The organism is Paenibacillus sp. FSL H8-0280, assembly GCF_045040665.1.
Classification (GTDB): Bacteria; Bacillota; Bacilli; order Paenibacillales; family Paenibacillaceae; genus Paenibacillus; species Paenibacillus xylanexedens_A.
Window position 1 is genome coordinate 980,414 of record NZ_CP150296.1, and the last position, 115,343, is coordinate 1,095,756.

A 115,343-nucleotide genomic window follows, 5' to 3' on the forward strand; every position below is an offset into this window, starting at 1 on the left:
TTTCTGGCCGCGATGCGCATGATCCCGATTTTGCTGGATGAATTCCAGACGCTCCGTTACGCTATTCGTATTCGGGGAACAAGGCAGCGCGGATCTCGTTGGAACGTGTATGGTACGCTGAAGCGTTACGCTATTCCGCTACTGGCACAGAGCATTCGCCGTGCACAGCGAATGGCGGTAGCGATGGAAGCGAAGGGATTCACGGATGGCGCGAGCCGAACGTATTACATTCAGATTGGCTATTCGCGAGCTGATCTGTGGTTTGTATTTTATTATATGCTCACCTTAACAGCTGCTTATTACATTGGGGTCACCTTTCCTTATCATGCTACGATGGTGGATGTAAGGTAATACGGGGAGATAGAGTGAAATATATTGAGGTAACCGGTAACTTTTTCCTGTATGCAGCGTCTATATGGAAATAACTTCTAATGGATGGGGATGAACGAGAGTGAAGACGGGTCCTGACTGGCAGAGAACAGGGTACAAATGGATTACCATGACTGGATTATCAGCTGTGCTGTTGACGGGCTGGATGCTGCTGGATTCCAAGATGGTTGTGCTTGGAGGACAAGCTTTGGCTACAACGCCACAAGCCTTGGGTGCAAGTTCTCAAGCCTCATCAACACAGTTGGCCTACAAACAAGGAGAACCCGTTACGCTCATCAATGACATCCCTCTGTTCAAAAACAAGAGGGACGGCAGTGTGGCTGCTGACCAGATGGGGATTGAATACTATACAACAAAAAACGAAAAGTATACGTTGGTCTCGGTTCGAGGCGAGTGGGTACAGCTTAAGTCAACCGATCATGGAAACTTTTGGCTGCCAAGTTGGTATGCACTGAAGGAGAGCAGAAGCATGACGGAAACAGCTCCCCAAAGCTTCACACTCCAATCAGGCAGCAAGCTATATCTGGCTCCAGATAGTTCTACAACTTGGTCTAGTGAGAAAGCGCTAACAGATAAGGCTGTTATTGTTGCAAAGTGGAAAGGCTGGTATGGGGTCTCCATTGCCCCACGAGTCTGGGATAAAGAATCCTTCACGTATCGACCAGGACTCTTCTGGATCAAGGCACAGGCTATAGAACAGCGGATGAATGTGGCGGATGGTTGGTTCCAACAGGATGCATCGGTGCCAACTTCGGTTATACGCCATCTGGCAGATATTAAGCTGAACAAGGCAACCACCTCCAAACAAGTGGCTGAGTGGTTAGGCGAGCCGGATTGGAAAGAACACTCCAGCAATCTTAAAGACACTGGTTACCCGATGAGTATTGGACAGACCTGGCGATATGAGCGAGCAGACGGCCAGGTCTTGGTGACATTTAATAAGAATGGCAAGCTGATCAGAACTCGCTGGAACCTACCACAGAAGGATCGAAATGCTGTCGTTTCTGATTGGAACATCAGTCGGGCGGATGAATATGGGTTTACGACAAAAATCTATGGTACAACGCTGCCGTCTACAATACCCTGGAAATCGGTATGGACCAATCAGGGTGATATCAACTATACCTTTTTGCAAGCAGCTACAGATGATGTTCTCCTGATGAAAGGGGATGACGGTGGGTTTAGTGGGTTTCATTATGAGAGTTCAGCATACGCACTTGACCGACATTCCGGCAAGAAATTATGGGAGATTAACGCGGGATATGGAAGACAGCAGGTAGAGGTGGATGCGGGACGCCAACAGGTTACCATCTACACTGATTATGACCCTAAGAAGAAAGAATATGTAGATCGCATACGCCACCTCCAGTTGAAAAACGGTGATGTCGTATGGGAGTATGCCCCCAAGCAAAAATTCAGATTGAATGGCATCACCGCTGCTAAGAACGTTGTGGTTGTGGATAGCCCGGTTGTTGAGAGCTCAAGCAACAGTTGGTTAACGGTTCTGGACAGTGCAAACGGAAAAACATTGTGGACGCGAAAACTGGCCACAGGTTATGAATTATTGAACAAGAGTGCAGATGACCCCTATGTGTTGTATTGGGAAAAGAATAAGCTGGTTGCAGCCGATCCGCAATCGGGCCGAACCGTATGGAGCTTAAAGGGCAAACGATCCACCATAGAACAATTTTGGAATGATCCATATACTGGTGGAATTGAACGTCTTGATCCCTTTGCAACCACGAAAGCTGAAAGATGGCTATCACTAGATAATCAGTGGCTTCTGCTTGATCTGAACACGGGGAAAAAGCTTGCCCAATTCCCTGCTCGGGTAGGACAGAGATTTGAGGAGCTGAATGATGGCATGTTGTTGATCCGTGAGAACAAAAACGGCGATCATTACGGAGAATATGAAGATTTTACAACTACCCTGTATGATGCCAAGACAGGCAAAACACGCTGGACGATCAAGGGCAAGATTGAACGAGGACTGGTGGAAGAGGATCAGTTGTATGTGATTAAGAACGGTTATCCAGCGGCTTTGGATTATAAAACGGGGGAGACGCGTTGGAATGCCAAAGATACGATTGCAACACTAAGGCATCCGACGAATCAGGGAAGTTATCTGGTCATTGATGATCAGTTACTGTTGCCCATGGACGAGAATTTGCTCGTGATGAACAAAAAGAATGGAGCACTGTTAGGTCGTGTACATGACGTTGTGATGGGAAACCCGGAGCATCGCGACCGGGATGCGAAGAATGGAATGATCAACCGGATCGGAAATGAAGTGTATGTGGGTTCGTCCAACGGACGTTTTCGTGTATATGAAGCCAGCCGCCTTCAGGAGGCAATCTCACCTTAAAAGCTTGTCTCGTAAGGGATGTTGATTTATTATAAATGAACAGGCTTGCTCGCGCTCCGGTTATCGGCTGTGCGGGCTTTCTTCATGTGTTCTTGAAGAACCATGCATGATCATTCACGGGAGGACTCTCCATGATCTCATTATATGGTGTAAGCAAACGTTATAACGAGCGCGGTTCCCGTGCAGATCAGGGATTCGAAGCATTAAGCTCGGTGTCCCTCGAAGTGGGACAAGGAGAAATACATGGCATCATCGGATCGAGTGGTGCAGGCAAATCCACGCTTCTGCGGATGCTCAACGGGTTGGAAAAGCCGGATGATGGTGAGGTTGTTGTGAATGGGCAGCACCTGACCCAGATGAATGAACAGAGTCTGCGTCAGGCACGAAGATCCATTGGCATGATCTTTCAACACTTCAATCTTGTCAGTAACCGAACGGTGAGTGGCAATGTCTGCATGCCATTGGAGCTTGCGGGTATGCCCCGTGCGCAGCGAGTTGAACGTGGACTTGAGGTGCTGCGGTTTGTTGGACTGGAAGACAAGGCGGGTCAATATCCTGCTCAGCTTAGCGGAGGACAGAAGCAGCGTGTGGCGATTGCACGAGCGCTGGCCAGTCGTCCGAATGTGCTGCTCTGTGATGAACCGACCTCTTCGCTTGATCCACAGACCACGAACGGTATCCTGGATGTGCTGCGACATATCAATGAAACGCTGGGCGTGACCATTGTTGTAGTAACGCATGAGATGGAAGTGGCTCGCCGACTATGTCACAGGATATCCGTCATGAAGGATGGGCGACTCGTTCGTACGTTGTCTAAAGCGGAAGTGAGCAGTATCCCTGCTCCGCAGCCTGATCTGCTGACCTCCTTGCTTGCGGGTGACGAATACGGGATGACAGGTTCGTCTCTGTTCCGTCAGGCAGAACAGGAGGACAAGTCATGAGGTTACCTGAGTCTGTGCTGAAATATCAGCATGAGATATGGCAGGCGATTGGAGAGACTTTTGTCATGGTGGGCATCTCCATTGCGGCAGCTGTTCTGATCGGGTTACCTTTGGGTACTCTGCTGTACTTATTCCGGAGAGGACAACGGTATCAGAATCAAACGCTGTCCTTTGTACTCGGTAGTGTCGTCAACATCGTTCGTTCGTTTCCATTCTTACTGCTGGTTGTATTCATGATTCCATTCACACGGATTGTTGTGGGAACGTCCATAGGTACACTGGCGGCAACCGTGCCACTCTCGGTTATTGCGATTGCCTACTACGCCAGACTGGTGGAACAAGCGTTGCTGGATGTACCGAGGGGAGTGGTTGAAGCTGCTGCTTCCATGGGGGCATCGACGATGCAACTTGTGGTGAAATTCTTGTACGTGGAGGCACGATCTGGTCTTGTACTGGGACTCACGACAGCTACGATTAGCTTCATCTCCTACTCGACGGTGATGGGTATTGTAGGTGGCGGCGGGGTTGGCGACTTTGCCATTCGCTACGGTTATCAGCGCTTCGAAACGGAGATTATGGTATTTACGATCATCATTATGATTATCCTGGTACAGATGATCCAATTCACAGGCAGCAGACTGTCCCACTGGCTGGATCGCAGATCCTGAACGGTTGGACCGTGTATTATTAAGAATAACCAATACAGATTATACGATGAGGGGTAGACATGAAATGAAAGCAAAAATGATGCTTATGTTGCTTGCAGTAATGCTTGTTGTAGCTGCTTGTGGCAAAAAAGAAGAAACACCTGCGGCTGAAGGAACAAAAGAAGATACACAAGCTGCACAAGAAGTTACGCTGAAAGTAGCCACGTTGATTCCACCGATGACAGATGTACTGGATATTGTTAAACCGCTATTGAAGGAAGATGGAGTCAATCTGGAAGTTGTTGTGCTGTCAGATAACGTACAGCCAAATACGGCACTGGCGAACAAGGAAGTGGATGCAAACTTCTTCCAACACGTACCTTACATGACCCAGTATAATGAAGCGAACAATGCCAATCTGGTGGCTGTACAGCCTATCTATAATGCCATCTATGGCGGCTACTCCAAAAAGTACAAAACGATTGAGGAATTGCCAGAAGGTGCAACGATTGCAATTGCAAACGATCCTTCCAACATTGGTCGCTCTCTTGTGATGCTGGAGCAGAACGGATTGATTAAGCTGAAAGAGGGCGTAGGTTTTAACGCCACACAGGCAGACATCACCGAGAATACAAAGAACTTCAAGTTTGAGGAAGTGGACTTGTTGATGCTGGCTCGCATGATGGATGATGCTGATCTGGTAGCCATGACACCGGCATATGCCAGTCCACTCGGTCTTACACCGAAGAAGGATGCACTGTTAACCGAGAAGGATGATTCCCATTTTGCAATCACCATGGTTGCCCGTGAGGATAATAAGGACTCCGAAGCGATCCAGAAGCTGGCTAAACGCATGGCGGGTCCAGAGGTCAAAGCCTTCTTCGAAGAGAAATATGCAGATATCGCGATCCCGGCATTTAAATAGAGAATACGTTGGTCCAATGTAAATAACCTTTAGATCTGAGCGATAACGCTTGGATCTTTTTTTTGTCGTTCGCGTGCTTATTAACAAGTATTTAGAAAGTTAACAATTTGGTCATATCCCCGGAACACTTTATTTAATAGTTTTTTCGTATAATTTGTTTGAAAATAGTTCTTTTGGATTATAAATTAAGAGATTTGTTCGAGTTTTTTAGTGTAAAGAGTGTTTTTCACAAGAAGTGAGACCTAGTTTTTTAAAAAGATGGTTTACAATCTATGAGAGCTTCACAAGAGCTATATAAGTTGTATGAATCATTCAGCGATTGGCAGGTTGTTCTGTCATCGGAGTGGCAAGTGTGAATAATTTCTAGTTCAACTTATAAGTAGATCAAGTAAAACTAAAATTAATCTGGAAGAGGTAGAGAAATTTGTCCCGAAAAAATAGCAAATCGACCTGGTTCAACAAGATGCATAAGAACTTTAAGACCAAGCTGGTGGTGTCCTTTATTGCTTTTCTGGCCATTCCTTCGTTAAGTATTGGAGTTTTATCGTATAACAGTGCAAAAGATGAAGTGGAGAAACAAATTTTACATAGTGCGATGGAAAATGTGAACCTTGCCAGTGCAACGATAGATCTTTCAGTCAATGCCAAGCGGAACCACATTGAATATTATGCGAGTACACTCGCGGAGCAATTGCGTCAAGAAGATGCCGAGGTTCGGGTTGTGAACGAATTGAAGGGGTATGCCGCACAGAACAAAGATATCATCACCATAGGTGTAGGCACAGAGGCAGGTGTGTATCTGATGTCCTCTGATGCGGAGATGCCTGAGGATTACGATCCGCGAACAAGACCATGGTACACAGAAGCGATGGGTACTCCACAGCAAGTCATTGTTACAGACCCTTATGTTTCTGCCGAGACAAAAGAGATTACCATTACGATTGCGAAGGCACTGGAAGACCAATCTGGTGTGGTCCAATTGGATCTCAATCTGGCGGACATTAGTCAATTGGTTAGCGGAATTAAAGTAGGAGAAAAGGGACATCTGATTCTGCTGGATGCCAGCGAAAAGTATATCTATCATCCGACGATGGAACCTGGAACAGATGCAACAGAAGATTTTTGGACACAAGTGTATACGAATGAATCCGGTAACTTCAACTATACCTTTGATCAGGTTGATAAGGTCATGTATTACGCCACGAATGAATCAACGGGATGGAAGGTCGCAGGCACCATGTTTTCTTCTGAAGTGGAGGATGCCGCTGCGCCTATTCTGAATCGAACAATTATGGTGATCGTTTCCTGTCTTGTCATCGGAATTTTGATCATCTGGCTGGTGATGCGATCGATTGTTAAACCGATTCGTCAGTTGAAGGATCAGGCGATTCAGGTGAGCGAAGGGGATCTAACCCAGACCATAACAAGTACAAGCCATGATGAGATTGGTGAACTGAGTGATGCCTTTGGCAAAATGCAGCACAATCTGCGTGTGCTGATTCAAAATGTGGAGAACAGCGCCAGTCAGGTAGTCATCTCATCGGATGAAATGACTCAGAGTGCGGAATCAACCAGTGCAGCCAGTGAGCAGGTAGCGCGAGCCATCCAGGAAATTGCGAGTGGTGCGGAGAAACAGACCCAGGGTATTGAACATAACCATCAGGCCATGAATGAAATTACGATTGGGATTACAAGAATCGCCGAACGTTCCATACATGTCGCTGATTTGGCGAAACATACAACCGTACAAGCAGAAGAAGGCGGCAACACCGTCAAGCAGACGGTGAGTCAGATGCAATCGATTCAAGAGACGGTAGAACAGACAAACCAATTGATTCAGGCGTTATATGAACGATCACACCAAATTTCAGCGATTACGGAGTTAATCGGAAATATAGCCAAACAGACAAACCTGCTCGCGCTGAACGCATCCATTGAAGCTGCTCGTGCAGGTACACATGGCAATGGATTCGCCGTTGTAGCAGCAGAGGTTCGCAAGTTGGCAGAGCAATCCGGGCAGTCCGTCAATGAAATCACCGTGCTGACTACGGCGGTTCAGGAAGATATGGCTGCTTCCGTTCGCATGATGGAGAAGGTGACTTCAGAGGTTGGAGAGGGCATGGACATCTCTACAGAAGCGATTCGAAAGTTTGAACGTATTCTGGATAGCATGCGGGAAACGACACCTCAGATTGAAGAGATTGCTGCCACGTCACAAGAGATCACAGCAGGTGTGCAGGAAGTATCTGCTGTATCCAATGAGTTGGCAGGTATTGCGTCAGGCAACGCCGCAACTTCCGAAGAAGTGGCCGCTTCCTCAGAAGAGCAACTGGCAGCGATGGAGCAGATTTCTTCCTCGGCTCGTGGCTTGTCTAGCCTGGCTGAAGAGCTGCAGCGCTTGATTAGACAGTTTAAGTATTAAACGGGATCGTAGAAGAGAGTATTACAGGGACAGCATCACATCATGTTTCATTAGAGGGAGTGGACAACCATGCAACTGGAACTCAAAGCCTTCTTACTGCTAACGGATGCGGTCATGATTACAGATGAGGAGGGTGTGATTCTGGATGTGAATTCCGTTTATGTAACCAAAACAGGATTCTCACGGGAGAGCACCATAGGTCAGCCTGCCCGATTGCTAATGGATACCCACTGGAGAGGAAATCAGACATGGTCGGGCGTTGCCAAACTGATGAAGGCTGATCAGGAAGTGTGGGAAGCCCAGGTTACGATTACATCGGTTCATTTGGATGATTCTCTTTTTTATATCAGCATATTTAATGATGAATTTTCATGAAAAAAAACGTTGTTTGGTGATAAGGGGATGTTAGCTGAAAGTAGTAATTATTTTCAAAAAAATGGTCAATATCGTCAATTGAATAAGGGAGCACGGCATACTATGATTTGTGTACTGAGGAACTGCGACCGTGAATCTGACAACATTCATTGAATGCATGAAATCCTGAAGTCGTAATGTGGACGGTGACCATTTGCTACGCGATCTTGTATTAAATTTCACGCTAATTTTGATCTTTGTTTTCCTAATTCATCACTATTTGAACCATACAAATGCTACCCGTTCAACATCCATCACGACTCGGATCATTATTGGTATTACGCTAAGCATGTTGGGCACGGCGCTCTATTATTTCTCTATTGTGCTTGAGGATGGTACATTGTTGAATTTCCGGGCTAGTGTGTATCTGCTCGCTGCTTATTTTGGTGGAAGTGGCTCTGCATTCGTTACTTTTGCATTCATATGGATTTTTCGGATTAATATGGGGCTTAATCCCTTGTTGGAGAACTGGCAATATGCGTTGACAGAGTTGTTATTTGTTGTAGCCATATGCCTGATCTTTAAGTATATCAGGGGATTTATGCAGAAGTGGTTGTCCGGAGCGTTGCTGCTGATAACTGTGTATGAGTTTTTTGTACTACAGATATATTCTTCTTCTCTGCTAATGATGGGGCAGATTCTTCTTTTTCAATGTATCTGTCTGCTATCCGTTATATTATTCCTGTATTATCTGAACCAAAATCATCGATATAGGAGATTGGTCATTCAGAGGGATCAGGAAATGCTGGAGATGCTTCGTATGCAGCCGGGTTTTACTTTTAAAATCCGAAAACAGAACGGAAAGTTCGAGTATCTTGTGCTTGAAGGAGAGATGCTCTCCCGACTGGGCTTGGATATGAGTAGTCTGAAGCAAGATTACAAACTGGGCACATTGGATATTTTACCTCAGGAAAAGGTAGAATTTCTGCGAAAGCAGTTTAACCGGGCATGGGAAGGGGAATCTTTTTTTTACGAAATTGAGCATGAAGGTTACTATTCGCTGGTGAACGTTCGCCCTCTGCGAGAAGAGGGTGTGGTGAAATATGTCGTGGGATATGGTCTTGATATTACGGAACACAGAGCGGTTAAGCGAAGGATTCAAGAAAGTGAAGAGCGATATCGAACACTTGAGCGAGTGTCGGCAGACTGGTTTGTCGGATTGGATAACAACAGAAGTATTGTGTCGGTTAATCAGAAATTTCTGGATGTTCTCGGTCTCGGCAGGCAGGAAGTGATTGGGCGTCAGTTTGAAGATTTGTTGTTCATTGAGCAGCTGGAGAACTGGTTGTTCGTTTTCCAAAAAGCCTTACATCACAATATAACACAGGATACGGAACTGAGTTTCATTGTTGGAGAAGGTCATGAGCAGCATGTTCGGGTTCACCTATACCCTGTTAAAGTACTAAACTCGAGTGAGAAAATTAAGGCAGTCATTCATGACATTTCGGATCACTATAGACGTGTTAAGGCCGACAAAGCAAGCCAGGCGAAGAGTGAGTTTCTCGCATTCATGAGCCACGAGATTCGTACCCCACTGAGCGGTATTATCAACTTTTCGTTGTTGCTTCAACGGACAGATCTATCTCCACAACAAAAGGATTATTTGAGTAAAATCAATGCGTCCTCCCAAACCTTGCTTGCCCTCGTAAATGATATTCTTGATTTTTCGAAAATTGAGGCAGGCAAGCTGATTTTGGAGAAGGTCTCTTTTTCACCAGAGGATGTGATCAAACGTGTGGCAGATCAGATCGGTGTGGCCATCGGGCACAAAGATATCGAAGTGATCTTTACAACCGATCCCGATCTGCCATTAAAGGTGATTGGTGATCCGTTCCGACTTGAACAGGTGTTATTGAATCTGCTCAGTAATGCGATTAAATTTACGGAGCATGGATATGTAACGTTGCAGGCAGAGGTTCTTTCATTGGAGGCGGAGCGAGTTCATGTCCGTTTTGAGGTAGAGGACACGGGAATCGGAATGTCACCTGAACAATTGGAACGGCTTTTTGTCCCGTTTACACAAGCGGAACCCTCGACGTATCGAACATATGGTGGCTCTGGTCTTGGGCTGGTCATCTGTTACCTTCTGGTCACCTCTTTGGGAGGAAGCTTGCGGGTGGATAGCGTGCTGGGAGAGTACAGTCTGTTTTCATTCGACTTGATATTTGAACTTGCAGATTCGGAAGAAGAAAGTTCCTTCCTGCAAACATACCCTCTTCTCTATTGTGCCGATGATGTGGTTATCGTTGAAGAAGATGAACGAATGGGCGAAAGTCTGAAGCAGTTACTCTATTCATTCGGGATGAAGCCGAAGCTGTATCCTTCGTTGAACCATATGATGGAAAGTGATTGGTATGTCCATCATGTAGATGGGGCAAGTTCCATGTTGATGATGATGGATATGGATGCAGAGGAGACCGTCAACGGATCGTCATGGGACAGTTTCATGAAGCGATTGAATCAAACCAAATTTCAAATGGTGGGTTATACCCATGCTTTTAGTGAAAATGCCCTGTGGAGTGAGGAGAGATCCTTTCGCCCGGATCTCATGATGATCAAACCGATTACACGTCTGGGATTGTTCGAAGTGTTACTTGCACTTCAGGGTGAAGGGCCATTGGAGAAAAAGCGGATGATAGAAGGCGATGAATCTTATTTGCTTAAATCCAAAGGGCACATTCTGATCGCTGAAGATCATGAAATCAATCAACTGGTCATTCGGGCCATGCTGGAACATACCGGATTCAAGGTGACGCTGGCAAACAGTGGCACAGAGGTTTTGAAGAAATTGGACGAACAAACATGGGAACTGATTCTGATGGATCTCTATATGCCAGGTATGAACGGAATTGATGCAGCTCGACATATTCGCAAGATGAGGAAATATGATCGTACACCTATTATCGCGCTTACAGCGAATAGTTTAAAAAGGGACCATGAATTATATCTTGAAGCAGGCATGAATGCCATTCTGACTAAGCCCATACATGAACAACAGATCGCAGACATTTTGGAAATATGGATTGATCTAAAAGGCATAAGGGAGATCAATGGAATTGATGCAGATAAGGCGATCAGACAGATGGACGGCAAGCCGCATATTCTGCAATATGCGCTCACGAAGTTCAGAATGGAGTATGGCTTGTTTCAGCAAAAACTGTCGATTCAGCTTCAGCAACAGCAGATTGCTGATGCAATTCGTAGTGTTCATTCTCTTCGAGGCGTAGCTGCGAATCTGCATGCAGTGGACCTGATGTGTGCGGTTCTCCAACTGGAATCGCTCTTGTCCCATCCGTTATTTAAAGAAGAGGAACTGCGTTCGGTATTGGAGAAGGTGCAACAGGAAATTGATAAAATTACCGGGTCTCTGCCATGGTGAGCTGAATAAAGCTGTGTTGTTTTAAGGTGTGAACTTATATCCGACCCCCCAGATGGTTTGAATGTATTGGGGGTTTTTTGGATTGTCCTCAATTTTTTTACGAAGCTTGGTAATGTGCACATCGATGGTGCGATCATTAATGTAGGCATCAATACCACGAATGGCTTCAATCAGGGCATACCGACTGTAGACCTTGCCAGGATTGAGGATAAACAGCTTCATGATCTCAAATTCGGAAAACGTCATCTCCACGCGTTGGTTATTCAACAGAACGGTTCTTCGCGCCAGATCGAGAGATATACCGGTTTCCTGTTCAGTGGCAACAGAGCTGTTCAATATAGAGTAGCGGCGCAATACAGCCTCAATACGTGCCTTCAGCTCCTGCATGCTGAAAGGCTTACATACATAGTCATCAGCCCCATCTGTTAATGATCGAATCCGCTCAGAAACCTCGGTTAACGAAGAGATGACGATAATGGGGATTGCCGTATGTTGGCGCATGAGAGAACAAGGATTCTTATTACCCGAATCAGGGAGCATCAAGTCAAGAAGCAGGATATCAGGCCGCGCTTGAAGCTGTAGAAGACCATCTCTTGCGTTATCGACACGGATAACATCATACCCTTCACCTTGCAAATACAAGGATAATGTATCGCCTAACATGTTGTCGTCCTCTATGATAAGCACTTTCGTCATGATATTCCTTTCTGAACCCCCTTCTTGTAGAAGGACTAAGATCCATGAATTACTTAATATACCTGATATTTAAAACATGCAACATGAGGAAGTCAAGACTCTAACATGACTTCAAGAAGGTGAGAGACTCCGATTTAATGCTTGCCAAGGTGTGGATCAGCTTCACGCTCGATCAGGCGCATCAATTTGCGCTCGGTAGCGCTTTCTGGCGCAGGGGTGTAGACACTGCAACGCAGATCGGAACTGCCCTGAACCTGCAACGAAGTCAGATCAAACAACATTTTGCCTGCTTTGGAATGCCTGAATTCGATTAATACGTCCGGGGCACTGCTGACGCTGCTTTGTTTCCAAAGGGTATGAAAATCGGGATGTCTGTTCATCATGTCATCCAGAAATAAATTATACCATTCATCATCAACATACTGGCCATAGTAAGCACGAAAAATCGCCAGAAATCCGCTAACAAAATCCTCCCAGTTCACCGCGAGCCTGCGAAACTCCTTTCGATCAAATAACAGACTGATCATATTCCGCTGTTCGGGGGCAATCTGTTCAAAATCCATAAAAACATGGCGGGCTGCATCATTCCAGCCGACAATGTAACAACGCCGGTCCGAGATCACGGTAGGACAGTGATGAAGTTCTTGCAAAATTTTCTGCAAGGAAGGGTGAAGTTGAACCGGTTCTTCTTCCAGCATAGGCAGCTCCGAGTGATGCTCCATGGCGAGCGAAAACAGATATTTTCGTTCATCTGCAGTAAGCCTCAGTGCTGAAGCAATGTTATCCAACACGGAATGGGATACCTGAATATCCCGACCTTGTTCAAGCCAGGTATACCATGTTGTACTCACTCCTGCCAGTTGGGAAACCTCTTCTCTCCTCAGCCCAGGCGTTCTGCGCCGACTTCCGGTGGGTAAACCGACCGATTCGGGAGAAATTTTGGAACGCTGTGTTTTCAGAAAAGTGGACAATGCCTGTAACCTGACATCATAGTTCAATCCATCACCTTCAATCCTCGTTATCATGGTAGTCATTATACTATTATAATTGACAACTTGTAATAGGATATTCAAAAGTGCACTATTAGTGGCAGAGCGTAAGAGTAAGGTAGACAACAGCGCTGAAGGAGGATGGACATGGAACGAGTCGTGATTACAGGTATGGGAGTCATCTCTCCTTTGGGAAATGATGTACATACATTCTGGAATGGATTAATTGAGGGTAGATCAGGTGTATCACCTATAGAGCATTTTGATACAGCTTCGTACAAAACCAGAATCGCTGGCGTGGTCCGTGATTTTGATGGTGAAGAGCGTTTTGGACGCAAGGAAGCAAGACGCATGGACCGATTCGTTCAATTCGCTGTTGCTGCTGCGGATCAGGCTGTATCACAATCAGGTCTTGTGATGGATGAATTGGACCGTGAACGGGTAGGTGTATATATTGGTTCAGGCATAGGCGGCATCCAGACATTGATGGAACAAGGCAAGGTCCTGTCAGATCGGGGACCTGCGCGCGTCAGCCCAACACTGGTACCTATGATGATATCCAATATGGCTGCGGCTACGGTCAGTATGAGGTTTGGCTGCTGGGGGCCGACATTGTCGCCAGTAACGGCTTGTTCCATTGGCAATACCGCCATTGGAGAGGCTTTTCGGTTAATTCGTCATGGCGGAGCTGATGTCATTATTGCTGGAGGAACAGAAGCGGCTGTAACGGAAGTGTCACTGGCAAGCTTCGGTAATGCGACAGCGTTGTCTACACGAAATGAAGCGTTCCAAGCAGCCAGTCGTCCATTTGATGCAGGGAGAGACGGTTTTGTCATGGCGGAGGGCGCTGGAATTCTGGTTGTGGAATCACTGTCTCATGCACTGGGAAGAGGGGCGAATATTCTTGCTGAAGTGATTGGATATGGTGCCAGTTCAGATGCGTATCATATGGTAGCTACCCACCCGGAAGGACGGGGTGCATATCTGGCTATGAAAGCATCACTGAAAGAGGCTCAGATTGGACCTGAAGACATTGATGTGATTAACGCTCATGCCACCAGTACGGAGGCAGGTGATCTGTCTGAGACAAGAGCGATTAAGCAACTTTTCGGGACAGGTGCCTATGATATTCCAGTCACAGCGAATAAGTCCATGACGGGACATATGCTTGGTGCAGCAGGTGGTGCGGAGGCGATCTCACTTATTCAAAGTCTGCGGTATGGCATCATTCCTCCAACCATCAATCAGGAGCAGAGGGATTCCGAATGTGATCTGGATTATGTACCAAACGAGGCAAGAAAAGCAGAGCTGCGGATTGGGATGTCTAATTCCTTTGGTTTTGGCGGTCATAATGCGGTTATTGTTCTTCAAAAGTATTCATCTTAAGCCAAAAAGAAAAACCAGCTTTAAGCAGAAAGAAAGCCGTAACCAAAGAAACAGCGCTGCCTGATGGGGCAACGCTGTTCTTTTGGTTACTTATGGATCACTCGTAAACACTGTACCTTGGTTAGCGGCCAAGTGGTTGTACGCCTCAGGAAGAGAGGGATGTCGATTCCGCCATGCCTTTGCTGCCCCGATTCAACCAGCTCACACGCCAGCGGGATTGCATGAAGAGAACCAGGAACAGGGAAGCTGCTGCAATCAGGCTAAGAATGACAAAACCTGGTGTATAAGATTGATAGCTGCTGTACAGTTGACCGAGAATCAGTGGCAGTGCATACCCGCCCAATCCGCCAGCGGCACCTACAATACCTGTCATCAGGCCAATTTCATTGCCGAAACGTTGGGGAACCAGTTGGAACACGGAGCCATTTCCGGCTCCCAGACACATCATACCGAGGAACAACATGACTACTACTACAGGAAGCGGTGGCATGAAGGATACCCCGATCAACATGATGCAGGCTCCTGTATACAGGAAAGTCAGCATACGTGTTCCGCCAATTTTGTCCGCCAGATAACCCCCTACAGGCCGGAAGAAACTGCCTGCGATTACACAGAAGGTGGTAATGTCTGCGGCACGAACAGGAGAGAGCCCATACTGGGTGTTGAAGAAGATGGTGAGATAGTTACATAATCCAACGAAACCACCAAAGGTCACACAATAGAAGGCACAAAATACCCAAGCATCTTTTTGTTTAAGCAGACTTCCATATTGGGACAATTTCTTGGGTTCAGGCCGGTTAGGGCTATTCTTGGCAAAGATAGAAAAGAGGATGAATACAATAACGATCGGTATAATAGCAAGTCCGAACACAACTTCCCAGCTACCAAAATGCGTAGCCAAGCGATTGGCAAACAACGTCGCGAGTACGGTTCCACTGTTACCCGCCCCGGCAATACCCATGGCCAGACCCTGATGCTCCTTGCCATACCATTGGCCTGCCAGAGGTAGTGCAGCAGCAAATGAGGCGCCTGCGACACCAAGCAAGAGTGCCACCACGTACAGTTGGCTTAAAGAGTCAACCCATAACCAGCCGAGTAATAAGGGAACCAGGGTGACGAGCATACCGATCTGTGCGGTTAGTTTCGGACCGATATAATCAGACATGAAGCCTAGCACAAGCCGCAGGATGGAGCCGCCAAGAATAGGCAATGCGACCAGATTGGCCTTTTCCAGTGGAGTCATCGGATAGTCCAATGCAATGACAACTGCGAGTGGACCCAGCATTCCCCATATCATAAAACTGATGTCAAAATACATAAACGCTCCGAAAAGGGTGGGCTTATGCCCGCTTTTCCAAAAACTCTTGCTCTCCATCATCCATCATCGCTCCTCATCCAATTGAGATCTTCGTGATTTGTCTATGTGCTTGTTAAGGCAGAAAAAGGCCGCAATTCGTCCAGATCTGAACGATTTGCGGCCCCGTTGCCGACAGGCGGTACACGTCATTGTGTTCCCGCATCTGAGTTGATCACAGCACTGTGATTTTGATTCAAATTATAATCAAGAGAAAATATATATGTCAACAAAAATTACATGTGATTTTAAATAATTGGTTTTTTAATCGTTATTCGCATTTATTATGTTAATTTAGTTGACATTAGATTGAGATTCCCTTAATCTGAATCTAATATGAATCCACACAAAGGCGTGTGGATTCCGGAGGCAACGGTGCCCTTTTCCGAATCATGGAGAAGGGATTTTTCTGTTTATTTTCAGGTGAGAGAGAAAGGGGGGCAGCCCATGAGTAGAAACAAACTGGTGATTATCGGGAATGGCATGGCTGGAGTGAAGTGTGTCGAAGAGATTATCGCACTGGAGCCTGATACGTATGAGATTGTCATCTACGGCAATGAACCCCGTCCCAACTACAATCGGATCATGTTATCGAAAGTGTTGCAGGGTGAGCATTCGTTACAGGATATCATTATCAATGATTGGACTTGGTATGCCGAGCATCATATACGGCTATGTACAGGTGAAACGGTACACCGCATTGATACCCGTGGAAAATATATAGAGACGGAATCCGGACTAAAAGAAACCTACGATGTCCTGATTCTGGCAACAGGGTCATCACCGTTTATCCCACCGATTCCGGGAATTGATAAAGAGAGGGTCATGTCCTTCCGAACAATTGATGATTGTACGCGCATGTCTGATTATTCCAAAACATATCGCAAGGCCGCGGTCATTGGTGGTGGATTGCTTGGACTGGAGGCTGCACGGGGGTTGCTGCATCTGGGCATGGAAGCTGTGGTGGTCCATAACGCACCTTACATTATGAACCGGCAGTTGGATCAGAAGGCTGCCACGATGCTTCAAGAGGAACTTGAAGGGCAGGGTATGTCCTTTCTTTTGGCCAGAAATACGCAAAAAATCACCGGACGATCGCAGGCGCAGGGGCTGCTCTTCACAGATGGTTCCAAGCTTGAAGCTCAGGTTGTCATTGTCGCTGTAGGAATTCGGCCAAATGTGGATCTGGCCAGACGAAGCGGGATCGCCACCAATCGGGCAATTATGGTAGATGACTACATGCGCACCAGTGTACCGGATATATACGCAGTTGGGGAATGTGCCGAACATCGGGGAATCAGTTATGGTCTGGTGGCCCCCTTATACGAACAGGGGAAGGTGCTCGCACGTACGCTCTGTGGACAGGAAACGCCTGAATACAAAGGATCTATTCCCTACTCACAGTTGAAGGTATCGGGGGTTGATGTTTTCTCGGCCGGCGAGATCAGTGGGGAAGGCATGCAGACTGCCATTCAACATCTGGATGGCATTCAAGGCACATATAAAAAAGTACTGATGCAGGCTGGCAAAGTGCGCGGCGCCATTTTATTTGGAGATACAACCGAAGGAACAGCATTGCTTGGAATGGTGCAACGAGGTGCGGATGTGTCGGAATTGGCTCCGCGTGAAGGGGCTCCGGACCCGGCTGAGAAGGCTGCTGCGGCATTACCGGCTCAGGAGACCGTATGTGCCTGCAACAATGTGACCAAGGCTGCTATTATGAAGGCCATTCAAGAACAGGGTCTGGAAACGGCAGATCAGGTGAAGGAGCAGACCAAGGCTTCTGGTTCATGCGGTGGCTGTCGCCCGATGGTGGCTGCTCTATTGAAACATACGCATAACCTGAAAAATAACGGGGGCACTGGCGTGGTAGCCATACCGGATAAACTTGCTCCAATGCCTGTATGCAGTTGTACGGATCTTGGGCATGCAGAACTGAAGGAAATACTGGCTGACATCGTTGTTATGAAGATAGGGCTACCAGACATATCTTTGATCTTGCAGAAGCTGGGTTGGGGTTCGGAACATGGTTGCTCGGTATGTCGCCCCGTAATTCATTATTACTTACAGGTATCCGGTGGAACGATGGTTGTTCGAGAGATGGAAGGTCACTCAGAGATTCAGGTACGCTGGGATGATCAGATCCCGATGTCATCCTATGCGAGGGATGCGGGTAGCTTGGCAGCACAGCTTCGTACGAATTGGATCGGCGCAGCAATGCCGTCGCCCGTGAATGTAGGAGTCGCACCAGGGCCGGGATCATTGGTGAGCGCACTGGTGCAGGATATCGGCTTGCTGGCTTCACCAGCTGGGTGGGAGATCTATGCAGGCGGTCATGCAGAGCATCCGGTCAAACAAGGTGACTTGCTCGGGGTGGCTGAAACAGAGGTGCAAGCGGCCACACTCGCATCAGCCTGTCTTCAATGGTATCGCCAAACCGCTTGGTATGATGAGCCGTTATGGGCATGGACGGAACGATTGGGATTCATGTCGATTCGGGAAACGCTGCTGGATGACCAGTTACAGAAGGAACTGGCAGCTACACTTCAAGCTGATATATAGATGAAAGGCGGGGATGGAAAGATGGGATTATCCGTGAGTTCAGAACCAACAGCCTCCAAGCTCCATGTAAAGGAAACCCAGTGTCCGTATTGCAGTGTGCAGTGCAAGATGACTGTTGAAGAACTGGCTGCACCTGTTGCAGGCCAGCGTCGTGGTGAGTATGCGGTTCAGGGTGTTCCGAATGAAGCCTCGCAGGGCAGGTTGTGTGTGAAGGGCATGAATGCTCATCAACATGCGCTCAGTGGTCAACGATTAATGCATCCGCTCATTCGTCGCAATGGCGAGTTTGAACCCTGTTCCTGGGAGGAGGCCATTCAGACCATCGCAGAGCGGTTTCAGGACTTGAAAGATTCATACGGAGCAGATACGGTCGGAGTCTACGGAGGCGGATCTTTGACAAATGAAACAGCCTACCTGCTCGGTAAGTTCGCCAGAGTTGCATTGGGGACGAAATATATTGACTATAATGGACGTTTCTGTATGTCAGCTGCGGCTTCAGCTGGCAGTAAAGTGTTCGGGATGGATCGTGGATTGACGTTCCGTCTGTCCGATATTCCCAAGGCAGGTTGCATAGTACTCGCAGGTACCAATATTGCGGAATGCCAACCTACCCTCCTGCCATACTTCAATCAAGCGAAGGAGAACGGAGCCTTCATTATTGTTATTGATCCACGCAAGACGGCAACCGCAGCCATTGCCGACCTTCATTTGCAGGTGAAACCTGGCAGGGATGCTCTGCTGGCGGATAGCATGTTGAAGGTGATTATGGATGCCGGATTGGTGGACCCTCATTTTATAGGCGAACGAACGCATGGTTACGAGCAATTGATACAAGGGTTGGCTGATCTGCAACTCGAACAGGCGGCACAAGCGTGCGGGGTTGATCTAGCGCTGATTCGTCAGGCAGCGATGGCCTATGGTGAGGCAGAGACAGGCATGATCATGACAGCACGTGGTGTGGAGCAGCAGACGGATGGGCATATGGCAGTGAGGCACTTTCTGAACCTGGTGCTCGCGACTGGCAAAATTGGTAGAGAAGGTTGCGGATATGGTGCCATCACAGGTCAAGGCAATGGGCAGGGCGGACGGGAGCATGGGCAGAAGGCTGACCAGCTGCCGGGCTATCGATCCATTGAAAATGAAGCCGATCGTGCCTATGTGGCATCCGTCTGGGGTGTGGACCCTGCAAGTCTGCCAGGCAAAGGGGTATCCGCCTACGAGATGATGGAGAAGGTCCATGATCAGGAGATTCGGGCGTTGCTTGTAATGGGCTCCAACCCGGTCGTATCCAATCCCAATGTGCGTTTGGTGGAAGAAGGTCTGCGCAAGCTGGACTTTCTGATCGTGGCAGACATGTTTCTGTCCGAGACAGCACGCATGGCTGATCTGGTTCTGCCGGTTACATCTTATATGGAGAATGAAGGTACATTGACCAATCTGGAGGGGCGTGTTCTGCTCCGTGAACAGGGGCGGCCTGCGCCGGGAGAAACGCTTGATGATTGGGATATATTATGCCGGATTGCCGCACAATTGGGTAAAGCTTTTTATTTTGAATATGACACTGCTGAGGATATCTTTAATGAGCTTCGAGTGGCGAGTCGTGGCGGAGTGGCTGATTACTATGGCATTACCTATGAGCGTTTGCGTAACGAGAAAGGGGTATACTGGCCGTGTTCTGCCCTGGAGGATCAGGGAGAAGGACTGCTGTTCGGTGAACGATTCGCTCACCCGGACGGCAAAGCGGCATTTACATTTGAATCCAGCCCGGGCTGGAATGATATATCTTCGGAGTTCCCCTTAATTCTCACCAATGGGCGTGTGCTGCCTCATTATCTTACAGGGGTGCAGACACATCGAAGTCCGGCACTGGCAGCTCGTGAATTGGAGAACTTTGTTGAACTTCACCCGGCAACCGCTGCCCGTTATCGCATTCACGATGGAGAGTGGGTAGAGATTCAATCGACGTACGGAAGCTTCACGGTTCGTTCGCGCATCAAGGATTCCATTCGGGAGGATACCTTGTTCGTGCCGATGCATTGGGGCGGCATTCAGAATGTGAATCGGGCCACCAGACCAGAGCTAGATCCGTTCTGCCGGATGCCTGGGTTCAAGACAGCAGCGGTAAACATTCGACCGTTGCGATTGGTCAGATGATTCATACAGGTTTCAGATTACAGATTTCCAGGTGTCATAAGCTGCTCTAATGGTAGCTAAGCGGCTGCGCAGCTCATATTTATATGAGACTGTGCGGCTTTTTTTGCGTATATGTACGCAAGTAGGCCATAGTTCCGTGGTTCCACGTAAACATGAGGATTGGCTCATGAATATGGATTGAATTTTAGTTATGATGTTCATTAGGGGTACATATGTACGTATTTTATGTTTTATTTAGAGACAGATAGTCATTTCGAGTTTAGGATATTCCGCATCGTGGTATAGATATCGGGGCTTATGGAAGCTTCTTCAAATAGAGCAGGACATAGGGAGGGAACACGGTGAACATATGGATAACGGTAAAAAGTCTGGGTAAGCGCAAGCCGGTACTTGCCAAGCAAGCTGCCGAACTTCCGGAAACAACTCATACGTTAAGGCAGCTCATTGAGAACATGGTGGCTCTACAAGTAAAAGCGCTTCAGGACAAGAAACAACAGGCTGAATTGCTCGCCTACCTGATGCCGGATGATATTGAGGCGCAAGGAGCGGTGGGGAAAGTCGGGTTTGGCGCAGTATACAATGAGGGTGTTCCTGATCTGAATGTTGCGATGGAGACAGCTATAACCGCCTATGAGGATGGGTTGTATAAAGTATTTCTCAACGATGAAGAATTGCAGGAGCTGGATGAGTCACTTGTTGTAAAAGACGGAGATAACGTGGTGTTTATTCGTTTTACAATGCTTGCCGGACGTCTGTGGTAGAGAGCGATGAAGGAGGAGAACAGGATGAATCAGGAAGAGCAAGTACAGGTGTATATGGATGGATTGCAAGAAAGAGCCAAGTCGTTAACAGGGGTACAGCTCGAGTTGGCAAACTATGTTGTGGAGATCGCCGGGTCTACCTATTTGCGTGGAGACGAAAAGATGTTTCTGAACACTGATAAGTTGCTTGGAAGGCTGGCTGCAGAAACGCAGAAACCATTATTCGAGCCACTATTGGATGTGCTCCAGCATCTGGCGAGCGAGTCATTGGTTGCACAATTCCGTTATATCGCAGAGCGTGCGACTCGTTTCCCATACAGTAACAACTATGAACGCCGCCCTTTCCGCACATCCGATCCGGAGCAGCATGTAGAACAAGTCATCCGTAAACTGATGGGATTGTTCCGTATGGAAATGAAAAATTTCTCCCTGGAAGAATATGTGTCACTTCGTGAGTACAAGCTGGATTATCTGCATGAGATCCGTTGGGTTCTGGCGGATTGTATCGCTTATGAACTGGATCATCAGGGCGGAGATATGAAGCAGGCACTGCACGATATTATCTATGGTGACAATCAGACGGCGTTGTTAACCCATGAAATGATCAAAGGTATATTCATGAGCGATCAGGCGGATGCCTATCAGATGGTGGGTGAGCTGCTCATTGCAGCAAGGTTGCAGGAAGGGCTGCGCCAAAGCATTGTGGAGCGGATGGATGAAGGGACACTGGAAGCCTATATTTACATATTAAAAATCATTATCGACAACAACCTGATTCGTTTCAGTTCCGTAGTAAGAGCGCTTGCCGTATGGACGGGGATAGGCATAGAAGCAGCCAACCAGCGTGTTGCCGCACAGTTGATTGAACAGGCCTATCAGGCGCTTGTGCAACCAGAAGTACGCGAGGCCTGGCAGCAGGAAGCGAACGCCAACAAACTCTTTATCAGTCTGTGGGCGACAGCGGTCATTGAAGAGAATGAATTAAAGAGCAAGATAATAGAGATTATGGATCAAGGTCAGTTATATCAGAAGATTGTTGCCCAATACGTACTGGCTAACAGCCAGAATAGGGAGCTTCGTTTGGACATTGCACGTCGTTATCTGGAGGCGCAGGATACCGAGTTGATGCACTGGATTGTGACCAACTATGATGCGATGTATATGTACAACTGGAGTTTCGAGAATGGAGAGAATCAGCGTAGCGTCTACGTGTGGCCATTGCCTGCTCTTGGAGAAAAGGCCTTGCGGCGTCAGGACTTTGATCGGTTCAAACAGATGCTGGCTGCCATTCCAAAAGGCGGGTCAGGTGGACCATCGGGTGTACTTGAGTATGTTCACTACCGGATTGATACGGATGATGTAGTCAAGAAAATGTTATATTTGGCCGCTTATGATATGGACCCGGAATGGATCGGGGAGGTCATCGCAATCAAGGACCGTTTAAGCCCGGAACTGCGCGGAGAACTGTTGTCCCAGTTTGTTCAGCATCCCGATAATGAGGTGCAAAGACAGTTTGTGTTTGAGAGTTTGTCTGATAAAAGCATCAGTAATCGGGAGAGTGCACTCGCCAAAGCGAAGCTGCTCACGTTGACGGTTGATGAGATGAAACAGATGGAGGCGTTGATGAAGCTCAAAACAGGCTCACTTCGTCAGAAGGTCATTCATGTATTGTTACTGCAACCCGTGGACCAATTGGCGGTCTCGCTGAAGCGACTTTTGCAGGCCAAGAGTGAACTGCAGCGCTTGGGTGCGCTAGAATTATTGACCGAGATTGCAGCAGATCCAGAGCGGATAGATCAGCAGGAGCAATTGCAGCCATTGGCGCAGCTGATTGAGACACCCACTGCCAAGGAACAGAAACTGCTTGATAAGCTGACCGATCAGGGGAGTCGTTACACAGCCTCTAATGGATTTGGTTTATTTGATCCGAAGCGACGTGAGCCATTGCTGGATGAGAAGCGTGATCTCAAGGGCCATAATCCGAAGGATATCTTTACACTCTCTCTGGATAAGACCAGACCATTTCTGGAGGGACTTAGTGAATTAGTGCATGAACACAGGGATTATGAGTATCAAGTGGAATACTACGCTGGCTATAAAGACACATTGTTAGTCGGAGCGAGTCTTCGCTCCAAGGTTCCATATGGAGAGCGGAATGAAATGAAGCAGATGGAACAGTTCCCGCTTCATGACGTATGGGAGAACTATATTCAACATGCCGGGTTCAGCAGTGTGGAATTGATGCAGCTATACATGGCTATACAGCTCCGGGAGTTCAATGGCAATTTGAGCGACCATTACAGTTATTTCCGTGAGCAGTATGACTATGACGAATTGCAGAAGATTCCGTTATTGGAAGGCTGGCGCAAGTCGTTTGCTGAACAGATCTATCCTCTGGATGACATCGAAAAGCTGCAGCAGATGCTGGATTCGTTAACATATAAGGATCAGGTAGTGGCACTGATATCGGCGGCATTTCTGGATAGCGATCCGATCGATACGTTTGAGATAGCTGAGAAAACCTGGGCCTCCATCATCGCGAGTATGCCTGCTGATCGACTCGAAAAAGAGTCAGGCATGCTTCATATTCTGACTGGACCTTGGAATTATGTAGTTCGTGGCAAATTCCACGACGATAACAGCTTCAAACGTTTCTTCCAGACAGCGTACCAGTTCACCAGTCTTGTAGAGAGTAGTCAACCGCTGTCTTTACTGTCACTTGAAGATTTCCTGCGTGCATACCAGTTGAACCTGATAGATGATCAAGAGATATATCGACAGGTGCTGGTCGGTGGGAATCGTCAGTTGTTTATTCGGGACTTAACATCCACTCGTACAGAAGTGATCGCAAGTGATCCCAAGCTGATTCATTTACGGGATACGGTCGTTAATCGGATTCTGGAGATCGAGCTGACCCGGGGAGAACTCTCTACAGAAGTAAGTACACTTGCCATGAAACTGGAACGAATTGAAGGCATGGAACACTGGGTACATCTGGTCTCGGCGATGGATCAGGATACATTTGTCCGTGGATATATCTACAGTTATGGGGACAACACAACACGTAAAGAGACGTTTAGCTATCTAATTCAGAATTGTCATCCACGAGATGGAGAAGATGAGAAGCGTCTTGGAGAATTGCTCCAGAAGTATCCGGTGAATGAGAAAAAATTGCTGGAAGCAGCCATGTACGCCCCGCAGTGGATGGAGATTGTTGCAAAACATCTGGGATGGGAAGGTCTACGCAGTGCAGCTTGGTACTTCCATGCTCATATTAATGAACGCTTTACTGCGGAGAAAGAAACCATCGTGGCCCACTATTCTCCAATCTCACCACAGGACTTTAATGAAGGTGCGTTTGATATCGCTTGGTTTGAAGAAGCCTATGCTGCTGTCGGGGAGGAACGGTTCAATCTGTTATACGATTGCGCCAAGTACATTTCCGGGGGAGCTAACCACCGCAGATCCCAATTGTTCGCAGATGCTGCACTGGGCAAGCTTCGATTGGACGATATGCGTGATTCCGTGTCAGACAAGCGAAACAAGGATCATTTGTTAACCTACAGTTTGATTCCATTCGCCGTAAATCGCGAACAGGATCTGCGTGAGCGATACGACTTCATTCAGAAGTTCCTGATGCAGAGCAAACAATTCGGTGCACAACGCCGTGCCAGTGAAGGTGTGGCATCACAGATTGCACTGGGCAATCTTGCTCGTAATGCAGGTTATGCCGATGTTACGCGGCTGATGTGGGACATGGAAGCACGTAAGTTGGATGAGATGAAAACTTTCTTTGAACCTCATGCATTGGATGCTGACACGACAGCACAATTGGTCATTGATGAGGAAGGCCAACCCGAGATGGTTATCGTTAGCAAAGGCAAGACACTCAAATCTGTACCTGCCCGGTTCAAAAAAGATGGATATATCGCTGAACTGAAAGAGCTGAAATCGGATCTGGTGGATCAGTATCGCCGGGCACGACAGGAGCTGGAACGTTCGATGACTGCTGGAACATCCTTTACACGTGAGGAAATTGCCAGACTGATGCAAAATCCGGTTATACAACCGCTGGTAAGAACACTTGTATTCCAGTCAGGTGACAAGACGGGAAGGTTCGATGTATCATCCAATGGTTTGGTTGCACCAGGACCGGAGGGTACGGTCCATGCACTAGCGGAACAGGATCAACTGTTGATTGCTCATCCGCTTCATCTGTATCAGAGCGGAAGCTGGAGTGAATTCCAGCGGGATCTGTTCACCCGTCAGGAGCGTCAGCCGTTCAAGCAGGTATTCCGTGAGCTATATCTTCCTAACGAGGACGAATTGGCTAATGGTACGGTGTCTCGCCGATACGCCGGGTATCAGATTCAACCGAAAAAAGCAGTAGCTCTGCTTAAAGGACGCCAATGGACTGTCAGTTATGAGGAAGGTCTGCAGAAGGTAAGCTATGAGCATAATCTGATCGCGAATCTCTATGCCATGGCAGATTGGTTCTCACCAGCAGATACCGAAGCACCTACCTTGGAGACGGTGCAGTTCTACGATCGCAAGAGCTACAAACCTGTAGCGCTGCAAGATGTGCCGCTGACGTTCTTCTCGGAAGTTATGCGTGATATCGATCTGGTGGTCAGCGTTGCACATGTGGGAGGCGTAGATCCGGAAGCCAGCCTGACAACAATCGAGATGCGTCACGTCATTGTGAACGAGTCGTTACGTCTGCTGAAGATCGACAATGTACGTCTGGACGGGAATTACGCACGAATTGATGGTGAATTGGGTGAGTATGCTGTTCATCTGGGGAGTGGTAATGTGTTTAAACAAGCCACAGGTGCACTTCATATTGTTCCGGTGCACAGTCAGCATCGGGGTCGAATCTTCCTGCCATTCCTGGATGAAGATCCGAGAACAGCTGAGATTCTGTCCAAGGTGATGTTGCTCGCCGAAGATAAAAAGATCAAGGACCCGCAGATTCTTGCACAGTTACAGAATTAGAAGTGAACGAACTAGAATTGAACCGCCCTGTGGGGCGGTTTTTTTATTTGTTACTCCGATTTTTAATGTAACTTCAAATCTCAATATAACGAGTGTAGAACAAGAATCATGGATGGAAAGTGGACAATATGGAGCAATTCCAACATAAAGGCAGCTGAAGAACCTGTCTAAAAGGGACCTCAGTTGCTTTTATATTTTTTGATATTTCAATGGACCGGATTGGTTCCGTTTTCAAATAGACTTAGGACCCAGAGCGTGTCGGTATATTCCTTAATCTGATAATTAATTGCATTAATTGGTTGATCGGGAGTGGGTCGAACCGACTGTTTTTAAAAGTAAAGAATTTGTTCGAAAGTAGTTACGGAAATGTAAATAATTCGTTTTCTTGTTTTGTTATCTGAATTATTAATATGGTGATTCCAAAGAACTAGGCTTGTTCCAATCGATCATTTACCAAATTTAAGGGGATGTAATTCGGAATCATGTCGGCTATCGTTAGGAAGCGAAATCTGCTGACTTGCTTGCAGGCTGCAGTTTCAGAAGCCATGTGCAGGACGACCTGAATGCTTGAAAGACTGGGATCAAGCCAGTTTGCATTCCCTTGTATACATGTATTCAATATGTGCACAAGAAAAATGATCAAGAGAGAAGGAGAACTTACAACATGAACAGAAGACTCAATCTGATTTTCCTCAAACGATGGTTTATGTTATTAATCATCGTGGCGGTTGCGGCTATGCCGCTGCACGCCTTCGCCGCGGAGGCGGATTCTGGGGCCAATCGGCCTTGGATGAACACATCTCTATCAGCGGAAGAACGCACCGAGCTGCTGCTCAAGGAGATGACGCTGGAGGAGAAAGTTGGATTCGTAACCGGTAAAGTCAATAACTATTATGGTTTCTATAATGATGGATTGGAGCGCCTCGGCATTCCGGCATTACAGATGGCAGATGGACCCGCAGGAGTACGTGTGGCTAACCCGGATGTGCAGGACAAAAAGTCCACGGCATTGCCTGCACCCATCGCGCTTGCCGCTTCCTGGGACACCAATCTGGCCAAGAAATATGGCGATCTGATCGGTCAGGAAGCACATGATACAACACATAATGTAGTGCTCGGCCCTGGGCTGGATATTGCACGTACACCATGGGGTTCCCGGAACTTCGAATCTCTCGGGGAAGATCCGCTATTGGCTTCGGGCATGGGTGCAGCGTATGTGAACGGGATTCAAAGTAATCCGGTTATCGCTACAGCAAAACACTATATCCTGAACAACCAGGAGACGGAACGTTTCACGACCAATGCAACAGCCAGCGAACGTGCGATTCAGGAAGTCTATGCACGTCCGTTCCAGGCGATGGTTGAAAAAGCGGATCTCGGTTCGGCAATGTGTTCATTTAACCAGGTGAACGGTACATATGCTTGTGAGAACAAGGAGATGCTGACCGATGTCCTTCGGGATCAGTTTGGCTTCGAAGGGTTTGTTATGAGTGACTACGGTGCAAACTTCAGCACAGCCAAATCCGCCAATGCGGGTCTGGATCTGGAGACACCTGGAGAGCCGTATGGCAAATGGGGAGACAAATTGCTGGAAGCCGTGAACAATGGCGAAGTCAGCGAGCAAACCATTGATGAGAAGGTTAGACGCATTTTGCTTCAAATGTTCGATAAAGGGCTGTTCGATAACCCTGTAACGAATACACAAATCAATGCCAAGAAAGACGGTAAACAAGCACGTGAAATTGCGGAAGAGAGCATGGTTCTTTTGCAAAACAACGATAATGTGCTGCCAATTTCCAAGAAAAATGTAAAATCCATCGCAGTCATCGGACCGGATGCAGATAACGCATCGGCTGCTGGTGGAGGTAGCAGTCTGGTTAATCCGACGTATACTGTGAGTCCGCTGCAAGGCATTCGTAACCGTGCTGGTAACGGTGTGGATGTAAAATATGCTGCCGGAACCGATCCTATCTCTGCAGGAGATGCATTTAATGGACCATCCGCTGTACCTTCTACTCTTTTATCACCTGGGGATGCTCAGGAAAGTGAAAGAGACTATGGTACAGATCGTGCGGAATACGGTCTGCGTGCTGAATACTGGACGAATAAAGATATGGAGGGAAACCCTTCTCTGGTACGTACAGATAATCAGGTCAACATGAATCTTGGATTCTACAACTATGAAGGTTTTAACGCACAATCTTCCAAGCTTCCAGTGACACCAACGAAGTTCAATGCCAAAATGTCCGCTCGTTGGACAGGAGCAATTACGGCGCCTCAAACGGGTGAATATAAACTGTCCCTGACCAGTCTCGGTTCTGCGAAACTGTATGTGGATGATAAGTTACTCGTAGACAATCAAGGTGAAACATTGAGTACAACGAAGAAAGAAATCACATTCAAAGAAGGCGAGTCCCACAATATTCGAATTGAGTATCGTACGGATTTCCCGGTACAGACCAATCATGATATGGGTGCACAGGTTCGTTTTGGCTGGGAAGCTCCAGAAGACGCTTTGGATATTAAAATGCAAAAAGCAGTTGATCTGGCGAAAAAATCCGATGTTGCCGTCGTGGTAACTCGTACGTATGACAGTGAAGGTTACGTCGACCGTTCCGACCTGGAGCTGCCGAATAACCAGGAGCAGCTGATCCGCAAGGTAGCGGCAGCCAATCCAAAAACGATCGTGGTGCAAATGAGTGGTCGTGCTGTTGAAATGGACTCCTGGCAAAAAGAAGTGCCATCCATCGTTCAGGCTTGGTATGCAGGTCAGGAACAAGGTAATGCAGTGGCACGTGTGCTGTTTGGTGATGTGAATCCATCCGGTAAGTTGCCGGTGACGTTCCCATCAGATGATTCCCAAACTCCGGTATCCACTGCGGAACAATTCCCGGGTGTGAATGGGGTGGGCAACTACTCCGAAGGTATCTTTGTAGGGTATAAAGGATATGACAAAGAAGGCATGACACCGGCGTTTGCCTTTGGACACGGACTGTCGTATACCGATTTTAATTATCGTAATCTGCATGTGAAAAACACAGGCAAAGGCGACAAAGCAACCGTAGAAGTATCCCTGAACTTACGTAACACCGGTAAAGTTTCCGGTGCAGAAGTGGTACAGGTCTATGTTGGCAATCTGCCAACCAAAGTTGAAACGCCAGAGAAACAGCTTGCTGGCTGGGCGAAGGTTGATCTGAAGGCAGGCAAGCAGCAACGGGTCAACATTCAACTGGATCGCAGCGCATTGTCCTACTGGGATGAAACATCCCATGAATGGGTAATGCCTGAGGGTAAAGTCCAAGTGTATGTTGGCAGTGCATCGGATGATATCCGTCTAACAGGCAGTGTGAATATCGGAAGCAAGTCCGGTAAATAAAAGTGTAATCTGGGAGATCGAAACGTTGTTCTCCCTGTGAAGTTATTTGCGTCAAATGCGGTTTGTTCTAATTTATATAGATTAGGAAAATGAGTCGTGGCCTAGTGGCCGCGGCTTTTTCCACAATGGAAGGAGAGTGAAACGTGATGAACATACGCTGGCGAGAGCATCCCAAACGATGGATGATCCTGTTGATCGCAGCTGTTTGTTGTGTTGGTATAGGAATCTGGCTTATCTTCAACCGAAGTGAACAACCCGCTCCGCCACCGGTTGCGGACAAACAGACAGCGGCCGAAGTCTGGCTAACCACGGGAGATCAGCAAAATCTGCTTACACCACAGAATCCCATTCCAATTACAGATCACCATGATGCAGACCCAAGTTCTTTAGTTTCTTCAACGCAGGAGTCAGACACGTCTTCGTCGGCGTTCACCATACAGATTGACCCGGACAAGACATATCAGACCATGGATGGGTTTGGAGCAGCGATGACGGGTTCGTCGGCACATCTGATTAACCAGCTTCCAGATGAGCAGCAAGAACAACTGCTAAAGGAGTTATTTACGACGGAAGGCTTGAACATGGATATGGTGCGTCATACGATTGGTGCCTCCGATTATTCGGTAGATGAATCAGGTGTAGCTTCGAGTTATACCTATGACGATATCGAGTCTGGCACGGACTATGACATGGAATACTTTTCGATCGATAAGGACCAGGAAGTTGTGAGTATGCTGGAGCGTGTAGCTGGTTTGAAACCGGATCTTAAAGTACTGGGCACACCGTGGACGGCCCCGGCCTGGATGAAGTATGGGGAGAAGAAGACCACTAACGGTTGGTATTTGGATTACAATGATCCTCAGGTGTATGAAGCGTACGCGAGATATTTCGTGAAATATATCAAAGCTTATCAGGCAAAGGGCATTCCCATCTACGGGATAACGTTGCAAAATGAACCGGAGTTCACCTCGGACAAATATCCGAGTATGAGTATGGGAGCTGAAGAACAAGTGATGTTCATTCAGGATTATCTCGGCCCGGCGCTACAGGATGCGGGACTGGATACACGAATCATTGCGTATGATCATAACTGGGATCAGGCGGTTGAATATACCGGCAAGGTGCTTGGTGATGAGCAGGCTGCTGCATATATCGATGGATCTGCTTTCCACTGTTATGCAGGTGATCCATCTGCCATGTCGGAAGTGCATGAGCGCTTCCCAGACAAAAATATCTATTTTACCGAATGTAGTGGTGGGGAGTGGAGTCCTGATTTTGGCGAGAATCTGAGCTGGCAGATGTCCAATCTCATTATTGGTGCACCTCGCAACTGGGCGAAGAATGTGCTGCTTTGGAACATCGCACTTGATCCGCAAAGTGGACCCACGAACGGTGGCTGCGAGAACTGCCGCGGGGTTGTGACGATTGACCCGGAGAATAATGAAATCACTAGAAATGTCGAGTATTATGCGTTAGGCCACATCAGCCGTTATGTACGTCCGGGAGCTGTGAGAGTTGCTTCTACGCAAGAACAGGGCAAGATCGAGAACGTAACCTTCCGCAATCCGGATGGAACGATGGTGCTGGTTGCGGCTAACACGGGTGAGGCAGAAGTTTCCTTTGAGGTAGTCATGAGCGGAGATTCGTTTCGATATATACTGCCTTCCCAATCGGCAGCAACCATCCGTTGGAAGCCAAAAACGGAGGTAGAACGTTGACTCAAGATTGGAAATTATGGGTACAGATTGAAAGATGGACATGGTAAAATAAACGTAGAGTTATTTCAAATTTGATGTATTAAACAAGTCCGATCCCAGGATCGGGCTTTTACATAACCTTTTACTTTTAATAGAGAAGGAGCATACGTTGGACATGTTAGTCGCTGCATATCGGGAACAGGATCATGACAAGTTGGTCGAGATCTGGGAGAGTGCTGTTCGGGCAACACATACGTTTTTGGAAGAGCATCACATTCAGTTCTACAAAAAAGTGGTGAGTGATGTGTTGCAACAAAGGCAAGTCGAGGTTTGGGAAGTGCTCAATACGAAGCAACAACCCGTGGGTTTTATTGGTGTGGATGATAACTTTATAGAGATGCTGTTTGTAGATCCGAGCCAACACGGACAGGGTCTGGGACGTCTGTTAATAAACCATACCTTCAAAATCAAAGGCCGTCACCTCAAGGTGGATGTTAATGAGCAGAATACTGGGGCAGCCCGATTCTATGAAAAGATGGGATTTGTACAGATGGGGCGGTCTGAATTGGATAGTTCCGGTAATCCGTTTCCGCTGTTGCATCTAGAGATCAAACAGGAACAGGCCGATAGATCGTTGTAATGGATAGACCATGAGTTATAAATGACCAGGATGAGGAGTGTGTAGGATGACACAGATCAAGGTGACACCGGAACAACTGGAGACGGTCAGTGGGCAGTTCGCTCAGGCACATCAGCAATTATCAGGCTTCATGTCCACATTGGACGGCAAGATGAGTGTCATGCGGAGCAACTGGGATGGCATGGAGCGGGAGCGTTTTTATAACGATTATTCAACGGCTCAAGGCACGATGAAATCTGTTCTGGAACTGGTTCTGTCCATTCAGTCGGAGCTTAAGAAAATTGCCGAGCGTTTCCGCACGACAGATGAAGAGGCGGTGAGCCAGGCAATCATGACGGCGCTGACCGCAGCGCGGGCGCTATCAACCATGGGCAAAAATAAAGGTGATGATCTGGACAAAACGCCAGGTCCACCAAAGAACATGGATGAATGGGATGAGAAGGATGCCGAGAAATACCAGAACTATGAGGAAATGCTGAAGAAAGCCAAAGAGATGGGTGACGAAGAACTGGCGCAGCAGATTCAGGCCAGCATGAACATCATTCGGCTTCAGTATGAAGATGTAATCTATCAGACTGACCCCAATACGGGCAAGACGGTGAAAATTACCGAGGATTCCATCGTAGGTACGTATCAGGTGAAAAGCGACAAGGGCGAAACGACCACCATCAGTCTGGATAAACAGGGCAATGTGGTGGACTATAGCAAGGATACGGAAAAGTATAGGTATTCGGAGCAAACGCACACGACCAGTCAAGGCGAGCATCTCTTTGGCAAAGCAGCACAAACGGCTACAGCCTACGGGATTGGTCTGCTGCTCACAAGCAAGACGGGCTCTGCCTTTACAGAACATGCCACTGGACTTGGTTCTTCCTTCGTTGCGGACAAATTCCTGTTCTCTGTGCCGGAAGAAGGCGAGACACGTACGATGATCTACCGTACCAATAAGGACACGGGCAAAATCGAGAATATGATCGTGGTCACGCGCGGCGACAACGATATTGAATATACTCCGTGGCGGGAGTACTTCTAAGCCACGGATGGGGTTGGCAAGCGGGCAACGCAGGGGTACCTTATTGCGGCCTGCTTGCGGACCCACCGCATGGAGCCATGTGGTTGTGTGACACATGGCTATGCGTGTGGAGGGCAGGCAGCTTATCCGTGAGCCTGCCCATAGAGAAACACCCCGGCGACCTTCTCCCTGAGATGGGAAGGTTGCCGGGGTGTTTTGGGTTGATCTTACCGATTAGCCACGGTCGACGGACCAGGCTGGAAGGAGATCTTTTTTTGCCAGAGATTAATGTGTCTCTTCATCCAGAAATGGTTTGTTCACCGCATAATACATAAAGCCCATCAGCAGCACACCACCTACCAGATTACCCAAGGTCACGGGAACCAGGTTGTGAAGCACACCTTCAAATGAGATCGTCCCCGGATGGTTCAGCACAAGTGCAATCGCGAACGTACACATATTGGCGATGCTGTGCTCGTATCCCGAGATGAAGAAGCAGAATACAAAGAGCATCATGGCAAACATTTTGGCTCCATTCTCCTTCATGAACATCGGCACAAAGAACGCCATACATACAAGCCAGTTACACAGAATTCCCCGGAAAAAGAGCTGCATGGTCGGAACTTCCATCTTATGCTCCACCACGCTTAACAGAAAACCGTTCACCTGGGACGAGTCGAACAATCCCGTCAGGTAGATTAACAGGGCAAACACAGCTGCGCCCATCAGGTTACCGCTATAACTCGCAATCCACAGTTTGATCACTTCGAACCAGCGCAGTTTCTTGCGCAGCGCCGCATACGTGTAATAGAACGTATTGCCCGTGAACAGGTCACCCCCGCCATAGGCGATCAAAATGATGGCCGCGCCAAACGTAATTGCCGCCATCGGATAGGTAAACGGGGACTGCTCCATATAAAAGAAGTTACCTGTCTTAAACGCCACGATGACGCCGAATCCGATAAACATACTGGCCAGCATGGAGCGTGCAAGGTACCTAATTAAGCTTTGTTTGTAAATCTTGTGTTTCTTCAAAGCTAGTTGTTCCACGTTGCGTAAAGCTTCCGTTTCCATAATTCTCCTCCAATAACATGGTGTCTTGCTTACCATTATAACGAAATTATGGAAATTGGGGAGGGCAAACTTGGTTTATTGATTATTACTTCCTTGTTTCGAATGCAGTACCCGCATTGCAGAAGAGCCAAAATCAGGATCGGATTGAAGCGATTCTAGCGCGGATACTGCACCATTAACTTGTTGATGTGCAACAAGAATAGCAAAGGCAGCTCCTCTGACTAATATGTAGGCATTTCCCTCCAGAACTTGCTGAGTAAGGCGATTATCGGTTAGTTCGATCAGATCACGAAGTGCCTGTAGTTTTTCTTCACCGCTGATTTCGTTAAAATCAGGGTGTTCATTGTTGTTATTATGATTTAAATCAGACATGTCAGACATATCCTACCGTTCACCTCCTGAAGAATATTAAGATTGGGGTGGAAGGAGAATAGGACGGGCAGCCAGCGCTTCTTCCACAATCTGTTCAGGCGTCAGGTCTCGATTATCCCAGAAAATCAGATTACTAATCTCCGCATGTGGAACCTGCTGCTGTAGCTCCGTCAACATGTCATCCAACTCGGCTTCCGTTCCTTCGGCATCCATCAGTTTGCGAACCAATTCGACCAAATGTAATCGATTGTCCATATCGATACCTCCTGAATGATTCATAGTGTGAACCAACTAGTCTTTCATGGGCTGATTCAATGGATCATATATAATGATCACCGGTAAAAATTTGGGCTCAAGCATCAGACTAATGAGCTGTTCGTCTTGATCAGTATATGAAATGATATAGTTCCCGAAATGAGACTCGTAGATGAAGTCTTGGAATTGAAAGGAATGTTCGGGATACTTTATCTTCACATATAACGTAGTATCTCCTCGGGCTAAGGTTTCTTTTAACATAGGAATTTGGGCCACAATGATAATAGCAATAAGAACAATCAGTATACGTTTAGCGAGACGGGTCAGATGGATTCCCCCCCATTATCGTAAATCAATTTTCACCAATTCATGAAGGCCCATCTCAAAATAGATGTCACTCCATAAGGATACCAAGATTGCCAAACTGCTCGCCTTTTTCCATGCGTTCGAACGCTTTTGCTACGTCTTGCAATGGATATACGCTATCAATTACAGGATGTATGTCATGTTGCTCTACGAATTGCAGCATTTGGATAAACTCCTCACGGCTACCCATAGAGGTGCCGATCAGACTGATCTGCGGGAAGAAGATAGAGCGAATGGGTAGGGTCAGATCATCCCCCGAGCTTGCACCATACATCACGATACGTCCACCTGGTCTGATTATATCAAAATATTTGGGGAACATGGCTTGTCCGATGCTATCCAAGATGATGTCCACAGGTTCCAGATCGTTCTGCAAATTCCAATCAGCATGACTATTCAGTGCATAGGTAGCACCCAAGCGCAGTGCCTCATTTCTTTTGGCTTCACTTCTGGAGGTGACAGTCACCTTGGCACCAGCCGCTACTGCCATGAGCAGGGCATAAGTCGCTACACCACCGCCAATACCGGGAATGAGGACATGTTCACCTTGCTTTAATACGCCGCGAGTAAACAAGGCGCGATAGGCCGTCAGCGCTGAAAGGGGAAGCACACCTGCTTCCTCCCAGGATAGGTGGGCTGGCTTAGGCAGGGCATTTGCAGCAGGCAACGTTATATATTGAGCCAGTGTTCCATCCGTAGGGCCACCAACAATATCGGGTACGGTCGGCACTTCAGATACATGTTCCCAACCGAGTGTAGGATGGATAATGACTTCATCTCCTATCGCGAACCCACTTACGCTTTCGCCAATCGCTACGACAATACCTGCTCCATCGGAACCGGGAACGAGTGGGATGTCCTGAGGACCGCGTCCTGCCATGATGAATAGATCCCGATGGTTGATACCAGCGGATTTTAATTGAATCTGCACTTCCCCGGCTTCTGGTGCCCGAGAGATTGACTCTGTATATTGAAGACCTGCAAGGCCGCTCTGGGCCGAATGGACAATAGCTTTCATGTTCAATATTCCTCCTGTCTGTGTAGCCAGATTTCACTACTGAGCCTCATTGTACAGACGGGGCAGATTCACGTAAAATGAACAAAAATGATTGTCAGTATCATTGAAAATAATAGATAAGTACTTTGCATGAATCGGATGATGCAGAATGCCGATATAACGACGAGCAGGTGATCAGGGTATGGATGCAGGTGATTTGAAAATATTTCAGGCGGTTGCCCGCGAAGGTAGTATCAGTAAAGCTGCACTCGCACTCAATTATGTGCAGTCCAATGTAACAACACGGATTAAACAGTTGGAGACCCAACTGCAAGTACCTCTATTTCATCGTTCCAATCGGGGGATGTCGCTTACACCAGCAGGAGAGAACCTGCTTGGGTATGCGGATAGAATATTGGAATTATTATATGAAGCAGAGCAGGCCACACAAGTAGGTAACCCACCGTCCGGCATACTTCGTCTGGGTGCCATAGAGACAGCAGCTTCCACTTTTTTGACGCCACTCTTGGCTGAATATACTTCATGCTACCCGGAGGTACAGCATTCGCTTGTCACTGGTGGGACCCATAAACTGAACCAGAAGGTCATTCAACATGAATTGCATGGTGCCTTAATATATGGCCCGATTGATCATCCTGAGCTGAACTATATGAAGATGTATGACGAGGAATTGGTGTTGATCGCTGAACCTGGAGTACATGAGATGTACACGTTATTGTCCAGGCCAATGTTGTTTTTTGAGATCGGATGCACTCATCGCGATCAGGCGGAATCTTTTTTGAAAGATCAGGGTATCCACACGCTTAACATCATGGAATATGGAACACTGGACACGATTCTGAATGGGGTATCTGCCGGGCTCGGCGTATCATTACTGCCACGTTCTTCGGTTACCAAAGCAGAATCAAGAGGTGAGATTACAGTGTTATCTTTGCCCGATCCTTATTGCCGGTTGGAAGTAGGATTTGTGTATCCCCGTGGTGAACATATATCTAGTGCGCTAAGCGCTTTGGTACAGATCATTACAGAACCAGAATTATAAGAGGTTGTTCAAAAGTTGGGTTTTGAACACACACTATAAAGGAGTGAATGACTTTGGAGGATACTACGTTAACATTGGCTGATGCCTTTAATCAGGTAGATTTTATTGTGGGCGGTCACGGCAGTCGCCAAGTGAAGGTGCTTCAGAACGTACTGGACCAGATTGATGGGGAGTTGTTCAGTGACCACTACGGCAACGGCCCGATCATTGAAGAATTTCAGCAACAGATGGCTGACGTTCTCGGCAAGGAATCAGCGGTGTTTTTCCCAAGTGGAACGATGGTGCAGCAGATTGCATTACGGATCTGGTGTGACCGCAAAGGTGTAAAACGAGTAGCTTACCACCCTCTGTGTCATCTGGAAATCCATGAGGAAGACGGACTGAAAGAGTTGCATCAGATTGAGTCGATTTTGCTTGCGGACAAGGATCGGTTGATTCGTTTGCAAGATGTACAAGCGCTTGATCAGGACATTGCCTGTCTGCTGTTGGAACTTCCGCAACGTGAGATTGGTGGGCAATTGCCGGCGTATGAAGAGTTGGAAGCGATCTCGGCCTATTGCCGTGAACGAGGGATTAAGCTGCATCTGGACGGGGCACGTCTGTTTGAGATCACTCCCTATTATCAGAAAACGCCTGCGGAGATTTGCAGTCTGTTTGATACGGTGTATGTTTCCTTTTATAAAGGCATTGGAGGTATTGCGGGGGCTATATTGGCGGGTGATCCGGATGTGATGCAAGAATCAAAAGTATGGAAACGTCGGCACGGCGGAGATCTGATCGGCCTGTATCCGTATATTCTGAGTTCCCAGTATTATTTCAATGAACGGATTGGCAAAATGGAGCTGTATTACGAGCAGGCTCAAGAACTCGCCTCCCTATTGAATGCGTGTCACGGGATACAAACCTTACCCGAGGTACCGGTATCGAATATGTTCCATGTACACTTTGAGCTCGCTGCTGCCGAAGTTGAACCCATTCTTGTGCAAATGGCTCAGCAGTATGGCATAGGAATGACTTCATATCTGAACAAGACAAGTGGGAACAGCTGTGCCTTTGAATTGTCTACGGGTGATCGTTATGAGCAAGTTCCCCAGGATAAGCTGCGTGCGGCACTGGAATGGTTGGACCAAGAGTTGCGTAAACAGGTGAGATAAAAAGTTAATTTTAATGTTCGACTCTTTTTTTTTGTAAGGTGTTGCGCTTCAAGTAAAACTATTGAATTCACAACGGCTGATCAGTGGGGAAAGGTACCTAAAAGGGGGAGTTCAAGTGATGTCGATAGAATTGGAACCGATTCGTGATCTTTTGGTGAAAGCTTATGATACGACAATGGGAGAAGGGTGCACTCCTGATACGCAACAGAGCATTGAGAATTTTGAGCAAAAGCATAATGTAAAACTGCCCGCAGCGTATCGTGCGCTATTGCTCGAATTCGGTGCATGTAACTTCGGCGATCCTGCCTTGTATTCGGTGAAAGAACTGGACTGGGCTTATCCCGAGTTTCTGGAGGCATATCGTGAATATGAGAAAGAATATGAGCTGCTAGCTGACCTCCAGCCTTTCCCGATAGGTGGATTTGGTGAAGGCAGTATGGCTATACTGGATCAAAGCTCCGGCAAGGTTTGGATGTTGATCCACGATGCAGGAGAACTGCCTCTTAGGGAGGTTGCTGTGGACTTTAATGATTTAATGACGATGCTGGCCGAGTCGGCAATCTGGATTCAGGAACAGATGAATTAATAGGGTAGACGGAAGGAAGCGCAACAGACGTATGGATATTCGAAAGTTAAGATACTTTATCACTGTGGCGGAGGAGCTTCATTTCCACCGTGCAGCGGAAAAATTAAATATGACGCAACCACCGCTGAGCCAGCAGATTCAGAATTTAGAGGAGGAGCTTGGCGTGAAGCTGTTGGAACGTACGAGAAAAATGGTTCGTCTCACACCAGCAGGTGCCGTATTTCTGGAACAGGCCAGACTCATCTTGGCCCAACTTGATCGATCTATTCAGCTTACACAAAAGGCAGATCAGGGCATCATCGGGCATATAACCGTGGCCTTTGTGGATTCGGCTTCGGGGAGCATTATGGTGGATGTCCTTAGGAAATTTCGCGCTGCGTATCCGCAGATTGAATTGACGCTGCGTGAGATGACTTCGTCCCAACAATTGCAGGCTCTGGAAGACGGACAGATCCATATTGGATTTTTGCGATATCAGGAAGAGACTCGTCATGTCTCGTTCCGTCCCTGTCAGATGGAAACGTTGATAGCCGTATTGCCAGATCATCACCCGATGGCTTCTCAGACTCAAGTTTCAATTCGAGAAATGGCGGATGAAGATTTTATTTTATTCCCAAGGCATCTGGGTTCTCCGTTCCATCGTCTCGTTCTGGATTATTGCAGGGAGCATGGCGTAGACCCTCGAATTACACAGGAAGCGATCCAAATGTATACGATTGTGAATCTCGTTGCGGCGGGCATGGGCGTTTCTATTGTTCCGTCATCGGTGGATGTGTTCCAGCGTAAAGGTGTAGTCTTTCTTCCATTAGAAGAAAATCCGCCCTCCGTACCGTTGTACACGGCATGGCGGACGGATATGAATCAGGAAGTGGTATCCCGTTTTATGAACTTTGTTGATGAATGTGTTTAACCCGTTTTGGCTGGATCACGCTCAATCCATGGATTCAATATTTCATTAATACGAGTCATGATCTCAGAGTCCAGTCTCACACCGGAGGCTTTTACATTTTCCAATACCTGCTCCGGTCGGGATGCACCGATAATCACGGAACTCACATACGAATGTTGTAGAACCCACGCCACAGCGAGTTGAGGAAGAGTTAGACCAATCTCTTTAGCGAGTGGAACAAGCTGTTGCACAGCGGTAAGAACATCTTCACGTAACCACTGACCAGCCAGTTTATTGAAAAAGGGTGCTCCTGCCTCAGCAGCTGCACGTGATCCGGTAGGCAATGCTGCGTTAGGCGCATATTTGCCTGATAGTATACCCTGAGCCAGAGGAGACCATGTAATCTGTCCAAGTCCTGCTTGATCGCTTGCAGGTACGACTTCTTGCTCAATCACACGCCACAACATCGAATATTGGGGCTGACTTGCAATGAAGGGGATATGAAGTTCCTTCGCCAAAGCGGCTGCTCGTGCAATCTGATCCGCGTTCCATTCACTTACGCCAATGTAATGAACTTTGCCCTGACGCACCAGATCGGAGAATGCCAGAAACGTCTCTTCCAGCGGAGTATTGTAGTCATAACGGTGAGCGTAATAGACATCGATATAATCCGTCTGTAACCGCCGTAATGAACCATTGCAGGCTTCTATGATGTGTTTACGTGAAAGTCCGCGGTCATTATGACCTGTGCCGGTTGGGTGACAGACTTTGGTGCACAGTTCAATACTTTCTCTTCTTACATCCTTAAGAGCCTGTCCCAGTACGGATTCTGCCTTGGTATTGGAGTACACGTCTGCGGTATCAAATGTGGTAATACCTGCATCCAATGCGGCTTGTACACAAGCTTCTGCTATTCTATCCTCGACTTGCGCTCCATGCGTAATCCAGTTGCCGAGTGAAATCTCACTGACGGTTAATCCACTGTTTCCTAATTTGCGATATTCCATTCATGTCGCCTCCCTAATTCATCTGGACTCCATTGTAACAATGGCAGATTAATAGGTGAAATATCTTTTAACCTCATCTTTGATACGAAAAAAGTATCAGTGAACCTACATTTTCTCCTGGAGGTATTTGCGATAGAGAGCAGGCGTAATCTCCTCGAACTTTTTGAATATTTTGATAAAATATCCCGATTCATTGAATCCCAGCTCATCACTGATCTGTGAGACAGGCATGTCGGTGACCTCCAGCAATTGCTTGGCCCACTTAATCTTGAGTTTTGCCAGGTAGGTGGTGAAGTTTTCACCCGTTTCCTTGGCAAACAGCCTGCTGAAATAACTCGGACTCAGGTGGCATAGATCGGCCATTTGTTTGAGTGAAACTTGTTCACTCTTGTGACTGTGAATGTATTCAAAAGCAGGCTGGAGCACCGGACTGGAGCTTTCCGTGTCACTTGGGCTATTTTTGAGATAAGCATCGGCTATCGCATTGGTCATTTCTTTTTTGATCGACTCGATATTACGAATGGAGTAACCCGGCAGAATGGTGGAGAGGTTCAGAGACTCCTGATTGCCTGAAGCTTTCTCGAACATTTCAACTAACAAATTTTTGTTGAGCGCTTCTTCCACAATGTAGTTGCAGAGCAGGGATAACATGTTGGAGATTTTCACAATCTCTTCATAGGTCATCACAGGTAGCTGGGCGTAATCATCCTTTAATTCCTCCAGCTTGGCTGTATGCATGGGTACGTTTTTGGACGTGACAATTTGCTCCAAGTCGCTACCCTTTTCCGGATCGGCAAGTTTCACTTGTCCTGCCATGACCGCGCCGATATATTTGCCATCAATCGTGATCGGAATCGCGATATCAATAATATTGAAATGGCATAGATAGACGTAGGGCTCATTCAACCGAACCGCTTCCAGACCACCGCGTGAATCACATTTTTGGCAGTAGGGGAGAAGCTCCGGGTCTTTACGGACATTCTGGCAGAAAGCTTGACAGCTACTGTGACTGGTTACGGGAATGCCTTTATAATCAACGGTGAGGATCGCCAGTTTGGTTACTGTTGCAAGAGAATCTTGTAGGCGCTTCCATTTATTAAGGTCCAGAATTTTATTGATATGCAGATATTCTTTAATCATTGGTGCAACCTCCATAGGCTAACCTGATTCATAATTTAGGCCGTTAAAAGTTAGCAAGTTGTACATATTAAGAAGTAATGATGACGGGTAATGTATAATGGGAGGTCAAAATTCAACCATCTCATGACAATAAGATACCATGATTGCGCCAAAAAGCAAAAAATTACGATTGTAAATTATAATAATTTGTTATCAAAGTCCACTGTAAACCTGCTGCTCATGCGTTATATTAAGGTCAATTGTAAGAAATTAAAATTTGATGTAATCACTACACTATTTCATATCCTTAGGAGGCATATATTATTATGAGAAAAGCATTTATCAGCCCAACCAAATATGTACAAGGCGAAGACGAATTGTTGAACCTGGGGTACTTTGTTAAATCCTTCGGAGAATCTGCCTTGCTGATTGCACATCCGGATGATGTACAGCGTGTCAAAGCAAAGCTTGATGCAACAGCGGAGAAATTTAATATTACATTTGTTGAAAGCGGTTTTAAAGGGGAATGTTCCCGTGAGGAAGTTGCTCGTCTGCAAGCGATCGCGAAGGAAAAAGGATGTGACTCTACCATCGGTCTTGGTGGCGGTAAAGCCATTGATGCGGCCAAATGTGTAGCTGAAGGCGAAGCACTGATCATCTGCCCAACGATTGCGGCAACAGACGCACCGACAAGTCACTCGGCTGTATTGTACACACCGGATGGTTCTTTCGATGACTATGCTTACTTCAAACAAAGCCCAAGTGTGGTTCTCGTGGATACAACCGTCATTGCCAATGCACCAACACGTTTCCTCGTATCCGGTATGGGAGATGCGCTCTCTACATACTTCGAAGCAAGAGCAACAGCGAAATCCTATTCCCGTGTAAACGCAAGTCTGCCAATGGGTTCCCGCGAAGGATATACACCTTCTGCTGTAGGTACCAATGCGGCACTTGCACTGGCAAAATTGTGTTATGAAATGCTGCTGACTGATGGTGCAAAAGCGAAAGTAGCGAGTGACAGCAACGTTGTGACACAAGCGCTGGAAAACATCGTTGAGACCAACATTCTGTTGTCTGGTCTTGGATTCGAAAGTGGCGGACTGGCCGCAGCACATGCAATTCACAACGGTTTGACTGTTCTCGAGGGCACACATCACTTCTTCCACGGTGAAAAAGTATCCTTCGGTACAATCGCACAGCTCGTCCTTGAAAATGCACCAACCGAAGAGCTGCATGAAGTCATGGACTTCTGTCTCGAAGTGGGACTGCCGATCAGCTTGGCGGATATCGGTGTAGACACGATTAGTCAGGAAGAGTTGTTGAAAGTTGCCGAGATCGCTTGTATTCCGGAAGAATCCATTCACGCCATGCCGTTCCCAATCACCGTTCCTGAAGTGGCTGCTGCCATTGCAGCGGCTGACCGAATGGGTCGTGAGTACAAAGCAGCTCGCCGGGAGGTAAAATAATGAAGAAAATTATTAACCAGGCCGAACATGTTGTTATGGAAATGTGCAACGGTATTGCCCTTGCACACCCGGAGCTGGAATTTCTAAAAAAATATAAAGTCATCAAACGCAGAGAGATTCAGGCTGATAAAGTCAGTCTGATCAGTGGCGGCGGCAGCGGACATGAACCGGCTCACGCTGGTTATGTCGGTAAAGGGATGCTGGATGCAGCGGTATGTGGAGATGTATTCGCATCTCCTTCCCAAATCCAGGTATATCAAGCGATCAAGGCAACAGCCAGCAACAAGGGTACACTTTTGATCATCAAGAACTACAGCGGCGACATGATGAACTTCAAGAATGCGGCGCATCTGGCAGAAGAGGATGGCATCGACGTACAGTATGTGCGTGTTGAGGATGACATTGCTGTACAAGACAGTTTGTATACCGTTGGACGTCGCGGTGTTGCCGGAACTGTACTGGTTCACAAGATTGCCGGAGCAGCAGCGGAAGAAGGCCGTAGTTTGGCAGATGTGAAATCCGTTGCTGAGAAAGCAGCTCAGAACGTGCGCAGTATTGGTTTTGGATTCACATCCTGTACCGTACCAGCCAAAGGCACGCCTACATTCGAAATTGCTGAAGATGAGATGGAATTCGGCGTAGGGATTCATGGCGAGCCAGGAATTCGCCGGGAGAAAATTGTTTCGGCTGATGAATTGGCAGGACGTATGGTCGAAGCATTGCTCGCAGATATGAAGCTGGATAAGGATGCTTCTGCGGAGATTGCAGTACTCGTGAATGGTTTTGGAGCAACACCTTTGCAAGAGCTGTATTTGCTCAACAATTCCGTTCAACGTGAGCTTGCAGGACATGCAGGTCTGAAGGTCGCTACTACGTTTGTGGGCAACTACATGACAAGTATTGATATGGCGGGTGCATCGGTTACGATTCTGAAACTGGATGAAGAATTGAAGTCATTGTTGTTCAAGGAAAGTGATACCCCTGCATTTAAAGTATCCGGCCCTCCGGTAGCACAAGTGGCGTATTCCGAAGCGCTGGAAGCTGTTGTGGGTGAAGACGCTCCCGTATCTTACGAAGTGGAGACAGATGCATCAGCTGCGGTCATCAAGGGCAATCAATTTTCACTGGACAATGTCGTCTATCTGATCGATAAAATGGGTGAGATCATCATCAAGAACGAAGTACCGTTCTGTGAACTGGATTCCCATGCCGGTGATGGCGATTTCGGTATGAGTGTGGCAAAAGGCTTCCGCCAGTTGAAACGCGAATGGAATCATATCATTAACGAAGATAAAAAAGATATCGGTTCATTCCTCGATGCGTGTTCCTTGGTCATCATGGAATATTGTGGAGGCGCATCCGGCCCGATCTGGGGTTCGGCATTCCGTGCGGCTGGCAAAGCAGTAGGGGATAAACAGCAGTTGAACGTTGCTGAATTTGCTGACATGATCCATGCAGCTGTGCAGGGGATTCAATCCACAGGAGAACGCTCCTTCGGACGTGGTGCCGTTGTAGGCGACAAAACCTTGATCGATGCACTCGTTCCGTGTGCTGATTCCTGGACACAAAGCGCAGAGTCTGGAGACGACTTCAAAACCGCATTTGCCAAAGGAGCAGCAGCAGCCGTTGAAGGTGCGAAGAAAACGGAAGACATCGTGGCACGTATGGGCCGCGCGGGTACTGTCGGCGATCGTAGTCTGGGCTACCCGGATGCTGGTGCGTATGCGCTGGGTGTTATTTTCACAGAATTATCTGAGTCGATGAAATAAGAATGTTGGTGAAAAATTAACACATTTCGATGAGAAATATAAATGTATAAAGTGTTCTTACCGCAAAAGAAGTATCACACAGTGATGCTTCTTTTTTTGTATTGAAATGTCGATTTTTATGCATATAAATGCATAAAATGGAATGTTTGGTTCATAATTTCGCCATGAATTAAAACAATTAGGTTGTTGAAAATGCTTTCTAACTTGTTATAATATAATCTATTGATATTGATAATCACTATCATTTGTTGTTTTGTTGCTCAGCATTACAGTGAAAAGGGGTTAAGTTTATTCTTTAAATTTACGTCGGAGGAGGTATATGATACTGAGTTTATCCAACGCAGTACGCTGCGTGGGAATCCAAATTTTCTAAATCTAGGGGGATATAAATTACATGAGAAAGTCTATTTCTTCAAAATTAATGTTTATCATGGTTGCAGCTTTAACGTTGGTGTTGGCAGCTTGTTCAAGTAATGAACCTGCTACGACGGATACTGCGAATACAGAGGCTACAACTTCCGATGCTGCTACTACAGCTACAGCCACAACAGTTGAAATTACGGATGCTCATGGAACGGTAACTGTGCCTGTAAATCCAACGAAGGTTGTTGCTCTGGATAACAGAACATTTGAGACTCTGTCCACTTGGGGCGTCAAATTGGCAGCAGCGCCGAAGGATGTAATGCCTGCGGATTCACCATATGTGGCGGATGAATCGGTACAAAATATTGGAAATCATCGCGAACCAAATCTTGAACTATTGGCTTCGATACAGCCTGACCTTGTCATTGTTGGTCAACGATTTGCTGGCTTCTATGAAGACATCAAAAAATTAGTGCCTAATGCAGCAGTGATTGACCTTAATATTGAGCTTGAAGAAACAGCATCACCTGGAGATAACTTTGTTAATGGCCTTAAAGATGCAACAACCAATTTGGGAAAAGTTTTCGAGAAGCAAGAAGAAGCTGCCCAACTGATTGCTGATTTTGATAAAGCTATTGAAGAAGCTAAGGCCGCTTATAACGGTGAAGATAAAATTATGAGTGTTGTCGTTTCTGGTGGAAACATCGGTTTCTCAGCTCCTCTTACTGGACGTGTGTGGGGACCATTGTATGACATTTTCGGCTGGGTTCCGGCACTAGAAGTGGACAAATCTTCTTCTGATCATCAAGGTGATGATATTTCTGTTGAAGCGATCGCGCAAAGTAATCCGGACTGGATTTTCGTACTGGATCGGGATGCAGCTGTATCTGCTGAAGAAGGTGCCGTTCCGGCTCAGGACGTTATTGATAATTCACCCGCTCTGAAAAACACCACTGCTATTACTCAAAAACAAATCGTTTATGCTCCAAACGACACGTATACCAATGAATCCATCGAAACTTTCTTGGAGTTGATTAACAACCTTACGAAAGCTTTAGCTAAACAGTAAAAAGGAGTATGCTGCAGTGCAGAAAAATTTAATACCAAAATTAGCTGGGGTTGAGAATTCTCAACCCCAGCGTCATCATCCGAAAAAGCTATGGACTATACCTTTTATCATTGCGATTATAGCCACTATTATTTTAGGCATTACATCACTGCTTATTGGAGTCTATGACATACGAGGACAAGTTGATGGAATGGAGATGTTCTTCATTACTCGTGTCCCACGAACTGTTGCATTAATGCTTACCGGTGCCGCCATGGCAATGGCAGGACTGGTCATGCAGCTTATTACACAGAATCGCTTGGTGGAACCTACGACAACAGGAACAATGGAATGGTCAGGTCTGGGGATCATGTTTATTTATCTGGTCTTTCCTGCACCGAGCTTAACACTAAGAATGACTGGTGCAATCATTTTTTCTTTTATAGGAACGATGATTTTTTTTATGTTTCTAAAGAAAGTTAAACTTCGTTCATCTTTGGTTGTCCCCATTATTGGGATGATGCTTGGAGCAGTCATTTCTGCATTTTCAACTTTCGTTGGGCTTGTATTCCAAATGACTCAAAATATCGAAAGCTGGTTTGCAGGCTCCTTTTCATCTGTGCAAATTGGCAGGTACGAATATTTATGGCTCATTGTATTGGTGACTATTCTTATTTTTGTTTTTGCTGATCGATTGACTTTAGCCGGACTAGGGGAAGATGTCGCTACCAGTCTTGGCGTAAATTATGACAGGATCATTCTTTTGGGTACTGCGCTTATTTCACTGGCCGTTGGAATCGTTGCAGCTGTCATTGGGAACTTGCCTTTTCTAGGGTTAATTGTCCCCAATATCGTTTCCATGTTTAGGGGTGACGATCTCAGGAGCAATTTGCCATGGGTGTGCTTATTAGGGATGGGCAGCATCATTGTGTGTGATATCCTGTCTCGTGTCATTATCATGCCTTTTGAAATACCTGTCTCGATGATCCTTGGAACAGTGGGAGCCGTCGTATTTATTGTCATTTTGTTAAGACAAAGGCGGTCAACAAGGAGGGTAAGATGAGCGACTTAGCAAGTAGAAATCCACTAAATATCGAAATCGATTCTAGCCGTCGTCCTAAAAAAAGATCAGCTAGAGCCTTCCGTACCAAGAAAGAAGAAAAGCGTTATTGGATTTTGCTGATAACATTGATTGTTCTGGGCGTTTTTGCATCGGTTGGACTACTGGTTTATAACAATCCCGTCCCGGTGTCCTCGCCTTCTTTTATACCAGTTGTTACAAGAAGGGTAGTCGCTCTGGTTTCAATGCTTATCGCTGCAATTTGCCAAAGTTTATCCACGGTTGCTTTTCAATCGATTACGAATAACAGAATTATAACTCCGTCCCTTTTAGGTTTTGATGCTATTTATTCAACCATTCATACGAGTACTATATTTTTCCTTGGTGCTACGGTATTTGTGAATTTTAGCGGTGTTGATTCCTTCTTATATCAAGTTGCTGCAATGGTCATCATGTGTTTGATTCTTTATGGATGGCTACTTTCCGGAAAATACGGCAATTTACAACTTTTACTTCTGGTCGGTATTATCATTGGGACCGGGCTGAGATCCGTATCTTCGTTTATGAGAAGACTTCTTGCACCGTCCGAATTTGATATTTTGCAGGCAAGAATGTTTGCTTCCGTGAATAATGCGGATTCTGCCTATTTCCCGATTGCGATTCCTATCGTCATCATTGCAGCGATCCTGTTGCTTGCTAATGCAAAGAGGTTAAATGTGTTATCGCTGGGTAAGGATGTCTCAACTTCCTTGGGAACTAAACATCAAAGTAGTGTGATTTATACGCTGGTTCTGGTTTCCATTTTGATGGCCATTTCGACGGCTTTGGTTGGACCACTTACATTCTATGGATTTTTAGTTGCGATTTTGAGTTATCAGGCCGCGCAAACCTATGATCACAGATATGTTTTCCCAATGGCTCTTGCGATAGGGTTTGTGATCTTAACCGGTGCATACTTTATTATGAATCATGTTTTCAATGCCCAAGGTGTTGTTTCCATCATTATAGAATTGGTTGGCGGACTAACATTTTTAATTGTGATTTTAAGGAAGGGTTCTTTATGATACAGATCAATAATGTCAAAAAGTCCTATGCAGCCGAGGTAGAGATAGGCCCTTTGAATATTCATATACCCAAAGCCGGTCTTACTTCATTGATTGGACCCAATGGTGCGGGGAAGTCGACGACACTTCTGATGATCGGAAGACTTTTGGATTTGGACGAAGGTCAGATCAAGGTTGCCAATATGGATGTTTCCACGACCAAGTCAAAAGACTTGGCCAAAATTGTAACGGTTTTACGACAAGAAAATCATTTTGTCACAAGGCTTACCGTTAGACAACTTGCCGGATTCGGACGGTTTCCTTATTCTAAGGGAAGATTAACGGATGAGGATGAAGCTATAATCTCTAAATATATTGATTTTCTAGACTTAACTGATCTGGAAAATAGATATTTAGATGAGCTTTCTGGTGGTCAGAGGCAAAGAGCTTATGTCGCCATGGTTTTGTGTCAGGAGACGGAATATGTACTTTTGGACGAGCCTTTGAACAATCTGGATGTTGCGCGTTCTGTTCGGATGATGGAGCATTTGAGATATGCCGCTAATGAATTTGGAAGAACCATTCTGACGGTTATGCATGATATCAATTTTGCCGCCAAATATTCGGATCGAATATGTGCCATGAAAGATGGTCAAATCGCCGCTTTTGGAACCGTAGATGAAGTGATGGACCCCGAAATTTTAACAGATATTTTCGAGACGAAAATTGAAATTATCGATGGTCCTTATGGACCGATAGCGATCTATTAGCTACAAGATTTAATGAAAAGTTGTTTGTTAAAATGGTTTTCAGAAAGTAGAGTGATTATTCACTCTGCTTTTTTTTATTAAAGTCGAACAAGACAGTTTGAATGTTTATCTTAAAAACATCATAGAACGATAAGCCTTTACTAGAAGCATCTTCTTGCAAACGTTCCTTTCTCGATTAATAGCTATTTTCGCTCACAGAGTAGTCTTTTGGATATGAAAAGAGGATACTCTATGCCATAAATTGGCTTGAAGGTTCCAGATAGTGTAATCTTGAGATTATGAAAACTCATTTGAACGAGAAGGGATCGGGATGATTCAATGACGCAAAAAATCTATTATGACTCTGCTTATACAAGAGAGTGGCATACAACAATTACAGGCAAAGTGGAGAAGGAAGATGGTGTATATGTCACGCTGGCGGAGACTGCTTTTTACCCGCATGGGGGCGGACAGCCTTGTGATCTGGGACAAATTGGTGGCATCGCAGTTCTGGATGTGAACATTGAAGATGGTGACGTATGGCATAAGCTGGAACGCGCCCCTGAAAAGACTGAGGTACATTGTGAGATTGACTGGGAGCGCAGATTCGATCATATGCAGCAGCATACGGGTCAGCATTTGTTATCGGCAATCACGCTGAAGTTGACTGAAGCGATGACCCTCAGTTTCCATCTCGGTACGGAGTATGACACGATTGATGTGGCTGCGGCTGAACTGGGAGCGAATCAATTAACCGCCATTGAACAAGAAGTGAATCGTCAGATCTATCGTAACGCTCGCATCAACACGTCCTGGGTTACAGCAGAAGAGGCGGCACAATTGCCACTGGTGAAGCAGCCTACGGTAACGGAAGACATTCGCATCGTCGAGATCGAGGGTGTGGAGTATAACGCCTGCGGCGGAACGCATGTGTCGGCGACAGGTGAGATTGGGATCATCAAACTGTTGAAAACCGAAAAAGTGAAGGGCGGCACCCGCATTTATTTCAAGTGTGGAACAAGAGCGCTGAATGAATTCACATCCACACAAAACGTGCTCAATAGTATCATGATAAAATTAAAGACCAGTAAGGACGAATTGTTGGAGCGCATTGAGAAAATGGAGCTGGAGCAAAAGCAGCTGCAAACCGAATTGAATGCAGTGAAAACAACCAATGATGCCTATTATGCGGAGGAACTTCTGGCCGCTCGGCAAGGGCTGGTGATTGCTCAGGTCTTTGAAGACAAATCGCTCAAGGATATGCAGAGCCTGGCAACCAAGCTTACGGCAGACCATGAGGGGCTTGTACTGTTCGCAAGCATCTCGGAGGCCAAAGTTGTTCTGGCACAGAACGGACAGCCGCCCGAATGGGCCTGTGGACCTTTCTTTAAAGGCAATCTTGGAGCCTACCAAGGCAAAGGTGGCGGCAGTGAAAAGATAGCTCAGGCAGGCTTTGCCAGCAGTGAAGATGCACTCGCCTTTTATGAATTCACCAAGGACCAGTTGGGACATCACTGATGTGTGTTTTCTAATATAAGATCGGCAGGCATTTAAATATGGAGTAAGGAACAAGCACGTCACATTGTGGCGTGTTTTCCATTGCCAATAGTTGAAGGAGGTTGGGGCATGACAGAACGAATTCCGTGTATACGAGAAGGGTGTGCAAATACCATTTTACCAGCAACAGCGGCGAAAACGGGTGGTTATTGCATGCCTTGCAAGCAGGAGATGGAACGCGCGGAGCGCCAGAGATACATTGAAGCGAATCGACGTGACGTGAACTTGTATGCAGGTATCACAGACCCTATCGAAATTTTGAAAATCATGCACAAACCTCAGGTTCACGATCCACTAATTCGTTATACACCCTATGAACAATCTGAGGAACAGGTATATCTATCTTTGTCTGTAGAGCAACAAGATCAGATGAAGGATTACGCGATGCAACGGATTCGTACAGGTGATGAAGATACGGGCAAAGACATTCTGGTATATCTGGTCTGCTACCATGATATATCGTTGACTGCCGAAATTCCTGAGCTGCTGGAACAGAAGATCTATTATCCTGCCATTTTGTATAAAAGTGCCTCGGGTGAGGTTCGTGGTCGTCTCTTGCAGCAGGTGAACACCGATGATGAGAATCGGAACCACATATTGCTCATGCTGGCCTATATCGGTGATGATGTTGTTGTGCAGCAGTTCCGGCAGTGGAGACAGTCTCCGCCATCGTGGGCGAGCGAGTTGTACGTTGTACCAGAGCATTACACCACTGAAGCTGGTTGGGAGCTCACGAAAGACGAGCAGCGCAGGGAATTATTCATCACCCCAAGTTATTCACTCTATAAAGTAAAAGATAATGAAGGAACTAACGTGGAATCATTCGGAGATTTATTCTCGTTGCTGACCCATAGTGCCAATTGCTGTCCATGGTGTGGTAGTGCTTTAACCACCTTAATTAGTCTGGATGTTAAGCATCCAGCTCTGAAGGACGTTTCTTGGCATACTCAGCAACTTCAAATCCAGACCTGCGTGATATGCAGCAGTTACGGTGTGGTTTACATGGAGGTGGAGGGAGCAGGGGAACCGTTATGGAGCTCACATAATGTTATGCCTATGGGAATGGACGAGATTGACCTGGACGACTATGGTAAACTTGCACCGGATGTTGGCCAGCAGTTTCGGATTGCGAATGCATCGCGTCATGCATTCCATGCCAGTGAATGGGCGATGGAGCCATCGCTATCTCAGGTCGGCGGACATCCGGGATGGGTTCAGGATGCGGAGTATCCAACATGTCCGAGCTGTTCCACGAGAATGAAGGCCGTCGCACAACTGGATTGGGGCGAGGTTGAGAAACATGGTGAGGGCATGTATTACATGTTCATATGTGAGCCGTGTCAGATGACCGCCGTATCATACCAGCAATCTTGATAGTGGAAGCTAGTATAAAACATTATAAGCAATTATAAGCAGTCATCTTATTAATAATATTACACCGCTGTTAAGGTTGGAATGACAGTAGTAGACAGACTATAACAAAGGGGCATCCCGAAGTTCTTGGAACTTCATGGGATGCCCCTTGCTTGCCCTGCGCAGGATGGATGGGAGATATCTTTGCTACAGTTAGCCGGTTATGTTATTTATTTAGCCGCCAGAGTGAGAATGGGTTGTTTTTTCTACGTGCAGAAGCAGCTTGTCGTACTCACACAATCTAACGAACCTAGTGCGTCTTATTGGGTGAACTTGCAGCACTGTAGAATTCTAACGAATCGTAGCCACGTTATTGCTTCTATTGGCAAGGTTATATGAAGCAAATCAGAGGTTTTTTCTATAATAAGACTGCTGAGATTCGTTAGAATTTCATATGGTTGTTTTAATGCAACATAAGGTGTGTCCGATTCGTTAGCGCTTGGCCCAAACCCAAACCTAAACTCACCTCATACATACCACCCCATACATACCACCCGCACATTACGGCCTACACCATACGTTCCGCACATTACCACCTAAGTTACTACTGCGGCGTATGTACCTCTTCACTACACCCGTCTACAATTCCGCAGATGCCTGCTTTAACAAACCAGCCAACCATTCATAGTCCGGCGCATCCTTTTCCTTGAGCTTGATCGTTTTACGCTCTTCCGGGCCTTCGAATATTCCATCGGGGAGATCAAGTCCAGTTGCATTGAAGATGGTGAAAGACATGGCTTGTTTGGATGGCGAGATAACCGCAGCATACTTTCCGTTTTTCAAAAAATGAGGTTTCTTGTATTGTACGCGTTCTTGTATGTCAGGGATGGTATCATGCACCAACTGGCGCAATTGTTCAGCGACTTGTACTTGCCAGGGGATCTGAATCTGTTCAATAAACGCAGTAACTTCTGCATTCTTGGTCATACTTGTTCACCCTCCGTATGGATCTGATTGTGTGTTTCCCATTCTGGTCTTAGGATTCCCATCATTAAACGGTCGTAACGCTTACCATCACGAAATACAGCTGAGCGTGCCCGACCTTCCAACTGAAAACCAACCTTCTCATAGGAACGGATTGCTTTGGCATTGTAGGCGATGACATCAAGGCCAACCCGGTCCAGATTCATCTCATGAAACGCATATCGTAAAATAAGATTCAACGCTTCCGTGCCATATCCCTTGTTGCGATGTTTGGCAAGTCCGATGCCAATGGCAAGCTGTCCGCAGCGGTTGTTCCATTCAATGCTATGAATGACGACAAAACCAATCAGCGTATCCTCTTCATGCGTGCGCAGTCTGAAGTAAACTTCCTTGTTCTTCGTTTCGCCCTCATCTTCCAACTGTTTCTCTGAATAGGGAATGGCAAGATCAGTATCCACATTCCGAAGGTACTCCGGGTCTTCGTTCCATTGCAGCATCGTCTGCACGTCTTCAGGACGTGGTGGCGTCATCTTTAATCGTTTGCTATAAAACAGGTTGTCCGTTGTTAGTGTCATAGGGGTCTCCTTTAAATTAAGTTAAGCTTGCTTCACCTTAGTTCCACGTTTAACTCTATGTATATTTCGCAATAGACCTCGCCCCTTTGGCATCTGATAGCCTCATCATACTGGAAATTACAGGTGAATCACAATAGCGTATTTTAGTGGATAAAAGTAACCTCTTGTCATAAAACCTAACACGGTAGTAAGATGAAATGATTGATATACATTCAGTGATAAAACCAATAAAATGTCGGTGGGAGTGGTACGTTATGGAGATCAAAGTGGATGATTTGAGTGGAGTCCAAGTTGAGGCTTTAATTGCAGAGCACCTGCAAGGGATGGCAGCAGATTCGCCTCCAGAGAGTATTCATGCGTTGAATCTGGATGGACTCAAGAAGCCCGAAATCACTTTCTGGTGTGCTTGGGAAGGGGACGACTTGCTCGGCTGCGGGGCTATCAAAGAACTTGATCCAGAGCATGCAGAGTTGAAGTCGATGCGTACCGCTTCGGCTCATCTGAGAAAAGGCGTAGCGAGAAAAATTTTGGCTCATATTATGGACGTTGCAGTAGAACGTGGTTATAAGCGAATCAGTCTGGAGACGGGTTCAATGGATTCGTTTATCCCGGCACGGAAGTTGTACGAAGACTTCGGATTTGAATATTGCGAACCATTCGCGGATTATACATTGGACCCGAACAGCACGTTTATGACCAAAACAATCTAAAAGTGATCTACATGAGAAACCAGAATTCTGTTTTTTTACAGGAGGCTGGTTTTTTTATTTTGCAACATATCGTACATTTTAAGAGTTGGAAAACGAGTAGAATAAACTCAATAATACAGCATTAAAAGCAACGTGGTCTTGTGACGAAGAGGAGGGAGTTGTCCATGATATACTGGTGGTTTGATCATATGAATCCGATGTTTGCTGTCTTGGTGTTATGTCCCATCATTGCTGTGGTGCTTGGAGTATGCAGTTTTTTTGCCAAATGGTTTAGACTCTGGGTAGCGCTGATTATTTCTTTTATGCTGCCTTTGTTGTATATCGCGAGTGATCTTTCAACAATGGGTAGTAACATAGGGGCTTGGTTTATCTATGGGGCAATGTACAGTTTGCTAACCTGGATTGTACACAGATTGCTTCATGCGATTGTGGGGTATAAAACATAGGTTATGTCTATATATGTTTGGGATGAATTGGCCATAAGGAACTTCTGGGCTGATTGATGGACAATAGGGTATACTGGACATTATGTCTATGAAACAAGACATTACAGACGTTTTTTACATCAGGAGGACTTGAATTGGCTCAGACAGAAGGAACACTACAGAAGAAGCTTAAACCAAGACACATCAGTTTTATGGCTATGGGTGGTGTCATTGGAACAGGAATTTTCAAAGGCAGTGCAGAGACGATTGGGCTCGCGGGTCCTGGCGTTATTGTCACGTACATTTTTGCCGGATTATTGCTGCTGGTTGTTATGGCCGCGATGGCGGAGATGGCTACGGTGTACAAGAACAAAAATATGAAAGACTTCGTGCAGGAGGCATTTGGTAGCAGAGTATCCTTTGTTATGGGATGGATGTACTGCTTTCTATGGTTATCGGTGTGTGTCATTGAGGTGATTGCCGCCGGGAGCTTTTTGCAGTATTGGTTCAGTGAAGTACCGCTGTGGATGCTGAGTCTGGCATGTGCGGCGTTCATTATACTGGTTAATCTGTTAAGTGTAGGTGTGTTCGGGGAATTTGAGTTTTGGCTGGCCGGGATCAAAATTGCCATGATCATTATTTTTATCTTCCTGGGTGCAGGATTGATCTTCGGCATTATCCCAAGTGATAACACCCCTTATCTGCAAAATTACACGCAAGCAGGCGGCTTCTTCCCGAACGGATGGTCATCGATCTTCTCGGCACTGCTTGTGGTCATGTTCTCTTATGGGGGATCGGAGCTGATTGGTCTGACCCTGACCGAGACGGAAAATGCAGAAAAGGTTATGCCTAAGATTGTGGGCAATTTCATGCTCAGAATTATTCTGTTCTTCACCTTGCCGATTCTCATCATCTGTGGACTCATCCCCTGGAATGAAATCGGGCCGGAGAGCAGTCCGTTTGTACAGGTACTCGCCTCCACGGGACTGCCGGGAGCGGCACACATTATGAACTTTATTTTGGTGACGGCGGTTCTGTCTGCTGCGAATTCTGGGATCTATGGTGCATCCCGGATGATGCACTCCATGGCAGTGGGCGGGGAAGCTCCGAAGGCATTGTCAAAGACAAATCGCAGCGGTAGCCCGGTAAATACCTTGCTGGTGTGCGCGGCTGTATTGCTCGGAGGTTCCATGCTTGGCCTGTTCGCGCAGGATCAACTGTTCCGTGTATTGCTCGCAGTTCCGGGGTTTGTCGTAATCCTTGTGTGGATCTGTATTGCCTCATCACAGTTGAAACTGCGAAAGAGATATCCGGTTCAACCGACCTTCAAAGTTTGGGGATTCCCTTACATAACCGGAGTCGTGGTATTATGTCTCAGTGTGATTGCGGTGATGTTTGTGTTTGATAAAGGTAATCGGTTCAGCATTAGCATCTGTCTTGCCGTACTCGCGTTGCTGATTATCTGGTCCCTGATTCGATTCAGGAAGACGAATGGACGAACAGTTTAATATTTGTGACATTCAAATGTAGAACACCTCAACATCTCGGCGCTTACGTCGGGGTGTTTTTTTCTATCAATTTTCACTGCAAGGAACCGAAAAGAATTCTTCGAAGTTTATCCTAAATGTAGCTCCAATGAACAAAGCTATCACGGCCATGATAGCGTTTTTATGTTAACCCAATATTTTCTTGCCTAATTCGACATATTCGTTTACTATTTTCCCATACATAGTGCTTCAAGCATGCGTTTTTTGGGTAGCGCCTAGTCAAAAAGGCTTGGGTTCACGGGAGAGGAAGAGGAGCGGATGATTGGTTTTTTTAGAAAACGTTTGGTTGTGCGCATTGTTGCAGTAGTTACACTGGTCATTACGATTATAGCCGTTGGTAGCATGCTGTTACAGGTGGCCAATATGAAACTAGCTGCGCAGGAGGCCATTTCGAGTTACAACATCCAGATTGCTCAGAGTTATGTGAATCAGCTGGATACAGCATCTTATGCCGAGTTTGCCAAGGACCCCAAGGAGAATGACGAATTCTTGAAGATTCGTGATGAACTGGATGACTTTCGCGTAAGCATTGGTGCAATGTATGTGTATTTCGTCAAAATAGATGACAAAGGTACGCCACTTATTATGGTGGATGGCATGAAGGATGCAGATAAAGCCTCGCCGATTAATGAAGTAACGGATGTCCCTCAGGAGGCTGTGCAGAAGCTGTTACAGGGGCAAACAGCCAGTTCTTCGATCATTAACAATGAGGAGTATGGCGACTATATTTCCTCATACGCTCCCATGCTGGATAGTAACGGCGCTGTAACAGGTGTAATTGGGATCGATACGGCGGTATCGGTGATCGGAAGCATTGAGTCAGATATAATGAAATCGAGTATTCCCTTCTATGCCTTATTGCTACTGATTACACTTATAGGTATTGCTGTTGTCACCTGGTTTATCGTAAGAGGACTGCGACCACTTCAACCGCTGAAGGCGAGTGTGGAAAAAATGGCACAGGGTGAGCTTGCAGAAGCGAATCAAATTTTGACGTCGTATCGTTTGCGCAGCCAAGATGAGATTGGAACAACATATCAAGCGATGATACATATGTCCGGGAACTTGAATAAGATTGTGAGTAACATGGTTGAAGGCGTAGCAGTAACCACAGATATTTTATCAGAATCAACGAAGGAATTTAATCGCAGTACCGAAGAGATGCTTGAGATGGGCAAGACGGTTGATCAATCTGTCGAACAGATTAGGCAGGGTGCACGTACGCAGAAGCAGGGTGCAAGCGATAGCGCGCACGCGATGGAAGAGATCGCAAAAGGCATAACGGATATTTCCGAATCCTCGATGGTTGTATCGGATGCGGCAACAAGTGCGCTTTCCACGGCGGAGTCCGGTAAACAGAGCATGACAATGATGAAAACACAGATGGAGAGCATCTCAAATGTCTCAAGTGAAGTTGTAGCGATGGTTCAGGTGCTGAACAACTACTCCCAGGAAATCGGGGGTGCCCTGCACACGGTTCGTGATTTTGCGAGTCAGACGAAGCTGCTTGCGCTTAATGCATCCATTGAGGCAGCACATGCAGGAGAACACGGCAAAGGTTTTGCGGTTGTGGCGGATGAAGTTCGAAAGCTTGCTGAGGCCTCAAGCACATCCATGGAACGGATCTCCGACTTGCTGCTTCGTATTCAACAAGAATCACAGCAGATCGGCTCACAGATGGGGGTTACCGCACAGGAGATTGGACAAGGGGTTACGATTGCCACAGAAGCGGAGCAAGCTTTCGCCCATGTGGTTGATGCGTTCCAACTGGTGACCAGCCGGATTCAGGAAGTCTCCGCTGCGGCAGAGGAAATCTCGGCAGGATCGGAAGAGGCCGCAGCCTCGGTCAATACGATCTCCCAGATTTCAGCCGGGGTGTCGGATCATTCGGATGAAATCTATCGATTGATGCGTGAACAGTCGGCCATGTTCAACAGGGTGGCGCAGACTTCTACAATGCTGGAACAGCAGACCACCGAGATGAGTGAAGCCGTACGAAAAGTGAAAGTGTAATTTGAGTTAGATGTAGTAATAGTAACGCAAGAGATAGTCAGAAAAGTGTTCCGCTCTTGGAGAAGTTGGTGTTCATCCCAAACTTCCTTCAAAGGGTGGAGCACTTTTTTAGATTTAAATTTTTAATTGATCCAGCTCTATCGCCTGTCTGAAGCGTTGGGCGAATCGTTCTGCAGCTACGGCGGACTCTTTGGACTCCGTCTGCACGAAGCCAATCTGCATTTTCGGTTGATCGATTCCAGCGATCTCTACCATCTTCACCAGACCTTCTTTCCATAAGGGATTTTGGTGAAAGGAAAAGTCGTGACCAATCGTGGCGGCAATATCATTTCTTAAGACCATGTTGATGGCTTCTGAATTATTTGTTTTAAACAGAATGGACAGAGGTCCATGATCATAGGTGAATTCCTTGATGAAATCTTCGATGAAACCATCTCGATAGAGTGCCAGCTTGTGTTCTTTTAATTGATCCGGTGTAACGCGGCTGTGCTTGGCAAGTTCAGACAGGTGATGCGTACCGACGACCAGCTTGCCCGAGTACATGGGACTGAAGTGAAGTCCATCGAATTCCCGCAATTGTTTGGCATAGATCGCGATAAACCCCAAATGGGTTTTGTTATTGCGAATATCCTCGATAATTTCCATGGACCCTTTCTCTTCAATGGAGATGTTAAGTTGCGGGTGCTCACGCTTCATATCCGCAGCAGACTGGACAAGATAGGGCATGACACTTGGAAAAGTAGCCACATGAAGCTCTCCGCTAAGAGAGGAGGCTTCGGCGTTCAGGGATTTCAATTCATCAATCCGCTGTAAAATGTCCAGTGCCTTGGCAATGAATTGTTTGCCTTCGGGAGTGGGGTGAGTTCCCTGCCGTGAGCGTTCGAACAGGATGATACCCAATTCTTTTTCCAGACGATGAACCGATTGGCTGATCGCCGATTGAGTGACATGCAGATGCTCCGAGGCGGCGGAGAATGATTTCGTTTTCGCAATTTCAACGACATATTCGAGCTGTTCCAGATTCATGATTTCATCTCCGTTTAGCATTAATATAACTAATGTTAACATTAGTATCTATAAATATGAATAATACATGAACAGCGATATAATATATAGACAAGCATTACGATTCTACATTTTATTAGCTAATCAAAGGGGATGAGCTTCATGAAAGCAGCAGTATGGTACGGCCATAAAGACGTTCGTGTAGAAGAACGGGAGGTTCCGGTTGCTCAAGCGGGTCAGGTCAAAATCAAAGTGGAATATGCGGGGATCTGCGGCAGTGACTTGCATGCCTATCATCATGGTGTAGGAATTCAAGAAGGCGAGAATCATCCGCTCTCAGGACAGAAAGCGCCGCTCACATTGGGTCATGAATTTGCAGGAACCGTGAGTGAATTGGGAAGTAATGTAAGCGGTATCAGTGTAGGGGATCGAGTTGTGGTAGAGCCGTTGTACCATTGCGGAAAATGTGAGTACTGTATCCAGGGGCGTTACAACCAGTGTACTCAATTTGGCTTCGTTGGACTGAATGGTGATGGTGGTTTTGCGGAGTATGTTGTTGTTGAAGCATACATGGTTCATCCCATACCGGATAACGTATCTTTCGAAGAAGGTGCGCTCGTAGAGCCTACAGCCGTAGCCTTTCACGCGGTTCGTCACAGCAAGTTGAAAGTGGGGAATAAAGTAGCCGTATACGGAGCTGGCCCAATTGGATTATTGACCATTCTGTCTGCCAAAGCTGCAGGAGCTTCTGAAATCTATGCAGTTGATGTATTTGAGGAACGTCTGGACCTGGCAGCCAAGCTGGGAGCAATTCCGGTGAACAGTGCCAAAGTTAATGCAACAGAGGTAATCTTGCAACAATCAGGCGGCATTGATGTAGCTTATGAAGCAGCGGGTGTGCAACCAACGATGGATAGCGCCATTGCGGTTGTTAAAAAAGGCGGAGAAGTTGTTGTCATCGCTGCGATACCAAATCCGCTTCAAGTGAACTTCTTCGATCTTCTGGTCAAAGAAGCGAATCTAACGGCAACGCTGGCATATCGCCACATTTTCCCTGAAGTGATTTCATTAATTGCTGAAGGGTCGCTCGATGTGAAACAGGTCATCACCAAGAAAATCAAACTGGGCGATATCGTGCAGGAAGGGCTTGAACTGTTGATGAGCGACAAGAGCCATGCGAAGATTTTGGTGGAGATTGGCGGCTAAAAAATCAATAGCGATGTATCATTTCAAATGTTGATTGATCATTTATAAATGTAAAATAGACCGTCATAAGATGATCGGTCTGTTTTACGTTTCATTCTTCGCTCCCTGATCCCGTGTTGCTGTTACCCTCCACTAGGAATCATAACGGTAGCAGATCGCCTTGCCCCCGCTACTCTCGGAGCTGAATTCCTTATCCTCTGTAAATCCGAAACGCTCATATAAACGGATGGCATTGACCATCTGACCGCCCGTATATAAGTACACCGTATTTTTGCCCATTTCTTTGGCAGAATCTACGCATTGCTGGAGCAATACTCTGGCAATCCCGTGACCTCTCCATTTTGGATCAACACCCAGCAGTCGAATAAACGGATAATCGATTGGCAATTCAAAGTCTGGATAAGCCTTGCGTGCTGTTTCGAATAATTGGACTGTACCAACGATCTGATCATCAATCTTCGCGATCCATAATTGTGTCAGGTACGGATTAACCACAGACTCTCTAATATCTTTGAGGTAGGCCTCCCATCGTTCATTTTGCTCAAAAGTCTCCCGATACTCGGCATAACTTGCAACAAGGATATCTACAATCTCTGGATGGTCTGCTTCTGTGGCAGGATGAATCGTAACGGCAGCCGTTGTCATCTTATAATTCCCCTTCTCTTATGGGTTAAGTATGGAATATAGTTTTCTTGCATTTTACCATAACGGATTCAATCCGATTCATTCAAATTTTCTATAGGTAACTCAGTCATTTCTATAGATCAAAGCATATCAGCGATTGAGCTGTGTGGAATACAGATGATTGCGATATTCGGTTGGCGTATTGCCTTCGTATTGCTTGAACATGCGCAGGAACAGCTTGTAGTCGGAGAAGCCACACTGTCCGGCAATTTCTTTTACACTGGCATTGGTATTGAGCAGCAACTGTTTTGCCCGGCGAATTCGTTCTGTGAGGATATAGGTTTTGAGTCCAGTACCTTTCTCACGTTTCACCATTTTGGAGATATAGTCTTTGTTAAAATTAAAATTTTCTGCAATCTGACTCACCGTGATGTTTGTATGCAGATGAATATCAACCCACTTGCAGATATGGTCCACAATTGCATTGTGTGGGCGATAATCCGCCTCTATATTCCGCTCCAGTTCTCTGAACAACAATAACAAAGCAGCGTTGGCTTCCTCGGGTGAGAAGGATGACACATGCAGCAATTGCTTGAATAACTGATTGGCCATGGAAGGCACCTGAATGGTGGCATGTGTCCTAAACTGGTTGAATTCTGCCGACATGGCATCATAGTGCACCCAGTAGAAGCTCACGGGAGCATCGCTGATCTGGTAACCATAGTGGGTGCGACCAGCGCGCAGAAATAACAGATCGTTGGCACGAACTACATATTGTTCCTCTTCTTCCGCGATGTACATCTCACCTTCCAGCATCAAAATGATCTCATGCACAGGCATGCTGCGTCTCATGTGGCTCCAGTTGCCGTCGGATATGAATTTGCCGCACAGGTAATGTTCCAGTGGCTTTTGCATAGGACGGATTTATCCACCTTTTCTTGGATTATGAGTCTGATGTAATTATATATTATTTGATAATATGGGGATATTCAAGCTCTAAAGTAGATTGATGAGTATTAGTCTTGTAGCTAATAAAACGGATTTTACCCCTCAAAGATGAATGGATATCTATTACATCCCGAGAAGGAGTGAGTGTAATGATTGATACGAAAAAAGGATTTCTGGGACCGGAGCATGTAGATCTGTTAAATGGCGTGTTCCAAACATCACAAGAGGTGGGGGAGCGTTACCTGTTATCGCTGGATATTGATCGATTCCTGGCTCCATGCTTCGAAGCTCATGGTTTACCTGCCCGAAAAGAGCGCTACGCGGGTTGGGAGGCACGTACCATCAGCGGACATTCCCTTGGACATTATCTGTCTGCCTTGGCTGTGACGTATCAGGCAACCGGGAATATCACGTTAAAAGAAAGACTGGATTATGCGGTCACCGAACTGGCGAGAATCCAGCAGACCACTGGGAGCGGGTATATCGGTGGTTTGTCCGAAGAACCTTTCCACATGGCTTTTCGAGCAGAGAATATCGGTGGATTCAATATCGGTGAATACTGGGTTCCCTGGTACAGTGTGCACAAAATCTATCGCGGCCTGATTGATGCATATAAACTCACTGGCAACGGACAGGCACTTGATGTCGTTACTCGCTTTGCAGATTGGGCAGTAGAAGGTTTGCTCCCGATGACAGAAGAACAGATGCAGACGATGCTTCAAAGTGAACACGGGGGTATGAATGAAGTATTTGCACACTTGTATGGGATTACCGGCAAAGCCTTATATCTTGAGATCGCTAACAAGTTCACCCATCAATTGATCCTGAGACCCTTGGAGTACAAGCAGGACGATCTTCAAGGCAAACACGCCAATACTCAGATTCCCAAAGTGATCGGTGCAGCCGAAATCTACAACCAGGACCATACTCATGAGAGTTATCGAACGGCGGCAGAATTTTTCTGGGACACTACGGTTCATCATCGTTCTTACGTATTTGGAGCGACGAGTATTTCGGAGCATTACGAAGCAAAGGGCATGGAGAGTCTTGGCATCAAAACAGGAGAGAGCTGTTGTACTCACAACATGTTACATCTAACGAAGCAACTCTTCGCCTGGAATCACGATAGCTCTTATATGGACTATTATGAAAACGCCATCTATAATCACATCCTTGGCACGCAGGACCCGGATACGGGGAACAAAACGTATTTTGCATCAACGCTGCAAGGCCACTACAAAATCTATGGGACTCACGACACCGCCTGGTGGTGCTGCACAGGATCAGGTATGGAGAACCCGGGCAAATATGCCGAGGCGATCTATTTTGAGGATGAACAGGACCTGTACGTCAACCTGTATATCGCTTCCCAGCTGGATTGGACGTCTCAGGGAATATCCCTGAAGCTTGAAACCGACTTTCCTTATTCGGAAAAGGTGACCCTGACGATCACCGGAGGCAACGCCTCGGCTCATCTAAGATTACGCGTGCCCTCATGGCTGCAACAGCCAATGACGGCAACCGTCAATGGGGATACGGAACATCCGTATACACGGATGGAACCCGGCTATCTTTCCATCGACCGCACATGGACAGCGGGCGATGTCATCACAATCACACTGCCGATGTCGCTTCGCCAGTATACCTCACGGGATGATGCCCACAAAGTGGCATTCCTGTACGGCCCAATTGTACTCGCCGGTGCACTGGGAAGCGAGGGTCTTCCAGAGGACACGATTGTGGACGAAACAGCGCTGAATCCCAAGACTGCACCTGTACCTGTGATCTGGACGGAGCAGGAGGATGTACAAGATTGGATCAAGGTTGTGGATGCAGACACGTTAACATTTGAACTTAGCAAAGATGTTACTTCCACAGGCGAAGCTGTGAAGCTGATTCCGTTCTATGATGTGCATCACGAATTTTATACCGTGTATTGGCCGTTTAACGATGAAGGTGATGCGCTGGAGAAAGAATTGAACGATATTACGATCGACAGGGTTCAGGCTGACGGTCAGCAGGATGAGATTGGACATCAACTGGATAGCAACTGCCGTGGGGAGCACCACAACGGTTCAACCACAGATGGCCGTAAGAAGTTGCATATGTGGCGAGAGGCTTTTGGCGTCAGTGGGGCTTACTTCAGTTATCAACTGGCAGTGGATCGTGAGGCAACCAATTATCTATGTGTGGCCTATTGGGGCGGAGATCATTCCACGTTTGGACGGGAAGGTACGTTATATGACAGACAATTCACCATTACCGTGGATGGAACACTCATTGGTGAGCAGCGAATTCATATGAATAAAATCGGCGAAGTGTTCTATGTGACCTATGATATTCCTGAGGCGGTTACATCAGGCAAAGATAACGTTACAGTGGTGTTCCAGGCGAAGGGCGACAATGGTTGTGCCGGGAAAGTTGTAGAGGTACGCACCACGCGAAGCAAACCGGAGTCCATTTTTTCGTAATAAGAGGCATGGTGTGAAAAGGCGGTGGCCTGTCCACTGGAGGAGAGGGTTTGATAAGAAATCGACTTTCTAATTTCTAACGAACCGCACACGTCTTTTATGGGCAATATTGATGAAGTGGGAAATGTAACGAATCTCAGCGACGCTATTTCATTCGAAATAGGCGAGAAACAACGTTTTTACACCTAATACGCGAATATAACGGGTCTCAGGTTCATTACATTTTCAGATGAGCTGAAATGCACCAAATAACCTCACCTCAGTTCGTTAGATGTAGAACACGGCATCAAAATTTTAATAAGAACACGAAAAATAATGGACCAACGTAAAAGGGACGAAAGCGGATGATCTCCGATTCGTCCTTTTTTCTTTGCTCTTTTTTCAGACAAGTCTTATATAAAAAATGACACGCATAGCTATTTTCCACGTATTACCTGATAACATTTCTTCTCCACAATCTGCTGTCTCGTAAAACTCACTTTTTATGGATTGACCACAAAATTTCCTGCCAAGTTCCACGTTGTCCCTGAAAATATGAAATGGGATAAGCCCAAACCACGTATATTATGAGTATTCAAATATCCAATCATATCCACCTGAGAGCGTTAACATCATGTACAATAAGAATAAGTTGAACAGGAAAATTACGACATGAAGCACCAATATATAACATGAAAGGAGGTCGGATGATTGAACATGATCAAGTACATAAAATTGCTGGGGTTGATCTCCGGTATTGTGGCTGTGAATGTTCTCGCATTCTCACCCGGCTTTATCGGGCTGAATTTCGGGGGAGGGGCTTTCACAACTGCGCTATCCGTTACCCTTCTGTTCGCCAGTGCAATGGCACTCTTATATGGAAGTTACAACTTGCTGTTCAGACAACCGGTAGTCCTGCCCGTGAAGCATATTGAAACGCATGAAGATTATGTGGAGGCACTATCTTTTTATAGACGCATCAAAGTCCTCGAAGAAGATATTACGCTGGGGCTGTCCCAACTTAGTCGAATGAAAAAGAAAAAAGAAACCCTCCTGAATGTGCTTCATCAACGGTTTGATCCGGGGGAATTGAGCTACAAGAAATTTGCTTCGGTCACACTGGAAGTGGAGAAGTTGTTATACCTGAATATTCGCAGTGTGCTGAACCGGTTGAATGTATTCGATGAAGCTGATTATGCCAACATGATGAAATCCAAATCCTCAACACTTCCCCAGAAGCTTTTTCAGGAGAAAACCAAGGTATACAACGATTATCTGTCTTATGTGAAAAATTCACTCCACACCAATGAGGAAATTCTGCTCAAGCTCGATCAGTTGTTATTGGAGATTTCACGCCTCGACAGCTTTGAAGCCGGAGATATTGAACAGATGCCTTGTATGCAGGAGATTGATCAGTTAATCAAGCACACCAAATTATACAGACAGTGAGGGGTTGCTCGTATGGCCAAGAAGGGAAAGTTTTTTTTCATATCGATTGTAATGCTGGTGCTCGTATTTGGTCTGGTCTATGCAGGAATTACACTGACGTCGAACTTTGGCAAGTCAACCACACAGGTGAGCACAGAGAATGCAGGTAAGGAACTGGGAAAACTGTACGCGGACATTGCGCCAGCGACGGCGGAACCGGTCAAAGGGCAGATTGATCTCGACCCGGTCGATGTGGCAGAATCACTGCCGGATATCTCCAAATTTGCAATTGCCGTAGAGAATACAACAAATGATTACGTCGAAATCTTCTCTTCCACGGAGAAGTCGGGCAGCGGAGTAGACGGCTGGTTAACCGAAGTGGGCGAGGAGTTCAACAAAGCAAATATTACCGTTGGTGGGAAACAAGTATCGGTCAAAATCCGCAACATTGCCTCTGGAACGGCTGCCGATTATATCAAGTCTGGTAAGTATATGCCGGATGCCTTCACACCTTCCAATGAACTGTGGGGCGAGATGGTTGCGGCCAGTGGGGTGAAGACAGAGATGGTATCCGAGCGACTGGTCGGAAATGTTCCGGGTATTGTCATCTCCAAAGCCAAATATGATGCACTAGTTGATACGTACGGCTCCGTGAATGTGAAAACCGTAACCGAAGCGATTGCGAACAATGAACTCGCGATGGGATATACCGATCCATTTGCAAGCTCCACAGGACTGAATTTCCTGGTGACCGCACTGAATACGTATGACAGCGCCAACCCGCTTGGCGAGAAGGCTATTGAAGGGTTCGAAAAATTCCAGACGAATGTACCGTTTACGGCCTCGACAACGATTCAGATGCGGGAGGCTGCCAAGTCCGGCAGACTGGATGCCTTTGTACTCGAATATCAGACGTATGTGAATACCGCTGATTTGAAGAGTGGATACGTCTTTACACCATTTGGTGTGAGACATGATAGCCCGCTGTATGCATTGGGACAATTGCCACAGAACAAACAGGAGATCATCCAAAAGTTTGCGGAATTTGTAACCCAGGCGAAGTACCAACAATCGGCGGAGGAGTTCGGTTTCAACGGTTTGCAGGATTACAAATCCGAACTGGCTACCGTGGATGGCGGCACGTTGCTGTCTGCACAGAAAGTATGGAAAGAGAAGAAGAACGGCAGTAAACCCATTGCTGCTGTGTTCGTGACAGACGTATCCGGAAGCATGGATGGCGAACCACTTAACCGACTGAAGGAGTCTTTGCGCAAAGGTCAGAAGTACCTGGGCACTGAGAATAGTATTGGCCTAGTTTCTTACTCTAGCGGGGTAACCGTGAATCTGCCGATTGCCAAGTATGATACGAACCAGCAGTCCATGTTTGTCGGAACAGTTGACAGTCTGCAAGCTGGCGGCGGTACGGCGACCTTTGACGGGATCGTGGTGGCGATGAAGATGCTGGAAGATTATATGGCTGCTGATCCAAACGTGAAGCCGCTGATCTTTGTCCTGAGTGATGGCGAGACCAACGAAGGTCATACCCTGAAGGATATTCGTGATCTGGTCGAAACGTACAAAGTGCCAATCTATACGATTGGATACAACGCGGACATCAAGGCTTTGGAGAGCATCTCCAGCATTAACGAGGCTGCAAGCATCAATGCCGATACCGACGATGTCGTGTACAAGATTGGTAACCTGTTTAACGTACAGATGTAAATTTATAACACGAAGACGTAGAGTGCAGAACCGATCTGAAGAAGCGTAGCGGTCGCCTAAAAGCTTTCTGAAAGAAAGCTGCTTCGGAAGCATACGCTATCACCAGATTTCAACCGATTAATGAGGAAAATGAAGAAATCTGGGGATAACAGCGATCGGAGGATGGTACTGCAATCGGAGTCACTCGCGTGGAATATCAATCATTTTACAGCACGTATTTAAAGGGGGAACTGTAGATGTCATTTTCAATGGAAATACCGAGCCAGAAGGAAATTCAGAAGGTCATTGAGGAAGAGGTGAAACCCGTGCCCGCCGAGGTCGCGGAGCTTCAACAAGTGGCAAATGCCAACGTAGAGATGATTATGACACTGGACCTCGAATCCCTGGAGAAGCGCAAAGAGATTTTGCAATCCATAGACGGCTTTGGCATGAACACGATGAGATCCTCTTCCGAGAAAAACGCCTTGCTTCAAGTCTCCGTTGGACATCTGTCCAAGACGGGAGACGAGGGCGGTCAGGTTGCCAAAGGTTTGACCGAGCTGCATATGCAACTGAAGGATCTCGACCCGAGCGTGGTCGACTTTGCCAAGACCGGTTTCCTCGGGAAATTGTTCAATCCGCTTCGCGCCTATTTCCTGAAATACCAGAAGGCTGACGCAGTCATCGCTGACATCGTAACCTCTTTGGATAAAGGCAGATCTACCCTGCGTAACGATAATACAACGCTGGAGATTGAACAGCAGAACCTGCGGGAACTCACCAAACGACTGCAAAAGGAGATTCAGCTTGGCGTGCTTATGGATGAGTCCATCGATGCGCAGATCGAAGCTGCCAAGGTTCGGAATGAAGATCCTGAAAAAGTCCGGTTTATTACGGAAGAAGTGTTGTTCCCGCTCCGTCAGCGGGTCATGGATCTGCAACAAATGCTGGTCGTGAATCAGCAGGGCATCATGGCGATTGAAGTGGTAATTCGCAACAACAAGGAACTGATTCGAGGGGTAGACCGTGCGAAGAATGTAACGATCTCGGCATTGAAAATTGCCGTTACTGTAGCAAGTGCTTTGTATAATCAGAAGATTGTATTGCAGAAAATTGAATTGTTGAACCAGACAACCAACGATCTGATCGCCGGAACATCCAAGATGCTCAAGGATCAGGGAATTGCCATCCAAAAGCAGGCATATGAAGCCAGCATCTCCGTGGATACGATGAAACAGGCGTTCACCGATGTGTTGTCAGCACTCGATTCAATCAGTCTTTATAAGCAGGAAGCTCTGCCAAGAATGCGTGAGACGATTAACCAGTTCCGTGAACTCGCGGATACCGGAGAGCAACAGATTCAGCGGTTGGAGAAAGGGCAGAAGCTGGGGCTGTAATCAGAAGAGAGAGAGATAAATACGCTTTATATTGTTATCTTTATTTCTATAATTAGAAAAAGCGACCGTTCCTCATTAAACATGAGGAACGGTCGCTTTTTGGGTTTCTATGAAGATAGGTACTAACTGTCATACCCCAAGCTTCTTGCATAAGCGTATAACTGTTGTTCGCATTGATCCATTAGAACACTAGCGGTGTTTACTTTGGCGTTACCCTGTTTTAGTAACGTGTAATTCACTTTGTTCTTGGATACTGCCTTTTGGTACAACAGGTACCCTTCGAGCTGAGTGTAACTTGCCTTAACAAATGTGGCGTGGATTTTCTTGATTTGCGGGTTGGCAGGCTTGATTTGTTTTGCCTTGGATACCAATTTCGTATAATTGGGGATCACCGTATTCGTAAGTTTAAGATACATGGACTTGCGATTTGTTGAAGTTACTTGGGTATCGATGCTTTCCAAAGCTGTGAAGGCTTTGGCCTCATAAGTTTCGAGAGCAAATAACTGATTAGTGTACTCTTTAAATTCTGCATAACTCTGATCTAAATCTGAATATGTAGAGGTTGCTTCTTTAGCTGCATTGGCAGAAGTGGCTGGAGAGAGAAGCACCCCACCAAGCAAAACAAAACTGGTAATCAATGATATAATCCACGACTTCTTCAAATGTAATGTCATCCTCCTTTTGTTTATATTCCATTGGATAACCTAACATATCATTACCAGAAATTACAGGAATACATTTACATAATTTTAGTGGTAAAGCTTTCTTGAAAATCCTCTTAATCATCCTACTTTAGGGAATTAAGGCGATTCAAAAAATCTCAGTTTTTTAACACGACATTATCCGGTTTGTAATGGATGATTTTGAACAACTCCTCGGCCATGTAAGCGGGGGTGTGCTTGAAATCTTGTCTGATCCACTCCATGATCATGCCAAATATCGCATGAGATTGGTAGCTTGCCAATATTTCATGGTTGATGTGCGGAGGGAAGATATGGTTCAGATCCTGTAAAGCGAGATCCCGAAGGACATCACAGATCATGCGCTGGAAGTTGGAGGAAGCCTCGGATTTCACAACCAGTGTGTAGAATTGTGCGTGTTGGTGCACATGCTCAAATATAGTGATCGCCGAAGAGGGCATCAGATTGACTTCAAACTCTTCCTCATCCTGATAAGGTTTGCGGAAAGAAGTTACCAGATCCTGAATCACATCATCGATGATTTCGTTGAACAGGTCTTCTTTGTACTGATAATGCCTGTAGAAAGTTCCCCGATTCAGGTCAGCTCGCTGCACAATATCCGTAATCGATATTTCTTTAAAGGGATGTTTTTGCATCAAATGGATGAGTGCATCCTTCAGTGCAGCTTTTGATTTTTTAATTCTTCGGTCCATCGAATTCAGAGTTTCAGACATCTATTTTCCTCCTCGCGAGTTCACTTTATTAGTTAAAGTACATTCAGGCTTAGTAGTGTTGTTTAACGTACAACTGGACAAGCTTTTACTGATTGAAGTGAAACGCTATGACTTATTATACTAAGGATAAGAGTTAATGAACATTTGTTTGTTAACTTATTGTAAACGAATACACAAAGGAGGATACATGGAATGAAACTTCAAGATAAAGTTGCAGTTGTTACAGGTGCTGGTTCAGGTATGGGGAAAGCAATTGCCACGTTGTATGCTCAAGAAGGCGCGAAAGTCGTCGTATCGGATATTAACGAAGAATCCGCACAAGCGGTAGTTAATGATATTAAGGCACAGGGCGGAGAAGCGATTGTCGTTCTGGCCAATGTAGCCAAAGAAGAAGATGTGCAAAATCTGATCGATACGACGGTGAGCACATACGGTACAGTAGATATTCTGGTTAACAATGCGGGAATTATGGATGGCATGGAGCCGGCAGCAGATGTAACGGATGAGAAGTGGGAGAGATTGTTTGCTGTGAACACAACCAGTGTGATGCGGACAACGCGTAAAGTATTGCCAATCTTCCTGGAAAAACAAAAAGGTGTCATCGTGAACATTGCTTCAGCAGGTGGATTGCACGGCGGACGTGCGGGAGCAGCCTATACAGCTTCAAAACATGCGGTCGTAGGATTCACCAAAAATACAGGGTACATGTATGCTGAGCAAGGCATTCGCTGTAATGCGATCGCTCCAGGAGCCGTAGCAACCAACATCAGCGCATCTATGGCTGGTATTAGCCCATACGGTGCAGGTCGGCAACAGCTGGGCATGGCAATCAACCCACGCATCGGGACGAGCGAAGAGATCGCCAAAGTGGCCCTGTTCCTCGGATCTGACGAGTCCAGCTTCGTGAACGGAACTGTCGTTACAGCAGATGCTGGCTGGAGCTCTTACTAATCCACTCATGTGCAGTCCAGCATGGCGTACGGAAATATTGTGTGAATTAAGGAAGCCGCATAAGTATATGCGGCTTCTTTTTTTGCACCTATGCACCTACGAACGGTGGATATCAGCATCATATTCCGTATAGGACAAACGTTTGCATTACTACACGGATACCCGAAATGAATCAATCTGAGGGTGGCTTTGGTTTGGAAAAAAGTGAGGATTCACGCACGATCAGACGATGGGGGATAATGACCGGATTATGAAGCTGTGGTTCCCCACTAAGAATTTTTAACAATACCTGAACGGCTGTATAACCAAGCTGATAAGTCCCGATGTCGATAGAGCTTAGGGGTGGAGAAGCCAGTTCCGATAATGCAATATTGTTAAAACTGACCACACTGATATCTTCAGGCACCAGATAATGAAGCTCGGCAAGAGCTCTCAATACCCCAAAGGCCACGTTGTCATCAATGACAACAATTGCGGTGGGTCTGTCCGGCAAGGACATGAACAGTGACATCGCTCTGAATCCACTTTCCTGCAGAAATTCGCCTTCCACAATCCAATCACTATCCGCATCCAACCCGGCTTGGGCAAGCGCTTTTTGATAACCTAACATGCGATCATGCGATAACGTAATGTCCGGTGGCCCGCTGACAAATCCAATTCGAGTATGCCCTTGGGCGATCAGATGATGAGTCGCATCATAAGCGGTCTGCACATTATCGTTATCCACCATGGGGGCATTTGGATGAGCTTCGCTGCGACCGATTAACACAAAAGGAAACTTTTCCGCTTCCAAAAATGAAATGATGGGATCATCTCGTTTGGACCCAAGCAGCAAAATACCATCAACTCTACGGCCATGCACAAGGCGGGATATCGCATGCAGTTCATTGTCTGATGATGTTTCGGTTGTTAGCAGCAATTCGTAATTCATTCGGGTGGCATGTGTAATAATACCTCGGAGCAGTTCCCCGAAAAAGTAATTTTGAAACAACTCTTCTGCAGGACGCGGGAGCATAATGCCAAGGGTGTGTGTTGTTTTGGAAACCAGGCTCTTCGCGATGATGTTGGGATGGTAGTTCAATTCTTTCATAATTTGCTTCACTTTGAGAGACGTTTTGGTGCTGATTCTAGGATGGTTGGAAATCACCCGTGACACTGTAGAAGGGGAAACACCCGCCAATTTGGCAATATCCTTGATCGTAATCATGTGAAAAAATCCCTTCTGAACAATCGTATAAATATTCTCCTATGGTAATCCAAAGGATACGAGAAATCAATTGCTAACTGCCGAGTAAGGGATGCACGTGAAGTAAATTTAAGGAAGAAAGAGTCAGAACAAGGAAACAGGAAATTACTGTAGGTAGGAGAGAGGAAATGGTTAAAATTGAGCAAATATGGCTTGTGCAAACGTTTGTGCAAAGAAAGTACATTATTGTATGATGTGATTGTTATTGTAGCGCTTACATCGGTGGATTTACATACTTCTTGACTTGTTTACCCCTACATATTGAACGGAGAGGTCATCTTGTCTCCCATTTGAGCAAACGTTTGTACAAAAGGGGATATGGGATGCAAACCTGATAACATACGCAGACAAAAGGGTGAAAAGCGCGAACTTTGTTGGACCAAGCAGAGGGAAGGGGACATTTTACATGAGAAAATGGCAAGGGGCAACATTGTCCGTCATGATGGCTTTTACACTGGCTGCGTGCGGGGCTGGAGGCGGAAGTCCATCTCCAACTACGGCAGGTGAGAATCCGGAGGAAGTTGTAGAGCTGACATCCGAGAACCTTCAACCGGAAGAAGGGGCAACCCTGGTGATCTGGGAGGATAAAAATCAAAGTAGCTTTATTGAGCAAAGGGTCAAAAAATTCGAAGAAAAATATGGGGTAACGGTCAAAATGGAGGAATTACCTCCAACCGATCAGGTAACCAAGCTGACGACGGATGGCCCAGCGGGTCTGGCGGCAGATGTGGTTGTTTTCCCGCATGATAAGATTGGTAGCGCTTCAGAGGCGGGACTTATTCTGCCCAATGACATATTCGAAGCAGACACTGTAGAGAACACCAGCGACAACGCGCTGAAGGCAGTGACGTTCAAGGATATCCTGTACGGCTATCCGTACAGCGTGGAGACCTACGCCCTTTTCTATAACAAGGCACTCTATCCAGAAGCTCCGAAAAACTTTGATGAGATTATCAGTTTCGCCAAGACGTTCAATAATGTGAAGTCCAATCAGTATGCGCTGATGTGGGAATTGCAGCAATTTTACTATAACTATGCTTTCTTGGCGTCACAGGGCGGTTATATTTTTGGGGATAACGGGATGGATAGCGCGGATCTCGGTCTGAATAATGAAGGAGCCCAGAAGGGTGGACAGTTCTTGCAGACGCTGAAGTCGGAGGTGCTGCCGCTCAAGATGGGTGACGTGAACTATGATATCAAAAAAGGATTATTCTCCAGCGGAAAACTCGCTATGGACATTAATGGTCCGTGGACCATTGCCGATTATCGCAATGCAGGTATTGATTTTGGCGTTGCTCCGCTTCCGGCAATCGATGGCAAACCGATGACCTCCTTCTCAGGTGTTAAAGCCTATTATGTGAATGCATTTACACAATACCCGAATGCGTCGAAGCTCTTGGCAGCGTTCCTTTCCAATGAAGAGGCCCAGATGGAGAACTTTGACCTGAACGGTACACTTCCTGCGAACAAAAACGTAGCTGCTGATCCGAAGTTGCAGGAGGACCCGATCAATAAGGCCTTTCTTGAACAGTTCAACAACTCTACACCAATGCCTTCGCTTCCTGCCATGGACAGTGTATGGGGACCTATCACGTCGGCCATTACGGATATCTGGGATACCGATAAGGACGTGAAGGCGTCACTGGATAACGCTGTGAAACAGATCCAGGAAAGCCTTGCAACCGTCCAATAAGGACGAACGACGAGTGCAAAGATATGCATAAGAACTGTATAAATTGAACTTCATATTTACACAAAAACGGAGAGGGCAGAAGGAAGCTGAAGAAGTGAAACGCTCGCCTTTATCACCGGATTTTCTCTTTTTGAAAAGGGAGCAAAAAAAATCTGGGGATAACAGCGATCGGAAGCTTGTTCTGTCATCGGAGTGGTCAGTGTAAGTACACTTTTGTTCAATGTATACAGGTTAGCAATAGGCGGGGAGGAGAGAGCGAATGCAACAGCAGCATGTCCCGGTGCCTGTTGGACCGAACAGGGAAAGACAGCACCGGATGACAGCGGCCATATGTTCCATCATACTGCAAGGTCTTGGACAGCTGTACAATCGACAGTGGATTAAGGGAATTTGTCTACTGTTACTGGAGGGAGCAGGGCTTGCGTACCTGCTTCCTCGCCTGTCACAGGCCGTGTGGGGCATATGGACACTGGGGGAAAATACACAGCGTTTTGTCAAAGTGAATGGGTCCACCGTACTTCAAAGGGGAGACCATTCCATCTTTTTGCTGCTTGATGGCATTATCGTATTGCTGGTGTTTTTTGTGTTTATTCTAATCTACATTCTGAATATCCGGGATGCGTACGTCACGGGACTTGCGAGGGAAGAAGGCAAGCAGACCCTGGGCGCAGCGGCTTCGCTTCGGAACATGATGGACAAAAACTTTCCGTATCTGTTTCTGTCCATTCCGGCACTGGGCATTCTTTTCTTCACCGTTATGCCAATCCTGTTTACGATCACGATCGCGTTTACCAACTATTCGGCTCCAGATCATATTCCGCCAGCCAAACTCGTGGACTGGGTAGGTTTCAAGACGTTCAGTGATCTGATCCAGCTGAAATCCTGGAGCCAGACATTTTACGGCGTGCTCACTTGGACGGTCATCTGGGCCATTCTGGCTACAGTCACCACCTATTTTGGTGGCGTGCTTGTGGCACTGTTGATAGAACAGCGGGGCATACGCTTCAAGAAGTTATGGCGGACCATCTTCATTCTGCCTTATGCCATCCCGCAGATCATCTCCTTGCTGCTCATGCGTAATCTGTTCAACGGTCAGTTTGGTCCAATAAATACGTACATGAGGGCATTTGGGCTGGAGGGATTACCCTGGCTGACAGATCCGTTCTGGGCCAAAGTCACCGTCATTGTTGTCAACATGTGGATTGGTATTCCGGTCAGTATGGTGCTGATTCTTGGTGTATTGACGGCCATCCCTCGTGATCTCTACGAGGCTGCCGAAGTGGACGGAGCATCTGCGTTTCAGAAATTCAGGATCATTACGATGCCGTTCATTCTTTTTGCCACAACTCCGGTACTCATCATGCAGTTCGCCGGAAACTTCAACAACTTCAATGTCATCTTCTTGCTGACGAACGGAAATCCGCTGCGGGGAGACTACCAGTACGCAGGGGCAACGGACCTGCTGGTGACCTGGCTCTACAAGCTTACACTCGACAATAACAAGTTCAACATGGCTTCAGCGGTAGGGATCATTATCTTCCTTATTATCGCTTCATTCTCCATCTGGAACTTCCGCCGCTCCAAATCATTCAAGGAGGAGGACATGATTCAATGAAAACACGTAATAATCCGCTGCGTTTGGCCCTGAGTTATGTGCTATTGCTGATCATCGCCGTTGTCTCCATCTACCCGGTACTCTGGATCTTTCTCTCTTCCCTGAGACCCGGTGCGGCATTGTTTAGTGAACGGTTATGGCCGGAAGCTTTCACGTTGACCCATTACGGGGAGCTGTTCAATAACCCGTCCTTTATGTACGGCAGATGGTATATGAACACGCTGAAAATTGCCTTTTTCACGATGATCTTCTCTACGCTGATGGTGACACTTGGGATGTATGCCTTGTCCCGCTTCCGCTTCCGTGGACGTAAAACGATTCTCTCCACCATGCTAATTTTGGGCATGTTCCCAAGCTTTATGAGCATGATTGCAATCTATATCATTTTGCTGCAAATTAAATTGCTCGACACTCATGCTGCGCTTATCCTGGTCTATTCATCAGGGGCGGTACTGGGCGGATTTATCGTCAAAGGTTTCTTTGACACCATCCCTCGCAGTCTGGACGAAGCGGCGCGCATGGATGGTGCGAGTCACCTGCGGGTATTCACCAGCATCATCTTGCCCTTATCCAAGCCAATGCTGACCTATGTAGCGCTGACCAGTTTCACCGGTGCGTGGATGGACTTTATCTTCGCCCGGCTGGTGCTGCGGACGAAGGAGAACTGGACACTTGCAGTAGGTATGTGGGATCTGGTCAACCGGTATCAGGACAGTAACTTTACAATGTTTGCTGCGGGGGCAGTTCTGATTGCCATTCCAATTACACTGCTGTTCGTTTTCCTGCAACGATTCCTTGTTCAAGGGCTGACGGCAGGAGCTTCGAAAGGGTAAACGCAGACTCAGCAAGAAACATTATAGGTCTAGAGACAATATCAATATCATCAGCTAAGCTAACGACGGCATGATTAGTCGTCTCGATAGCGTAACACTCACTTAACTCAGGCACTTCCGTATTGTCATGTCTTTGTCGACTGGCACTGCTGCGGAAGTGCCTGGTTCTGTAGGGGCTCGAATCATGATTAGGGAGGAACGTGATGTATGGGCATGAACCCGTCCAGTGAGCCCGAGATTATCGGATACCAAGATGGACAAGCTGCATTGCATAATACTAAAGCTCCACCAACACTTTGGCGTAATGTTACCTTTCGAAGGATTCTGTACGGCTACGGCATCTCGGTCTTCGGGGATTGCTTCAATGGGATTGCGATCAGCTTGTGGGTGTTACAGACCACAGGGAGTGCAAAGAGCATGGCGGCCGTACAGATCTGCAATATGGCCGTCAGCTTTCTGTTTGGATCGGTGGCGGGTACGGTTGCAGACCGATTGGATCGCAGGAAGCTGATGCTAGTCTCGGATGTATTTCGGGGCGTAATGGCTGTACTGATTGCGATTAGCTTGTTCGGTTGGCATGCGCCGTTCCCAGTGGTGCTGCTGTTGCTCTCACTCTCCATGTTTTCAAGTCTTTTTCAGGCACCTGCATTCCACGCCTCTGTAGCAAGTATGGTAGGCAGGGAGCATATTCAACAAGCAACTGGAACCATTCATATGGTTGATAATCTTGCCCGGATCAGTGGACTAGCCGCTGCGGGAGTGGCTGTTGCTGCCTTTGGCGGATTTGTTGCCATATTAATTACGGGGGCAACCTTTCTGTTGTCCGCAGTCTGTGTGCTGATGGCAGGCCGCTTTCCTGAGGTACAGCGATCCGTTAGTCAGCAGACCACGTTTGCTCAGGAGTGGCGCAGTTCGTTTGGCTACATCTATCGGAATCCTTTGATCCGATCCATTGTATTGATCAATCCGGTGCTGATTTTGTTTTTCATGTCAGCCATGATGCTGGTTCAAGTGATGGCGGTCAAGGTGTGGGAGGCAAATCCGGTACAGTTTGGATTAATTGAGACCTGTATTCCGCTGGGATACATGATTGGCTCTGCGCTGCTGATTGCTTCGGGGAAACGATTGAAGCGAAGAGGGAGATGGGTGTTTATCGGTCTGATTGTGTTGGGGCCGATTTATATTTTTTTGGCGAATGTATCCTCACCAATTATGGCGTTGCCGTTCATCGTGGGTGGAGGTGCGATGTTCGCGTGCTGTACGATGCTCACCCAGATTATGCTGAGGACAGCCGTTCCAGACGAGCTGCAAGGAAGAGTCTATGGCGTAGTTGGAACAATCACCAGTACAGCGCCCATTCTGGGATTGATGGTTGTCTCCGTATTGGCAGATCAGTGGGGGGCAGCTTCTGTGCTGCAAGGCGTGGGCATATTACTGCTGGCGACAGGTATTCTGGCGACTACAACATTGAAGTCGATCCGAACCTATCAGTAGAAATGTGAGATATAGATCCAATCTATATTAGTTGAACTATAAACATTTACACGATAACGGAGCAGTCAGATGCAATCCGGAAAAGCGAAGCGTTCGCCTAAAAGATTTCTAAAAGAAAGCTACATTGGAAGCTTACGCTATCTCCAGATTTTCCCTGTATAGAAGGGAATTAAAACAACTGGGGGTAACAGCGATGGGAGATGGATCTGACCGTGTAGTGGTCAAGTGTAGAGTCATTTGTTCAATTTGTATAGCATAATCCAATAGCAAAACCCGGAGCATACGCAGCGTTAGCGTAACTCCGGGTTAGCTTGTGGACAGAATATTCTATTGCCAGTTTACATTTACAGTCGCAGTACCGCTGGTTGGTGTGGTGAACGTGTGGTTGGAACCACCTTCCCACGTAATGGTTGCACCATTTTTCTTGAAGAATTTGAACTCCAGTTGTTTCCCGGCTGGCACGCTCACATCATAGTACCAAGTTGGGTAGGCGTGGATGACCTGATTGAAAGCAGGGCCGATAGCTGTTGTGCCCGTACTCCAATTGCCCAGTTCTGCCACGTTACCTGTCAGATAGATGTTCTGACCCAGTGTGGTGGACGCATTATTAATGACAAATCGTACAGTGACCTGATCACCCGTAAGAATGGTAAAGTTGTTATACGCATTGCTGTTAACGCCGTTCGCAGCTACTTTCACAGCATAATTGCCTGCGGCTACCGCTGGGATCGTTACTTTGATCTGCGTATCTTCCCAGGATGTGATCGCAGCACCGGTAACGGCTGTTGTACCGAAGTATACGGTACCTTTGTTGGAGCCAAATCCACGTCCACTAATGGTAACGACATTACCCGGTTTGCCCATCACCGGACCTACATGCCCGATCGTTGGTGTAGTTTCGCTCGTTGTATATTGCCATACCGCTGTTGCTCCGGCTGCCAGTGTGAAGGAAGAGACGTTGCCATTGGTGGAAGTGATGTTATTACCGTTCAGTGCACCGCCCAGTACATCGGTGTAGTTGCCTGTTGGCAGTGAAGTGCTTAGATTCGAAATGCTTGCTGGTGTGGAGAGATTACGGTTCACCGCAACAATAGCTACACTTTTGCCAAATTTGCGCTCATAGACGTACACATCATTATTGATCCAGCGTTGCTGAGTGGAGCCATAGGCAATCGCCGGATTGGATTTGCGCAGAGGTGCGAGCTTGCTGATCACGTTGAAAGCAGTGGTTGTTTTGGAGAAGGAAGGCATTTTGGCCCGATTATCAGGGTCTCCGTTACCCGTCAGATACTGCTCGGTACCATAATAGATGGCAGGTACGCCGCGGGAAGTCAGCGTGAAGGCCAGCGCTTGTTCCAGACGACGGTTGTTCACGGCACTTGTTTTGAACCGATCCATATCATGGTTGTCGATGAACGTGACTTGGTCATTCACCTGATTGTAATCTGCCGCTGTGCCTGTAATCATCGAATCCAGAGCATACATGTTGGATGTGTTATCCCGGAAGACGTCACGTACGGCAGAGTTAAAGCGGAAATCAAGCAGGCTCATCCCGGATTCGTTGGCAAATTCCGTGTTATCCGCATCAGATGCAGCAGATCCCAGGAACCATTCACCGAAAGTGAATACAGGTTTATGTGCATAGATGGAGGACATCCAGCTCTTTTGCCAGCCGAGAGGCATATGTTTCACCGCATCAACACGAATACCATCCACGCCCATATCGAGCCATAGCTTGATTGCATCTTTAAAATATTGATCAATGGTACTGTTATTGTGATTCAGGTCAGCGAGGTCATAGAGGTTTTTGTAGATACCATTCTCCAGGGAGGAAAAATCGGAGCCGCCGTTGTGATGGAAGTAACCATTCGTATCATTCGTGTATCCGCCAACAAGATTCCCGTTATCGTATAACTTGCCATTCTCTGCAAAGGAGGTATCGGTCTCCATGGCAGGAGATGTGTGGTTCGGTGCAAAGTCAATTACGATCTTGATACCTTTGGCATGAGCGGTTGTAATCAGATTTTGAAAATCAGCCATCGTTCCGAAATAAGGATTGGTCTTCTTGAAATCACGTGCCCAGTAGCCATGATACGCTGTGTTGATTACGCCGCCGTAGTTGATCGTGGCAAAGATATTTTCGACCGGTTGGGAGATCCACAATGCCGTAACGCCCAGATCGCTAAAATAGTTATCGTTGATTTTGTTGATCAAACCCTGCCAGTCGCCTCCGCAATACAACTTCAGATTACTACAAGTGGCATCGTAGGCAGCTCCGGTAGGATTGTTGGAAGGATTGCCGTCCAGGAAGCGGTCCGTAAAGATCTGATAGATGACGTCTGTACTAAAGTTCTGCTTGTTGGTAACCGCGGTATCCGCATCGGCATAGATCGCTGAAGCAGGCAGATAGGGAAGTGCGCCCCCTGCAAGTAAACTGAGTGTCAGTGTTGTGCTGAGGAGTACACGTTTGGCCATTTGAAACATAGTAATCCACCCTTCTCGTGAATGTAGTAGTTTAGATAAACAACCAACCCGGCTCTTGAATAATAGCGCTTTCAATACAGCGAAGTGTTACGCAGTGGATTGAAGACTTCCCTCCTTTTGACACGCCAAAAACCCCGGCATCTCCTTCGGGAGTTACCGGGGTTGTCCTAAACCGCTCAGGTTTAAAAGCATGGCCCTCGAGTTATGATCACAACGTTATCGTAAGAAATATTGGATCTTATGTCAATAACTTTTTTGGGAGCATTTATTTTCTATTTTTATGTTTACAAAAGCACGTCCGGGGATTTAAACTATTCGCAGATTCACAATATAAGGGCTATGTATCCCGGAACACTTACGTGTGTTCTGGGACAACCCCGTCTCTTCTGAGGCGGGGTTATTTGTATTATGCAGTCGAATTAGGAGAAGAGAGGCGGTTGATGATCGTTGAGTACCCATTCTGTCATCGAATGTTTGGAAGGCATTCAGGCGTCGCGGCTGGGCAATATCCGCAACATTTATGTGTACCTCCCGCCCGGTTACCATGAGCAGACAGCTCGGCATTATCCGGTTCTGTACGTTCATGCGGGGCAGCGGGCTTTTGGTCCATCCGGGCCAGGCAATGAAACATGGAATATGGACCAGACAGCAGACGGTCTTATTTCCTCCGGGCAGATTGAATTACTGATTATTGTCGCAATTACGCATGTCCGCCCAGTCACGCACAACGAATTCTACCACTTCATTGCACCTGAGAGAGAGGCCGTGAGTGTGGGTTGCTCAGGCATTGCCTATGAGCATTTCATCATTCATGAACTCAAACCGCTCATTGATCATCGTTACCGGACGTTGCCGGACAATCAGAATACCGGGCTGTTAGGTTCATCTGCCGCGGCGCTTTGTACATTGCACATGGGGATGCGAAATCCGGATGTTTTCGGAAAACTGATCATGATGTCGCCATTCTATGTGGATGTGCAGCTGGACGAAACATCGAAGAGCGGACTGTTGGAAGAAAACATGTATCGCTTGCCAGAAGAGGTACCCGACGTTCGAATGTGGATGGATATTGGAGATATGGAAGGATTGTTTCTGCCTTCTCAGGTCAGAAGGGTAGCTCATCAATTACTTGAACGCGGAGTAGGATCGTGTGAGGAATTGGCATTTCTGGAACAGCAGGGTACCTGCCATCAGGAAGGTGACTGGGGAGCACGCGTTCACCTCCCGTTACTGTACATGTTCGGCCACGTGGGTAAGCCCTCCTCGCTCGAACTGCTTGGAAGGGATGTCATCGGACTAGAGGGTGGAATGACCGTGTGTATCAATGCACAAATGCACTACGAGAGTGGGTTGGTTCAGAGTCTGCTGCATGGGAATTATACTTCGAGTGACCCGAATGTGCTTCAGGTTCATGCGAGTGGAGAGTTGGTTCCTGTCGGTATTGGAAGTGCATCCATCACGCTGACTGTGGGGGAACTGTCTGCTACACGCATCTATACCGTCGTTCCTGAATTGTCAACTCACGTAGAGGTCTGCATTCGTGCAGAGGTAGCTCCCGACGAAGACTCGGAGGAAACGATATATGGTGGGATGGGTATGAAGCTTGTCCGTTCTGGTAAAGGTCGATATGAAGGTAGTTACCGAGTCCCGCGTGATAGTGGGTTCTCCTTCCGGTTTACACGTGGTTTCCGCCGTTTCGAGACCGATGTGGATGGCAAACCTATTGCCAATCGGGTATTTCGAGCGACAGATGATATGTCTGTGCATTACCTAATCCAATCCTGGGGCAGTACGTCAGCCAAAACGGGAACAGGAGGCCCAAAATGATCATTCCTTCATTCGCTCCAGTGCTGGACATTCCTTATTATTATCCCTGCAATTTTCCTCTGATTCATGAAGTGCTCCATCGACAAGGATCCATCACAAGTCTTGCACTGCTGGCGGCAAGTCGGTTGTACAGCCTTCCTTCGTGCGGGGATAACGGACTGGTGAAGCCTTATTTTAACAAACTGGATTATGTAGAGCCGATCTGGGAGATGTATGGTCAGCGACAGCTGGACAGCTTCGAGGAAGGCAAGACGCAGATCCGGCAGTATATTGGCGAAGGTGGGCTTTTTTTGGCTACAGGAACCAGTTATCACCTGCCTTACTGTGAGGATTATCAGAATCCCGAGTACATTCGCAAACATGTGAAGCAGGGCTCCCGACTACATCTGGTAGACCATTGGATTGCTGTATATGGTTTGGAAGATGAGCATGTTCATGTCTACGATCCCGTGCCCTCCAAGTATAAGGGGAAGGTTGCTCAAGAAGCCTTTCATGATTTCTGGAAAGGGAACCAAAGCATACCTGAGCTTGCGCAGGCCAAACGCAAAGAAGAACTCCGAACGTATGGCACCATGGACATTCGGGCGACTGTAAAGCTGGATTCTGTCGGTTACCGCGACATGTTGACCCAGGCGTTAACAACGCAGATTGAAGAATTTCTGACAGGCCGGACGATTACGCAAGGAGAACGTAATTATCATTTTGGACATGCGGTATCGCTGCAACTGTTACATGCACTGCATGAGGCGAATGAAGGGGATCCTGCCAATGAAATGCTGATATCAGGTCTGCTGTTTGATATGCGATGGAGCCGATATTTTCTTCGAGATCTTCTTCAGGAATCTGCCTTATGGCTCGGTTCTCCACTTGATCAATATGCGAGAGAATTCAGCGACATCATTGCACGGTGGGAGAAGGCATACAATATGCTGCAGGTCAGCCGGATGAAGCAGCGTGAGCACTGGAGAGTGCAGCTAACAGGTGTCATTAAAATGTTGGTCACCGATGAATGGCAATGTTATGAGTCACTTCGACAGTCCATACCTCAGGCAGATTGCTTCCCACGTCAGGCCGTGTTGATGATTGGACAAGAACACAGGGAGGATTTGCTCCGTATCGTATTGGATAGTTGTCGGGAGTTAAACGCGTACCATAATACAACGATTCCACTTTGTGAGGGTGGTAACGCTCCACTGTACGGACGAAGTGGGCAACTGGATTCGCTGGAACTCGTGTCATTGCTTGCAGTGGTAGAGCAGGGAATTGAAGATCGATGGGGAACAGGAATGGGCGCCGCTCTGGCGGAGATGGCTGCTGCTTCCATGCCGGAAAGCCCTTATCAGACCGTAGGTTCACTAGTCGATTATCTCGCACAGCAATGGGCGCCTGCCCGTGAGGAGGATGCACAGTGGTAATCCAATTCTTGCTTGAACGATTCGCGGAGCAGGGACAGCGTCCTGCGCTGATCTGGAAGGATCAGGAGTACAGCTATCGGTGGCTGCTGGAACAGGTTGGCATCATGAGTAAGTGGAATACAGCAGAAGGGCTGGCTGGGCAACTTGTAACGCTGGAGGAAGATTATTCCCCCTATGCAGCGGCAGCATTGATTGCTTTGCTCGGACAAGGGTGTATCGTGCTCCCCATGGATCGGAACCTGGTTGAAGCCAAACGAGAGGAATATATCCAGCTGGCACAGGTGAAATGGCGTTTGGGCGTTGAAGAAGGCAAGTTGTGCATTCGGCAAACGTGTGAATCTTCTGGAGAGGTTCCCGTGTTGTTATCCTCGCTGGCACAGGAGGGAGTAGGCGGACTTGTACTCTTTTCATCCGGATCAACCGGAGTGAGTAAAGCGACTGTGCATCGTGCAGATCGGCTGTTACATCGTTTTCGGCGGCAGGTTCGGCCTTTGCGAACGATTCCATTTATGATGTTTGATCATATCGGCGGTGTGAATACTATGCTGCAATCTCTGTCCAGTGGGGGCTGTCTCTGTATCATTGCGGATCGATCTCCCGAAGAAGTGTGCCGAACGATTGAGAAGTTTCGTGTACAGGCTCTTCCGGTCTCTCCAACATTCATGAATCTGTTGCTGCTGGGCAGAAATGATGAAGGGTATGACCTGTCCAGTCTTGAGGTTGTATCATACGGATCGGAAGTGATGCCTGAATCCGTACTGGCAGCCTGGAACAGGAAATTTCCACAGATCAGGACGATACAAGCCTATGGCATGTCTGAACTTGGTATTCTGCCAACCCGCTCCAAAGAGCCAGGTTCTCTGCTGTTCTCCATTCAAGATGAAGAGGTCAAGTATCGGGTGGTGGAAGGAGAATTGCAGATTCATACGGCAACCGCGATGATCGGATATTTGAATGCACCATCACCCTTTACAGAGGATGGGTGGCTGCGAACTGGCGATGAGGCTGTGCTGGAGCAGGGTTACATTCGTATTCTGGGCCGCCGTTCCGAGATCATTAACGTAGGCGGACGGAAAGTGTATCCTGCCGAGGTTGAGGGTGTTCTGGAAGAGATGGAATGTATTGAAGCGGCCGTAGTTTCGGGAGAACAGAGTGGTATCACTGGTCAGAGGGTGAAGGTGACTATCCGGCTGGCTACAGAATGTACTCTCACCGATCTGCGGCGATCCATCTGGGAATATTGTCAGGACAAGCTGCCTTCGTACAAGATTCCACAGAAAATCGTAATTACACAGGGAGCGCTCGTAAGTTCAAGAATGAAGAAAATACGAAAACCGATGACTTCGACAACCTTCGCCTCGGCTGGGAAATAGGTCGGTACCCCGAATGACTATCAGGCGGTAGAGTAGAGTAGTGAACCTTAACCTATCTGGAAACACAAAAGGGAACAGAAAAGGTGCTACCTCGAAGAGTTTCACCTTGCTTGAATCGCTATCGCTAACGAACCTCAAACATCTTATTGAGGGGATAATCAAGAAAAGTAAAACCTAACGAATCTCAGCAACGTTATTCCGTCGAAAACACGGCTTCTGCTTGCGAAAATCGACTCATTAAACGAAATAACGTCTCTCTGATTCGTTAGGCATTTAGACCGCGTATAATGAAGCGAATAAGGTGTGCTGGGTTCGTTAGAATATGACGTATAAGATACAGAAGAGGCTGTCCTTGGTCTAATGTGCTACCCATAAAGTAGACAGGTAAAATAATAAAAACCTGTTACTGTATGGGTAGCATATCACCTAGGGGACAGCCTCTTTGAAGTTATTTTCCCTTGTTAGCTGTATTTATCTCAGGCCTCCGCTGGTTGTTTCACCTCAAGTTGCATCAGGGAGAATCCGTATGCTTCCAGATCAAGGGTCAGTTTATTTTGCCGAGCCTCCACGGTGTTGGATGTGAACAGGTTTCGCCAGACGTTACGATCTCCCAAAGGGAGTTCAAGGGTGCATGGTTCATCACCAGCATTAAGAACAAGCAGCATACGCTCACCCGTATGCGAATCCAATCGTTCGATGGCAAGACAAGGGTCTCCGGCTTTTGCATATACAATCTTCAGTTCCGTGCTGCGCAGGGCAGGGTGCTGTTTGCGAAGGGAAATCGTATGGGTGAAGAATTCCAGAAGATCGCGATTCTGTTTGGTCTCATCCCATTCCATACACTTGCGGCAACCCGGATCATATCCCCCATCAAGACCGACTTCGTCTCCATAATAGATACATGGAACACCTGGATACGTAAGCAGCAACGTAACGGCAAGTTTCATCTTGCGCTCGTCTCCATCACACAAGGTCAGCAGTCTGGGTGTATCATGACTTCCGAGCAGATTGAAGGACGCTTCGGTGACGGGCTGTGAATAGGCTGCGAGCAGTTTTCCGATCTCATTGGCAAATGCGAGTCCGTCGAGCTTACCGTGCACCGTATAGTCCAATACCGAGTTGGTAAACGGATAATTCATCACGGCATCGAACTGGTCTCCCTGAAGCCACATGAGCGAATCATGCCAGATCTCGCCGAGCAGATAGGCGTCAGGCTTAATGGCTTTTACCGTCTGACGGAATTCGCGCCAGAACTGATGATCCACCTCATTCGCCACATCGAGCCGCCATCCGTCAATGTCCATCTCCTCAATCCAGTAACGTCCTACCTCTAATAGGTATGCCTTCACTTCAGGGTGTTCCGTATTCAGCTTCGGCATAAGCGGTTCAAAGGCAAAAGTGTCATAAGTCGGTATGCCATCCTCCACACGTGGCGGCCAGTCTTTGATATAGAACCAGTCTGCGTAGGGGGAAGAGGCTCCATTCTTCATGACATCGACAAAAGGAGGGAACTCTCTGCCGGAATGGTTGAACACCGCATCCAGAACGACACGTATGCCGCGCTGATGACAGGCATCCACGAAGGCCTTGAACTGTTCATTGGTACCAAAGTGAGGATCAACCTTCATGTAATCACCTGTATTGTATTTGTGGTTCGTCGTGGCCTCGAACAGCGGACAAAAGTAGATGGCATTGATGCCGAGCTGACTTATATGATCCAGATGATCCAGCACACCTTGGAGATCGCCGCCGAAGAAGTTCACCGGTGTAGGTTCTCCTCCCCAGGGTTCCGCATTTTTGGGACTGAGGGATGGATCACCATTGGCATAACGTTCAGGGAAAATTTGATAAAACACAGCGTCCTTAACCCAGGCAGGCGGTTCAAAAATGTCGACTGGATTCATAAATGGAAAATCAAAGAATTCGAGTGGATGGTCAGGCAGCGCCTGCTCGAATCCACGCTCCGTCATCCAGACCGATTCCTCTCCCTGAATCAGTTGGAAACCATACCGTAATCGGCGATAGGGAGGTGAAGTCTCAGCTTCCCAATAATCGAACATTTCATCCCGGGCAAAGATGTGCATAGGGATGTGTGTGATGGTCCGATCCCAAGCATATTTGTCTCCCGTAATGGCAATCACCGCATCCAGATCCCCACGTTTGGACCGAAGTCGCAGGTGCATGGTCGAGCGGTCATAAGCATAAGACCAATTGAGTTTGGGGCGATGATAAACGGCTTCAAGAATCATGTAAATCACTCCTCGTCAGATGATGAAATTCAGATAAAAGCGGCCATTAAACGCAAAAAAGGCACAACCTCAATTGTTCACGAGGTTGTACCTTTCGGCAGCATAGCCTTTTGATTATAGTGCTATTATACGAACTAACTCAGCAAAAGAAAACACTTTTTTTCCTTAAATTTCAAATTGTTTTATTCGAAATGTAGGACGCATATCTGCAATTACTGTTTTTTATAAATCAAATCCAAGTTTATTGGCGTATGCAGAGAATTCTTTGTGAAATTTCTCGATATTTTTCTTGCCGGCAGCAATTTTGGCATTGGCTTGTTTCAGGACAGCGCTGTTTACCGTTGTTTTGGAGACAGATTTTTTAGCGAGTTGAAATCCTTCCAGCTGTGTATAGCTACCTTTGATCAAGTTGGCATGAATTTTTTGCAATTCCGCATCTTGCGGTTTGATCATCTTCAGCTTGGATACATATTTGGTGTAGTTAGGAATCGCTGTATTGGTCAGTTTCAGGAAAACGGACTTGCGATTGGATGATGTAATGTAAAATCCACCTCCCAAAGCATTGAAGGCTCTCTCCTCATATACCGATGCCATATCCAACTGATCAAGGTAGTTGAGGAAATCTTCTTCTTCGACTGTAGGGATCGGTTCTTGTTCTGACGTGTCAATTTCTTCATAGTATTCGTCTTCCGAATATGTAGTGGCTGAGTCATCCGCAGCAGCGGCATAGGACCCTACAGGTGCGAACACCCCGCCGAGCAAAACAAAACTCATAATGATTGATAGTACCCATGATTTCTTCACGTGTTAATTTCCCCTATCTATAGATGTGATTTTATTCCAATGGATAATCTAACATAGTGCGACAAGAAATTACAGGAATTGTTTTACAGTAAATTCATCAGTCAAACGCATATAAATGAATAATGATTCACCAGCAAAAAGGACATGTATTAGATGAAGCTAGAAGTTAGAAGAGAAATGTACATGTTAAGTTACAGAGAAAAAATTTACATATATGGTTTGTGTGGAGGCGTATTGTATCGATATATATTGTATTGGTTTAGTTAATATATCTTTATTTAATGTTGTTTTGTGAAGTTACAGAGTTCGACAGGGAGTGAGAAGTTTTTCCAAATAAAATGCTTGTATAATGATTTCATCTCCATTACAATACAATTGATAATGAGATTCAATATCATTTAGATAAAAAAGGGGAGACGGATTTCATGTATAAAGTAAAGAAAAAGCTATACATTTATGCAGCACTTATTCTGATGATTTCACTACTTGCTGGTTGTGCTTCGGGTGGAAGTGCCGAGACAACAAATACGTCCAGCCAAGCTGCAAGCAGCAATGAGAGCAATAATGAAAGTGATACAACTGCAAGTGCGACTGAAGACCAGTCCAGAGTGATCAAACATGCCATGGGCGAAACCACAATCAAGGGAACCCCGCAAAAGATCGTGACACTGTTCCAGGGTGCGAATGATGTCGTTGTTGCACTTGGCGTTAAACCGACAGGCGTGGTGGAATCCTGGGTTCAGCAGCCAGTCTATGAATATCTGAGAGCAGATCTGGACGGAGTTCCACAAGTAGGACAGGAATCGCAGCCCAATCTGGAAGAGATCAACAAGTTGAAACCCGACTTGATTATTGCTACGAAGATCAGACATGAAGAGATCTATGAGCAACTGTCGCAGATCGCACCAACGGTAGTGACGGAGACGCTGTTTGACTGGAAAGAAACGGTGAAAACTGTTGGAGAAGCGATGAATAGGGTTGAGCAATCGGATAAATTGTTGTCTGATTGGGATGGCCGTGTAGCTGATTTTAAAGAAAAAATGGGGGATCGTCTGCCAATTGAAGCAACCATCACGAACTTTAGAGCCGATCAGGTTCGTATTTTCTACATGGGATATGCAGGTAAAATTCTGAATGAACTTGGGTTCACCAGACCTGCCGGACATGACGCAGACACATGGGGAGTTGAATTGACTTCCAAAGAAAACATTCCAGATATGAATGCAGACATGATCTTCAACTTCAATTCAGGCACAGAAACAGATGCCATTCAGAAAAATTATGATGATTGGACCAGCAGTCCACTGTGGAAAAACCTTGATGCAGTCAAGAACAACCAACTGGTTCAGGTCGATGAAGTGGCCTGGAACATGGCAGGTGGATACACATCGGCCAACATGATGCTGGACGATCTATATAAGCAGTTCAACCTGAACTAACTAACAGGAGCAGGACCTGCCATGCACCAGAACATTCGTTAACGAAGTGTATGGGCAGGCAGGTCTTTTATCATTTTACAGATGAAAGAGTGAGAGTATGTTTCCCCTTTTTACAAAGGCAAGCGCCAAGATCTATGGACTGGTTGGTTTATTCATATTACTTCTACTTGCTTGCCTAGCCAGTATGATTCTGGGACGTACGCATATCACGTTTCAGATGGCATGGGAAGCACTGCAATTCTATGACGAGAGTTCTGTGGAACATGTGGTTCTGCTGACGGAACGGTTACCACGTACAGTTATTGCTGCTGTTGTAGGAGCAAGTTTGGCCGTGGCGGGTGGGCTGATGCAGGCATTGACACGTAACCCGCTGGCATCACCGAGTGTGTTCGGGATCAATTCTGGTGCGATCTTTTTTATTGTTATTGCCATTGTTGTATTGTCCGTGTCTTCGCTCACCACCATGATGTGGTTTGGTTTTGCAGGGGCTGCTGTAGCCGCGGCAATTGTATATGGGCTAGGTTCCCTCGGTCGTGATGGCCTGACACCGATCAAAATTGTACTGGCAGGTACGGCAATCTCCGCGTTATTTGCCTCGTTCACACAGGCCATTTTGGTGCTCGATGGAACCGGATTGCAGGATGTACTGTTTTGGCTTGCCGGTTCAGTAAGTGGTCGGACATTGGAAATGTTATATCCTGTTCTCCCTTACATGACAGCCGCAGCTATTGTCTCTTTGTTCATGGGCAGAGCCATCAATCTGCTCTTGACGGGTGATGATATCGCCAAAGGCATGGGACAGAATGTACTTCTAGTCAAGGTGCTCATGGGTATTGTTACCGTATTGCTCGCGGGTGGTTCTGTTGCCGTAGCTGGTTCGATCGGTTTGGTTGGTCTGGTTGTCCCGCATATCATGCGTGCACTGGTAGGAAATGATTACCGCTGGCTCGTTCCTTACTCTATTGTAGGGGGAGCGATTCTGCTGCTGTCCGCGGATGTTGTTGCAAGGTTGGTGATCATGCCGCAGGAAGTTCCACTCGGTGTCATGACTGCACTGATTGGCGGACCCTTCTTCGTGTACATTGCCCGTAAGGGGGTGACGAAGATATGAGGAAGCTGTTGACTTTCCGCAACAAAAAAGACACCGTTTCAGTGCAAATGGAACGAAAATCATTGGTTGTCATCGGAATATGTATCCTCCTTTTTCTCGTGGCAGGGGTTGTCGGTACCAGTGTGGGCAGTGACTTTATTTCTCCGCTGGATGTGCTTCGAACGATATTTGGTCTGAATGCAGGAGAGCATGACTTCGTCGTGCTGACCTTAAGACTGCCACGGGTGTTATTATCTCTGCTCGTAGGAGCAGCCCTCGGTATGTCAGGCGCACTTCTGCAAGGCATTATCCGTAATCCGCTGGCCTCACCGGATGTCATCGGCATCACCGGCGGCGCGGCCGTTGCAGCTGTAGGTTTTGTTACGCTGTTAGGTGGAGCGGTAAGTATCAAGTTGTTGCCATTGTTCGCCATCGCTGGCGCAATTGTGACGGCTTTGATCATCTATGTGCTTGCCTGGAAAAAGGGAGTCAGTCCGATCCGTCTGGTGCTGATCGGGATTGGAGTGTCAGCCATTACCGGAGCTGGAACGACCTTTATGCTGATCCTGAGTCCATTCTACACGGCAGGTCAAGCCTATATCTGGCTGACAGGAAGTATATACGGAGCATCGTGGACCGATGTCCGAACGATTTTACCGGTTATCGTAATTGTTGTACCGCTGGCGATCTGGTTCGCCCGCAGCCTGAATGCACAGGAGTTCGGGGATGATCTGGCCACAGGGCTGGGTGTAACTGTACAGCGGCATCGTGCAGCGTTGTTATTATGCAGTGTACTGCTGGCGGGAATCGCCGTTGCGGTTGCCGGAACCATTGGTTTTGTTGGTCTGATCGCTCCACATATTGCCCGGAAACTGGTCGGCCGGATGTTTGGCAGTATGTTGATTGTGTCTGGACTGGTTGGTGCTCTGCTTGTATTTGCGGCAGATCTGATTGCCCGCACTGCCTTTCTACCGCTGGATGTACCCGCAGGGGTATTCACCGCAAGCGTAGGCGCACCATTTTTCCTGTATCTATTGTTCAAGAATAGAAATCAGTTTTGAGGAGGAGAGAGCTGTGAGTATTCTGGAAGCCAAGGAGCTTACGATCTCCTATGGAGCAGATCCCATTATTGAAAATTTGAACCTGATCATTCCCAAGGGACAGATTACCGTCCTGATTGGCAGCAACGGATGTGGTAAATCTACACTGTTGCGTACGATGGCTCGGTTGCTGAAATCCAGCTCCGGTTCGGTGCTGCTGGATGGCGAAGAGATTGCAAAGCTGCCGACCAAGGAAATTTCAAGACGCATGTCCATCCTGCCACAGGGCCCGACCGCTCCGGAAGGCTTGACGGTGAACCAACTGGTTAAGCAAGGACGTTATCCACATCAAACATGGCTGAAGCAATGGTCACGAGAGGATGAGCGTATGGTCAAGCTGGCACTGGAGTCCACACATCTGACAGAACTCGCGGATCGACCTGTGGATGCATTGTCTGGTGGACAGCGTCAGCGTGCCTGGATTGCGATGACACTTGCGCAGGGTACTGAAACGCTACTATTGGATGAACCTACTACCTATCTGGATATGACACATCAGATTGATATCCTCGATCTGTTGTTTGAGTTGAACGAACGGGAAGGACGCACGATTGTTATGGTACTTCATGATCTGAATCTGGCATGTCGTTATGCGCATCACATTGTGGCTGTTCACAACAAGTCCATCTACGCGGAAGGTAAACCGGAGGATATCGTCACACAGGAGATGGTCCGTAAGGTTTTCCAGATGGAATGTGAGATTGCGGTCGATCCACTGTTCGGCACACCAACTTGCATCCCACATGGAAGAGGGAGGAAGCTGAATGGAGAACAGCGTTATACACAACTGGCTTGAGGATCAAAAAGTCCGTTTTTGATTCGTTCAATAGTTAATCAAAACTCCACATCGACTCCATTGTATGATCATGCAGATGACAAATTAGGCAAGCCATTGGTAAAACCATGTCCCAGGCTTGCCCGGTTTGTTGTGCCTATTATTCGATAAAAGCATACCTGCATCGACTCAAACCCACACTAATTTCAATCTTATTTTTCCTTAAAAGTTTATTATTGACAATACAGCTCGAATTGCCATAAAATAGATTTTATATGATATTGATAATCATTATCAATATGTGATTACAAAAAAATTGATGAAGTATGAGCTATATAAGTTTAATTCAAATTTCACACGTTAACGGAGGGGGCAGAACAGATCTGAAGAAGCGTAGCGTGCGCCTTTATCACCGGATTTCCCCTTTGTAAAGGGGTTCAAAAAAATCCGGGGATAACAGCGATCGGAAGATGGTTCTGACCGCGCAGTGATTTCGTGTGAAAACTCTATTTAACTTATATAGGAGCGAGTACCTTCATTCAATCGGGGAGGATTTTCAGTGTTTCCGAAAGGGATTCATAATCTGCAAAACCGACTCATTATAAGCAAAGCGAGAGAAATGGGCATCACCTGTGAGCCACTTCTTGAGGGATGCGAAGATTTTCTGAAGCTGTCTGTAGGGGACAAAGAGATCATCATTAACAAAACCAGATCTCATCGTCTGCCGTTAATCGCTGGACTGCTCGCGAAGAACAAGCAGGCATGTAATATGTTGTTGCATGAACAGGGCATGCCTGTACCGTCATTTATCGTGATTCCAGAGATGGGAAGCGAAGCAGTAGCTTTTCTAAATAGATACGGCTCTATTGTAGTGAAACCACTGGATGCGAGCAGCAGTATGGGCGTGACGCTGGATGTGCGTACTGAAGAAGAACTGGAGACAGCCATTCAGCTTGCGAGTGTCCACGGCAGCAGCATTATGTTACAGCAATATGTGACCGGGATTGATTACAGAGTGCTGATCATCAACGGAGAAGTGGCGGCTGTGAACCAGTATCGGCCTGTCTATGTCGAGGGAGACGGAACTTCAACCGTTCGGGCGTTAATTGAGCAGTTGAATCAGGAACGAATCGAGATGACGCACATTGGGGAGTATGAAGCGTTTCCCCAGGTTAATGCAGAAACGGAACGACTGCTGGAGGTATTACATGCACAAGGGACAACACTGGATGAAGTTCCTGCCGCGGGAAAAGAAATCGAGTTATACAATCTCCGCAATTCTGCCGCCGGAAAAATCAGTGAATTCTACAAGGATTGTACCGAAATCATTCATCCCGAAAATGCCCGGATGATCATTCAGGCGGCAAAGACTCTTCAGATCGATGTAGCAGGAGTCGATGTTCGTTGTCGTGATATCCGCACCCCCATCTCCAGAGATCAGGGAGGCATCCTGGAAGTGAACGCCTTGCCAGATCTGACACACCACGTCTTTCCCCATGGTGGAACAACTCGTGATGTGGTTCGGTTATACCTGGAATACCTGTGTCAGGAGCAACTTGAATATAAGATATATAGCTTATAACAACGCATAGATGACAATATATGACGGATGACAGATAACGGATACCATCATTTAATTCGGACCTCACCATGATTTTGAACCAATACCAGGTCATATGCAAAATGTAGAACAAGAATCACAGGCAGCAGGTTCAGCCTGAATCGATTATAAGGAGCGTTAGAGGGCTATGTCAGTAGAGATGCAGACGGAATATCTGAAGATGCAAAATGAGAAGGAATCCAATGCAAGATCGTACCCGAGACATTTCCCGCTTGTCATTAACAAGGCCCATGGGGTGAAGATTATCGATACGGAAGGCCGCGTATTCTACGACTGCCTGGCTGGGGCAGGAACATTGGCGCTGGGGCATAACCATGACACGGTGGTCAACGCCATTCGCGATGTCCTGGATCAGCAGATTCCGCTTCATACACTGGATCTGGCAACACCGCTGAAGCTTTCATATATGCAAGAACTATTCTCCATTCTTCCGGCAGAGATGCGAGATAAAGCCAAAATCCAGTTCTGTGGTCCAACCGGAGCGGATGCCGTAGAAGCAGCCATTAAGCTGGTCAAAAGTGCCACAGGTGGCAAGTCCATTCTTGCCTTTCAGGGAGGTTATCACGGTTCAACCCAAGCGACGATGTCGATGAGTGGCAACCTGAGCAAGAAACAACATCTGCAAAGCCTGCTGCCCGATGTTCATTTCCTGCCATTTCCTTATGAATACCGCTGCCCATTTGGTGTTGGGGAAGGCATGACGGCCCGGTTAAGCGCACAGTATATCGAGAACCTGCTCGATGATTGCGAGAGCGGTATTGCCGCACCGTGCGGGGTCATTGTGGAGACGGTGCAGGGCGAAGGCGGGGCGATTCCGGCAGACATTGAATGGTTGAGGGAGCTGCGCCGAATCACAGCAGAGCGAAGCATTCCGCTTATTATCGACGAAGTGCAGACAGGCATTGGACGGACAGGGCGAATGTTTTCGTTTGAACATGCCGGGATTGTACCTGATGTAATTGTCTGCTCCAAAGCAGTTGGCGGAAGTCTGCCCATGTCTGTTGTCATCTACAAAGAAGAGCTGGACAAATGGCAGCCTGGTGCACATACAGGCACGTTCCGTGGCAATCAGCTGGCCATGGCAGCGGGACTTGCTACACTTCGTTATATTCGGGAACATGATGTTTTACACAACGTACATCTGCGCAGTGAGCAGTTCATGAATCAACTGAATGCAATGAAAGAGCGGTATGCAGAGATTGGTGACGTGCGAGGCAGAGGACTGATGATCGGCGTTGAAGTGGTGGATCCAACAGGACGGAAGGATCGTCTGGGACATTATCTGCCTAATGGTATGCTGGCTGAGTCTATTCAGCGTGAATGTTTCAAGAATGGATTAATTGTAGAACTGGGCGGGCGTCATTCAGCGGTTGTTCGTTTTCTGCCGCCGCTGAATATTACGGAGCAAGAATCGAGTGCAATCCTTGCGATCTTTGAGAAATCGTTAGCTGAAGCGATTGCCTTAGCAACGGCTGCATGTTGAAGCTATCCCTGATGAAAAGGCATGCAGTATTACTCGCGATTCTGATCGGTGCCTTTTCGCTGGTACTGACCAACAGTGCATTTAACCTGCTGCTGCCTTATTTTGTGCAATTTTATCAGATCTCTACCACAGCAGGAGGATGGATCATCGCCTTGTACATGCTGGCTATGACGTTAACGATGCCGCTGGCTTCCCTGATTGTGGACCGACTGGGGCGTAAGCAGACGTATATGCTGGGCATCAGTATCTATGGACTGTTCTCGGTAGCAGGTGCGTTGTTTTATCACTCTATTGAAGTACTCTTGCTGGTTCGTTTCATGCATGGCGTTGCCGCGGGGCTGATGATTCCGTTATCACTTGTGCTGTTGTTTGATGTATACGGACCGGAGGTACGAGGGCGAATTACCGGAGCGTGGGGCTTGCTGCTTATGCTCGCTCCGGCTGCCGGTCCAACGCTGGGTGGTTTCATCATTCAGTATGGACGGCTTGAAATGTTGTTCTGGCTTAACGTGCCACTGGCTATATTCTCGTTGATCGGGTGCGGTCGAGTCATTCAGACCTATATCCCTGCTCGTAGGAAAAAATGGCATCCAACCAGTGTCATGCTGCTGATCTGCGCGGTAGGTGCCCTTAGTCTGGGGGTACAGTTGTACGCAAGTCCTGTCGTGGCAGTATGGGTACCGTGGATGCTGATTGCGCTCGGTGTGGTTTTGCTCATTCGTTTTGTCCAGACCGAGAACGGTCGGAAGGAACCGCTGATCCGGTACCAGTTGCTGCGGCGTAATGCCGTCTTTCCGCTGACCGTGCTGATCTCGACCATTCAGGATTGTGTCATGTTTGGCGTGATCTTTGCATTGCCACTATTGTTCCAGGACGTCTTCCACCTGTCACCGGCCCTGTCCGGTGCACTGTTCATTCCCTTATCGATCTGTACAAGTCTGTTCATGTGGATTGGCGGCAGCTTGCTGGATCGCGGTCGGTCCATACATTTTATCGCATGGGGGACGTTGCTGGTTTCGATATCGATCTTGTCGTTTGCAGTTCTGCCCCTGGGAGCGTCAATCTGGATCATCGGGATTCTCATGGCGTGCCGCGGAATTGGCGTTGGTCTGTCAGGCATGAGTATCTCTGCGATTGGCCTGCAAGCATTACCGGACGAAGACATGCACGAAGGCTCGGTGTTATCAACCACGATTGAGCGTCTGGCTTCTTCGTTTGCGGTGATGGGTATGACCCTGTATTACGATATGCGTTGGCAATGGCTTGCCGGGGCAGGAACGTCCATGGAGATGGCAAAATGGGGAGCACTCAAAGAGATCTGTATCGGACTTGGCTGCGCCATACTGCTTACACTTCCCCTGGTCTTACTTATAACCCGAAAGAAGGTTGGCATCATTGTTCGAGATGGAAAACAAGCTCCGGTCTGAGGCTGAGCAGCAGGCCCATGAACATTCGTGCAAACTGCTGTTGAACTGTTACATCCGTGAGCTTGCGCTAGAGAAGGAAAGCGATATTCGGATCAATCCGAACACGGTGTCGTACACTGTTACTTTTCAAGCTAGTAGGGTGAAGGTGACAGGACGCTTGTCTTATTACTCTGCCATGGGGGAGCATGAATACCTCAGCATGGAATCTGGCGGGGAAACCGTTCATTATCGCGACCTGGTTCGCTGGATCACATCTGAGCTAAGCGGGAATGGGGAACAGGGAGCGAGTTCGGATCAACATGGAATGATGAAAAGTGTGATGGAAATGAAGCGTTCACTTGAGCTGGAGAATGTACATCCATGGGGTGAGAATATGAATCGTGTAGAGCTGGCGTATGCCAGAGATTTTGCACAAAAGGTAGATAACAGTGTCGGTAACCTCACGTTGTATATCGAACAAGCAGCCGGTCTCGACATCCACGACTATTGCACATCGGAACAGTCTTTGTTGTATGGTCATCCGTTTCACCCTTTCCCGAAGAATTCCAAAGGCTTCAGCGAGCAAGATGTTCAGAACTACAGTCCGGAGTTACGGACATCATTTCAACTCTGTTATATCGCCGTGAGGCAGGATGTCTACATGCAGGAATGGGTCGATGACGAGGCGGCAATGGATTTGCAAGACTTACTGTGGAGCCATGTGGAGCCTATTTTAAAAGAAAAGAGTGAAATGTATGGGCTGCTGCCTGTCCATCCATGGCAATACGCATACATATCACGGTTGTCCGAGGTACAGTCCTATTTTCGAGATGAAAAATTAATACTACTCGGTAGTGCGGGGCCAACCGTCTACCCAACCTCTTCAGTCCGTACGGTTTATGTTCCCGAATGGAACTGCAATATCAAGCTGTCACTGAATATGCAGATCACGAACATGATTCGCACCAACAGTGCTGAGCAGATGCGCAGAACACTAGATGCCTCCAAGTATGTCAGGCAGCATGACTGCTTCGGTACTGAACCGAACACACATATTGCGTATGAGACAGGCGTAGCGACTTGTGCTTTTGAAGATGAAGAGTTAACCAGTCTGTTTACGATAGCTTATCGGCCCATTGAGTTTGATGTTGAGAATACGTATGTCTTATCCAGTCTGGTTGAAGCACCGCTTCCTGGGATGCGGTCGAGACTGATGACCATGCTGGGTGGTGGACGTGACATTGCCGAGCGTTGGTTGGATCGTTATCTGAAATGTTCGCTGCTGCCGATTGTACGGGCTGCGGGAGAGAAAGGTATTCATTTTGAAGCCCATTTGCAGAATACCCTTGTGACCTTAAAGGATGGGTTGCCTGTAGATTTTATCGTCCGCGATCTGGAAGGGGTCAGTGTGGATGAGGAACTTATAAGTGAGCAGGATCGTGCTACGTCCGATTTATTATTTTATTCGCGAGAGAAAGCCTGGGCGCGGACATCGTACTATTTTATCGTCAATCATCTGGGGTCTCTGATTCATGCGATGGCGCGAGATGTGAACGTCCCGGAGGAGCATTTCTGGAAACAGGTACGTGAGGTACTTGTGGAGGAGCTGGAACGAACGGGCAATGATTATGTGCGACATCTGCTGACGACGGATGCATTCTTGGCCAAACAAAATTTGGTGAGTTGTCTAAGAGGGATCAGCCAGACCCCGGCCTACGTGCCGGTGAGCAATGTAATGAAACGAATAGGGAGTGAAGTACGTGGGAGTCGTGGGATACAGGGCTGAGGCAGGCAGCAGGACAGAAGCAGTCTACGTGGGTGTACAGGAACGGATTATGCGGCAGACGTTGGAGGCAATGTGGTTCGAAGGCATTCTGGACAGTCATGTAAGTGGGAGCGAATGGCGAACCGAGGGACTTACATCTTCCGGCGATTCTGTGACGTACACGTGTGAAGCGGAGCGAAAGTTTTCATTTGGCCGGGTCAAGGTGAAGAAGGGTTCGATTCAAAGGGAAGGCGTCCGCTGCACCGATTTGGATCTGTTTTTGGAGGAAATTGTGCTGAACGCGTTGAAGGGTGCAAATGTGACCGCTTTTATCCAGGAACTACTCGAAACGATGGCAAAGGACAGCCAGTGCCAAGCTATATTGCCCTTGAACATTCCAAATGAAGATCGGCATTATGATGCGCTCGAAAGTCACATGACTGACGGTCATCTGTACCATCCGAGTTATAAGTCGAGGCTGGGATTTTCTTTGAAAGACAATCTGGCCTATGGCCCTGAATTTAACTCGAAGGTTTCATTAGTCTGGGTTGCTGTGAAAAAAGAATTTGCTCAGACCGCTGTATCCGCGGGTTATAGCTCGGAAGAACTGGTGGGACAACATCTGACCGTAGAGGACGTACAGCGATTTCAACAAATCCTGCAACAACAAGGTTTTACGGACACGGGTGAGAACGTCAACGCATATGTGGCGAGTGTAGATCAGCTTGGGAGCAGTGCCGAGGTTGGTGAGAGCGTTGGAGAGACAATCCAAGCGAAGCTTCATGGGGGAGTTCGTGAAAAAGGCGAAACAGTCCGTAGCTCGGGTAGGGAAGACGGCAAGGTTGGCATAGGAATAGGTTCTGACATTGGTGATCGATATGTATTCATTCCGGTTCATCCGTGGCAGTGGGAGCATCAGTTGGAGTCGGTATATACCCGTCAACGGATGGATGGGGACATCGTATATCTCGGTCCATCGTCTTCGCCCTATCGTGCACAGCAGTCGATCCGTTCACTGTCAAACCGGGTGAACCCGGAAGCCCCATACATCAAGCTGGCCCTCAGCATCACCAACACGTCGAGCACACGTATTCTGGCACAACATACGACCCAGAACGCACCGCTGATCAGCGATTGGTTGGATGAACTTGTTCGTGAAGATGAGCTGTTGCAGCAGGCGCAGTTTGGCATTTTAAAAGAAATCATGGGATTGTCGTTCCGTTATGAGCAGTTGCCTGCAACCCAGTATGGACGTGCCTACGGTACACTCGGTGCCATCTGGCGGGAGAATGTATCGGTTCATCTTAAGGAAGGCGAGACGGCATGGCCGCTCAATGCGTTGATGTTGGTGCAGCCAGATGGTGTTCCGTTTATCCAGGATGCTGTAGAACGACATGGTGTGGAAAAGTGGAGCGCGGCCCTTGTTCGCACAGTTACACTGCCGATTATACATTTGCTTTATGCACACGGGATTGCGCTGGAATCTCATGCTCAGAATATCATTTTGGTACTGGAAGATGATCTGCCGAAACGAATCATTATCAAGGATCTGCATGATGGCGTTCGCTATGTACCAGATCAACTGTTGCACCCGGAACGGGCACCGAAGCTGAATCCCGAGCCGGAAACTCATCGCAAGTTCAATCGGTATTCCTTCATCTATGCGGGAGATGTGTCGGAAGTCCGGGACTATACGTATGATGCGTTCTTTTTTATCTGCATGACGGATATTGCGCTGGCTTTGGAGAAGTTTGGTCTGTCGGAGGAAGCGTTCTGGCAGCTGTGCGCAGGTGTAATTGTGGATTATCAGCGAGAGCACCCGGAGTACACGGATCGATTCGCTGCATTTGACCTTTTTGCCGAAGATGCAATGATCGAAGAGATGACAAAGCGCCGTCTGTATGGGGATGGAGAGTTATATTTCCGCAAGGCGAGCAATCCACTTAAGATATCAAAGGATGTACTTGAATCACAGAGGACACCCGAATTAAAGGGAATCGTCGAATGAGGATTAACACGCTGAAGGAAAAAATTGCACGTAAACAGCCGGTTTATGGCCTTTTTGTATCGATCCCACACCCGGTCATCATTGAGATAATCGGACATGCGGAATATGATTTTGTCATTATTGATCTGGAACATGCCGCAACATCGATGGAATCGGTGGAAGAGTTGATCAGGGCGGCGGAACTGGTCGGCCTAACCCCGTTGGTACGTATCTCGAAGGTGGAGCGAGCAGAGATTCTTAAAGTGCTGGACTGTGGTGCACAAGGCATCGTCATTCCACATGTCGAGCAACTGGAGCAGGTGGAGGAAGCGGTTCGTCACGCCTACTATCATCCGGTTGGTACACGTAGCTTGAATAGCGGTCGTCCCGGTGTATTCGGGAAATATCCGCTCACTGGATACATTGGGGAAGCGAACGAACAGGTGATGGTTGTACCCATGATCGAAAGTGTGGAGGGCGTGCGGCAAAGTGCACATATTCTGTCTCACCCTCAGGTGAGCTTTGTATTGGAAGGGGCTGCGGATCTGTCGCAATCCCTCGGCGTACCATGGCAGACAGAGCACCCGGAAGTGAGAAGTGCACTGGATGAATTGCATGCTACCGCGAAGCAGTGCGAAGTACCTTATGCTACGGTCACGAGAGGCGTGGAAGACATGTCGCTCTGGGCTGAGCGGGGAGTACATATATACGTGCTGGGTGATGATCGAAATACGGCCTTTCGGGCATATGCTCAAAAACGGAATGACTACAGGAATGCGGGTGGGCAGATATGAAATCTAGTGTATGGCATGCAATAGATGAACTGCAACGAGGGATGGAAGAACCGGTATGTGCGTATGTATACGATCTGGCTGGCATTCAGGAGCAAGTACGTCAGATGTTGGGCAGCATGCCTGGGAACACACAATTGTTCTACGCCATTAAGGCGAATCCTGATCCGCGAATCATTGAGGCGTTGCTTCCATTGGTGAAGGGTTTTGAGGTGGCTTCGATTGGAGAGTTACTAAAGGTTAGAGCGGTAAGCCGCGAGGTTCCGATTCTGTTTGGAGGTCCGGGTAAAAAGGAGAGCGAACTGAGGCTAGCGATTGAGAATGACGTGAGTTACATCCATGTGGAGAGTCTGTTGGAACTTCGGCGCATCATTGCGATTGCGAAAGAGAGAGCGATGGAGCAGGAGCAGGGTCAGGAGCACGTGCAGGGGAGCAGGCAGAAGCAAGAGTGGGAGCAGAAACCGGGACATGAGCCGAAACACAAACAACAACAGGAGCAAGCGCAGGAAGTGCGCATTCTTCTTCGAATCAATCTGCGAAGCAGTACATTACCCCGGACGAAGATTGTCATGGGCGGCGGGCCGAGTCCTTTTGGTATCGATGAGGAGGCAGTGGAAGAAGCGATTGAACTTATTCGTGTGGAAGGCGCGGGTGTAGTTCGGTTAAGCGGATTCCATTTTCATTCCTTGTCCAACAATATGGACGCCAGGCTACATGCCGAGATGATCGAGCTGTATTTGCAAATGGTGGAGCAGTGGCAGCAGCAGTATGATCTTCCTGTGGAAGTGGTGAATGCAGGAGGCGGGTTCGGCGTGACTTACGACGGCAGCCCCGGATTCGACTGGCCATTGTTCACTTCCCTGCTGGAGCAAAGTGAAGCCAGACAACGCCTTGCCTCATGTGGAGGTCAGCTGTATTTTGAATCGGGTCGACTACTGGTGGCAGACCACGGATATTACGCAGCAGAGGTTACGGATATCAAAACTTCTCATGGTCAGTATTTTGCCGTGTTAAGGGGAGGTACGCACCACAATCGTCTGCCTGCTTCATGGGGGCATAACCATCCGTTTCAAATTATGGAGACGGACCGTTGGAAGCATTCATTTGCCCGGCCAGAGGTAAGAGGTCGTCGAGTCCATATCGTAGGTGAGCTATGCACACCCAAGGATCGCATGCATTCTGATGCGGAGGTAGCACTGCTGCGCGTGGGAGATATTGTTTTGTTTGAAAAGTCTGGGGCTTATTGCTGGACCATCTCGCATCATGATTTTCTGGGGCATCCGCACCCGGCATTCCATTATCTAACGGAGGACAATAATCATGTCAACACTGATGAAGCGTTCCAGTCTGCAAGCCGCTGAACGCCGGATTATGGCGGATCTGATGAATTCATTTTTGTCGGAGCAATTACTCCCACTGGAGGATCACCCGTTCATTGATTTTGCTACGGCACCTGCACCGTTCCGTCGATTGTATAAGGAATATGACAGCGAAGAGCACAACCATAATGTAGCTTCTCGCTATAGATTACACAATCAAGGTGTGCTGTGTTTGGTTGAAATAGGAGTAAGACAGGGGACTCAATGGGTTCAGGGTTCACCAATCTATGAGGAGAAACCAGATGGAAGCTGGGTTCTCCTTGATTCTGAGGCAGAGGTTGGACGTGCGGTGTTACAGAGGGCTTTGTCAGATGAAGACTATAGGCAGCCCGGAGTGGCGGAATTCCTGACTAGTCTGGATATTGCTGTCGAGCAGTATGCTCTGGGCTGGGAACAAGTCCAGTATCTGTCCGCCAACGTTCCGGTGTCTGCTTATGAGTGGTTTATCAAAGGTGAGCGTGTTGCTGCATTGCGGGATCGTCCATTCCACCCATCGTCCAAAGCCAAAGTGGGATTCAACGCAGAAGATGTAACACGGTATGCAGCGGAATTCGGGAAGGGGATTTCGCTGCGCTGGGTGGCTATACGGCTGGATGCCGTGCAGCAAGGTTGTAAAGATGGGCTGTCCATTTTGGATGTGTTAGACGATGTTCAGCGCGGGTTGGTGGAAGATGAGTTTGCCCGAAAAGGGATCACGCTCTACGAATATCTGCCAATGCCTGTTCACCCGTGGCAATTGGAACATGTGATTCTGCCTCGCTTCACGGGAGAGATCGAAGCGGGTAGCATTGTCGTATTGGACATAGAAGTGGGCGACGTACAGGCCACATCCTCTCTGCGCTCGATGGCTCCGTCAACCGAATCCACCCTAATGCTCAAGCTACCGGTTAGTGTGTTGTCACTGGGGGCTGCTCGTTATCTTCCGGTAGTCAAACTGCTGAATGGTCTTGCGGGAGAACGGATGTTAAGACAGGCCGTTGCTTGTGACGAGACGCTGAAGGATAAGGTGTATATGTGCGAAGAGCAGAACTGGTGGGGCTTCATGCCAGAATCCATGGGACTGTTCGATGATCATCCACGCCATCTGGCTGCACAGATTCGTGTGTATCCCGCTGAATTGCTTAATGAAGCCTACAAAGTCATTCCAATGGCTGCACTGGGTGTGAATCTGGAAGGGCATCATCTATTAACGGAAATTCTGGGTGATGATCTGAGCAGCGCGGATGTTCTCAACTTTTATACTAACGTAGCTACGATGTTTTATGATATCGTGATGCGTCTGTTCAAGGTGGGCGTTGTACCTGAGATTCATGGTCAGAACTGCTGTCTGGTGTTGAAGGATAATGAGGTAAAAGGTCTCTTGTTCCGCGATCATGATTCGGTGCGTTTGCATCAGCCTTATCTGGACAAACATGGCATTGCAGACCCTGCCTATCATATTCGTCCAGGCTACTCGAACAGCCTGTATAACGAGACGATCCAGAAGTTGATTTTCTATGTGCATTCTTTGGGGACGCAGGTGAATCTGGCTGCGATCATGGAGGCACTGAGCGAAGTGTACCACATTCCCGAAACGAAGTTATGGGAGATCACGGAGCAGGCTTGGAAGGAAGCGCTGCAACATGTACAGCTTCCCGAATCCGACCGGGCCGCGCTCGCTCATGCGATATTCGAGAGCAAGGAGTGGTCCGTGAAGTTAGTTGTCCGTCCGCTGCTTGAAGCGGATGGGGTGCCTGGCGCGATGCCATCGGGCAAAGGCATAGGGTGGAACCCTTTTTACAAGGGATAGAGGTTAAAGGTGCATAAAACATATTTAAAGAAGAGGTGACTTGAGATAATTCAAGTCATCTTTTAGATTTGCTTAACAATAATCTTGCAGTTCGAAGTGTAATAAATTACTGAACTATATACAGTCTTCATGCAGGGAATGTCATTTCCATGCCGAAACTTCTAATTAAGTTAGAAATAAGCAAGTTATGGAGGAACTTATGAGTAAAAATAATTGGTTTATTAGAGCCGGAGAGAATGCATATCTCTTTGAAGAGTTCAAAGAAACACAGATGATAGCCATTGGTTGGAATGAAGTAGGTTCATTGGCACAAGTGAGACATATCGATGATGTGAAGAAGCGACTTCGTGACGAGTATCCCGACTATAAGGATGGCAAAGTAAATATAACAGCGGGTCAGTTAATCAGATTTGCTAATGAAATGAAAGTAGGAGATTTGGTTGTTACATATAATCCTCAAACACGCGAGTATCTAATTGGGGAAATTACTTCAGACTATGAATTTGGTGAAGGGGTTATTTCGGACAAAAATCACCATAGAAAGGTGTTGTGGAACGGGCTAGTTAATAGGGATGTTTTAACAGCGAACACTCGTAATTCTCTAGGTTCGATAATGACTCTTTTTGCATTGCAAAATGAAACAGTGAAGGAACTGATCCATTTTTTGAAATCCAAAAGTGCTGAGTCTTTTGAATCACAACCGGAAGAAACTGAGAAAGAACAGGCAGAACTAGATACAATCAAGGAAGATGTAATTGAGAGAGCACATGAATTTATAAAGGACAAATTCAATCATTTAGATTGGGAAGAAATGCAGAGTCTCGTAGCTGGTATCTTAAGAGGCATGGGGTACAAAACAAGAATATCTGTAAAAGGACCTGATCGCGGTAGAGATATTATTGCATCACCAGATGGTTTGGGGCTGCAACAGCCTAGAATTATGGTGGAAGTTAAACATAGGAAAAACGCGATGGGATCCAATGAAATTCGAAGTTTTATCGGAGGGTTAAGACCCGGTGATCAAGGGGTTTATGTTTCAACTGGGGGATTCACCAGAGAGGCTAAGTATGAAGCAGAACGTTCTAACATTCCAGTTTCTTTGGTAGATGCAGATCTTCTGGTAGAGCTGATTAATCAGCATTATGATGCATTTGATTCAGAGGCTAAATCATTAATGCCCCTAAAGAAGATATATTGGCCTTTATAGGACAAAGAAGGTGACCCGGTTGATGGGTTGCCTTTTTGGTTTGTTGTCATCGAAAGTTACAATGCTTGGAGGGAATAAAACGTTCATCATTATGGCTAAAAAATCTTATGAAATGGAGGTATAGAAAAGAGACTGATGGTATAATCGGGTTATGTGTTATAGTCATACTTGTGTATTACCGAAAAGGTTTTCGGAAAAAGCGAGATATACTGTTGTAACCGCAATCATAATTTACTTCAAGAAAGTGAGAATCTACCATGAATCAGAAGAGGCTTTTTAATGATGGATGGCAATTTGCGAAAAGTAAGCTGGATGTTACGGAACCTGCGGGTCTGGTGTATGAACCTGTGGAGCTTCCCCATGATTGGCTGATATATAATACGCTTGAACTGTATGAGGACAGCATTGGATGGTACCGCAAGACGTTCCATTACACGAAGGATGAGCAGCAACTTTTGCTTTGTTTTGATGGCGTATACATGGACTCTTCTGTGTATGTTAACGAGCAGCTGGTTGGAGAGTGGAAGTATGGATATTCTGCTTTTGAACATGAGATCACGAATGCACTGGTGGAAGGCGACAATGAGATTGTGGTCAAAGTGGTGCATCAGAGCCCGAACAGCAGATGGTATTCCGGTGCCGGAATCTATCGCCATGTGTGGCTGAAGACGAGAGACCGCAACCATATTGTTACGGATGGAACGTATGTATCTATCAAGCAGCAGGCGGATGGCTGGCAGGTGGAAGTGGATACGGAGCTGAACCTGGAACAGAATCAGCAGGCAGAACTGGTGCATACGATCTTGTATGAAGGTCAGATGGTGGCATCCAGCCAAGCGAATGTTACGGCTTCGGTGGGTGAGAATGTGGTGGTATCGGCAGATAGCCAACAGATCATTGTGGAGAGTCCAAACTTGTGGAGCCCGGATGCACCGCATCTGTATGAACTGGTGACAGAGCTGCGATTGATCTCGGATGATCAGGAACATCGGACAGTTGAGTCGGTATCACAGCGCATTGGATTCCGGGATATCAAGCTGGATGCCAATGAAGGATTCCACCTGAACGGAGTCAAGATGAAGCTGAACGGCGTGTGTGAACACCATGATCTCGGGGCACTGGGAGCTGCTTTTAACCTGACGGCATTGCGTAGAAGATTCGTTTTGCTCAAAGAAATGGGCGTTAACGCCATCCGTACCGCGCATAATATGCCTGCCAAAGAGTTCATGGAACTTGCAGATGAGATGGGTATGCTGGTTGTGTCTGAAGCCTTTGATATGTGGGAACGTGCCAAAACGCCATACGACTATGCGAGATTTTTCCCAGAGTGGGTGCATACGGATGTGAAGAGTTGGGTGAAGCGCGACCGTAACCATGCCAGCCTGATCATGTGGAGTATCGGGAACGAAATTTACGATACCCATGCGGATGAGCGTGGACAGGAAGTTACTCGGATGCTGATGGATTATGTGTTGGAATTTGATCCGAAAGGCAATGCAGGCGTGACAATTGGTTCGAACTACATGCCTTGGGAAAATGCACAAAAATGCGCGGACATCGTGAAGCTGGCAGGCTACAACTACGCGGAAAAATATTACGACAAACATCATGAAGAGCATCCGGACTGGATCATCTATGGTAGTGAGACGTCTTCCGTGGTGCAGAGTCGTGGCATTTATCACTTCCCGTTCGAACAGCCGATTCTGGCAGATGATGACGAGCAGTGCTCGGCTTTGGGTAACAGTACGACGAGCTGGGGCGCGAAGTCGGCAGAATACTGCATTTTGGCAGAGCGGGATACGCCGTATTCACTGGGTCAGTTCCTGTGGACTGGATTCGATTATATTGGAGAGCCGACACCGTATCATACGAAGAATTCGTATTTTGGACAGCTGGATACAGCAACGTTCCCGAAAGACTCCTATTATATTTACCAAGCGGCATGGACGGATTATAAGAAAAGCCCGATGGTTCACCTGTTCCCGTATTGGGATTTCAGCCCGGGTCAGATTATTGATGTACGCGTGTGCAGCAACGCGCCGAAGATTGAGCTGCAACTCAACGGTAAAACCGTTGGCACGTACGATATCGATCATGCGAATGGAACACAGCTGTCTGGCTGGTGGAAAGTGCCTTATGAAGAGGGCGAGCTAAAAGCGATCGCTTACGACGAGAACGGCCAGATCATTGCAACTGACGTGCAAAGATCCTATACGGATGCGAAGAAAATCCGTCTGCAAGCGGATCGGGAGCAGCTGCAAGCGAATGGTACAGACCTCATTTTTGTAGAAATTGATGTGGAAGATGAAGCGGGTAATCCGGTGCACAATGCGAACAACCGCGTGCAAGTTCAAGTGACTGGTGCAGGACGATTGCTGGGTCTGGATAACGGGGATAGCACGGACTATGATCCATACAAAGGATTGAGCAGAAGACTGTTCAGCGGCAAACTGATGGCGATCATCGGAGCGACAAATGAATCTGGAACAGTACGGATTGAAGTTTCTTCCGAAGGGTTGGATGGAGCTACGGCTGAATTTGAATCTCTAGGTGTGGATGGGGAACTTGAGGGTGAAAAGCAAGTGCAACCTGTCTTCATGAACAATGAAGAACGTCCGGTGCTGACGGGGAATGCTCAGGAGATCCCTTTGCGGAAAATTGAGATCATCAGTAGTGCAGGACAGTTGCTCGATCCGTCCAACCCGGAGCTGGTTGTAACCGCCAAGCTGTATCCGGAGAACACCTCCTACCGTGATATCGAGTGGGCCGTTGTGAACGATGCGGGGATCGAGTCCAACATTGCCAAAGTGGAAGCTGTTCAAGCGGAAGCGGGCGATAATGTTGAGCACCAACATGCGGTAAAGGTATCGGCTATAGGTGACGGGGAGTTCAGACTTCGTGCAACCAGTACCAACGGTACGGATAAAACGAAACTCATCTCCCAGCTGGAGTTTAAGGCGGACGGTCTCGGTACAGCCTACAAAGATCCATACGGCTTCATCACGGGCGGACTGTACGATTACACCAAAGGTGAGGTTGGTAACGGCAACGAACGTGGGGTAGCGACAAGTCGTGACGGAGAGACGCACGTAGGCTTCCGTAATATTGACTTCGGACCGTACGGCTCCGATACCATAACGATTCCTATTTTCACGCTGTCCACTGAGGACTACTTCATTCAGATCTGGGAAGGTATGCCGGATGAAGAAGGAAGTACGATGATCGCAGATGTGGTGTATGACAAAGAGTCCATTTGGAATGTGTACCAGGAAGAGACATACCAATTGTCCAAACGCCTTAGCGGGATCACGTCGATCTGTTTTGTACTGAAACAGAAGATTCATATTAAAGGTTTCTCCTTCGAACGTCAGAGTCGGGCCTTTGAGCAGAATGCGGCTGCATCCTGTGATCATCTCTATGGAGATACTTTTAAAATTGAAGCTGAGCGTGTTGAAGGCATCGGGAACAACGTGTCGCTGGAGTTTGAAAACATGGACTTTACGGCAAAAGGCACGTCGAAGCTCGTGATCTACGGCCATTCACCGATTGATAAGAATACGATTCATATTCGCTTCGCAGGTGCGGACGGACAGAGCAACCAGCTGGTTGAGTTCACACAGTCGAGTGGATATGAGGAGCGGGTGTTTGAGCTTGAACAGGTGAAAGGTGTGCAGAAAGTAAGCTTTATTTTCCTGCCAGGCAGTCAGTTTGACTTCGGTTGGTTCCGATTCGATAAATAAGTGTGATGAAAATATAAAACCCCTTCAAGCAGGCATCGGTTCATGGGAACGTGAATCTGAATCGCTTGCGTGAAGGGTTTTTCTTGTTCTTGTATGTAGGTGTGAGAGTACGTTCGGGACAACGAGGGAGTTACAGATAAATTACAAATTAAGCATAATCATGCAACAAAGGATAGTATTGAACCGTTTCATAGATGAGGTGATGGAATGAGAAAAAATATGCTTATCCTATCTTTAGCTTTAATGTTGTTAACTGCCTGTCAGGCAAATGATCCAACAACGGATGGTACCGGAATTACGCAAGCTTCTCCAGAAATTATTGAGCCCCATAATCCAGAGCAAGCGGAGCAAAGCGGGGATGTGGTTGTGCTTCATGGAGGCATACGGAACGAAGCTAAGTGGAACACATTTATGAAGAATGTGGAGAAAAAACATCAGGATCAGGTTCGTGTAACGATGTATACCATTGAAGGCGGGCCCATTATCCAGGAATTGATCTATGATGGTACAACTATTCAATCGACTTACGATAACTCAAGGGATGCCTACGGCTCCAAACAGGGAATGAAGACTGACACCTGCAAAGGGATCGGGACAATGAAGAGTGAGCAGGGACATATTTTTTACGTGTTAACCGGGTGTGAGAAGGAAGAGAACCCCTTTTGGATGCCTAAGTTGTAAATGAGATGTATCCACATGCAAATTCTTAATGAATGCCAAAACCCTAAAAACCTGAAAAGCAGAGGCTGGTTATGCAGGTTTTTGTTTCTATTTGAAAGGTGAAAATCGAGATTTTATCTGTACAAAGCATTGGACTCTTTATTATACAACGCATATGTCAAATCATTCTCAGACTGTCCATCGCCCTGAATCTCATAATTCAACTGCATTTCATGATCTTTATAGGTTGCATTATGCATTGTGATGGTAAGCTCATCTACTGTTTTGGTTTGAAATGGGATGTTTGAATCGGGAAGTGCGGATTCTTCTTTATTAGTTACAGAAAAATAAAGCACAAGTTGAAGTATCAATATTATAAGAGCAATAATGATAGCGATGATGATATTCCTTTTGTTCAAAGTGCATCTTCCTTTCAGCGAATAGATTTTTTAATGAAGTGAAATTAATAGTTAATAACCAATTATATCATATTTTGGGTGGTGATATAAATGAAGAGGCTTTGGGTGTTATGTATTTTGATGCTTTTAGTGACAGGGTGTGGTCAGAACAATAGAGAGAAAGCCATTGAACATCTAACGCAAAATCAAAGAAATGATGCATCACTCATTGTATTCACCGACCGACCTTCGGAGCGACCATTTATTGTTGATTTACAGACGCAATTAAATGAAGTGAATAACGAGAATTTGAGGGCAGAAGGCCCAATAACTAACGTAACCTTTTATAATGTCCGTGATGAAAATAAGTTTAATTATGAGAAGATTTTCGGTCTGAAATCATATCCGTACATGATCCTGTTCGAGAAAGGCCAGATCACATTGGAGACGCAGGAGCCGGAAGAGATCGTTCAACATTTTAAAAAGAGGTAAGAGTCTACTAAAAAGAAGTTTGATCCCGATGGATCGGCTGAGTAAAACATAAAATGTGATCTGTGAGGTCCTACTGGGGAGACAATGAAGCCGTGCTGGCAAGACAAAGGACAACTATAGCAGGACTCTTGTCTTTTTTATTGGGCTTCCCCCATAGTTATTCGCACACTCTCCGAATGTGCTAAGGACATAGTATAGGGCATATATACTGTGTGCCTTGGCCTAAGGAGATGACCATTTTGAAGTATTTGAACAAGAGGACAGCCACCCTCAACAAATTAAGGCCCAGTCGTTCTACGTCGAAATGCAGAAATAAACACTTGGGAAAGCGAAAGAAATGCCATATTATCCGTAGATCTTATCGGAGAAAGCGCTGCTCACTGAAGCGTCCATTAAGATCACAGAAAATGGCCCGTGACAAAAAAGTCATTGCATTACCGAGAGGGGGCGGCAGCAACCCGGTATGTTGTGAGCCCGGCCCCCTGCTCGCTCCGTTGAGACAACATGAATTGGAGACTGTGAGTCTCCCTGGAACGCAAGGTGTGGCAGGTGCCCAAGGTCCCGCAGGCCCTCACGGCGGGCCGGGTCAACAAGGGGTTCCCGGAGCGCAGGGTCCCGCAGGCCCTCACGGCGGGCCGGGTCAACCGGGGCTTCCCGGAGCGCAAGGCCCCGCAGGCCCTCACGGCGGGCCGGGTCAACCGGGGCTTCCCGGAGCGCAAGGCCCCGCAGGCCCTCACGGCGGGCCGGGTCAACCGGGAATTCCCGGAGCGCAGGGTCCCGCTGGTCCTCAGGGTGAGACGGGTCAAGTGGGGTTTCCCGGAGCACAAGGCCCCGCAGGTCCTCAGGGTGAACCGGGTCAATCGGGAGTTCCGGGAGCGCAGGGTCCCGCAGGTCCTCAAGGTGAGCCGGGGCAACCGGGAGTTCCGGGAGGGCAAGGCCCGGCTGGTCCTCAAGGTGAAACGGGTCAACCGGGAGTTCCGGGAGCGCAGGGTCCTGCAGGCCCTCAAGGTGAGCCGGGTCAACCGGGAACTCCCGGAGTCCAAGGACCAACGGGCCCCCCAGGTGAGCAAGGCCCGCCGGGCACCATACCCGGAATTGAAATCATTCCTACGGCAAACCGCTACTTCTATTTTCCTGACACCGATCTGGATTTGTCGGCCTCAGTTATAATTCCTGCCACAGAATTCACAAATGACGATGGCGGCAGCATAACCGAATTTGCCGGGGTTGGACTTACTAGTTTCAACAATCTTTATATAAACGGGATCGTCCAACCAGGAAACTCATACAGTGTAAGTGCGGAGAGGTTGTTTTTTTCGTCACAAAGCGGTGTGATCTTTGCAGGGACACCTATCACTATCGAGATAATTATAATAACAGCCAATATCATAAATGGTTAAAAATGGTTGTAGCTGCTGGTTCCTTTGCCTTCACTACTCCCAAACCTACCACATATACTATGTTAGGTAGGAGGTGAGAAACATGCCACTTGTGACACCATTTCAGAACAGTTTAAGATTTGTTGCAACCATTGGTGATGGGACCGGCACTGGGGCAACGTTTGCCATTGCTGCGACTGCTTTTACAAATGACGCTGGTGTAGCTGCAACCGCATTTCCAGGCACCTACAACTACTACAATCTTTATATTAATGGCCTTATGCAAACAGCAGATACGTCCTCGGCTACGACGACTACAATTACAATTCCAGGTGGAGATGCATTAAATGATGGAACTCCAATTGTTGTACAATTTGTAGTGTCTTAAAGAAGATTTAATCCTACTGTATCGTTATCTTGTGCGACTTCTATCTGTGATAGAAGTCTTTCTTTTTGTACAAGACTCCCGTCGACATAACGGTATTTATTCATGCATTAATGTGCAAAAATGGTTACCCAAGGATGTTGCCCAACTACCGGATAACCTCTGAGGAAATGATTCTTCCGTTTGATTCCAATCCTCCTTCTCACTTGTTAAAATTTAGGTACATAAACTATGGTCAGGTTGGCGGTGAAGATAGGATGCAACGTATTCAGGTACATCCCGATGTGTTAGACGAGAAAGCTAGATTGGTCCAGCAGAAGAAACAGGAACTGGAGCGAATGGTCTGGGAACTAGAGAAATCCATCTATATGTTGCAATCCGATTGGTCGGGTGTGACAGGAGAGCGTTTCTTCTGGGATTTTATGCAGGTGAAAGAAGTGTTCCCAACTACACTCGGGCTGTTGGACGAAATCCAAAAAGAGTTTACGTTTATCGCAAAGAACTTTAGAACAACGGACGGCTCCGGCGAGGTTGCACTGTACATTCCAGAAGAACTCAAGCCAAGCTTCGGCACCGGACTGGTCGATAAAGCAATTGGTGACACCGTTACAGGACTTGGTGAGATGGCAGAAGCGTTCATTTATAATCCGTTTAGTACAATAACCAATCTGGCCTATGCCATGACTATGGGTAAGGTAGTTGACGTTGGACGTGGCATTGGATTCGCATGGGATGCGGCCTGGGGCACGGGAACGGCAAGGTCTGACATAGAGCAATTTGTAGAAGAGCAGAAGAAGCAGCTCGATGAGGATAAGTCGGGTTATTATAAAGGTGCCATGTTAGGCCAGGCTTTCTCCTATTTTCTCTTTGGCAAAGCCTTGCACTCGAAGGATCACCATGAATCGGGTGGAGTTGTGGAAGGTAAAAAGGAGAAGAGTGAGGGAAATAGTCTGAACCATGATGGAAGACTAAGAACGGAAGGCACTAAAACCACATACACAAATTTATACGGGAATGAAATATCTTGGACTAATCAAGGTCCTAAGGATATAGATGCAATTATCGAAAAAAATTTAAGAAGCTCAAAACCTGGTGATATTTTAGAGGGGCGAGTGGCAGAGACAATAAGAGAGACTGGTAGATTAGAAGGTACAGGTATAGAGTTGAAATTGCAAAATAAATTAAAAGCAGGCGATATCGATATTCTGACAGAATCGCATATTATTGAAATCAAGAAGTCTTTAAGTGCCTTAGATGAAAAGCAACTGGATAAGTTGATCAATCCATCAAATAAAAATTATTTTAACTATGACAATCGAGAAGTTATTTATTACATTGAAGATGTAACTGTGAAAAATAAAACTCAGTCTGATTTAGTTGAAAAATTAAAAGATCAGAATATAAAATTAATTAGCTCATTAGAGGAATTGAAGGAGGTTGTCAGTAAATGAGTTCAGTAATCATTCTAAAAAAAATCACAAATTATTCTCCGGAGCAGACTCTTGAGAACTTTAAGCATGCAGCACAGAGAGCGAATATGTATTGTTTTCATTTAACAGTTGATCTTGATCCAGATAACAACTTTCAATCTGCAGAAGGCACACTATCTGAAGTAAATGAGGAGACCCTTTCAAATACTGATGATGAA

87 protein-coding genes (2 of these 87 running past the window's edge) are annotated in these 115,343 nt (G+C 47.0%); 66 read left to right on the plus strand and 21 right to left on the minus strand.

The window, feature by feature from the left end; translation table 11 throughout:
• From MHI12_RS04470 to MHI12_RS04505, 8 genes are all read left to right on the plus strand, one after another.
• Positions 1–351 carry the 3' end of an energy-coupling factor transporter transmembrane component T family protein gene (locus tag MHI12_RS04470; RefSeq protein WP_405171657.1) on the plus strand. 444 nt of this gene lie to the left of the window's left edge, so only the last 351 of its 795 coding nucleotides appear in the window; its start codon lies off the left edge, out of view; the stop codon is at positions 349–351.
• A 100-nt stretch (positions 352–451) separates the two neighbouring features.
• Positions 452–2,755: a PQQ-binding-like beta-propeller repeat protein gene (locus MHI12_RS04475; protein WP_405171658.1), complete on the plus strand. Its 2,304-nt coding sequence runs from the start codon at positions 452–454 to the stop codon at positions 2,753–2,755.
• Positions 2,756–2,886: 131 nt separating this feature from the next.
• Positions 2,887–3,696: a methionine ABC transporter ATP-binding protein gene (locus MHI12_RS04480; protein ID WP_405171659.1), complete on the plus strand. Its 810-nt coding sequence runs from the start codon at positions 2,887–2,889 to the stop codon at positions 3,694–3,696.
• Positions 3,693–4,364 carry a methionine ABC transporter permease gene (locus MHI12_RS04485; protein ID WP_047841707.1) on the plus strand — a complete coding sequence of 224 codons (672 nt, stop codon included), beginning with the start codon at positions 3,693–3,695 and terminating at the stop codon, positions 4,362–4,364. The genes MHI12_RS04480 and MHI12_RS04485 overlap by 4 nt, the downstream gene beginning before the upstream one ends.
• 46 nt (positions 4,365–4,410) lie before the next feature.
• Positions 4,411–5,268: a MetQ/NlpA family ABC transporter substrate-binding protein gene (locus MHI12_RS04490; protein ID WP_221819287.1), complete on the plus strand. Its 858-nt coding sequence runs from the start codon at positions 4,411–4,413 to the stop codon at positions 5,266–5,268.
• Between the two features lie 424 nt (positions 5,269–5,692).
• The gene (locus MHI12_RS04495; protein ID WP_405171660.1) at positions 5,693–7,690 is read left to right on the plus strand and encodes a methyl-accepting chemotaxis protein; all 1,998 of its coding nucleotides are present in this window, start codon (positions 5,693–5,695) and stop codon (positions 7,688–7,690) included.
• A 69-nt stretch (positions 7,691–7,759) separates the two neighbouring features.
• A complete protein-coding gene (locus MHI12_RS04500) occupies positions 7,760–8,065 on the plus strand; it encodes a PAS domain-containing protein (protein ID WP_036672654.1) in 306 nt (101 codons plus the stop codon).
• 193 nt (positions 8,066–8,258) lie between these two features.
• Positions 8,259–11,483, plus strand: a complete 3,225-nt coding sequence (locus tag MHI12_RS04505) for a response regulator (RefSeq protein ID WP_405171661.1) — start codon at positions 8,259–8,261, stop codon at positions 11,481–11,483.
• A 21-nt stretch (positions 11,484–11,504) separates the two neighbouring features.
• On the opposite strand, the gene MHI12_RS04510 is transcribed toward MHI12_RS04505, so the two are convergent.
• Both MHI12_RS04510 and MHI12_RS04515 read right to left on the minus strand, forming a co-directional pair.
• On the minus strand, positions 11,505–12,179 hold the full coding sequence (locus MHI12_RS04510) for a response regulator transcription factor (RefSeq protein ID WP_405171662.1): 675 nt from the start codon (positions 12,177–12,179) through the stop codon (positions 11,505–11,507).
• Positions 12,180–12,313: 134 nt separating this feature from the next.
• Entirely contained in the window at positions 12,314–13,177 is an 864-nt protein-coding gene (locus tag MHI12_RS04515; protein ID WP_150366300.1) for a helix-turn-helix transcriptional regulator, read from the minus strand.
• A gap of 138 nt (positions 13,178–13,315) precedes the next feature.
• Between MHI12_RS04515 and fabF the strand changes: the two genes are divergently transcribed.
• Positions 13,316–14,554, plus strand: a complete 1,239-nt coding sequence (gene fabF, locus MHI12_RS04520) for a beta-ketoacyl-ACP synthase II (protein ID WP_405171663.1) — start codon at positions 13,316–13,318, stop codon at positions 14,552–14,554.
• Positions 14,555–14,699: 145 nt separating this feature from the next.
• On the opposite strand, the gene MHI12_RS04525 is transcribed toward fabF, so the two are convergent.
• Complete coding sequence (locus MHI12_RS04525) at positions 14,700–15,929, minus strand: NarK/NasA family nitrate transporter (protein ID WP_036606491.1); 1,230 nt, start codon at positions 15,927–15,929, stop codon at positions 14,700–14,702.
• A gap of 426 nt (positions 15,930–16,355) precedes the next feature.
• On the opposite strand from MHI12_RS04525, the gene nirB reads away from it, so the two are divergent.
• From nirB to MHI12_RS04565, 8 genes are all read left to right on the plus strand, one after another.
• The gene (gene nirB, locus MHI12_RS04530) at positions 16,356–18,470 is read left to right on the plus strand and encodes a nitrite reductase large subunit NirB (protein WP_405171664.1); all 2,115 of its coding nucleotides are present in this window, start codon (positions 16,356–16,358) and stop codon (positions 18,468–18,470) included.
• Positions 18,471–18,491: 21 nt separating this feature from the next.
• Positions 18,492–20,624 carry a molybdopterin oxidoreductase family protein gene (locus tag MHI12_RS04535; RefSeq protein WP_405171665.1) on the plus strand — a complete coding sequence of 711 codons (2,133 nt, stop codon included), beginning with the start codon at positions 18,492–18,494 and terminating at the stop codon, positions 20,622–20,624.
• Positions 20,625–20,965: 341 nt separating this feature from the next.
• A complete protein-coding gene (locus MHI12_RS04540) occupies positions 20,966–21,385 on the plus strand; it encodes a hypothetical protein (protein WP_405171666.1) in 420 nt (139 codons plus the stop codon).
• A 24-nt stretch (positions 21,386–21,409) separates the two neighbouring features.
• Positions 21,410–26,380 carry a DUF4132 domain-containing protein gene (locus MHI12_RS04545; protein ID WP_405171667.1) on the plus strand — a complete coding sequence of 1,657 codons (4,971 nt, stop codon included), beginning with the start codon at positions 21,410–21,412 and terminating at the stop codon, positions 26,378–26,380.
• A gap of 664 nt (positions 26,381–27,044) precedes the next feature.
• Entirely contained in the window at positions 27,045–29,756 is a 2,712-nt protein-coding gene (locus MHI12_RS04550) for a glycoside hydrolase family 3 C-terminal domain-containing protein (protein WP_405171668.1), read from the plus strand.
• 146 nt (positions 29,757–29,902) lie between these two features.
• Positions 29,903–31,474 (plus strand): glycoside hydrolase family 30 protein, encoded by a 1,572-nt coding sequence (locus MHI12_RS04555; RefSeq protein WP_405172929.1) that lies wholly within the window; start codon positions 29,903–29,905, stop codon positions 31,472–31,474.
• 154 nt (positions 31,475–31,628) lie between these two features.
• Positions 31,629–32,093 (plus strand): acetyltransferase, encoded by a 465-nt coding sequence (locus MHI12_RS04560; protein ID WP_405172930.1) that lies wholly within the window; start codon positions 31,629–31,631, stop codon positions 32,091–32,093.
• 46 nt (positions 32,094–32,139) lie between these two features.
• Positions 32,140–33,126: a WXG100 family type VII secretion target gene (locus MHI12_RS04565; protein ID WP_036606168.1), complete on the plus strand. Its 987-nt coding sequence runs from the start codon at positions 32,140–32,142 to the stop codon at positions 33,124–33,126.
• Positions 33,127–33,390: 264 nt separating this feature from the next.
• Here the strand turns inward: MHI12_RS04565 and MHI12_RS04570 are convergent, their stop codons facing one another.
• The 4 genes from MHI12_RS04570 to MHI12_RS04585 form a co-directional block, all read right to left on the minus strand.
• Positions 33,391–34,179, minus strand: a complete 789-nt coding sequence (locus MHI12_RS04570) for a formate/nitrite transporter family protein (protein WP_017690511.1) — start codon at positions 34,177–34,179, stop codon at positions 33,391–33,393.
• 75 nt (positions 34,180–34,254) lie between these two features.
• Entirely contained in the window at positions 34,255–34,560 is a 306-nt protein-coding gene (locus MHI12_RS04575) for a hypothetical protein (protein WP_405171669.1), read from the minus strand.
• A 27-nt stretch (positions 34,561–34,587) separates the two neighbouring features.
• On the minus strand, positions 34,588–34,806 hold the full coding sequence (locus MHI12_RS04580) for a hypothetical protein (protein ID WP_405171670.1): 219 nt from the start codon (positions 34,804–34,806) through the stop codon (positions 34,588–34,590).
• Positions 34,807–35,200: 394 nt separating this feature from the next.
• The gene (locus MHI12_RS04585; protein WP_405171671.1) at positions 35,201–36,190 is read right to left on the minus strand and encodes a zinc-binding alcohol dehydrogenase family protein; all 990 of its coding nucleotides are present in this window, start codon (positions 36,188–36,190) and stop codon (positions 35,201–35,203) included.
• Positions 36,191–36,371: 181 nt separating this feature from the next.
• Between MHI12_RS04585 and MHI12_RS04590 the strand changes: the two genes are divergently transcribed.
• The 4 genes from MHI12_RS04590 (at position 36,372) to MHI12_RS04605 (ending at position 39,882) form a co-directional block, all read left to right on the plus strand.
• A complete protein-coding gene (locus MHI12_RS04590) occupies positions 36,372–37,232 on the plus strand; it encodes a LysR family transcriptional regulator (RefSeq protein ID WP_405171672.1) in 861 nt (286 codons plus the stop codon).
• A 47-nt stretch (positions 37,233–37,279) separates the two neighbouring features.
• A complete protein-coding gene (locus tag MHI12_RS04595) occupies positions 37,280–38,386 on the plus strand; it encodes a threonine aldolase family protein (protein ID WP_405171673.1) in 1,107 nt (368 codons plus the stop codon).
• Positions 38,387–38,504: 118 nt separating this feature from the next.
• Positions 38,505–38,972: an SMI1/KNR4 family protein gene (locus MHI12_RS04600; RefSeq protein WP_405171674.1), complete on the plus strand. Its 468-nt coding sequence runs from the start codon at positions 38,505–38,507 to the stop codon at positions 38,970–38,972.
• Between the two features lie 31 nt (positions 38,973–39,003).
• The gene (locus tag MHI12_RS04605; RefSeq protein ID WP_405171675.1) at positions 39,004–39,882 is read left to right on the plus strand and encodes a LysR substrate-binding domain-containing protein; all 879 of its coding nucleotides are present in this window, start codon (positions 39,004–39,006) and stop codon (positions 39,880–39,882) included.
• Here the strand turns inward: MHI12_RS04605 and MHI12_RS04610 are convergent.
• Positions 39,879–40,868, minus strand: a complete 990-nt coding sequence (locus MHI12_RS04610; protein ID WP_405171676.1) for an aldo/keto reductase family protein — start codon at positions 40,866–40,868, stop codon at positions 39,879–39,881. The two genes, MHI12_RS04605 and MHI12_RS04610, sit on opposite strands and share 4 nt — an antisense overlap.
• A 105-nt stretch (positions 40,869–40,973) precedes the next feature.
• On the minus strand, positions 40,974–42,008 hold the full coding sequence (locus MHI12_RS04615) for a PocR ligand-binding domain-containing protein (RefSeq protein WP_405171677.1): 1,035 nt from the start codon (positions 42,006–42,008) through the stop codon (positions 40,974–40,976).
• Between the two features lie 305 nt (positions 42,009–42,313).
• Between MHI12_RS04615 and MHI12_RS04620 the strand changes: the two genes are divergently transcribed.
• The 8 genes from MHI12_RS04620 to MHI12_RS04655 all read left to right on the plus strand — a co-directional run bounded on the left by MHI12_RS04620 (position 42,314) and on the right by MHI12_RS04655 (position 52,419).
• Positions 42,314–43,456, plus strand: a complete 1,143-nt coding sequence (locus MHI12_RS04620) for a glycerol dehydrogenase (protein ID WP_017690500.1) — start codon at positions 42,314–42,316, stop codon at positions 43,454–43,456.
• Positions 43,456–45,225, plus strand: coding sequence for a dihydroxyacetone kinase subunit DhaK (gene dhaK, locus MHI12_RS04625; protein WP_405171678.1), 1,770 nt, complete (start codon positions 43,456–43,458; stop codon positions 45,223–45,225). The genes MHI12_RS04620 and dhaK overlap by 1 nt, the downstream gene beginning before the upstream one ends.
• A 394-nt stretch (positions 45,226–45,619) precedes the next feature.
• Positions 45,620–46,657, plus strand: coding sequence for a siderophore ABC transporter substrate-binding protein (locus tag MHI12_RS04630; RefSeq protein WP_405171679.1), 1,038 nt, complete (start codon positions 45,620–45,622; stop codon positions 46,655–46,657).
• Between the two features lie 16 nt (positions 46,658–46,673).
• A complete protein-coding gene (locus MHI12_RS04635; RefSeq protein ID WP_405171680.1) occupies positions 46,674–47,699 on the plus strand; it encodes an ABC transporter permease in 1,026 nt (341 codons plus the stop codon).
• Positions 47,696–48,760 (plus strand): iron chelate uptake ABC transporter family permease subunit, encoded by a 1,065-nt coding sequence (locus MHI12_RS04640; protein WP_062837495.1) that lies wholly within the window; start codon positions 47,696–47,698, stop codon positions 48,758–48,760. Before MHI12_RS04635 ends, MHI12_RS04640 begins: the two co-directional genes overlap by 4 nt.
• On the plus strand, positions 48,757–49,509 hold the full coding sequence (locus MHI12_RS04645; RefSeq protein ID WP_405171681.1) for an ABC transporter ATP-binding protein: 753 nt from the start codon (positions 48,757–48,759) through the stop codon (positions 49,507–49,509). The genes MHI12_RS04640 and MHI12_RS04645 overlap by 4 nt, the downstream gene beginning before the upstream one ends.
• 318 nt (positions 49,510–49,827) lie before the next feature.
• Entirely contained in the window at positions 49,828–51,006 is a 1,179-nt protein-coding gene (locus MHI12_RS04650; protein WP_405171682.1) for an alanyl-tRNA editing protein, read from the plus strand.
• Positions 51,007–51,114: 108 nt separating this feature from the next.
• Positions 51,115–52,419 (plus strand): DUF1963 domain-containing protein, encoded by a 1,305-nt coding sequence (locus MHI12_RS04655; protein ID WP_405171683.1) that lies wholly within the window; start codon positions 51,115–51,117, stop codon positions 52,417–52,419.
• 618 nt (positions 52,420–53,037) lie between these two features.
• On the opposite strand, the gene MHI12_RS04660 is transcribed toward MHI12_RS04655, so the two are convergent.
• Positions 53,038–53,385, minus strand: coding sequence for a DUF1801 domain-containing protein (locus tag MHI12_RS04660; RefSeq protein WP_405171684.1), 348 nt, complete (start codon positions 53,383–53,385; stop codon positions 53,038–53,040).
• Entirely contained in the window at positions 53,382–53,957 is a 576-nt protein-coding gene (locus MHI12_RS04665; RefSeq protein ID WP_341006200.1) for a GNAT family protein, read from the minus strand. The genes MHI12_RS04660 and MHI12_RS04665 overlap by 4 nt, the downstream gene beginning before the upstream one ends.
• A 254-nt stretch (positions 53,958–54,211) precedes the next feature.
• Here MHI12_RS04665 and MHI12_RS04670 point away from each other — a divergent pair, with 254 nt between their 5' ends.
• The 4 genes from MHI12_RS04670 (at position 54,212) to MHI12_RS04685 (ending at position 58,652) form a co-directional block, all read left to right on the plus strand.
• Positions 54,212–54,667 (plus strand): GNAT family N-acetyltransferase, encoded by a 456-nt coding sequence (locus MHI12_RS04670; protein WP_405171685.1) that lies wholly within the window; start codon positions 54,212–54,214, stop codon positions 54,665–54,667.
• A gap of 164 nt (positions 54,668–54,831) precedes the next feature.
• Positions 54,832–55,113 (plus strand): hypothetical protein, encoded by a 282-nt coding sequence (locus MHI12_RS04675; RefSeq protein ID WP_405171686.1) that lies wholly within the window; start codon positions 54,832–54,834, stop codon positions 55,111–55,113.
• A 134-nt stretch (positions 55,114–55,247) separates the two neighbouring features.
• On the plus strand, positions 55,248–56,600 hold the full coding sequence (locus MHI12_RS04680) for an amino acid permease (protein WP_405171687.1): 1,353 nt from the start codon (positions 55,248–55,250) through the stop codon (positions 56,598–56,600).
• Positions 56,601–56,897: 297 nt separating this feature from the next.
• Positions 56,898–58,652 (plus strand): methyl-accepting chemotaxis protein, encoded by a 1,755-nt coding sequence (locus MHI12_RS04685; protein ID WP_405171688.1) that lies wholly within the window; start codon positions 56,898–56,900, stop codon positions 58,650–58,652.
• Between the two features lie 114 nt (positions 58,653–58,766).
• On the opposite strand, the gene MHI12_RS04690 is transcribed toward MHI12_RS04685, so the two are convergent.
• Complete coding sequence (locus MHI12_RS04690) at positions 58,767–59,678, minus strand: LysR family transcriptional regulator (RefSeq protein WP_405171689.1); 912 nt, start codon at positions 59,676–59,678, stop codon at positions 58,767–58,769.
• 141 nt (positions 59,679–59,819) lie between these two features.
• On the opposite strand from MHI12_RS04690, the gene MHI12_RS04695 reads away from it, so the two are divergent.
• Positions 59,820–60,863, plus strand: coding sequence for a 2,3-butanediol dehydrogenase (locus MHI12_RS04695; RefSeq protein WP_339197224.1), 1,044 nt, complete (start codon positions 59,820–59,822; stop codon positions 60,861–60,863).
• Between the two features lie 132 nt (positions 60,864–60,995).
• Here MHI12_RS04695 and MHI12_RS04700 read toward each other — a convergent pair whose 3' ends face one another.
• On the minus strand, positions 60,996–61,508 hold the full coding sequence (locus tag MHI12_RS04700) for a GNAT family N-acetyltransferase (RefSeq protein ID WP_339197227.1): 513 nt from the start codon (positions 61,506–61,508) through the stop codon (positions 60,996–60,998).
• Positions 61,509–61,637: 129 nt separating this feature from the next.
• Positions 61,638–62,402: an AraC family transcriptional regulator gene (locus tag MHI12_RS04705; RefSeq protein ID WP_339197229.1), complete on the minus strand. Its 765-nt coding sequence runs from the start codon at positions 62,400–62,402 to the stop codon at positions 61,638–61,640.
• A gap of 182 nt (positions 62,403–62,584) precedes the next feature.
• On the opposite strand from MHI12_RS04705, the gene MHI12_RS04710 reads away from it, so the two are divergent.
• The 4 genes from MHI12_RS04710 (at position 62,585) to MHI12_RS04725 (ending at position 69,411) form a co-directional block, all read left to right on the plus strand.
• Complete coding sequence (locus MHI12_RS04710; RefSeq protein ID WP_405171690.1) at positions 62,585–64,906, plus strand: beta-L-arabinofuranosidase domain-containing protein; 2,322 nt, start codon at positions 62,585–62,587, stop codon at positions 64,904–64,906.
• A 696-nt stretch (positions 64,907–65,602) separates the two neighbouring features.
• A complete protein-coding gene (locus MHI12_RS04715) occupies positions 65,603–66,334 on the plus strand; it encodes a hypothetical protein (RefSeq protein ID WP_405171691.1) in 732 nt (243 codons plus the stop codon).
• A 12-nt stretch (positions 66,335–66,346) separates the two neighbouring features.
• A complete protein-coding gene (locus MHI12_RS04720; RefSeq protein WP_405171692.1) occupies positions 66,347–68,035 on the plus strand; it encodes a VWA domain-containing protein in 1,689 nt (562 codons plus the stop codon).
• 236 nt (positions 68,036–68,271) lie between these two features.
• Positions 68,272–69,411: a toxic anion resistance protein gene (locus MHI12_RS04725; RefSeq protein WP_017690481.1), complete on the plus strand. Its 1,140-nt coding sequence runs from the start codon at positions 68,272–68,274 to the stop codon at positions 69,409–69,411.
• Positions 69,412–69,533: 122 nt separating this feature from the next.
• Here the strand turns inward: MHI12_RS04725 and MHI12_RS04730 are convergent, their stop codons facing one another.
• Together MHI12_RS04730 and MHI12_RS04735 are read right to left on the minus strand one after the other, a co-directional pair.
• Entirely contained in the window at positions 69,534–70,073 is a 540-nt protein-coding gene (locus tag MHI12_RS04730; RefSeq protein ID WP_405171693.1) for a hypothetical protein, read from the minus strand.
• Positions 70,074–70,231: 158 nt separating this feature from the next.
• Positions 70,232–70,825 carry a TetR/AcrR family transcriptional regulator gene (locus MHI12_RS04735; protein ID WP_074093663.1) on the minus strand — a complete coding sequence of 198 codons (594 nt, stop codon included), beginning with the start codon at positions 70,823–70,825 and terminating at the stop codon, positions 70,232–70,234.
• A gap of 192 nt (positions 70,826–71,017) precedes the next feature.
• Between MHI12_RS04735 and MHI12_RS04740 the strand changes: the two genes are divergently transcribed.
• Positions 71,018–71,776: an SDR family oxidoreductase gene (locus MHI12_RS04740; RefSeq protein ID WP_340910055.1), complete on the plus strand. Its 759-nt coding sequence runs from the start codon at positions 71,018–71,020 to the stop codon at positions 71,774–71,776.
• Positions 71,777–71,948: 172 nt separating this feature from the next.
• On the opposite strand, the gene MHI12_RS04745 is transcribed toward MHI12_RS04740, so the two are convergent.
• Positions 71,949–72,983 carry a LacI family DNA-binding transcriptional regulator gene (locus tag MHI12_RS04745; RefSeq protein ID WP_091034562.1) on the minus strand — a complete coding sequence of 345 codons (1,035 nt, stop codon included), beginning with the start codon at positions 72,981–72,983 and terminating at the stop codon, positions 71,949–71,951.
• Between the two features lie 445 nt (positions 72,984–73,428).
• Between MHI12_RS04745 and MHI12_RS04750 the strand changes: the two genes are divergently transcribed.
• The 4 genes from MHI12_RS04750 to MHI12_RS04765 all read left to right on the plus strand — a co-directional run bounded on the left by MHI12_RS04750 (position 73,429) and on the right by MHI12_RS04765 (position 78,657).
• Entirely contained in the window at positions 73,429–74,715 is a 1,287-nt protein-coding gene (locus MHI12_RS04750) for an extracellular solute-binding protein (protein WP_405171694.1), read from the plus strand.
• Between the two features lie 259 nt (positions 74,716–74,974).
• Complete coding sequence (locus tag MHI12_RS04755; RefSeq protein WP_047841752.1) at positions 74,975–76,330, plus strand: sugar ABC transporter permease; 1,356 nt, start codon at positions 74,975–74,977, stop codon at positions 76,328–76,330.
• Complete coding sequence (locus MHI12_RS04760) at positions 76,327–77,163, plus strand: sugar ABC transporter permease (protein ID WP_017690474.1); 837 nt, start codon at positions 76,327–76,329, stop codon at positions 77,161–77,163. Before MHI12_RS04755 ends, MHI12_RS04760 begins: the two co-directional genes overlap by 4 nt.
• A 207-nt stretch (positions 77,164–77,370) precedes the next feature.
• Entirely contained in the window at positions 77,371–78,657 is a 1,287-nt protein-coding gene (locus tag MHI12_RS04765) for an MFS transporter (protein ID WP_405171695.1), read from the plus strand.
• Positions 78,658–78,984: 327 nt separating this feature from the next.
• On the opposite strand, the gene MHI12_RS04770 is transcribed toward MHI12_RS04765, so the two are convergent.
• Positions 78,985–81,141 (minus strand): alpha-amylase family glycosyl hydrolase, encoded by a 2,157-nt coding sequence (locus tag MHI12_RS04770; protein WP_405171696.1) that lies wholly within the window; start codon positions 81,139–81,141, stop codon positions 78,985–78,987.
• A 447-nt stretch (positions 81,142–81,588) separates the two neighbouring features.
• Here MHI12_RS04770 and MHI12_RS04775 point away from each other — a divergent pair, with 447 nt between their 5' ends.
• Genes MHI12_RS04775 through MHI12_RS04785 form a run of 3 tightly spaced genes read left to right on the plus strand, consistent with a single transcriptional unit; the run spans position 81,589 to position 85,756 of the window.
• Positions 81,589–82,968, plus strand: coding sequence for an alpha/beta hydrolase-fold protein (locus tag MHI12_RS04775; RefSeq protein WP_405171697.1), 1,380 nt, complete (start codon positions 81,589–81,591; stop codon positions 82,966–82,968).
• Positions 82,965–84,383 (plus strand): hypothetical protein, encoded by a 1,419-nt coding sequence (locus tag MHI12_RS04780; RefSeq protein WP_405171698.1) that lies wholly within the window; start codon positions 82,965–82,967, stop codon positions 84,381–84,383. Before MHI12_RS04775 ends, MHI12_RS04780 begins: the two co-directional genes overlap by 4 nt.
• A complete protein-coding gene (locus MHI12_RS04785) occupies positions 84,377–85,756 on the plus strand; it encodes an ANL family adenylate-forming protein (RefSeq protein WP_405171699.1) in 1,380 nt (459 codons plus the stop codon). Before MHI12_RS04780 ends, MHI12_RS04785 begins: the two co-directional genes overlap by 7 nt.
• A 476-nt stretch (positions 85,757–86,232) precedes the next feature.
• On the opposite strand, the gene MHI12_RS04790 is transcribed toward MHI12_RS04785, so the two are convergent.
• Complete coding sequence (locus MHI12_RS04790) at positions 86,233–88,005, minus strand: alpha-glycosidase (RefSeq protein WP_405171700.1); 1,773 nt, start codon at positions 88,003–88,005, stop codon at positions 86,233–86,235.
• Between the two features lie 222 nt (positions 88,006–88,227).
• Positions 88,228–88,809, minus strand: a complete 582-nt coding sequence (locus tag MHI12_RS04795) for a hypothetical protein (RefSeq protein ID WP_405171701.1) — start codon at positions 88,807–88,809, stop codon at positions 88,228–88,230.
• Positions 88,810–89,234: 425 nt separating this feature from the next.
• Here MHI12_RS04795 and MHI12_RS04800 point away from each other — a divergent pair, with 425 nt between their 5' ends.
• The 15 genes from MHI12_RS04800 (at position 89,235) to MHI12_RS04870 (ending at position 111,062) form a co-directional block, all read left to right on the plus strand.
• Entirely contained in the window at positions 89,235–90,248 is a 1,014-nt protein-coding gene (locus tag MHI12_RS04800) for an ABC transporter substrate-binding protein (protein WP_405171702.1), read from the plus strand.
• 97 nt (positions 90,249–90,345) lie between these two features.
• Complete coding sequence (locus tag MHI12_RS04805; RefSeq protein WP_405171703.1) at positions 90,346–91,359, plus strand: FecCD family ABC transporter permease; 1,014 nt, start codon at positions 90,346–90,348, stop codon at positions 91,357–91,359.
• Complete coding sequence (locus MHI12_RS04810; RefSeq protein ID WP_405171704.1) at positions 91,356–92,399, plus strand: FecCD family ABC transporter permease; 1,044 nt, start codon at positions 91,356–91,358, stop codon at positions 92,397–92,399. Before MHI12_RS04805 ends, MHI12_RS04810 begins: the two co-directional genes overlap by 4 nt.
• A 13-nt stretch (positions 92,400–92,412) precedes the next feature.
• Positions 92,413–93,234: an ABC transporter ATP-binding protein gene (locus tag MHI12_RS04815; protein ID WP_340902349.1), complete on the plus strand. Its 822-nt coding sequence runs from the start codon at positions 92,413–92,415 to the stop codon at positions 93,232–93,234.
• 538 nt (positions 93,235–93,772) lie between these two features.
• Positions 93,773–94,795, plus strand: coding sequence for a hypothetical protein (locus MHI12_RS04820; protein WP_405171705.1), 1,023 nt, complete (start codon positions 93,773–93,775; stop codon positions 94,793–94,795).
• Positions 94,796–94,961: 166 nt separating this feature from the next.
• A complete protein-coding gene (locus MHI12_RS04825; RefSeq protein WP_405171706.1) occupies positions 94,962–96,317 on the plus strand; it encodes a diaminobutyrate--2-oxoglutarate transaminase in 1,356 nt (451 codons plus the stop codon).
• An 11-nt stretch (positions 96,318–96,328) separates the two neighbouring features.
• Complete coding sequence (locus MHI12_RS04830) at positions 96,329–97,744, plus strand: MFS transporter (protein WP_405171707.1); 1,416 nt, start codon at positions 96,329–96,331, stop codon at positions 97,742–97,744.
• The gene (locus tag MHI12_RS04835; RefSeq protein ID WP_405172931.1) at positions 97,722–99,509 is read left to right on the plus strand and encodes an IucA/IucC family protein; all 1,788 of its coding nucleotides are present in this window, start codon (positions 97,722–97,724) and stop codon (positions 99,507–99,509) included. The genes MHI12_RS04830 and MHI12_RS04835 overlap by 23 nt, the downstream gene beginning before the upstream one ends.
• Entirely contained in the window at positions 99,484–101,496 is a 2,013-nt protein-coding gene (locus MHI12_RS04840; protein WP_405171708.1) for an IucA/IucC family protein, read from the plus strand. The genes MHI12_RS04835 and MHI12_RS04840 overlap by 26 nt, the downstream gene beginning before the upstream one ends.
• Positions 101,493–102,269: an HpcH/HpaI aldolase/citrate lyase family protein gene (locus MHI12_RS04845; RefSeq protein ID WP_405171709.1), complete on the plus strand. Its 777-nt coding sequence runs from the start codon at positions 101,493–101,495 to the stop codon at positions 102,267–102,269. The genes MHI12_RS04840 and MHI12_RS04845 overlap by 4 nt, the downstream gene beginning before the upstream one ends.
• Positions 102,266–103,627 (plus strand): type III PLP-dependent enzyme, encoded by a 1,362-nt coding sequence (locus MHI12_RS04850; protein WP_405171710.1) that lies wholly within the window; start codon positions 102,266–102,268, stop codon positions 103,625–103,627. Before MHI12_RS04845 ends, MHI12_RS04850 begins: the two co-directional genes overlap by 4 nt.
• A complete protein-coding gene (locus MHI12_RS04855) occupies positions 103,587–105,434 on the plus strand; it encodes an IucA/IucC family protein (RefSeq protein ID WP_405171711.1) in 1,848 nt (615 codons plus the stop codon). Before MHI12_RS04850 ends, MHI12_RS04855 begins: the two co-directional genes overlap by 41 nt.
• A 199-nt stretch (positions 105,435–105,633) precedes the next feature.
• On the plus strand, positions 105,634–106,641 hold the full coding sequence (locus tag MHI12_RS04860; protein WP_405171712.1) for a restriction endonuclease: 1,008 nt from the start codon (positions 105,634–105,636) through the stop codon (positions 106,639–106,641).
• A 257-nt stretch (positions 106,642–106,898) separates the two neighbouring features.
• Entirely contained in the window at positions 106,899–110,381 is a 3,483-nt protein-coding gene (locus tag MHI12_RS04865) for a glycoside hydrolase family 2 TIM barrel-domain containing protein (protein WP_405171713.1), read from the plus strand.
• 207 nt (positions 110,382–110,588) lie between these two features.
• Complete coding sequence (locus MHI12_RS04870; RefSeq protein WP_405171714.1) at positions 110,589–111,062, plus strand: DUF4362 domain-containing protein; 474 nt, start codon at positions 110,589–110,591, stop codon at positions 111,060–111,062.
• Positions 111,063–111,175: 113 nt separating this feature from the next.
• Here MHI12_RS04870 and MHI12_RS04875 read toward each other — a convergent pair whose 3' ends face one another.
• Positions 111,176–111,460, minus strand: a complete 285-nt coding sequence (locus MHI12_RS04875) for a hypothetical protein (RefSeq protein ID WP_405171715.1) — start codon at positions 111,458–111,460, stop codon at positions 111,176–111,178.
• 90 nt (positions 111,461–111,550) lie between these two features.
• On the opposite strand from MHI12_RS04875, the gene MHI12_RS04880 reads away from it, so the two are divergent.
• From MHI12_RS04880 to MHI12_RS04900, 5 genes are all read left to right on the plus strand, one after another.
• A complete protein-coding gene (locus MHI12_RS04880) occupies positions 111,551–111,931 on the plus strand; it encodes a hypothetical protein (protein WP_405171716.1) in 381 nt (126 codons plus the stop codon).
• Between the two features lie 407 nt (positions 111,932–112,338).
• Entirely contained in the window at positions 112,339–113,331 is a 993-nt protein-coding gene (locus MHI12_RS04885; protein WP_405171717.1) for a DUF4183 domain-containing protein, read from the plus strand.
• An 82-nt stretch (positions 113,332–113,413) separates the two neighbouring features.
• Positions 113,414–113,698, plus strand: a complete 285-nt coding sequence (locus MHI12_RS04890) for a DUF4183 domain-containing protein (RefSeq protein WP_036606220.1) — start codon at positions 113,414–113,416, stop codon at positions 113,696–113,698.
• 254 nt (positions 113,699–113,952) lie between these two features.
• Positions 113,953–115,146, plus strand: a complete 1,194-nt coding sequence (locus tag MHI12_RS04895) for a WXG100 family type VII secretion target (protein ID WP_405171718.1) — start codon at positions 113,953–113,955, stop codon at positions 115,144–115,146.
• Positions 115,143–115,343, plus strand: the 5' end (the start) of a protein-coding gene (locus MHI12_RS04900) for a hypothetical protein (protein WP_405171719.1). Its footprint extends 285 nt past the window's final position; the window shows 201 of its 486 coding nt (coding positions 1–201); its start codon is at positions 115,143–115,145; the stop codon falls past the right edge of the window. Before MHI12_RS04895 ends, MHI12_RS04900 begins: the two co-directional genes overlap by 4 nt.

What these genes read in the sequence shown, in the direction of transcription:
- MHI12_RS04660 (WP_405171684.1), bottom strand. Translation starts at nt 53,385, where the DNA reads ATGACCAAGAATGCAGAAGTTACTGCGTTTATTGAACAGATTCAGATC.
- MHI12_RS04580 (WP_405171670.1), bottom strand. Translation starts at nt 34,806, where the DNA reads ATGGACAATCGATTACATTTGGTCGAATTGGTTCGCAAACTGATGGAT.
- MHI12_RS04675 (WP_405171686.1), top strand. Translation starts at nt 54,832, where the DNA reads ATGATATACTGGTGGTTTGATCATATGAATCCGATGTTTGCTGTCTTG.
- MHI12_RS04595 (WP_405171673.1), top strand. Translation starts at nt 37,280, where the DNA reads ATGACTTTGGAGGATACTACGTTAACATTGGCTGATGCCTTTAATCAG.
- MHI12_RS04810 (WP_405171704.1), top strand. Translation starts at nt 91,356, where the DNA reads ATGAGGAAGCTGTTGACTTTCCGCAACAAAAAAGACACCGTTTCAGTG.
- MHI12_RS04870 (WP_405171714.1), top strand. Translation starts at nt 110,589, where the DNA reads ATGAGAAAAAATATGCTTATCCTATCTTTAGCTTTAATGTTGTTAACT.
- MHI12_RS04800 (WP_405171702.1), top strand. Translation starts at nt 89,235, where the DNA reads ATGTATAAAGTAAAGAAAAAGCTATACATTTATGCAGCACTTATTCTG.
- MHI12_RS04880 (WP_405171716.1), top strand. Translation starts at nt 111,551, where the DNA reads ATGAAGAGGCTTTGGGTGTTATGTATTTTGATGCTTTTAGTGACAGGG.
- MHI12_RS04575 (WP_405171669.1), bottom strand. Translation starts at nt 34,560, where the DNA reads ATGTCTGACATGTCTGATTTAAATCATAATAACAACAATGAACACCCT.
- MHI12_RS04570 (WP_017690511.1), bottom strand. Translation starts at nt 34,179, where the DNA reads ATGGAAACGGAAGCTTTACGCAACGTGGAACAACTAGCTTTGAAGAAA.
- MHI12_RS04835 (WP_405172931.1), top strand. Translation starts at nt 97,722, where the DNA reads ATGGAAAACAAGCTCCGGTCTGAGGCTGAGCAGCAGGCCCATGAACAT.
- MHI12_RS04825 (WP_405171706.1), top strand. Translation starts at nt 94,962, where the DNA reads ATGTCAGTAGAGATGCAGACGGAATATCTGAAGATGCAAAATGAGAAG.
- MHI12_RS04695 (WP_339197224.1), top strand. Translation starts at nt 59,820, where the DNA reads ATGAAAGCAGCAGTATGGTACGGCCATAAAGACGTTCGTGTAGAAGAA.
- MHI12_RS04855 (WP_405171711.1), top strand. Translation starts at nt 103,587, where the DNA reads ATGTCAACACTGATGAAGCGTTCCAGTCTGCAAGCCGCTGAACGCCGG.
- MHI12_RS04850 (WP_405171710.1), top strand. Translation starts at nt 102,266, where the DNA reads ATGAAATCTAGTGTATGGCATGCAATAGATGAACTGCAACGAGGGATG.
- MHI12_RS04630 (WP_405171679.1), top strand. Translation starts at nt 45,620, where the DNA reads ATGAGAAAGTCTATTTCTTCAAAATTAATGTTTATCATGGTTGCAGCT.
- MHI12_RS04750 (WP_405171694.1), top strand. Translation starts at nt 73,429, where the DNA reads ATGAGAAAATGGCAAGGGGCAACATTGTCCGTCATGATGGCTTTTACA.
- MHI12_RS04700 (WP_339197227.1), bottom strand. Translation starts at nt 61,508, where the DNA reads ATGACAACGGCTGCCGTTACGATTCATCCTGCCACAGAAGCAGACCAT.
- MHI12_RS04765 (WP_405171695.1), top strand. Translation starts at nt 77,371, where the DNA reads ATGGGCATGAACCCGTCCAGTGAGCCCGAGATTATCGGATACCAAGAT.
- MHI12_RS04720 (WP_405171692.1), top strand. Translation starts at nt 66,347, where the DNA reads ATGGCCAAGAAGGGAAAGTTTTTTTTCATATCGATTGTAATGCTGGTG.
- MHI12_RS04655 (WP_405171683.1), top strand. Translation starts at nt 51,115, where the DNA reads ATGACAGAACGAATTCCGTGTATACGAGAAGGGTGTGCAAATACCATT.
- MHI12_RS04545 (WP_405171667.1), top strand. Translation starts at nt 21,410, where the DNA reads ATGAATCAGGAAGAGCAAGTACAGGTGTATATGGATGGATTGCAAGAA.
- MHI12_RS04715 (WP_405171691.1), top strand. Translation starts at nt 65,603, where the DNA reads ATGATCAAGTACATAAAATTGCTGGGGTTGATCTCCGGTATTGTGGCT.
- MHI12_RS04650 (WP_405171682.1), top strand. Translation starts at nt 49,828, where the DNA reads ATGACGCAAAAAATCTATTATGACTCTGCTTATACAAGAGAGTGGCAT.
- MHI12_RS04480 (WP_405171659.1), top strand. Translation starts at nt 2,887, where the DNA reads ATGATCTCATTATATGGTGTAAGCAAACGTTATAACGAGCGCGGTTCC.
- fabF (WP_405171663.1), top strand. Translation starts at nt 13,316, where the DNA reads ATGGAACGAGTCGTGATTACAGGTATGGGAGTCATCTCTCCTTTGGGA.
- MHI12_RS04600 (WP_405171674.1), top strand. Translation starts at nt 38,505, where the DNA reads ATGTCGATAGAATTGGAACCGATTCGTGATCTTTTGGTGAAAGCTTAT.
- MHI12_RS04895 (WP_405171718.1), top strand. Translation starts at nt 113,953, where the DNA reads ATGCAACGTATTCAGGTACATCCCGATGTGTTAGACGAGAAAGCTAGA.
- MHI12_RS04640 (WP_062837495.1), top strand. Translation starts at nt 47,696, where the DNA reads ATGAGCGACTTAGCAAGTAGAAATCCACTAAATATCGAAATCGATTCT.
- MHI12_RS04645 (WP_405171681.1), top strand. Translation starts at nt 48,757, where the DNA reads ATGATACAGATCAATAATGTCAAAAAGTCCTATGCAGCCGAGGTAGAG.
- MHI12_RS04830 (WP_405171707.1), top strand. Translation starts at nt 96,329, where the DNA reads ATGAAAAGGCATGCAGTATTACTCGCGATTCTGATCGGTGCCTTTTCG.
- MHI12_RS04605 (WP_405171675.1), top strand. Translation starts at nt 39,004, where the DNA reads ATGGATATTCGAAAGTTAAGATACTTTATCACTGTGGCGGAGGAGCTT.
- MHI12_RS04510 (WP_405171662.1), bottom strand. Translation starts at nt 12,179, where the DNA reads ATGACGAAAGTGCTTATCATAGAGGACGACAACATGTTAGGCGATACA.
- MHI12_RS04780 (WP_405171698.1), top strand. Translation starts at nt 82,965, where the DNA reads ATGATCATTCCTTCATTCGCTCCAGTGCTGGACATTCCTTATTATTAT.
- MHI12_RS04710 (WP_405171690.1), top strand. Translation starts at nt 62,585, where the DNA reads ATGATTGATACGAAAAAAGGATTTCTGGGACCGGAGCATGTAGATCTG.
- nirB (WP_405171664.1), top strand. Translation starts at nt 16,356, where the DNA reads ATGAGTAGAAACAAACTGGTGATTATCGGGAATGGCATGGCTGGAGTG.
- MHI12_RS04705 (WP_339197229.1), bottom strand. Translation starts at nt 62,402, where the DNA reads ATGCAAAAGCCACTGGAACATTACCTGTGCGGCAAATTCATATCCGAC.
- MHI12_RS04760 (WP_017690474.1), top strand. Translation starts at nt 76,327, where the DNA reads ATGAAAACACGTAATAATCCGCTGCGTTTGGCCCTGAGTTATGTGCTA.
- MHI12_RS04560 (WP_405172930.1), top strand. Translation starts at nt 31,629, where the DNA reads ATGTTAGTCGCTGCATATCGGGAACAGGATCATGACAAGTTGGTCGAG.
- MHI12_RS04685 (WP_405171688.1), top strand. Translation starts at nt 56,898, where the DNA reads ATGATTGGTTTTTTTAGAAAACGTTTGGTTGTGCGCATTGTTGCAGTA.
- MHI12_RS04690 (WP_405171689.1), bottom strand. Translation starts at nt 59,678, where the DNA reads ATGAATCTGGAACAGCTCGAATATGTCGTTGAAATTGCGAAAACGAAA.
- MHI12_RS04885 (WP_405171717.1), top strand. Translation starts at nt 112,339, where the DNA reads ATGGCCCGTGACAAAAAAGTCATTGCATTACCGAGAGGGGGCGGCAGC.
- MHI12_RS04890 (WP_036606220.1), top strand. Translation starts at nt 113,414, where the DNA reads ATGCCACTTGTGACACCATTTCAGAACAGTTTAAGATTTGTTGCAACC.
- MHI12_RS04610 (WP_405171676.1), bottom strand. Translation starts at nt 40,868, where the DNA reads ATGGAATATCGCAAATTAGGAAACAGTGGATTAACCGTCAGTGAGATT.
- MHI12_RS04735 (WP_074093663.1), bottom strand. Translation starts at nt 70,825, where the DNA reads ATGTCTGAAACTCTGAATTCGATGGACCGAAGAATTAAAAAATCAAAA.
- MHI12_RS04805 (WP_405171703.1), top strand. Translation starts at nt 90,346, where the DNA reads ATGTTTCCCCTTTTTACAAAGGCAAGCGCCAAGATCTATGGACTGGTT.
- MHI12_RS04620 (WP_017690500.1), top strand. Translation starts at nt 42,314, where the DNA reads ATGAGAAAAGCATTTATCAGCCCAACCAAATATGTACAAGGCGAAGAC.
- MHI12_RS04745 (WP_091034562.1), bottom strand. Translation starts at nt 72,983, where the DNA reads ATGATTACGATCAAGGATATTGCCAAATTGGCGGGTGTTTCCCCTTCT.
- MHI12_RS04865 (WP_405171713.1), top strand. Translation starts at nt 106,899, where the DNA reads ATGAATCAGAAGAGGCTTTTTAATGATGGATGGCAATTTGCGAAAAGT.
- MHI12_RS04500 (WP_036672654.1), top strand. Translation starts at nt 7,760, where the DNA reads ATGCAACTGGAACTCAAAGCCTTCTTACTGCTAACGGATGCGGTCATG.
- MHI12_RS04555 (WP_405172929.1), top strand. Translation starts at nt 29,903, where the DNA reads ATGAACATACGCTGGCGAGAGCATCCCAAACGATGGATGATCCTGTTG.
- MHI12_RS04535 (WP_405171665.1), top strand. Translation starts at nt 18,492, where the DNA reads ATGGGATTATCCGTGAGTTCAGAACCAACAGCCTCCAAGCTCCATGTA.
- MHI12_RS04485 (WP_047841707.1), top strand. Translation starts at nt 3,693, where the DNA reads ATGAGGTTACCTGAGTCTGTGCTGAAATATCAGCATGAGATATGGCAG.
- MHI12_RS04525 (WP_036606491.1), bottom strand. Translation starts at nt 15,929, where the DNA reads ATGGAGAGCAAGAGTTTTTGGAAAAGCGGGCATAAGCCCACCCTTTTC.
- MHI12_RS04565 (WP_036606168.1), top strand. Translation starts at nt 32,140, where the DNA reads ATGACACAGATCAAGGTGACACCGGAACAACTGGAGACGGTCAGTGGG.
- MHI12_RS04585 (WP_405171671.1), bottom strand. Translation starts at nt 36,190, where the DNA reads ATGAAAGCTATTGTCCATTCGGCCCAGAGCGGCCTTGCAGGTCTTCAA.
- MHI12_RS04740 (WP_340910055.1), top strand. Translation starts at nt 71,018, where the DNA reads ATGAAACTTCAAGATAAAGTTGCAGTTGTTACAGGTGCTGGTTCAGGT.
- MHI12_RS04490 (WP_221819287.1), top strand. Translation starts at nt 4,411, where the DNA reads ATGAGGGGTAGACATGAAATGAAAGCAAAAATGATGCTTATGTTGCTT.
- MHI12_RS04790 (WP_405171700.1), bottom strand. Translation starts at nt 88,005, where the DNA reads ATGATTCTTGAAGCCGTTTATCATCGCCCCAAACTCAATTGGTCTTAT.
- MHI12_RS04665 (WP_341006200.1), bottom strand. Translation starts at nt 53,957, where the DNA reads ATGACACTAACAACGGACAACCTGTTTTATAGCAAACGATTAAAGATG.
- MHI12_RS04550 (WP_405171668.1), top strand. Translation starts at nt 27,045, where the DNA reads ATGAACAGAAGACTCAATCTGATTTTCCTCAAACGATGGTTTATGTTA.
- MHI12_RS04670 (WP_405171685.1), top strand. Translation starts at nt 54,212, where the DNA reads ATGGAGATCAAAGTGGATGATTTGAGTGGAGTCCAAGTTGAGGCTTTA.
- MHI12_RS04615 (WP_405171677.1), bottom strand. Translation starts at nt 42,008, where the DNA reads ATGATTAAAGAATATCTGCATATCAATAAAATTCTGGACCTTAATAAA.
- MHI12_RS04860 (WP_405171712.1), top strand. Translation starts at nt 105,634, where the DNA reads ATGAGTAAAAATAATTGGTTTATTAGAGCCGGAGAGAATGCATATCTC.
- MHI12_RS04725 (WP_017690481.1), top strand. Translation starts at nt 68,272, where the DNA reads ATGTCATTTTCAATGGAAATACCGAGCCAGAAGGAAATTCAGAAGGTC.
- dhaK (WP_405171678.1), top strand. Translation starts at nt 43,456, where the DNA reads ATGAAGAAAATTATTAACCAGGCCGAACATGTTGTTATGGAAATGTGC.
- MHI12_RS04845 (WP_405171709.1), top strand. Translation starts at nt 101,493, where the DNA reads ATGAGGATTAACACGCTGAAGGAAAAAATTGCACGTAAACAGCCGGTT.
- MHI12_RS04770 (WP_405171696.1), bottom strand. Translation starts at nt 81,141, where the DNA reads ATGTTTCAAATGGCCAAACGTGTACTCCTCAGCACAACACTGACACTC.
- MHI12_RS04590 (WP_405171672.1), top strand. Translation starts at nt 36,372, where the DNA reads ATGGATGCAGGTGATTTGAAAATATTTCAGGCGGTTGCCCGCGAAGGT.
- MHI12_RS04755 (WP_047841752.1), top strand. Translation starts at nt 74,975, where the DNA reads ATGCAACAGCAGCATGTCCCGGTGCCTGTTGGACCGAACAGGGAAAGA.